The sequence below is a fragment of the Streptomyces cyslabdanicus genome (assembly GCF_052663305.1).
Map to the genome: position 1 here is coordinate 55,398 of NZ_JBQRUW010000007.1, position 113,704 is coordinate 169,101.

The window sequence follows — 113,704 nt, forward strand, 5'->3', positions numbered from 1 at the left end:
CGGGCAGCGGGCGGCGGATGCGCCGCAACGTCGTCGAGCCCCCTCTTCCCCCTGCGGCACACCGGGCGGCGGTACGTCCCCCTGCCGGTTCCGGAACCGGACATCTGCCGGTGCCCGGCACCGGAACCGTCCGCGGTGCTCCCCTGGCGACATGATGCCCGATCAGGTCCGCCGCGCACATTGCCGGTTTCCGGCAGCGTTCGATGGGGCTTCCATGCCGGTGACCTGACAGTGCAGCGTCAAGATCGGGAATCCGGGGCCGGACCGTGCCTCCGCCTTCACGGGCCGTACCGGGTACGGGGCGGCGCGGCCCGTAGCCGTCGGCGCCACGGGACCGCGGAGAGATCACGAGGAGGGCGTCCAACGAGGGGCCGTGCGGGCCCAGGCGCTGTCCCAGGCGGCCAGGTTGCGGCGGCGGAGCAGCAGGCAGGCGGCGCCGTACGCTCCGGCGCCGGCGACCGGGACGGTCAGGGCGGCGAGGGCCGCCCAGCCCGTGCTGTGGCCGCGGACCTGAGCGGCGGTCAGGGGCGGCTCGGTGAGCCGCCCGTCGGTGTCGGCCCATACGTCGACGGAGCTGCCCGCGGGCAGACCGGGCTCGACGTGGGTCCTGGCGGTGCGGGCGAGCCCGCCCGGGTCGGTGAAGCGGACCGGTACCGGGTAGCGGGTGTTCCTCGCCTCCGCGGAGCCCGGTTCGGGATGGCGGGGTGCGTCGTGCAGGAGGACCGCGGTGGTCTGACGCCGCGTCCTGTCCTGGTGCTCGGCCGCCCGCGCGTAGTGGCGCAGGGCGGTGTCGCCGACGAGGAACACCGCCACGGGCGTGCCGGCCAGTACCGCCAGCAGGACGCCGAGGCCGATCCACGCCTGGAGCAGGTCGCTCGGGCGGCGCAGCGGGTTGCGCCGCAGGCGCCAGAGCACGCGGCTGGGAAGTTCGTCGGGGAGCGGTTCGTCGGGGGACAGTCCTTCGGGGGGCGGCTGTGCCCGAGGGATGCCGCCGGCCATGCTGCGGCCCTCCTTCCGTGTCCTCGTGGGCCTCGTAGGCCCGTGGGCCCGTGTCCTCGTGGACCCAATGGGCTCGTGGACCCAATGGGCTCGTGGACCCAGTGGGCTCGTGGACCCAGTGGGCTTCGTGGGATCCGTGGCGCTGGTGCGGTGGGGACGGGGGCTGGTCTAGAAGGCGGGCGGCTCGAAGGACTCGCCCGCCGGGCCGTCGGGGTGGTCGTGCGCGTCGCGCAGCAGGGTGGCGGCACCGCGAACGGCAGCGGTGTGCGGCGCCGCCACGGCCTTGAGGGGCGCGTGCAGCCTGCCCGTGAGGTGGTAGGTGATCTCCGGGCGCAGGGCGCCCCCGCCGGCCAGCAGCGCGCCCCGGCGCAGCGCGTCCACGGTGAGCGACGTACGGTCCTGGCGCAGCATCGCGGTCACCATCGTGGCCACCGCCTCGCAGATCTGCACCGGCGAGGCGGAGTCGAGGTCGCTGGTGCCCAGCGCGGTGCGGCGCGCGTCGACGACGGCGCCCTCCGACAGCAGCACCACCTCGGTCAGATGCGCGCCGATGTCCACCACGAGCAGCGGGCGGGACAGGTCCGCGCCCGCGGCCAGGGCGACGGCCCGCGCGCTGGGAACGGTCAGCACCCCGCGCGGCCGCAGCACCTCCACCGCCGTACGGGCCTCGTTCCGGAAGGCCACCCCGTCCAGTACCGGCGCGGTGAGGACGACCAGGGGGCGGGTGAAGCGGGGCAGGCGGTTACCGAGCAGGCGGTCGAGCATCCGGGCCGTGCCCGCGGTGTCGATGATCGTGCCGCGCTGGATCGGATACACCGCCCCGGAGCCGGGGAACGTCACCGTGGGAACGTCCAGGACGAGACCCCGCCCGGCGACCCAGGCGCGGGTACGGGCGCTGCCCATGTCGAGGGCGACGCCCCAGCCCTGCCGACCCAGCGGCCACGACCGGTGCCGTGCGGCCGCGGCCGCACGCGAACGCTGGGTCACGCTCACCGCCCGGCCTCCCTGACCTGCTGGCAGCGCGCGCAGTAGCGGGCCTGCGGCACGATCTCCAGCCGTTCCCGTGCGATGGGACGCCGGCACAGGTGGCAGACGCCGTAGCTGCCGTCGTCCATACGCTCCAGGGCCGCCTCGACGTCGGCGAGGACCATGCGGGCGGAGGCCGCGAGCTTGACGCGGACCTCCACCTGCGAGGCCTGCCGCTGGAGCAGGGCGTCCGCGCGGGACGTCGCGGCGGCCGAGATCTGCTCCAGCTGCTCCTGACGGAACAGCCGCTGCTCGTCGAGGTTCGCGCGGAGCACGGCGAGGTCCTCGACCGTCAGGGACGTGTCGCGGTCGTCGATGATCTGGTGGTTCACCATTTCACCCCTCGGGCAGGGCGGAAGACGAAGGCAGGGCGGACGGGCGGGCGGCGGTCAGGCGCTGCGGCGCCGGCAGCCGACGCAGTGACCCGTGTACGGCAGGATCTCCAAGCGCTCCGCGGGAACCGGCTTGCCACAGCCCAGGCAGGTCCCGTAGGTGCCGTCCTCGATCCGGGCGAACGCCTCATCGATCTCCTTGAGCACCCCCTGGATGGCCTCACGCTGGGAGGACATCAGGTGGTCGTCCGCCGTCTGCCCGGTCTCGCCGAGGGCTTCCAGCTGGACCATCCGGGTCTCGCGGGCGTGTTCAAGGCGCCGGCGGGCCTCCTGAGCAGACTGGCGCTCACGGGGTTCGGTCCGGGCGGCGTCGAGCGACATTTTCAGTGCCCTTCTTTCTGCAACGGGGGTCGGTCACCGCTCAACCCTGGTCGAACCCGCCGCGGTTTCCCATCGGGTCCAGAGCCCATTTGCGGCCGATCGGGGGATCCACTCGACCGGGGCATGGGTAGGGCGCACCCGGCGAAATGGGGAGCGTGCCCCATCGCTCCCGGCGGCCGGCGAACGGCAGACTGGCGGCAGGCCCGGTCGGGACCAGGGGCCGCGGCTCGTCCAGGATGCGCGATGCCCGACAGTAGAGGCAGACCGCATCACGGAAGGAGGCTTGACCCCGGTGTCCCTGTTCTGGCGGATCTTCGGGCTCAACGCGGTGGTGCTGGGCTCGGCCACCGCCCTGCTGCTGTGGGCCCCGGTGACCGTCTCGGTGCCGGTCGTGCTGACCGAGGCCGTCATCCTGGTGGGCGGCCTGGCCGTCATGCTGGTCGCCAACGCCGCCCTGCTGCGCTTCGGGCTGGCCCCGCTGGGCCGGGTGACGAAGCTGATGACCACCGTCGACCTGCTGCGCCCCGGCCAGCGGCTGCCCGAACAGGGCGGCGGTGAGGTCGCCGAGCTGATCCGCACGTTCAACGCCATGCTCGACCGGCTGGAGAACGAGCGCGCGACGAGCAGTGCCCGGGTCCTGCTCGCCCAGGAGGCCGAGCGGCGCCGTATCGCGCAGGAGCTGCACGACGAGGTGGGCCAGAGCATGACCGCGATCCTGCTCGCGCTCAAGCGGGCCGCGGACGAGGCGGCCCCACCGCTGCGCGACGAACTGCACCAGGCGCAGGAGATCACCCGGTCGAGCCTGGACGAGGTCCGCCGGCTGGTGCGCCGGCTGCGGCCCGGCGTCCTGGACGACCTCGGTCTGGTCGCCGCGCTGACCTCGCTGACCCACGACTTCGCCACCCACACCGGGCTTCAGGTGGTGCGCCGCTTCGACGCCGACCTGCCCGCCCTGGAACCGGAGACCGAGCTGGTCCTCTACCGTGTCGCCCAGGAGAGCCTGACCAACGTGGCCCGGCACGCGGACGCCGAACGGATCGAGGTCAGCCTGCGGCGCACCGACGACGCCGTGGTACTGGCCATCACCGACGACGGCCGCGGCATCAAGGCCGCGTGCGAAGGCGCCGGTATACGCGGCATGCGCGAGCGAGCCCTGCTCATCGGGGCCGGACTCGACATCGCCCCCGCCCCCGCGGCCGGAACCGAGGTCCGGCTGACCGCGCCCGTCGTCCCCAGGAAGCAGACCTGATCATGTCCGACCCGACCACGATCCGCATCCTGCTCGCCGACGACCACGCGCTGGTGCGCCGGGGGGTGCGGCTCATCCTCGACCAGGAACCGGACCTGGAGGTGGTCGCCGAGGCCGGCGACGGCGCGGAGGCCATCGAGATGGCCCGCACGCGCGACATCGACCTCGCTGTGCTGGACATCGCGATGCCCCGGCTGACCGGACTCCAGGCCACCCGCGAGCTGGTCGCGCTCAAGCCGGACCTGCGGATCCTGATGCTCACCATGCACGACAACGAGCAGTACTTCTTCCAGGCGCTCAAGGCCGGTGCCAGCGGGTACGTGCTGAAGTCCGTCGCCGACCAGGACCTGGTCGCCGCGTGCCGGGCGGCGATGCGGGACGAGCCGTTCCTGTACCCGGGCGCGGTGACCGCGCTCATCCGCAACTACCTCGACCGGGTCCGCCACGGCGAGGAGACCCCGGACCAGGTCCTGACGCCCCGCGAGGAGGAGGTCCTGAAGCTGGTGGCGGAGGGGCACTCCTCGAAGGAGATCGGCGAGATCCTCTTCATCAGCATCAAGACCGTCCAGCGGCACCGCGCCAACCTGCTGCAGAAGCTCGGTCTGCGCGACCGCCTGGAGCTCACCCGCTACGCCATCCGGGCGGGCCTGATCGAACCCTGACCGCCCGCCCCACGACCCCCCGGGGTCCCGGCTGCCCACTCCCCGGCCGGGAACCCGGGTACGACAGCGTCCGCCACGAGTGCCACCAGGAAAGGGGACGGTGCATGCACCGAGCGTCGAGCACCGTCTCCGCCTCCCGTGTGCCGGCCTTCGTGACGGCCGTCCTGCTCACCCTCCTGGCGGTCTTCACCACCGGCAGCCCCCCGCCACTGCCCGCACCCATCACGCCCACGCCGGCCTCCGCGGCGGCCCTCGCGCCCGCCGGCACCGGAACGCCCGGAAAGCACGAAGAGCACGGAAAGACCCGGGTGCCCGGCTCCGCTCCCAGTACCGGCGCCCCCGGCGCCGGGGGGCGTCCTGCGGACGCGCCGTATGCCGGGCAGGGGTGCACCGTCGTCTGCTCCGCGCAGGACGGCACCCGGCAGGAGTTCCACGGGGACCGGCCCGTCGCGCACGGGCAGTTCGCCACCACCGGGGATGTCACGGACGTCCCCCTCCCCGCACCCGGGCGGACGCGACCGGTCCCGGTGACCGTGGCCGCCCGCACGGTGCACGTGGTGCAGGACGGCGGCCGGGCGCCGCCGCGGGCCTTCGGCATCTGACGTCCCCGTTCGCCCCTCGACCGCCGTGACCGCGTCGGCCGCAGTCGCGGCGTGCCTGCCGGAGGCCCCGTTGAAACGCACGAAACCCACGAAACGCACGAACCGAACCTCCCGGGTGAGAGCGCTGTTCGCCCTCGCCGTGATCGCCCTGTCCGTCTACATCGCCGCCACCGTTCCGGTCCGCCTCGGACTCGACCTGCGCGGCGGCACCCAGATCGTCCTGGAGACCCGCTCCACCCCGACCGCCAAGGCCGACCGCGAGGCCACCGACCGCGCCGTGGAAGTGCTGCGCGGCCGGGTCGACGGACTCGGCGTCTCCGAACCGTCCCTCGTCCGCTCCGGCAGCAACCGGATCATCGTCGAGCTGCCCGGCGTGCAGGACCCCAAGAAGGCGGCCGACGTGCTCGGCCGTACCGCCCAGCTGACCTTCCACCCGGTGACCGGCGTTGTCGACGCCCCCGACGCCACCGAGGACCCCGCCAAGTCCGAGCCCGACGCCTCGAAGGAACCCGAGAAGTCGACGGAACCCGGGAAGCCGGAATCCGGGAAGACGGAACCCGGGGAGCCGAAGGAGCTCGTCCTGCCCGACGAGTCGGGGCAGCGGCTGCGCCTTCAGGACAGCGCCATGACCGGCAAGGACGTCAAGGGCGCCCAAGCCCTCTTCGACCAGGAGACGGGCGCCGGCTGGACCGTCACCGTCGACTTCGACAAGGCGGGCCGGGCCGCGTGGGCCAAGCTGACCAGTGAGGCCGCGTGCCGCCAGGTCGGCGACCCCGCGCGCCGGGTGGCCATCGTGCTCGACGACCGGATCATCTCCTCGCCGCAGGTCTCCCCGTCCGTCGCCTGCGGCACGGGCATCGCCGACGGCTCCACGCAGATCACCGGCTCCTTCGACGACGCCGAGGCCCGCGATCTGGCGCTGCTCATCAACGGCGGCGCCCTGCCCGTGCCGGTCGAGACGGTCGAACAGCACACCATCGGCCCCACCCTCGGCGCCGGCGCCATCAAGGCGACCGCCTGGGCCGCGGTGATCGGCACCGCCCTGACGATCCTGTTCATCATCACCGTCTACCGCCTCACGGGCTTCCTCGCGGCCCTGGCCCTGCTCTGCTACGGAGTGCTCTCCTACGCCGCCCTGGCCGCCCTCGGCGCGACCCTGACCCTGCCGGGCCTGGCCGGTTTCGTCCTGGCGATCGGCATGGCCGTGGACGCCAACGTGCTCGTCTTCGAACGAGCGCGTGAGGAGTACGCCGGCATGCACCGGCCGAGTCCGCGCTCGGCCCTGACCGCCGGATTCCGCAACGCCTTCAGCGCGATCGCCGACTCCAACATCACCACGCTGATCGCGGCCGGGCTGCTGTTCTTCCTGTCCACCGGGCCGGTGCGCGGCTTCGCCGTCACCCTCGCCCTCGGAGTCCTCGCCTCCATGTTCAGCGCCCTGGTGGTCACCCGGGTGCTCGCCGAGTTCGCGGTGTCCCGCGCGTCGGTGCGCCGCCGTCCCCTGCTGACCGGCCTCGCGAACACCGGCTGGATCCGCAACCTCGTCGTGCGCCGCGACCCGCAGCTGATGCGCCACCCGCGCCGCTGGCTGGCCACCGCCGCGGTCGTGCTCGTGCTCGCCGGGTCGGGCATCGTGGCCCGGGGCCTCAACTTCGGCCTGGAGTTCACCGGCGGCCGGCTGATCGAGTACACCACCGCGACCGCCGTGAACCCCGACCGGGCCCGCAGCGCCCTCGCCGACGCGGGCTTCCCCGGCGCGCTCGTGCAGTCCTCCAACGACAACGGCCTGACCGTGCGCACCGAGGACCTGACCGACGCCGAGGCGGCCAAGGTCACCGACACCGTCAGCTCCCTCGGCGGCGAGACGGAGAAGGTCCGCGACGAGCAGATCGGGCCCAGCCTGGGCGAGGAACTGCGCCGCAACGCGCTCATCGCCCTCGCCGTGGCCCTGGGCGCCCAGCTGCTGTACCTCGCCGCCCGCTTCCGCTGGCTGTGGGGCACCGCCGCGGTGACCGCGCTCGCGCACGACGTCGTCATCCTCGTCGGCGTCTTCGCCTGGCTGGGCAAGCCCATCGACGGCGTGTTCCTGGCATCGCTGCTCACCGTCATCGGCTACTCGGTCAACGACTCGGTCGTCCTGTTCGACCGGATCCGGGAGCTGCTCGGACGCGACCGCAAGATGCCGCTGCCACAACTCGCCAACCTGGGGATCCAGCAGACACTGCCCCGAACGATCAACACCGGCATGGGCGCCCTGCTGATCCTCGCCTCCCTGGCGGTGTTCGGCGGAGACTCGCTGACCGACTTCGCGCTCGCGCTGCTCATCGGTCTCGTGGTCGGCACCTACTCCTCGGTGTTCACCGCCACCCCGTTGGCCATCGAGATGCACCGCCGCCACAGCCGCACCTCGGGTCGCACCCCGGGCGGCACCCGGCGCGGCAGCCCCGCCCGCCGGTCCGCACCGGCCGCCCGGTTTTGGGGTGTCCGTTGCGGTGGGCGGTGGTGCACCCCGCCGCCCACCGGAAATGGGTACTGCGACCGATGGCCGCGGTGCGCTCGCGCGGCCACGCTGGAGGGTCAGGAGGGGGGCCGTACGTCACCGCGGCCCCCCTCGTCACCGGCTCCTTTTGCCAGAAGGGCCAGTTCGAAGGGACCGTATCGCCGATGTCGTGGGAGACCACCAGCAGTGCCTCCGCGGCCGAGCGCCTGAGCGCGCACGATGCCCGGCAGCGCCTCGAACACGAGCGCAACTCCCGCCTCGCCCAGCTGCGGGCCGTCCAGGAGAGCGAGGACGGCGGTCAGGAGGCCGACGACCTCCTGACCGCGCAGGAGACCGCCCTGAAACGGGCGCTGAAGGACATCGAGGCAGCCTTCGCGCGGCTGGACGACGGCTCCTACGGCGACTGCGAGGACTGCGCCAAGCCCATCCCGGTGGAGCGTCTGGAGATCCTGCCGTACGCGCGCTGCTGCGTGCCCTGCCAGCAGCGCGCCGGCTGATCCGGTCCCCGCGCCCGACGGCGCCGCCACGCGAGGCGGTGCGCACGCGCGATTCCTGCCCGGCACGCGCGTTTCCTGCCCGAGGTGAAGGAGGCCGACCGGTGATCCTCGGCGACAGCACGGCGACCGCCGCCCCGGGAGGCCGCGGGCCCACCGGGGCGGTCCACGGGCGCGGTCCGGGCATCGCCCTTGATCTGGGCAGTGCGCGGACCCGGGTCTGGGCTCAGGGCATGGGCGACATCCTCGACGTGCCCACCGTCACCCACCAGGGCTCGGCCGCCGCCCGCCCCGTGCGGCGCGGCACCGTCGTCGACCCGGCCGGCGCGACCCGGCTCGTCTCCCGGCTGCTGGCCGACCGCGTCCCGCACGACGTCCGGCCCGTCGTCGTCGTGACCGCCCCCGTCCTGAGCGGGCCGCGGCTCCACACCGCCGCCGTCGGCGTCCTTCAGGTACTGCGGCCGCAGGCCGTGCTGACCATCGACGGTGTCCGGGCCGCCGCCCTGGGCGCCGGCGCCGACCTGTCCGGCGCGATGCTCGTCATCGACGTCGGCGCGCAGCTCAGCGAGGTGGCCCTGCTCACCGACGGCCGGGTGGCCGCCGCCCGCCGGGCCACCATGGGCACCGACGACGTGCGCGCCGGCGCGCTCGCCGAACTGGTCACCGCCGTCACCACGATGGTCACCGGGCTGCTGCGCGACGACCCCCGGCCCGCATACGCCGACGCCCTCGACCGCGGCCCCCTGCTCGTCGGCGGCGGCGCCCTGCGGCCCGAGGTCGCCTACCGGCTCTCCGCGCGGCTGCGCAGCCACGTCCGGGCGGTGCCGCGGCCGCAGACCGCGGCGGTGCGCGGTGCCGTGGCGGCCCTGCACTCCGTCCTGCGCCATCCCGCCCTGAACCCGACGCGGCCGCTGTCGCCCCTGCCGCCCCTGCCGCCCCCGCCACCGCTGCCCCCGCTGTGAGGCCGTCTGTGGGAACGCGGCGAACTGGATTACGGTCCATACGGTTGTGCGCACGGTGGGGTGGGGGGAACTGCTAAGGAGCCGGACAGCGGTGCAGCAGTACAGCGGTACGAGGGAGCGGCTGGGGCGGCCGGGGGGACCAGGGAGTTCGGCGGGTCCGGGGGGACCTGCGGACGACGAGTGGCGGGGCCGCGGGGAGCGGAACGACCGGCCGCCGGACGGCGGCACGGGGGCGGACGACGCATCGGTGCGGGTGCGTGAGGTGGCCGCGCGATGCGCCCGGTTCGCCGTGCGGACACTGCGCGCCGAGTGGCACGGCATCGTCGTCGACCCGGTACGGCGACTGGCCCGCCGGGGGCTGTCCGGGCTGGTGCTGGCCTTCGTGGCCGCCTTCGGCGTGATCTTCTTCCACGCGGTGGCGCAGCGGCCGGCCGGGGAGGCGGTGGTACGGGTCCTCGGCGGAGTCCAGGCCGATCTGCCGCTGTGGCTGGCCCTGCTGCGCACCCCGGTGTCGCTGTACGTCCCGGCGCTCGACCTGCCGGTGTGGGCCGGCATCACCCAGTTGTTCCTCGCGTTCGCGCTGGCCGAACTCACCCTGGGCAGGGGCCGCACGCTGTTCGTCTCGTACGCGACCACCCTGGCCGGCACCCTCACCGTGCGGGTGATGATCGCGGTCGGGCCCGGCTGGTGGGGGCTGGGGCTGCCGCCCGGGGCCGGCCGGATCCTCGACACCGGGCCGTCCGCCGCCGTGGTGGGCCTGTTCACCTATCTGTCCGTGGTGCGGCGCGCCCCGGTCGTGTTCTTCCTCACCGGCGGCTCGATGGTGCTGGAGTCGGTGGTCAAGCCGAACCTGGCCGGCCGCGAGCACCTGATCGCGGTGGCCACGGCGATCGTCCTCGCGCTCTTCCACGGCCGCGCCCCGAGATGGCTGCCCGGCCCGGCGGCGGTACTGGCCCGGTGGCGGCGGACCCCGGCCCCGGCGGGTGCCCCGACGGGCCCGCACCCGCTCCACCGGCCGCCGCGTCCGCGCCACCGGCCGCCGGTCCGCGAGGCCGCCCGGCCCTGCCCGACGCAAACACCGGGGATACCTCCTAAAATCACAGTGGACTCCGCGGGGGAAGGGTGAGGGCCGATGGGCTGGATCTGGGTTGTACTGATCGTCTTCTGGACGGGCGGTTTCGCCTGGCTCGCGGACAACGTCCGCGGCGCGCTGCGCAACCGGCACGAGCGCAAGCTCGAACTGCTGGAGGCGGCCAAGGCCGAGCGGCTGGCCGTCGAGGCGGCGCACAAGACGCCGGAGCCGATCTGCGGATGCACCCACCATCTGGCCAAGCACGACAAGAACGGCCGGTGCCACGAGCGCGTCGAGGTGCCGACGGCCTGGGACGAGAACAAGAAGCCGCTGCGCTTCGAGCCGGGGCAGTGCAACTGCCAGCAGTACGTGGGTCCTCAGCCGCTGTCGCAGGTGTACGCCGACGAGCTGACCGACCGCGCCTGACCGAGCGTGTCTGACCGGGCGCCCGACGACCGGCCCGGATCCGAGCGGCGGCACGCCCGGACCGGGTGCCGGGAATCCGTGCAGGAGCGTCACACAGGCTGCACACAGTCCCTCGCGCGCCTTGTTAGCGTGACTGGCCGCTCGGCAGGCCTAGTCAGGAAGACCGGATGGACTACTGCTCCACGTGCCGTAGGCACCTCAACGGCGCCCTGGTGTGCCCCGGTTGCGGTGCGTACGCGCCGGACATAGCACCGGACGTCACGGCGCCCTTCACGACCGATACCGCGACCGATTCCGCGACGGCCTTCACGACGGGCCTCGCGGCGGGCGGGGCCGCGGGCCTCGCCCCGGACGTCGCACCCGCCGGGGTCCCCGGCGACAGCACCACCGACCTCCCCGCGGACGCGGCGGACGCACCGCCACCGCGGCAGCGGCCGGGGCGGGCGGCTCGGCGCCGTCAGCTGGCCCGCTGGAAGAAAACCCAGCGCAGGGCGCTGGTGGCGACCGCCGTTGCTCTCGTCGGGGGAGGCCTGACCGTCGCCTCGATGGACCGGCACTCCACCGACCGCACGCAGGCGGCCCCGGCACCGGAGGCACCGCACACGGGCACCGTGGGGGACAGCCGGCCGGCGCAGCACGACGACCCGGCCTCGGCGCCCTCCGACGCCGGACAGTCCCCGTCCACGGGCGGTGCCCGGCACCAGTGGTCGGCGCCGCAGGGCACCACTCCGCAGGACGTACGCCCGGACGCCGCCGCTCCCCGTACGGCGCAGGCCCCGTCGGCGCCCTCCCGCGCACACGTGGCGCCGGCGCGGACGGTGCGGACCGCCCCGCTGCCGGACACCGCGGCACCGGCGGCCGACGGCTCCGCCTCCGCCGCCGCGTCGAGTCAGGCGGCCCAGTCCACCCCGTCGGTTCCGTCGGGCCAGTCGGGCCGCTCGGGTCAGTCGGCCACCTCCCCGTCGTCCCCGGCGGCGCCCCAGGGGTCCGGGTCCACCGCATCCGACGGCACCGCCCAGCAGCCCCCGCAGACGAGCCCCACCGACACGCCCACGTCGCCGTCCCACCTGTGCCTGCTGGTGATCTGCCTCAGCTGACCGGTCCGGCCCGCGCGGACACGGGCGAGCAGAGGCGGCGGAACGGCTAGCTAGGACTTGCCGGGACCGCCGGAGTCGTCGGAGAAGCTGGCGAAGTACGCCGCGGCCATGTCCTCGTCGGCGTGGCCCCGCGCGGCGGCACGGGCGAAGCGTTCGGCGCTCGCGGCGGCCACGTCGAGGCGGACGCCGTGGGCCTCGCCGGCCTGGACGATCAGGCGGGCGTCCTTCTCCGCGGTGGCCACGGCGAAGCTCGGGGGCAGGTACGCGCCGTCGAGGATGACGCCGGCCTTGGCATGCAGGTAGCCCATGTCGAGCGGTCCGTCGGCGATGAGGTCGAAGAAGCCCTGGGGGTCCACGCCGAGCCCCTTGGCCAGGGCCAGGGCCTCCCCGGTCGCCGCGGTGGCCGCGATGACCCAGCTGTTGGCCACCAGCTTCAGCCGCGTGGCGGTGGCCGCCGCGGCGTCCTCACCGGTCCACACCGTGCGGGCGCCGACCGCCTCGAACACCGGCGTCACCGTCTCCCGGCCCTCGGCCGGCCCCGCCGCCAGCACGGTCAGCCGGCCCGCCTCGGCGGGCTGCCGGGTACCGAGCACCGGGGCGTCGTAGAGGACCAGGCCGTGCTCGCGGGCGAGGGCGGCCAGCTCACCGGCCGCCTCCAGGCCGACCGTGGTCGACTGCGCCCAGACCGTGCCCGGGCGGAGCACGGGTGCGGCCTCGCGCATGACCTCCAGCACCGTCCCGCCGTCGTAGAGCATCGTCAGGACCACGTCGGCGTCGCGCACCGCCTCGGCGGGGGTTTCGGCGACCTGCGCGCCATGGGCGGCCAGGGGCTCGGCCTTGGCCCGGGTGCGGTTCCACACCCGGACGGTGTGTCCGGCCTTCGCCAGGTTGCGGGCCATCGCGGCGCCCATGATCCCGGTGCCCAGAACGCCGACGGTACGGGTGTCGGTCATCTCGTCCTCCTCCTGGTCGATGCGGCGAGTATCACCCGACCCCCGGGCCCGACGTCCGCCCAGGCGGCCCGGCCACGGGGCCGTTCGGGTGACACGACCATGCGGCCGGGTCAGGCCATCCAGAAGAAGACCGCGGTCATGCGCTTGTCCTCCAGGCTCTGCCCGCAGTAACCGGTCGCGCTGTGGACGAGGTTGGCGTGGTAGAGGAGGAGCCGGTTGGCCTTGTGCGGCACGCGGACGTCCTCCTCGAAGGCGTCCGGCGCGACGAACCGCGTACCGAGGGCCTCGACGAGGTTGTGGTGCGGGGGCTGCACCACGTTGCCGCCGAGCCGGCCGCCGGGCAGACGCTGGCGGTAGAAGCTGGTCCCGCAGTCCTTGGGCACCGAGGGGTTGAGGTAGAGCACGGCCGCGTACCGGCACAGCGCCCGCGAGTCGGTGTGCGGCCTCGGCTCGCTCTCGCCGGCGCCCACCACCTGGACGCAGTTGTGGTTGAGGGTTCCGCCGTCGGGCGCCTGCTGCACCCACAGTTCCTTCGCCCCGGTCGCCTTCTTCACCAGCCGCTCGACGCGGGCGAGTTCGGACGGCTCCAGGCCCGGCATGGTCCGCAGTCCGGGCCAGGTCTGGGAGGTGTACGGGTAGCCCTTCACCCAGTCGTCCTTGGCCAGGCAGCGCTGCCGTACGGCGTCCGCGTCGGGCAGGACGTCGTCCAGCACCCAGTAGTCACGGCCTTTGGTGGGCTTGCGGTAGGGCAGGACGGGGAGCGCGGTCGGCACACCGCGGGGCTGTGGGGGCATGCGGCCGAATGTAGGGCGGGCCTCCCCCAGGGCTCTCCCCAGAGCTGGTCAACATTGTGTCAACCTTGCTGCGAGCCGGGCGACTTGAGTGCCGCGACCGACGCGGGGACCGAACCAGCCGCGAACGTGACCAGCCTCACCTTCCGTTCGGTGTTCTTTACCGAATCAAAAGGTTCTCGGCGCTTCCCGGCCCGTACATGTGGGTGTCCGAACCGCCGGCGGCGGGACCATGACCGGGCAGGAGGCACGGTGCGCTTTTCGCGGAACGCGACGGGAACTCTCTTCGTGGGCGGTGCCCTCGGCCTGACCCTGGTCGCGCTCGCCTACCCGGGCATGCTCGGCCTCGAGAAGGTCTCCAGCGACGGCTCCCGGATCATCGCGCAGACCCAGTGGGGGCCGCTGACGGAGGACGACCGGGACTTCGTGGTCAAGGTGCGCGCGGCCGGGCTGTGGGAGTACCCGGTCGGCGAGATGGCGGTGAAGAAGGGGACCACCAAGGAGGTCGTCACGGCGGGCGAGCACCTGATCGACGGTCACGCGCAACTGGACGCGAGCTGCCGCAGGATCGCGCCCATGCTCAACATCACGCTGCCGAACGCCGCCAGCCCCCAGCAGCAGGGCTTCGTCACCCAGCTCGCCGGGGACGACGGCAAGCAGTTCGACTCCGACCTGGCCAACATCCTCCGCATGACCCACGGTTCGATCTTCAACACCGTCGCGAAGATCCGCTCCACCACCAAGAACAGCCTGGTCCGCGAGCTCGCCAACCAGGCCAACGCCACCGTCCTGGACCACATCACGGTTCTGGAGGAGACCGGCCTGGTGAACTTCGACCAGGTGCTCTTCATGCAGACGACCCCGCCCAAGCTGCCCCAGTCGGACCTGACCCCGCCGCCCCCCTCCGGCGGACAGCCCGAGGTCGTGCTCACCCCGCCGCCGAGCGCCACGTCGAGCCCCCTGGTCCTGCCCGGCGACCCGAGCCCCGGCCCGGCGGCGGGCTGAGGCGGCACCCACGCTCGACTCAGGACCCGTCCGAGGCGCCCTCGACGGTGTTCAGGTACAGCCGGACGTACCGCTCGGCGTCGATGTCCAACGCCACGTCCACCAGGGCCTGTTCGCGGGCCTCGCCGTGCAGTTCCGCCTCGCCCGGACGCGGGCGGCGGTCGACGACCGTCTGCCCGCGGGCCGGTCCCGGCGCGAGGTTCACCTCCACCGGCAGCCGGTGGGTGGTCAGCCCCTCCGGGTCCGCGACCGAGCACACCGTGCCCGCGTCACCGAGGCCGCCGTGCGGGACGTCGTGGCCGGTGGCCGGGTCGGGGTGGGCCAGCAGCCGTCCGGCCAGCCGGGCACCGGGCTCGTCGGACCGGCACAGCCGCCGTACGTCCGCCTCCGGCACGAGCACCCGCAGGAACACGTCGAGCCCGTACATCGTGATCGGCACCCCCGCGGTGAGCAGGACCGCCGCGGCCTCCGGGTCGTGCCAGACGTTGAACTCGGCGACGGACGTGGCGTTTCCGGTGGCCACCGCGCCGCCCATGAACACGATCCGCTCGATGTCGCGGGTGACCCCGGGGTGGGTGCGCAGCAGCAGGGCGATGTTCGTCAGCGGCGCCGTGGGAATCAGGGTGACCCGGCGGTCGCAGGCCGCGATCTCGTGGTGGAGCAGCGTCACCGCGTCCACGTCGACGGGCCGGCGGGCCGGCGCGGGCAGGCCGAGGTCGCCCATGCCGTCCCCGCCGTGCACGTGATGGGCGGTGCGCAGCGGTTCGAGCAGCGGCCGCTCGGCACCCCGCGCGACCGGGACGGCGGGAGCACGGGCCTGCTCCAGGACGGTCAGCGTGTTCCGTACCACCTGGTCCACGTCCGTGTTCCCGGCCACGCAGGAGACCGCGCGCAGCTCGAGGCCCGGGTGGCGGACGGCGAACAGCAGGGCGAGCGCGTCGTCGACGCCGGTGTCGCAGTCGATGATCACAGGTGTGGGCCGCGAGGTCACAGCGCGCTCCTTCCGTCGTACGGGTCCCGCCGGACAGGTCGGCGTACGGGTCCCGCCGTAGGGGGCCGGTTCCATCGTCACGTGCCCGGTCCGGTACCGCGCGCCCGTCCCCTTCCCGCCCCCCGCTTCCCCGCCCGCAGCTTCGTTCCCACCCCGGCGGTGCTCACCCGGACGGACCGGCGCGCTGGTGGGCGGAGCCGCCCGGTGGTGCCGTGGGAGGAGCGCCGCCGCCCGGACGCCACGTCCGCGGCGTGTGTTCCGTCCGTCTGGAGGCATCCATGTCCCGTACCCCGGCCCGTGTCCTGGCCGCCTTCGCGCTCTGCGCGGCCGCCCTGCTGACCGAGGCCGCCTGCACCGCCGGGCAGTCCGGCCGGGTCGTCCACGTCCCCGCACCGGTGGACACCCGTCCGCACGACCCCGCGGGCACGCTCACGCAGGACCAGGCGCGGGCCGCGTTGCTGACCGAGGCGGACCTCGGAACGGCGTGGGCGCCGACCGGAGGCGCGGCGACCTGGCGGGACAGCATCCTCAAGGCGCAGGCCGACACGTCCGAGTGCGGGCGCCTCCTCGACGCCCTCTACACCGAGGAGCCGTTCGGCGCCCCCTCGGGCGCGCACGCGGTGGCCGCCTACGACGACGGCTACGACGAGGCCCAACTGCGCCACCAGGTGCTCGCGCTGCACGCCGCGGCCGTGGACCGCACCCTCGCCTGGCTCAGGACCATGCCGCGGACCTGTGCGGACTTCACCGCCAGGAGCACGAACTACGACGATCTGTACGTACGGGTCGCCGACCTCGCCCTGCCGGACGTCGGCGACGCCCGCCAGGGCCTGCGCCTCACGCTCACCGCCGAGTCGTACGAGCAGGACACCTACACCACCCTCACCGTGGACCTCGCCACGGTACGCGTCGGCGACGACGCGATCGTCCTCACCACCGGGGCCCTGGGAGGCACCCCGTCGAAGGACAGCACCGCTCTGGCGGTCGAGCGCGGCGTGGACCGCCTGACGGCGGTGCAGCGCGAGGCACGGACCCGGGCCTGACCCCCGGCCGGTCACGGCACCGGCCAGTCACTGCACCGGCCGGTCGGAGCACCAGCCGGTCAGGACACCAGCCGGTCAGGGCACCAGCTAGTCGCGGTCGAGTCTCCTGCCGTGGGTGATCACCTCGTGGGCCATGTCGAGTGCCGTACGGCCGTCGGCGAAGGCGTGGGCGCGCAGCAGGGCCAGCGCTGGGCGTCGCCGTACAGGTCGAGCGTGCCCACGCAGACGGCGTCGTCGCCCAGCGGAACGGAGTACACGGCCCGGACGCCGGCCTCGGCCGCCTGCTGGGCGAACACCGGCCAGCGCCGGGCGGCGCGGTCCGCCGTCAGGTCGGAGGCCAGCACGGGCGCACCGGCCTGCGCCGCGTACAGCGACGGCCCGTCGCCCAGGGTGGCCTGGATCTCGGCCAGGCGGGCGGCCGCCGCGTCGCTGGCGCCCATCCGCACGGGCATGCCGTCGCCGCGCGGCGAGACGCTGGCACCGGTCACCGGAGAGCCGCATGCGGGTCCCCGGCCCGGGCGCGCGGCGGGTACCCCCGGCGCACCCCCGGAAACCGCCCCGGAAACCACCTCGGGAACCACCCACGGAAACCACGGACTACGGCCTCGGGGGCAGCCGCCGACCGCCATCGCGGCGGCGCGCGGCCGTCACAGCGGCGGCTGCGCCGGGGCCGGGCCCAGGGTCGTGGTGCCGGGCGCGGTGCGGTGCCCCAGGCCGGTGCGGTAGGCGTCCAGGGCCGCCTCCACGCGGCCGGTGCGGCGCAGCAGATCCCCGAGGAGGCGGCACAGGTCGGCCAGGTCGCCGGCCGCGCCCGCCCGCTCCAGCAGGCTCAGCGCCCGCACGTAGTGCTCCTCGGCGGCCTCCGTGTCGCGGGCGTCCTCGGCGATGATGCCGAGCAGCCGGTGCGCGGCGGCGGCGTGCACGGCGCCCCGCTCGGGGGAGAGGTCGCCCAGGACGTTCCGCAGCAGGTCGGCCGCCTCCGCCGACTTGCCACGCCGGTGCAGGACGTCGGCCAGCTCGACCACGACCTGGCTGGTGTAGAGCGCGGCCCGCTTGGCGGACAGCATGGCCTGGGCGGCCCGCAACTCCTCCTCGGCACGCTCCAGTTCGCCGTTCTGCGCGCAGACGTAGCCGCGCATCCAGTGGCAGTTGGCGAGTTCGGTGCGCAGCTGGAGGGCGCGGTAGAGCTCCGCGGCCTTGGCGAGCGAGGCGTCGGCCTCGGCGATCCGTCCCTCGGCGAGCAGGGTGCGGGCCACCGACCGGTGCATCCGGGCCACCAGCGCGGGATCGCCCGCCTGCGGGGCCAGCGCGAGCGCGAACTCGGCCGCCTGGGCCGCCCGCGCGTGCGCCCCCATGTCCATGTACGGCCCGATGACGCCGGCGTAGAGCAGCAGCAGAGCGTCCGGGTCGTGCAGTCCGCCCCGGTTGAGCTCGTCGAGGGTGGACTCCAGCAGGTAGACGGCGTAGCGCAGCTCGCCCGCCAGGTAGTGGGAGACGGCGCGGCCGCGCAGCGCGGGGACCCGGGCGGGCAGCGGCGCGTCGGCGAGGGCCTGCTCGGACCGTTCGAAGAACTGCCGGCCGCTCTCCAGTTCGCCGGTCTCCAGGGCGCATTCGCCGAGCCCCAGCAGCGCCTCGGCCTGGACGGCCACGAGTTCGTGCTCCTCGGCCTCCGCCAGCAGCCGGGTGTACTGCTCGGCCGCCTTCACGGCCTCCCCGGTGGCGAGCGTGCGCCGGGCCTCGGTCAGCCTCAGGCGCAGGTCGGTGGCGAGATGGGCGGGACGCCCGGTGGCGAGCTCGTCGAAGGCGATCCCGAGCCGCTCGGCGACGTGCCGGAGCGCCTCGTCGGAGGGCCGGACCCGGCCCGCCTCGAGCGTGGAGATGTACGCGGGGGTGTACGCCGGCTCGGCCAGCTGCCGCTGGGTCAGGCCCCGTTCCCGTCGTAGCCGCTGCACCCTGCGCCCGATGGTCTCCGGGTCGTCCCGCTTCGCCATGCGGTTCATCATGCCAGTAAGTCGACTTGCGCAGGGACTTGTCCGCCTGACCGGATTTCAGTACCGGACCTTCCGCCCACCGAACCCCAACTCGCCCTGGCGCTCTTTTCGTTCGGCCTTCCCACCCCCTACGTTGGAGAGACTGTTAAACCCGCTTAATCCATCACTGTCGTTGCGAGGTCGGTAGCCGTGCTCGGACGCACTGTCGCGCGCCAAGGACACTTCTCCGCACGTTGCGTCAGAGGATTCGGCGCGGCCGTCATCGCCGTGGCCGCCCTGATCGCGGCGGCCAACGCCGGACCGGTGGTCTCGGCCGATCCGGTCCCCGCCCCGCAGGCCGTGCAGAGCCGCTAGCGACCCGCGGCGCCGCCTCTGTCCCGTTCGCGCCTGTCCCGTTCGCTGTCTGTCCCGTTCGCCGTCTGTCCCGTTCGCCGTCTGCCGCGTTCGCGCTCAGCCCGGCAGCGCTCGGCGCAGCGCCTCGTCCAGCCGGCCGGCCAGCACCGCGTCACTGGGCGGGTCGTCGGTGAACAGGGCACCCAGTTGAGCGATGAAGGTCTGGGTGAACGCCCCGTAGAGCGGGGTGCGCGGGCGGGAGACCGCCCGCTGGAGGGCGGGCAGCAGGATGCCGCGGGCGTAGCCGGGCCGGCCGGCCGCGTCGCGGGGCATGTGGTCGGTGCTCTCGCCGGTGGGCGACGCCGACGGCGAGCCGCCGGAGCCGGACGCGGACGCGCAGCGGACGCCGTCGTCGGTGTACGCCGACGTACGGGTCGCGGCGAAGCCGGCGTCCAGCAGGCAGCGTTCGCTCTGGGCGCTGGTGAGGTACGTGATCAGCTCGGCCGCCTTCCCGGCCCGCTGCGAGGACATCGTCACCGCCAGGTTCTGCCCGCCGAGCACCGCCCGGCCGGGCAGCGGGGCCACGCCCAGCTGCTGCTCGGTGAAGCTCTGGTGCAGCGTTCCGTAGGCGTACGGCCACTGCCGCAGGAAGGCGGTGCGGCCGTCCTCGAAGGCGCTGAGCGAGGAGGCCTCGTCGGAACTGACGGCGCTGTCCAGGGTGTACGGCTTGGCGGTGCGCTTACGCAGCTCCGCGATGCCGTCGGTCAGCTCCCGCGGGCTGCCGTCGTAGCGGCCGGAGTCGTCGGTGAGCGCGAAGTCGTCGGTCGCCGAGGCGAACGCCTCCACGGCGTTGACCGTACGGCCCTCGTAGGCGGCCAGCTGCGTGGTCCAGAGCTTCTGGTACCCCTTGGGCGGGTGCGCGTCGAGGGTGTCGCCGAGGCCGAGCAGGTCGCGCCAGGTGCGGACCGCGTCCGGGCCGGTGCGCTGGACGCCCGCCCGGCTCAGATAGTCGCGCCGGTAGTAGAGCAGGCCGACGTCGCTGTTGAACGGCACCGCGTACACCTTGCCCTTCCAGCGGGCGGTGCCGGCCACGGACGGGATGACGTCGTGGTCGACGGCCCCGTCGGACAGCCGCCTGACCAGGCCCGCCTCGGCGAACTCCGGCACCCAGGTGACGTCCAGGTTGACCACGTCGTAGTGGGCGCTGCCGGACTGGAGCGCGCCCAGCAGCTGGCTGCGCTGCTCGTCGGCGGAGCCCGGCAGCTCCACCAGGCGGGCGTGGTAGCCGGAGTTCTGCTGCTCCTGCCGCTGGTTCCAGGCGTCGATGAGCTGCTGGCGGACGCCGTTCTTGCCGGTCACGTCCCGGCCGCTGGCCACCACGATGTCGCCGGGCACGTCGGCGGCGGGCGTCTGCCCGTCCCCGGGTCCGCCCCCGGTGCAGGCGGTGGCCGCGAGCAGCGGCAGCACCAGCAGGCGGGCGAGTGTCGCGGCCGGTCGTCGTGCCAGTCGTGCCATCAGTGGGCCCCCGTTCCCACCCGGGCGACCTCGTCCCGCAGGCCCCTGCCGGGGTCGTCGCCGCCGTCCAGGCAACGGCCGCCGCTCGCCTCGGCGATCCGGGCGTCCGGCCGGTCCGGGGCGCAGGAGCCGCTGATCAGGGACACCATGTCCACCGGCACCTTCGTCTTCCGCGCCCGGGCCAGCACCTCGTCCAGGTTCCTGCCGGTCAGCCGGTTGTTGTCCTCGTCGTCGGTGATGTAGACGATCAGCTGCGGCCGCTGGTCGTCGGTGCCGCGGCCGGCCATGTCGTCCAGCGCGGCGAGCAGCGCCGCGTGCGGGTCGGCCTCGGCGTCGCGCACCTGTGCCTCGGTGTCGATGACGTGCTCGGCGTCGGCGCGGCGGTGGTGCCCGAAGGGGAGCAGCGGCTGGTAGGGCCCGTCGCCGGAGAGGCCGTAGACCGCCCACACCCCGTAGTCGTCCTGGGCGCCGAGCCCGCCCAGGGACTGCTTCAGGATGCCGGGGCCACCGCTCGGCCCGGGCCACCGCGTGTTCATCGAACCGGAGCTGTCGAGGAGGTAGAGGACCCGGCCGGCGCCGTGGGCGCTGCGGTACCGCGTGAGGGCCGATTCCATCGCCGTGCGCCAGGCCGCGCCCGGCAGCGGGCTGGGGGCGCGCAGGACGCCCACGCCGACGTGGTCCGCGTCGAGCAGCCGGTGGCCGGATCCCGTCGCGGACCGGAAGCCGGCGGCCGCGAACGCGGCCAGCCCCTCCTCTCCGGTCAGCCAGGTGCGGAAGCGGTCGACGGCGTCGTCCCGCGCCGCCGCGTCCCGGTCGCCGCCCTCCCAGCGGACCCGCACGAAGGTGGGCGTCAGCGCCGGCACGTCGACGGGGTACTCGGCGATCCGCGGCACCCGTGTCGTCCGCGCGCAGCCCACCCCACTCCTGAGCAGGAACTCCGGGACGAGCGCGGCGGTGCGACCGTCCGCGGCGCGGTCGGCGGGCAGCGCGCACAGCAGCTCGGCGGCGGTCGGGGAGGGCGGTCCCGCGGGCCGTACGCCCTGCTCGGCGGCGCGTGAGTCGGCGGTGCCGGCGTACAGGCCGACGGTCGCCAGCAGGGCGGAGTCGGTGAACTCCGGGTCGGGCCGCAGCACTCCGGCGTTCGCGTCCTGCCGCTTCAGGTGCTCCGTCAGCCGGGACAGCGACAGCCCTACGCGCTCGTCCAGTCCGGCCCCGGCGAGGTTCTGCGGGACGGCCAGCACGACAGGCGAGTACACGAACGGCTCTTCGTCCGGGTGGAGTTCGACGTAACTGCGGGTGGTCCAGTCGGTGGTGACCCGGGCCGCGTCGGTGCCGGAGGCGGGGATCCAGACGTCCGGCTGCGGTCCGACGTCCCGCTGCGGGTTGGTGTCCTCCACACGGGGTTCCTGCCAGGCGTCGTTCTGCCGGCGCAGCGCGGTGACCGCGGCGGTCGCGCCCGCGCTGTAGACGGTGATGCCGCTGCGACGGCAGCCGTGCGCGGTGGTGTTGGCCCGCGAGGTGAGATACGCGTCGGCGGCGTCCCGGACCGTGGGCTCCAGGTCGGGGTCGGTCAGCAGGCGCAGTTCGAGCGGCGGCGCGCAGGAGTGGCCGCCGCCGAGGCCGGCCAGCTCGTAGCCGCCGGCACCGAGTGCGGCGAGCGCGAGCACCAGCAGCGCGCTCACCACGCCCCGGGCCCAGCCGCGCAGCCCGCGGAACCAGCGGATCACGGCGCGCGCCCGGGTAGGCACCACGGCGAACAGGACTGTCAGGAGCCGGACCAGGCCCCCGGTGTCGCCCTGACCACCCGGCGGCTCGACAGGCGGCGGCGCGGGGGGCGGCGGTACAGGGGGCGGGCCCGGTGGGGGCCCACCGTCCCGCGCCGCCAGCAGCACGTCCGTACCCGGCTCACCGGCGAACTGCGGCTCCCACAGATCCCCGAACGGAGTACTGCGGCCCGCCGCGACCATCCGCCCGTGCAGCCCGTCGAAGAGCTCCAGAAAGGACAACTCCCCGCGTGAGTCGAGGAGTTGTACGAGTTCTTCGGTGAACGGAGTGGCTCTCGTGCCGTCGCCGGAGTCGATGAGCCGATTGGCCTGCACGCTCATCAGCAGCAGGACCCGCTGCCGGCGGTCGGCGGAGCCGTTCCACACCTTGGCGGCGTTGCCCGCGTAGCAGCAGTCGAGGATCACCACGATCCGCTCGGCCTGGCTCCCGGCGAGCACGGTGAGCATCCCGGTGAACGCCTCCGCGCCCGGGAAAACGGCCTGGCCGCCGGCCACCACGTGCGCGTTGCGCATCTGGAGGAACAGCTCGTCGCCCGCGCTCGGCACGGCGCCGTGCCCGGCGAAGTAGCACAGCAGCAGCCCCTCGGCCTCATGGGCGGCGGTGCGCAGCGCCTCGCTGAACTCGTCCAGGGACGGCGAGCGCAGGACGGTGATCTCCTCCTGCCCACCGGTGACCTCCTGCCCACCGGTGACCTCCCGTCCGCCGGTGGCCTCCTGCTCTGCGGTCTCCTCGGGCCCGCCGAAGATCCCGCCCCGGCGCAGCACGGCCTCCAGCCGCTCCAGGTTGTGCCGGACGGCGGGCAGGTGGCCGGGCACGCCCTCCGGGTCGTCCGGTTGCGTGTACTCGTACTCCCACACACCGACCAGCAGCGCCCGGTTCACCCGCCCCCGCGGGTCGAAGCGGTCCACGGGGCTACCCCTCGTCGCGGTGCACCGGATCGACGTGGGGCTCGGGTGAGTCGCCGGACTCCACTCGGCGGCGGTTCTCCAGCCAGGCCGCCACCGCCCGCTTGGTCTGCGTCACCAGCTCGTCGAACACGGCTTCGGCACCCGCGCCGAGCAGGAGCAACAGGATCTCCATGCCGGCGCCCATGCGACCGGGCGGCACGTCCGAACGCGGCTGCTCGACAATCCGCAGCTGCCCGTCGCGGACCAGATCATCCAGCGGTTTCTCGCGCTCCAGCCACGCCTTCAGCGCGCCGATGTCCTTGCTGCTCGCACTTCCGTCCAGCCGGACCCGGACACCTCGGCCGGCCACGCCCTCCCCCTCAGCCATGACTCACCATCCTGGCACCAGGACACGACTCCCCGGGAGGGTGCGTTTCAGCCACACCGGGCCCCGTACCTGCCACGGCGAACCGGGAGCGGCCCTGCACCGGACCCGCACCGGGCCTGCACCGGACCCGCCTCAGACCCACACCGGATCCGCCCTGGATCCGCACCAGGTCTGCGCCCGGCCTACCCCGGACCCGCACCGGGCCTGCGCAGGACCTCCCCCGGCCCCGCGTCGGCCCCGTGTCAGCCCTGTGTCTGCAACTGGCTCAACTGGCGGCGCACGTGGTCCAGTGCGCCCTGCCGCCGGCCCGGCACGCGGCCGCGCACCTCCGCGAGCAGCGAACCGAGTTCGCGGGCCCGTTCGGGATCGCGGATGAGCCCCCACTGGTGGTGGGCGCGGTCGACGGCGGTCTCGACCTCCACGGCGTCGGCGGCCTGGCCCATGGCCAGACGGGTGGCGGCCACGGTCAGCCAGGCCCGGCAGCTGCGGGCGGCGTCGCCCGCGAACATCGCCAGGTCGGCACGGACCTCGGCCCAGTGCAGCGCGTCCTCGGAGGCGGCTCCGTGGGCGAGGGCGGCGGCCCGCTCCCAGCGGGCCGCGAGCGCGTCGGCGTCGCCGTGTCGGCCGGCCTGCACGCAGGCGGCGATAGCCGGGTGCGGGTCGGCCGGCGCCGACCCGGGCGCGGTGAGCACGAGACCGGTGCCGCCGTCCTCCTCGGCCAGCCGCGACAGCGCCTGCTCGTGCAGGTCCGCCGGTGCCGGCCGGTGCCCGCTGCGCAGGATCGTCGCCACCGCCCTCATGTACGCCGGTGCCGCCACCGTGCGCCGGGACGGCGGCGGTGCGACCCGGCCGTACAGGGCGATGTTGCGCCCGCAGTCCAAGGGGCGCCCGCGCAGCAGTTCCCAGCTCTCCGCGTCCGCGTGCAGATCGGCCACGACCGTGGTCGTGCCGTCCGGGCGCAGCCGGAGTTCCTCGCGCAGCCAGTGCCAGGGCAGGGCCGTGTAGCGGACGGTCGCCGGTGTGGTGCGGGCGAGCGCCAGGTGGGGCAGGCGCTGGCGGCGGTCCAGCTGGAGCTGGCCGGCGAGGAACACCGTCAGCGGGCCGGACGCCGCCGCGGCCGCGCGCAGCCGGGTGAGCACGGCCTGCGGCTCCAGCGGGTCGGCGAGCTCCACCACGGTCGCGGTGTCCGTGCCGGACAGCACGGAGGGCGCCACGGCGGCCAGCACCGGCAGCACGGACGCGGCGTCCACCAGACGTCCCCTGCCCATGGGCGCGGCCGCGAGCAGCAGCACGGTTCCGGGCATCGTCCCCCCGTGTCGTGATCCAGTCGGTCGCGTACGTCAGCACGTTAACCGGTCCACCGACTTGCCAGGGCCCCTTCCCCGGTGTGCTCTGGTAGGCGGGGGCGAGGAGAGAGAGGAGCGCTCTCATGGCTCACGCGGCACCCGTATCCGGTATCAGCACCCGCACCACTCGCCCACCCAACCTGTTCAGCCGCCGGGCCCATACCATCGGCCGGTGGGCGGGACCGCTCGCGCTGGGGCTCGTGTACGGCTACTGGGCCGCGGCCGACCGGCGCCACGGTGGACCGATCACGGGCTGGAACGTCCTGTTCGGCTTCGTGACCACGATCGTGTTCATGGCGCTCCTGGCCGGCGTCCTCGTCCTGGGCCCCCGGCTGCGGCGAGAGCGGCACGCCTTCCTGTGGTTCGCCTTCATCGGCGCGGCGTTCGGCTTCCTCTACAGCCAGAGCGGCCATGCGATCCTGTCGACGGCCGCCCTGGCCCTGGGGATCGCCATCGTCGCGGGCCTCTTCTGCTTCTACTGGTTCTACACGCACGAGGACGCCGTGGGCCATCGCGTCCGTTGACCCGCGTCGGTCGGCCCACGTCGGTCGACCGAACCGGCCGACCCACCCTCCCGTCACCCGAATGCCGCCTCTCCGCTCGCCAAAGAGCGGGCGACGGCCTTCGCTGAGAACGTGCCCCGACGTATGCGAAGCGGCCTGTCGGCCGCGCTCATCGCACTCTCGTGCCTGCTCGTGCCGCTCGGCGCGCTGTCGGCCTGGGCGGCGTACGGGCTCTCCGACACCGGCCGCTACGTCACCACGATGGCGCCGCTCGCCGACGACCCGGACGTGCGCGACGCGGTCGCGGACACCCTCGGGGACGGGATCGTGCAGGAGATCGGTCCCGCGTTGGACGCCCGGGTGCGACGCGGCACCATCACCCCCTACGTGCACGACGCGGTCCGCTCGTTCACCCGGACCGAGGCGTTCCGCACGGCGTGGAACGAGGGCAACCGGGCCGCCCACGACGCCGTCCTGCGGGCCCTGCGCGACGAGCGCGACCCCCGCGCACGCCCGGTCACCGTCGATCTCGCGCCCGTCACCGCCCAGGTCAAGGCCCAGCTCGCCCAGGACCACGTACCGCTCGCGAACCGCATCCCCGTCCAGCACACCGAGGTCGACCTGCTTCCGGCCCAGCAACTGGGCCGCCTGCGGAAGGGGTTCCACGTGCTCGAAGTCGCCGGTTTCTGGCTGCCGATCACGGCCGTCGCGTTCGCCGTCGCGGGCCTCGCCCTGGCCGTCCGCCGCCGCCGGGCGCTGACCGCCACCGCGCTCGGCACCGCCCTCGGCGGCGCGCTGCTCGCCCTCGCCGTCGCCATCGGCCGCAACCTGACCCTCGCCGACCTGCCCGCCGACGTCTCCCAGCCGGCCGTCGCTGCCGTCTACGACGCCCTCACGGCCACCCTGCGCACCGCCTCGTGGATCCTGGTCGCCCTCGGTCTGACGGTGGCCGCCCTGACCTGGCTCGTCCGCCACCCGCGCCTGCCGTTCCGCCGCCGGGCGTCCGTCGCCCCCACCACCCGGACCCGCCCCGAGCAGCCGCCGCCCCGCGTACGCGTCTGATCCCACGACGCGTCTGATCCCGCGCGAAGGAGGCCCGGGGTCCGTGCAGAACCCGTAGGCTCGTCGTCGTGACCAAGCAGGGGGGACGGTTCACGGTCTGGTGCGCCGGGCTGATGTTCGCCGGGGTGAGCGTCGTCGTCGGGTGCCGGCTGGCCGACAGCGACGGCATCACGCCCGTGCCGCAGTTCCTCGCCTTCCTGCCGTGGCTGCTCGTGCCCACCGGGCTGGGCCTGGCGCTCACGCTGCGCGGACGCTGGTGGGTGGGTGCGGTGTGGGGCGTGGCGCTGCTGGGGCTGCTGGCCTGGTACATCGAGCCGTACGGCAGGGTCTCCGAGCCGGCCGGCCATGCCGTGGCCGGGGTGCGGGTGCTGACCTCGAACGTGCAGTTCGGGCGCGGCGCCCCGGCCCTCGTCCCCGTCATCCGCCGCGAGCGGCCGGACATCGTCTTCGTCGAGGAGTGCGAGTACACCTGCCAGGCGACCCTGGACCGGGAGGTCGGCGGCGACTACCCGTACCGGCGCGCGGTCCGGGCGGGCGGTTCGGAGGGGTCCCTGATCCTCAGCCGCTACCCCCTGCGCGGCACCGCCGGGGTCCGCGGCACGATGGGCATGCCGGGCGCGGTCGCCGACGTGCGCGGGCACGCCGTACGTCTCCAGCTCGCGCACCCCATGCCGCCGCTGCCCGGCCAGGTCGCGCTCTGGCACCGGGAACTCGCCCGGCTGCGTGCCTTCGCCGCGGCGGACCGTACGACCCCGACCGTGCTGGCCGGGGACTTCAACGCCTCCCAGGACCACGCGGCCTTCCGCCGCATCATCGACACCGGCCTGCGCGACGCCGCCCGCCTGGCCGGCGCCGAGCGCTCCCCCAGTTGGCCGGCCCGCACCGCGCCCACGCTCGGCGCGCAGATCGACCACGTGCTCGTCTCGCCGGACTTCTCCGCGACGGGCGCCCGCTTCCTCGCCGTGGCCGACACCGACCACCGCGCGCTGCTCGTCGACGTCACGCTGCACGACGGCCGAGGATCGCATTGACACGGCCCGCTTCTCGGTACTCGCCCCTGCCCAAGATCACCACTCGGGGCCGCTAACCTTACGTGTCCGTCCTGGCCAGGGATTGACGGGCATCAACTCACGAAGGGTTGCGCACATGGGCATTCTCACTCTCCTGCGGAACGCGTTCGGCCGATCGCGCAAGGGGCGTACGGCCGAGGCAGAGGGTGCGGAACAGGCTCCAGCCCAGGAGCCGGCACCCACCGCTGCCCAGCAGCCGGAGCCGAAGGTCCCCGCCCCGGCGACCGAGTCCGCCCCCACCGTCCACGTCCCCGACCCCCGTCCCTCCGACGGCGACGAACACGAACTGGTCTCAGCCGCCTTCGGCAACGTCACGGTCCCCAAGCCGTCCGACCCCGTGGACCCGACCGCCCCGGCAGCCGAGACCCCGACCCCCACGGAACCCGAAACGGCGGCCGCGGAAGAGAAGTCGGAACCTGAGCCGACCCAGGAACCGGCAGCCGAAAACCCGACCCCGACGGCCGAACCGGCAGCCGCAGAACCGAAGTCGGAGCCGACCCCCGAGCCGACGGCCGCGGAGCCGGAGGCCGAGCCCGAGCCGGCGGCCGCGCAGGCGGAGCCGGAGGCCGAGCCCGAGCCGACCCCGGAACCGGTGGCCGAAGCAACTCCGGAGTTCGAGCCGACGCCCGAACCGCAGGCTGAGGCCACGCCGGAGCCAGAGACCGAGGCCACCCCCGAGCCGGCGCCCAAGCCCCAGGCCGAGGCCACGCCGGAGCCGGAGACCGAGGCGGAGCCGCAGACCGAGCCCGAGCCGACGCCCGCACCGCAGGCCGAGGCCAAGCCGGAGGCTGAGGCGGAGCCGCAGGCCGAGCCCGAGCCGAAGTCGGAGTCGGAGCCGCAGGCCGAGGCCGGCGACCCGCAAGCCGCCGACGGCGAGGAAGCCCCACAGGGGCCACCGGCACTCGACGACGAGAGCCGCACGGGTGGTGCGGGTGGGAACGACCTGGCCGAAGGCGAAGCCGAGGCCGAACCGACGACCGATCAGCCGCCCTCGGAGCAGGAACCGGCGGCGACGGAGCCGACCCCCGAGCCCGCGGCGGCCACGCCGCAGACCGAGGCCGGCGACCCGCAGGCCGCCGACGGCGAGGAAGCCCCACAGGGGCCACCGGCACTCGACGACGAGAGCCGCACGGGTGGTGCGGGTGGGAACGACCCGGCCGAAGGCGAAGCCGAGACCGAGACCGAGGCCGAGACCGAACCGGCGGCCGAACAGCCCGCGCCGGACACGGACCCCACCCCCGCCACCCCCCTCACCCACATCGACTCGCACGCCCCCGCCCTCACCACCGCCTACCAATCCGCCGCGTCCGCCCTGGCGAAGTTCGACCTCACCGGCACCCGCGCCAAGGTCTACCTCGTCCTCGACCGCTCCGCCTCCATGCGCCCGTACTACAAGGACGGCTCCGCCCAGGCCCTCGGCGAGCAGACCCTCGCCCTCGCGTCCCACCTCGACCCCGAGGCGACGGTCCAGGTCGTGTTCTTCTCCACGGAGGTGGACGGCACCGGCGAGCTGACCCTCGCCGAGCACGAGAACCGGATCGACGACCTGCACGGCTCCCTCGGCCGCATGGGCCGCACCAGCTACCACGCGGCCGTGGACGCCGTACTGGGCCACCGCGCGGAGTCGGCCGACGACCCGGCGACCCCCACCCTGGTGATCTTCCAGACGGACGGCGCCCCGGACGCCAAGACCCCGGCCACCAAGTCCCTCACCGACGCGTCGAAGAAGCACCCCACCGTCTTCTTCTCCTTCGTCGCCTTCGGCGAGCACGACAACAAGGCCTTCGACTACCTCCGCAAACTGAAGACCGACACCACGTCCTTCTTCCACGCGGGACCGACCCCCCGCGAGCTCACGGACCAGGAGCTCTACGAGGGCGTACTGGCCAACTGGCGCCCGTAACCGACGGGACCCACCACCGCACCAGGGCCGCCCCTTCCCACCCCTCAAAACGGGAAGCGGGCGGCCCAGTCATGTCGGCTACGATTTCAAGGTTCCGCAGACGACCCGCACCTGACGAGATCGTCACCCCACGTAGCGACTTGGGAGCAGCCCGCAATGGCTCGACACCTCATCACCAGCGCCCTTCCGTACATCAACGGGATCAAGCACCTGGGCAACATGGTGGGGTCCATGCTCCCGGCCGACGTGTACTCCCGCTACCTCCGCCAGCGCGGCCACGAGGTCCTGTACATCTGCGCGACCGACGAGCACGGCACCCCCGCCGAACTTGCCGCCAAGGAGCAGGGCATCCCGGTCGACGAGTTCTGCGCGCAGGCGCACGACGCGCAGAAGGCGGTCTACGACGGCTTCTCACTCGCGTTCGACTACTTCGGCCGCAGCTCGTCCCCGCAGAACCACGAGATCACGCAGGAGATCGCCCGCGAGCTGAAGGCGAACGGGTTCATCGAGGAGCGGGCCATCCGCCAGGTGTACTCCAACACCGACGGCCGCTTCCTGCCCGACCGGTACATCATCGGCACCTGCCCGCACTGCGGCTACGACAAGGCCCGCGGCGACCAGTGCGAGAACTGCACGCGAGTCCTGGACCCGACCGACCTGATCGAGCCGCGTTCCGCGATCAGTGGCAGCAGCGACCTGGAGGTCCGCGAGACCAAGCACCTCTTCCTGCTCCAGTCCGTGCTGGCCGGCGAGGTCGAGGCCTGGGTCGACGAGCGCGCCGACAACTGGCCGGTGCTGGCCTCCTCGATCGCCCGCAAGTGGCTCACCGAGGGCCTGCACGACCGTGCGATCACCCGTGACCTGGACTGGGGCGTGCCGGTCCCGGCCGACACCTGGCCGGACCTGGCCGCCGAGGGCAAGGTCTTCTACGTCTGGTTCGACGCCCCGATCGAGTACATCGGCGCCACGAAGGAGTGGGCGGACCAGGACCCGGAGAACCGGGACTGGCGTGCGTGGTGGTGGGAGTCGGACGCGGACGTCCACTACACGCAGTTCATGGGCAAGGACAACGTGCCCTTCCACAGCGTGATGTTCCCGGCGACCCTGCTGGGCACCCGCTCGCCGTGGAAGAAGGTCGACGTCATCAAGGCCTTCAACTGGCTCAACTACTACGGCGGCAAGTTCTCCACCTCGCAGCGGCGCGGCGTCTTCACGCACGACGCGCTGGAGATCCTCCCGGCCGACTACTGGCGCTACTTCATGATGGCGAACGCGCCGGAGTCCGACGACTCGTCCTTCACCTGGGAGCACTTCACGGCCACGGTGAACAAGGACCTGGCGGACACGCTGGGCAACTTCGTCAACCGGGTGCTGTCCTTCTCCCGCAAGCGCTTCGGCGACGCCGTCCCGGAGGGCGGTGAGCCGGGCGAGGCCGAGGCGCGGCTCGGGGAGGAGATCGCCCGCCTCCTCGCCGAGTACGAGGAGCACATGGAGGCCATCCAGTTCCGCAAGGCGGCGGCCTCCCTGCGCGCCCTGTGGTCGGCGGGCAACTCCTACCTGGAGGAGAAGTCCCCCTGGCTGGAGATCAAGACCGACAAGGACGGCGCGGCCCTCACCCTGCGCACCGCGATGAACCTGATCCACCTCTACTCGGTGGTCTCGGAGCCGTTCATCCCCACCTCGTCGGCGGCCATGCGCGCGGCGTTCTCCCTGGACGACGACACGGCGACCTGGGTGACCCCCACCGAGGCGGCCGCCCTGACCACCGTCCCCGCCGGCACCCCGTTCACGGTCCCGCCGGTCCTCTTCGCCAAGCTCACCGACGACGACCTGGAGACCTACAAGAACCGCTTCGGCGGCTCGGACGAATAGGCCTCACCGCGTGCGCACAGGGGCCCGGGAGCGACTTGTTCCCGGGCCCCTTCGCACTCCCTCGCGGGGTCAGCGTTGCGAGGCGTAGCCGACGAAGTCCGCCCAGGCGCCAGGAGCCAGGGCGAGCTGCGGGCCTTCGGTGTTCTTGGAGTCGCGGACATGGATGGTGCGGGGCGCTATCGCGATCTCGACGCAGGAGTTGCCATCGGGGCCATCGCTGTAACTGCTCTTGAACCAGACCAGTTCGGAAGCATCCCCGGCACAGGCCTTGCGGATCATGTTTCTCCCAGCACTCGCTCGATAAAGGCCAGCGACTCCCGCGGCGTGAGAGCCTGCGCACGGATGGTCCCATACCGCAGCTCAAGGATCCGCAGCTGCTTCGGATCCGAAGTCGGTCGGCCATTGAAGGCACCGTCGGAACGACCCGTCGCCGTACCGTCGGCGAACTTCAGCACCTCGATCCTGCCGTCCAGCCCAGGGTGGGCCCCTGCACTCGTCGGCATCACCTGAAGCGTGACGTTGCGCAACCGCCCTGCCTCCAGCATGTGTTCGAGCTGCTGACGCCACACCATTGTGCTCCCAACCCGTCGGCGTAGCGTCGCCTCTTCCAGGACGAAGCTGAGAGCCGGAGCAGGTGACCGCTCGAAGATCGACTTTCGGGCCATCCGGGCCGCGACCAAGCGCTCCACTTCCTCTTCCGCATACGGTGGCTGCCAGGCCTCGAACAAGGCTCGCGCATGACCCGGCGTCTGCAACAGGCCGTGGATGCTGAGCCCGACGTACACCCCGATCTCAACCGCTTTGGCCTCAAGAACCGCCAGCGCCCGCACGCTCTTCGGGTACCGGACCTTCTTCACGTCCTCCCAGGTCGCCGAGATGAGCCCACCCGCGCGCAACACCTCGTCGGCCTTGTCCAGGTACTCCTCCCGCGGGATCCTCTTCCCGCCCTCGATCTTGTAGACCAGGTCCTCCCCGTACCCCATCGCCGCCCCGAACTCGGAAGCCCGCATCCCCACCGCCTCTCGCCGCAGCCTCAACTGCCGCCCCACGGTGGCGATCACCGCGACTCCCCACTCGTCGTCCGGGTCCACCTCCCACCCCGGCTCGTCCGCCTCTGCCCCGAGCCGTACCGCCTCGCCGTCCACCGACATCCCGCACCCCTCCGTAGTCCCGCGCCGTACGGCGACGCCCTACCCCTACGAACGGTGCCGACGGCCCGGACAGCACCGGACAAGCCGCCGACAGTCACCGTACGCAACCCTTCAGTCACTCCTCACGGTAGGCGGGCTCGGCCACGCTGAGTGACGTGAATCAGGAAATCGCCGACCTCACGGCCAAACCCGCCGCCGAGATCCACAACTTCAGCGTGCTGCTGTCGTCCACACGGCGCGGTGCCCGTCTCGCCCGTCTGCTCACCGAGGCGCAGTTGCGCCGCTGGGGGCTGCCCACGGAACCCGCGAACCATCTCGTGGCCGAGCTGGCGGCCAACGCCATCACCCACGGCCGCGTCCCCGGGCGTGACTTCCGGCTGACGCTCTACGCGATCGGCGACACGCTCCGCATCGAGGTCACCGACACGCGCGGCGACCGGCATCCCGCACCTCAACACCCCGCTGGCGACGCCGAGTCGGGGCGAGGCCTGCTCATCGTGGACGCGCTCGCCGACCGCTGGGGTGTGAGCGAGGACCGGTTCCCGCGCAAGCGGGTGTGGGCCGAACTGCGCTGCTCACCACCGGAACCCACCCCCACGGGTTCCGGTGCCACAGGCGGTGTCCCCTCAAAGAACTCGAGGGAGAAAGGACCTCACCAAGCCCCACCCCTCCCGCCCACGGCACACGCTCACTCGGGCGGGTGAACATCACCGGCTCGGCTGGATTTCTGCTCCCCCAACGGCCCTACGCTCAGCGCAAACAACCCCACACATGCATCGGCCCCCGGCCGGGACTAGCGATCCCGATCGAGGGCCTGACCACCGAGGAAGAACGGACCTTCCTGATGGGTACCCACGACCCTAGCGTGCCCCCGCACGCCCAGTCAGCCGTTGCCGCGAACGAAGCGAACGAACCCCACTCCCGGGCGAATCCACGCACCCACGCCCGCCCGCGCGGCTACGGCGTCACCCACGACAACACCCGCCACACCACCCGCTTCACGGTGATCGGCAACCACCTCGCCCAGCACCCCGAGCTGTCGGGGCTCGCCATCGGCCTGGCGGTGCACATCCAGTCCCTCCCCACCGGCGCCCCCGTCGACATCAAGACCCTCGCGGCCCGTTTCCCGGAGGGCCCGACCCGGATCGCCGCCGCCCTGCGCGAGCTGGAGACCCATGGTTACCTGCGCCGCACCCGCGAACGCACCGAGACCGGCCGCATCGTCACCCGCACCGTCTCCTGCAACCAGCCGGGCCGACACCGCGACCGCGACGCGTCCGAAGCGGCACCGCCAAGGCCCCCGGCCCGCCGCGCGGCCACCGCCCCGCAGCAGAACCCTCCGCGCCGCGCAGCCCTCCCCGCCGTACCGAAGCCCGCGTACAGCTCCCCCGCCCTGCTCCAGGCAGCCACTGAGGTCCTCGCCGGCCTGCGCCGCAAGGACCCCCGCCTGCTCCTCTCCGCCACCGACGCCGAGCACCTCGCACCCGGTGTCGCCGCCTGGCTGGAGCGGGACCTCACTCCCACCGCCGTACGCCACGCCCTGACCGCCGACCTGCCACCGGAGCCCCTGCGCCGTCCGGCCGCCCTCCTGGCTCACCGCCTCGCCGCCCAGCTCCCGCCCCTGCCGCCGTTCCACGCCTCCGAGCCACCCCCGCCTGTCGGGCACCCACTCCGCAACTGCGACACCTGCGACCGCGGCTATCGCGGCCCCGACCCGCACAACTGCCGGGGATGCGCGTCAACGAAGCAATTGCCCGAAACCGTCGGCGCCCCCGAAGCCACCCCGGCAGGATGACCCGTACCGCTCCGACCTGACCGCTGTACAACTTTCTCCGACACCGACAGGACCTCACGTGCCGCCCACCTTCGCCGCGAACGGATTCCTCCCCCTGGGCCGGTACTCCGTCTCCCTCGACGAAGCGGAGTCCATGCTGGTCAGCGCCCCGGAATTTCAGGAATCCGCGACGCGCACGGCACTGTGGGACGGCTTACTCGACTATGTCGACCGCTTCCTCGCACTCGAGGACGCGTACGCGGACGTCCTTGCAGGCCTCCGGCTCATTCACCGGGTGTGGCTCGGTGGCAGCTTCGTCAGTACGAAACCCGACCCCAGGAACATCGACGCGACGCTTCTGATCGACACCCGGGCCGAACGTGCGGTGCGCGGCAAACCCGGGTCCAAATGGCTGACCACCGCTTTCCAGAGCCGGGACAGAATGAGGGAGAAGTTCGGCGTCTCCCCCCTCCGCATCGGGTACCAGCCGGTTGCCCATATCTTCGAGCCGGAGCGCTTCACACCTGAAGAGCGGACATACTTCATACAACGGGGTGTGTGGGACGACTGGTGGCAGCGCTGCAGGCTGCCCGGCCAGGTCGACCGCTCACCATCCGAACAGAGTGCCGCCCCGGCGCGCGGATATCTGGAGGTGCGACTGTGAACGGCGACAGCTGGCGCGAGCGCAGGCGCGCGCTCCTGGGCGACGATCCGACCGCGGAGGACAAGGCAGCACGGCTTCTGGACGAAATGGGCGTCGAGGACAGGGACGACGAGGAGATCGAGGCCGAACACCGGGCCAGTCGTCTCGCCGCGGCACGCGAATACGCACCGGAGGCGCGGCTCGACGAGGAGCTTCAGCTGCGCCTGACCGGCCCGGACACCGAAGCAGGTGCCCTCCGCTTCCAATGGGGGGACGCCCTCCTCCACCCGGTGGAGGCAGCGATCTCCGCTGCCGCGGGCACGCCCGTCCTTCTGGAACTCACCGGCGTCTCGGCAGGCAGCACTGTGGTGCACGCCCGGCCCGTGGCCACCTGTGCCTCCCCGGAGCCGTACGCTCTTGACGCCCCCACCACCTCCGCGGCAAGCACAGGCATGCGCACACTCACCGAGTTGCTGACCGCGCTGGAATCGGAGAGTGATGTCCGCGAGTGGGCCCGGCTCTTCGACGCCGTGGACTCGCTGTCCCGCGCCTTGAGCAGGTACAGCCTCGGCCTGGGGATGACCTGGTACGCCGCCGACGGGGGCATGCGCCGCGCGCAGCTGACTGAACGAGGCAGGCGCTATGTGGAACGGTTGCGGGAGACCCGGGACCGCGACCAGGAGATCACGATCTCCGGCCGTATCACCGAACTGCGCGAAAGCGGCTGGGTGAAAGTCAAGACCGGGACCGCCAAGAACGCGTATGCCTACGACGTCCGATTCGAAGAGCCGGAAGAGTTGCTGCGCATGCGCCCGGGTCTCGGGGACAACGTCCATTTCCGCGTCCGCTTCCGCCAGCGGCTGGACTCTGTGGGCATCGCACAGTCGACCGAGTACACCTACCTCGGCCCAGCGGCTGAACAGACATCCCTTCCGCTCGATCCGTAGACGCGCCCCGCCCGCCCCACAGTGTCCACAACCGCTTCCCGGAGGCCACGGCCATGAGCCACACCCGTTGGGACCCAGCTCGCCGGGCGAGCCGACATGCCCCGTGAGCTGATCGTCCGGCCGCAGCAGACCCCGGACGCCCTCCGCGCCGCCCTCGCCGTCGTCGCCCCAGCAGGTGAGCACGACCGGGGCGCCCGGAACTCGATCACCGGTCTCCGGAACCCCCAGTCAAACCGGCTGCAACGTGAACGTTTCTCCGGCCCTCGAAAGAGTGAGCGCACACTGATTCCCCGGCAGATCAGCCTTTGATCCACCTACGTTGCGCACATGGTCACATCGACACACGAGGCCGCACACCGGATCTTCCAGGGGCATCCGGAGGTCCTCGCCCCCGTCTTCGAGGCGGCGGGGCGCATGGGAAAAGGGCTCGAAACCGGTTCGGTTCCGAGCCCTTCGAAGTCCGTGCCCGCCGTGGCGGGCAACAGACCGTGTCCGGGGACTACTTCGGCTGCGGCTTGCGCACCGACAGGTGGAGTTCCCGCAGGCGGGACTCGTCCAGCTCGGTCGGGGCGCCCATCATCAGGTCCTGGGCGTTGCCGTTGAGCGGGAAGGCGATGGTCTCGCGGATGTTGGGCTCGTCCGCGAGGAGCATGACGATGCGGTCGACGCCGGGGGCGATGCCGCCGTGCGGCGGGGCGCCGAAGCGGAACGCGCGGAGCATGCCGGCGAACTTCTCCTCGACGGTCTCACGGTCGTAGCCGGCGATCTCGAAGGCCTTGAGCATGATGTCCGGCTCGTGGTTGCGGATGGCGCCGGAGGACAGCTCGACACCGTTGCAGACGATGTCGTACTGCCAGCCCAGGATGTCCAGCGGGTCCTGGGTCTCCAGGGCCTCCAGGCCGCCCTGCGGCATGGAGAACGGGTTGTGGGAGAAGTCGATCCCGCCGGTCTCCTCGTCCTTCTCGTACATGGGGAAGTCGACGATCCAGCAGAAGCGGAACACGCCGTCCTCGAAGTGACCGGCGCGCTTGGCGGCCTCCACCCGCACCGCGCCCATGATCTTCGAGACCTCGTCGAACTCGCCCGCGCCGAAGAACACCGCGTGGCCGGGGGCCAGCGACAGCCGCTTGGTCAGCTCGGCGACGTTCTCCTCGGTCAGGAACTTCGCGATCGGGCCGGTCAGCCCGCCGTCCTCGCCGACCCGCACCCACGCCAGGCCCTTCGCGCCCTGCTCCACCGCGTAGTCGCCGAGCTGGTCGAAGAACTTGCGGGGCTGGCCCGCGGTGTCCGGCACCGGCAGCGCGCGGACGTGCTTGCCCGCGAACGCCTTGAACTCCGAGCCCGCGAAGACATCGGTGATGTCGACGAGCTCCAGCTTGGCGCGCAGGTCCGGCTTGTCGGAGCCGTACTTCAGCATCGCCTCGCGGAACGGGATCCGCGGGAAGGGGGAGGTGACGTGGCGGCCGCCGCCGAACTCCTCGAAGAGCTCCGTCATGAGCTTCTCGATCGGCTGGAAGACGTCCTCCTGCTCGACGAAGCTCATCTCGACGTCGAGCTGGTAGAACTCGCCCGGCGAGCGGTCCGCGCGGGCGTCCTCGTCGCGGAAGCAGGGCGCGATCTGGAAGTAGCGGTCGAAGCCCGAGATCATCAGCAGCTGCTTGAACTGCTGGGGGGCCTGCGGGAGGGCGTAGAACCGGCCCGGGTGGACCCGGGAGGGGACCACGTAGTCGCGGGCGCCCTCGGGGGAGGTGGCGGACAGGATCGGCGTCGCCATCTCGTTGAAGCCCATCGCGGACATCTTCTGGCGGATGGCGGAGACGACCGCCGTGCGCAGCAGGATGTTGCGGTGCATGCGCTCGCGGCGCAGGTCCAGGAAGCGGTACTCCAGGCGCCGCTCCTCGTTGACCCCGTCCTCGGCGTTGATGGTGAAGGGGAGCGGGGCCGCCGCGCCCAGCACCTCGACCTCGCCGACCTCGATCTCGATCTCGCCGGTGGGCAGCTCGGGGTTGACGTTGTCGGCGCCGCGGGAGACGACCTTGCCGTCGACGCGGACGACGGTCTCCTTCGAGAGCTTGTCGAGGGCCTCGTACGCGGGCGTGCCGGGGCGGGCGACGAGCTGCGTGATGCCGTAGTGGTCGCGCAGATCGATGAAGAGGATGCCGCCCAGGTCGCGCCGATTGTGCAGCCAGCCACTGAGCCGGACGTCGGTGCCGACGTCAGAGGCGCGGAGCTCGCCGCAGGTGTGGGACCTGTACCGATGCATCGTCGTTCATCCAGCCTTCGCGGATTGGGGATCACCGGGCGGGCACGGCCCGGACCTACCAAGCGTACCGGGCAGCTCAAGGTCGGCTCCCCACTTTATGGAGCGGTCCCGGGCGGCTCCGGGACCGGACGGCCGTACGCCATCGGTGGCAGTGTCCGATCGCCTCTTCTTACAGTGGGGCAATGCGTACTGGTGAGCCCCTGCCCGCCGTGGGGGACGTGCTCGCCTCTCTCGCGACCGGGATGTGGCACTGGGACACGGCCACCGGCCTGGTCTCGGTGGACGCCGAGGCGGCCCGGCTGCTAGGGCTGCCTCCCGAGAAGGCCACGCTCAGGGAGGCCCAGGTGCGCGCCCGCCTCCACCCGGTCGACTGGAACGAGATCACCGGCGTCGTGCAGCTTGCCGTCGCCGAGGGCACCCTCGCCGAGGTCCGCATCCGCATCATGGACGAGCGCAACCGGATCGTCCGCGTCGTGCGCAGCCGCTCCAAGCCGACCTTCGACGCCCGCAAGAAGGCGTACCGGCTGATCGGCACCCTCCAGGAGGTCGCCGAGCCGACGCCCGGTTCGCCCGCCGGGCGACGAGCGGTCACCGGTGACTGGCGGCGCTCGCGGGAGGCCTTCCTGCTCGACGCCGGCCGGGCGCTGGCCGAGGCCCGCTCCACGGCGGAGGTGCTGCGGGTCGCCGCCGGCCTGTCGATGCCCGGCTTCTCGCCGGACGGGCTGGCGGTCTTCGGCGTCCAGGGCGACCGGCTGACGATCATCGGCCACCACGGGCAGCGGCCCGGCGACGAGGGCCCCTTCGTGCACATGGGTCTGGAGACGGACTATCCGGCGGCCGAGGTGGTCCGCACCGGGCGGGCCGTCTACCTCTCCTCGCCGGGGCAGTACAAGTCCCGCTATCCGCTCACCTGGCCGCTCGCCGAGCGCTTCCACCGCCACTCCTGGGCGTTCCTGCCGCTGACCGTCGCGGGCCGCACGATGGGCGCCTGGATGGCCGCCTTCACCTACCCGGTGGCCTTCACTCCCGACGAGCGCTCGGTGCTGACCACGGTGGCCCGCATGCTCGCGCAGGCCCTGTCCCGGGCCGGGACCGCCGAGACCGAGCGGGAGCTGAGCGAGGGCCTTCAGCGTTCGATGATGCCCACGCTGGGCCCCGAGGTCCCCGGGATGGACGTGGCCGCCCGCTACGTCCCCACCGGCGGCGGCCTCCAGATCGGCGGCGACTGGTACGACATGATCCCGCTGCCCGGTGCCGCCTCGCGATCCCGCACGTCCTCCGGGTCGGGCCGCTTCGCCCTGGTGATGGGGGACGTCCAGGGCCACGACGTGCGCGCGGCGGGGCTGATGGGCCAGCTGCGCGTCGCCCTGCGCGCCTACGCCTGCGAGGGGCACCGCCCGGACGCGGTGCTCTCCCGCGCCTCCCGCTTCCTGCACGGCATGCTCGCCGCCGGTGCCGAAGGCGAGAACGGCGAGAACGGCGAGGATGCCGACGAGGCCGCCGACCTGCGCTTCGCGACCTGCCTGTACGCCGAGGTCGACCCGCGTACCGGGGTCCTGGAGGTGGCCCGTGCGGGGCATCCGGACCCGGTGATCCGGATGGCGGACGGCACGGTGCTGCAACGGGCGACCGCGGGCGGGCTGCCGCTCGGCGTCGACCCGGACGCCGACTACCCGACCACCCGGTTCATCCTGGAGCCGGGCGAGACGATGATGCTCTGCACGGACGGCCTGATCGAGACCGGCGGCCACGACCTGGAGACCGGCTGGCAGCGGATCCGCACGATCCTGGAGCGGCACGGCGGCGACGCCGAGGAACTCGCCGACGCGCTGGTGCAGGCCGTGCACGGGCCCTCCTCCCACCACACCACCGGGCCCTTGGCCGACCGTCGCGAGGACGACATCGCGGTGCTGCTGCTGAGCCGGCGCCGCGACGGCCGGGCGGCCCGCCCCCGGCTGCGGCACACCCTGATGACGGTCGCCCAGGCCGAGCCCGAGCGGGTCTCCGTGGCCCGCCGGCAGCTGCGGGAGCTGCTGCACGACTGGTCGAACGAGGAGCATGTGGACTCGGCGGTGCTGCTGCTGTCGGAGACCCTCGCCAACGTCCTGCTGCACACCGACGTCGACGCGCTGGTGCTGGCCGAGGTCAGCGGGGAGAAGGGTGAGCGGCGGCTGCGGGTGGAGGTCACCGACGGCGGCGACGACCTGCCGCACAAGCGCCGGCCCGGCGAGCTCGCCTCCTCCGGGCGCGGGCTGATGCTGATCGAACTGCTCGCGGACGCGTGGGGCGTCGTGCCGCGGGGCCAGGGCAAGAGCATCTGGTTCGAGCTGTACGAGTCCTCGGCGGCCAGGTGAGCCGTTCCGGCGGGTGCGTCCTACGGCGAGGCCGCGTAGCGTTCCCGCAGCTCGTGCGCGGTTCCGAAGGCCGCCGCCGTCAGCGGCACCGCCAGCAGCATCCCCACGATGCCGGCGACCGACGCGCCCCCCGTGATCGCCAGCAGCACCACCGCCGGGTGCATCTGCACGGTCCGGCTCTGGATCACCGGCTGGAGCACGTGCCCCTCCAGCACCTGCACCGCCAGCACCACGCCGAGCGCCCACAGTCCGATGACGAATCCGCGGTCGGCGAGCGCGACCAGCACGGACACCGTGCCGGAGAGGAAGGCGCCCAGGTAGGGGAGGTAGCCGCCGATGAAGACCAGCGCGCCGAGGCCGAGCGCACCGGGCACCCTCAGCACCAGCAGGCCGACGGTGATGCAGGCGGCGTCGATCAGCGCGATGAGTGTCGTGCCGCGCATGAAGCCCTCCACGGCCGCGAAGGCCCGCCGGGCCATGGCCTCCGCCGTGTCGCCGGTCCCGCGCGGGGCGAGGGTGCGCAGGACGGCGGCGGCCCGGTGCGCGTCGCGCAGGAAGAAGAACACGAGCAGCAGGGCCAGTACGGCCATGGCGAGCCACTCGCCGACCGCGCTGACCCCGCTGATGACGTTGGAGGCGGCCGTCCCGCCGAACTTCTCCAGCAGCCGCCCGCCGTGGGAGGCGAGGTCGTCCAGCGAGGTGCCGGCCGCCCCGAGGGGCCTGGCGAGCGAGTGCGCGGCCTTCTTGAGCGAGGCGACGATCTGGTCCCCGCTGTCGATCAGCGCGGCCACCACGATGTAGACCACCCCGCCGACGACCACGACGACCGCCACACAGGTGATCCCGGCGGCGAACGACCGGTTCACCCCCACCCCCACCAGCCGCCGGAAGAGCGGCCGCAGCAGGGCCGTGCCCAGCAGCGCCAGCAGCACCGGGATCACCGCGGTCCGGAACACCACGCACAGCTCGATCCCGATCCACACCACCCCGGACACCAGCAGGAGGGCGGCGCACCAGGCGGCGAGACGCCGGACGGGCTCGGGCAGCAGCGGGGCGGGGGCCTGCACACCTCCAGACGATCACACGCCGGACGGGCTGTCCCGCACGGACGCCCCACACGGGTGACACGGCGTCAGCTGCCGGGGCTCCGCCCGCCGGTGACGCGCCCCGCGCCGGGCACCGGGGCCCGGCAGGAACGCGAAAGGCCCCGTCCGTGAAGGACGGGGCCTTTCGCGCCCAACGACCGGGAAGGGTCTACAGCCCGCCCTCACTCATCCCGTGGACCGCCGGGACGGTGCCGAGGCGGCCCTTCTTGAAGTCCTCGAAGGCCTGCACGAGCTCGTCCCGGGTGTTCATGACGAACGGGCCGTAGTGGGCCATCGGCTCGCGGATCGGCTGCCCGCCGAGGAGCACGACCTCCAGGTCGGGCGTGTGCGCGTCCTGCTTCTCGTCCGCGCGGACGGTCAGCGAGGAGCCGGCGCCGAAGACCGCGGTCTGGCCGAGGTGGATCGGCCGGCGCTCGGCACCCACGGAGCCGCGCCCGGCCAGCACGTACGCCAGGCCGTTGAAGTCCTCCCGCCAGGGCAGGGTGACCTCCGCGCCCGGGGCCACCGTCGCGTGGATCATCGTGATCGGCGTGTGCGTGATGCCGGGGCCGGCGTGGCCGTCCAGCTCACCGGCGATGACCCGCAGCAGCGCGCCGCCGTCGGGGGAGGTGAGCAGCTGGACGCTGCCGCCGCGGATGTCCTGGTAGCGCGGCGCCATCATCTTGTCCTTGGCCGGCAGGTTCACCCACAGCTGGAGGCCGTGGAAGAGACCGCCGGACACCACCAGCGACTCCGGCGGGGCCTCGATGTGCAGCAGGCCGCTGCCCGCCGTCATCCACTGGGTGTCGCCGTTGGTGATGGTGCCGCCACCGCCGTTGGAGTCCTGGTGGTCGAAGACGCCGTCGATGACGTACGTGACGGTCTCGAAGCCGCGGTGCGGGTGCCAGGGAGTGCCCTTGGGCTCGCCCGGCGCGTACTCCACCTCACCCATCTGGTCCATCATGATGAACGGGTCGAGGTGGCGGTAGTTGATTCCGGCGAACGCGCGGCGCACCGGGAAGCCCTCGCCCTCGAAGCCGCTCGGGGCGGTCGTGACGGTGAGCACGGGACGTGCCACGGCATCGGCGGGTGCGGCCACACGAGGCAGCGTCAGCGGGTTCTCGACGGTCACTGCAGGCATGTCGGTTCCTCCTTGTGCGACCACTTTAGTTGATTGTTGAACTTTCTGCCAGCCTCAACAGAAGAAGCCCGGAGGGAATTCCCTCCGGGCTCCGTACACACTTCCAGCCGCCTGCTAGCCGTACATCCGGCGCATGGCGAAGTCGACCATCTGCTCGACCGCCTTGGCGTCGAACACCATCCGGTGCTCGCCCTCCATGTCGAGCACGAAGCCGTAGCCGGTCGGCAGCAGGTCGATCACCTCGGCACCGGTGATCACGAAGTACTTGGACTCCTTGCCCGCATACCGGCGCAGCTCCTTCAGCGAGGTGAACATCGGGATCACCGGCTGCTGGGTGTTGTGCAGCGCCAGGAACCCGGGGTTGTCGCCGCGCGGGCAGTACACCTTGGAGGTCGCGAAGACCTGCTGGAAGTCCTCGGCGGCCAACTGCCCCGTGGTGAAGGCGCGCACCGCGTCCGCGAGCGAGGGCGGCGAGGGCTCGGGGTAGGCCGGAGCCTGCTGACCGTACCCGCCGACACCGCCGGGCATCTGCTGCTGCGGAGGGACGTACCCCTGCTGTGCCGCCCCACTGTCCATCGGCTGGCCGTATCCGTACATGAGCCACAGCGTACTGACCCGCACGAGGGCTCGGTCACACATGGCGGGATCGGGGTTGCTTCTTATTACCGACGGGTAGCATCATCGGAGCTACTAGTTGGTACGTGAACCAGATGCGAGGAGTCAGTGCCTCGCCGAGTCCTCGACGGGAGCCGTGGCCATGGGGCACTACAAGTCGAACCTCCGCGACATCGAGTTCAACCTCTTCGAAGTGCTCGGGCGCGACAAGCTGTACGGCACCGGTCCGTTCGAGGAGATGGACGCCGACACCGCCAGGAGCGTCCTGGCGGAGCTGACCCGCCTGGCGGAGAACGAGCTGGCGGAGTCCTTCGTGGACGCCGACCGCAACCCGCCGGTGTTCGACCCCGAGACGAACACCGCGCCGGTGCCGGCGAGCTTCAAGAAGAGCTACCGGGCCTTCATGGACTCCGAGTACTGGCGCCTGGGCCTGCCCGAGCAGATCGGCGGCACCACCGCTCCGCCGTCCCTGATCTGGGCCTACGCGGAGCTGGTCCTCGGCGCCAACCCGGCACTGTGGATGTACTCCTCCGGCCCGGCCTTCGCCCGCATCCTCTTCGAGGAGGGCACCGAGGAGCAGCAGCGGATCGCGAAGATCGCGGTCGAGAAGACCTGGGGCTCCACCATGGTGCTCACCGAGCCCGACGCCGGCTCCGACGTCGGCGCCGGCCGCACCAGGGCGGTCCAGCAGGAGGACGGCTCCTGGCACATCGAGGGCGTGAAGCGCTTCATCACCTCCGGTGAGCACGACATGGAGGAGAACATCCTCCACTACGTCCTCGCCCGCCCCGAGGGCGCGGGCCCCGGCACCAAGGGCCTGTCCCTCTTCCTCGTCCCGAAGTACCTCTTCGACTTCGAGACCGGCGAGCTCGGCGAGCGCAACGGCGTCTACGCCACCAACGTCGAGCACAAGATGGGCCTGAAGGCCTCCAACACCTGCGAGATGACCTTCGGCGACCGCCACCCCGCCAAGGGCTGGCTGATCGGCGACCGGCACGACGGCATCCGCCAGATGTTCCGCATCATCGAGTTCGCCCGCATGATGGTCGGCACGAAGGCGATCTCCACGCTGTCCACCGGCTACCTGAACGCGCTGGAGTACGCCAAGGAGCGCGTCCAGGGCCCCGACCTGGCGAACTTCATGGACAAGTCCGCGCCCAAGGTCACCATCACGCACCACCCCGACGTGCGCCGCTCGCTGATGACGCAGAAGGCGTACGCGGAGGGCATGCGCGCCCTCGTCCTGCACACCGCCGCGGTCCAGGACACGATCGCGGTCAAGGAGGCCGAGGGCGAGGACGCCTCGGCCGAGCACGCGCTCAACGACCTGCTCCTGCCCATCGTCAAGGGCTACGGCTCGGAGAAGGGGTACGAGCAGCTCGCCCAGTCGCTCCAGACCTTCGGCGGCTCCGGCTTCCTCCAGGAGTACCCGATCGAGCAGTACATCCGGGACGCCAAGATCGACACCCTGTACGAGGGCACCACGGCCATCCAGGGCCAGGACTTCTTCTTCCGGAAGATCGTCCGCAACCAGGGCGCCGCGCTGAACTCGATCGCCGAGGACATCAAGGAGTTCCTGGCCCTCGGCACCGGCGGGGAGGAGCTGGCCGGCGCCCGCGAGCACCTCGCCAGGGCCGCCGCCGAGCTGGAGGCCCTCGTCGGCCACATGCTGACCGACCTCGCGGCCACCGAGAAGGACGTCAAGAGCATCTACAAGGTGGGCCTGAACACCACCCGTCTGCTGCTCGCCTCCGGTGACGTGATCGTCGGCCACCTGCTGCTCAAGGGCGCCGCGATCGCCGCCGAGAAGCTGGAGACGGCCTCCGTCAAGGCTGTGTCCTCCAAAGACGTGGCGTTCTACCAGGGCAAGATCGCGGCGGCGAAGTTCTTCGCGGCCAACGTCCTGCCGGGCGTCACCCTGGCCCGCAAGGTCGCCCAGAACGTGGACCTGGACCTGATGGAGCTGGACGAGGCCGCCTTCTAGGACGGGCACCGGCCCTGCCGCCCGTCCTCACCCCCCACACACGAGGGTCCGCTCCCGGCGCCGGGAGCGGACCCTCGTGACGTCGTTAAGGTGAACCCATGAGTACAAGCCAGCGCTTCGACCGCGGCCACACCGACGACCTGATGTCCTTCCTGGCGGCGAGCCCGTCGCCGTACCACGCCGTGGCGAACACGGCCGAGCGGCTGGAGAAGGCCGGCTTCCGCCAGGTCTGCGAGACGGACGCGTGGGACGGCACGACGGGCGGAAAGTACGTGCTGCGCGGCGGGGCGATCGTGGCCTGGTACGTCCCCGAGGGTGCCGCACCGCACACCCCCTTCCGTATCGTCGGCGCGCACACCGACTCCCCCAACCTGCGGGTCAAGCCGCTGCCCGACACCGGGGCGCACGGCTGGCGCCAGGTCGCCGTGGAGATCTACGGCGGCCCGCTGATGAACTCCTGGCTCGACCGCGACCTGGGCCTGGCCGGCCGGCTCACGCTGCGCGACGGCTCCACCCGCCTGGTCAACGTCGACCGCCCGCTGCTGCGCGTCCCCCAGCTGGCGATCCACCTGGACCGCCAGGTCTCGGCGGAGGGACTCAAGCTGGACAAGCAGCGGCACCTGCAACCGGTGTGGGGCCTGGGCGACGACGTCCGCGACGGCGACCTGATCGCCTTCCTCGAGGCGGAGGCGGGGCTCACTGCGGGCGAGGTGACCGGCTGGGACCTGATGACCCACTCCGTGGAGCCCCCCGCCTACCTGGGCCGGGACCGGGAGCTGATGGCCGGCCCCCGCATGGACAACCTGCTGTCGGTGCACGCCGCCGCCGCGGCGCTGACGGCCGTCACGGCGGGGACGCCGGAACTGCCGTACATCCCGGTGCTGGCCGCCTTCGACCACGAGGAGAACGGCTCCCAGTCGGACACCGGCGCGGACGGCCCGCTGCTCGGAGGCGTGCTGGAGCGTTCGGTGTTCGCACGCGGAGGGTCCTACGAGGACCGGGCGCGCGCCTTCGCCGGCACGGTCTGCCTGTCCTCCGACACCGGCCACGCCGTCCACCCCAACTACGCCGAGCGGCACGACCCGACCCACCACCCGCGCGCGGGCGGGGGTCCGATCCTCAAGGTCAACGTCAACAACCGCTACGCGACGGACGGTTCGGGACGCGCGGTGTGGGTGGCGGCCTGCGAGAAGGCCGGTGTCCCCTTCCAGTCCTTCGTCTCCAACAACTCCATGCCGTGCGGCACGACCATCGGCCCGATCACCGCGGCCCGGCACGGCATCCGGACCGTCGACATCGGCGTGGCCATCCTGTCGATGCACAGCGCCCGCGAACTGTGCGCCGCCGACGACCCGTTCCTGCTGGCGAACGCGCTGGTGGCGTTCCTGGAGGGCTGAGCGCCCCCGCCCCCGCGCCGCCGGGGCCTGTCCGGCGAACCGATCCGCCGGACAGGCCCTGGGTCTACTGGCCTACTGGCCCGCCGCGGTCTCGTCCATCCCGGCCAGGACGAGCGGCAGCCGGTCCGTCGCGCCCTCGGTGAGCCGGACCGGAACACCCCAGTCCTGCTGGTGCACATGGCAGGCGGGGTACTCGTTCGCGGGGTCGTCGTCGCACGAGGCCGCCATCGCGGAGACGTGCAGGACACCCTCCGGGACGGCGGGATCCAGCTCCAGTTCGCGGCACAGGTCGGTGTCCGCGCCCTCGCCCTTCAACAGCAGCTCGGGCGGGGTCGAGGACACCAGCAGCCGGGTCGACGGCCCGTAGCGGGTGTCGAGCTTCTGCCCGGCCGGGGCCTGGAAGATCACGTCCAGGCGGAGGCGGCCGGGGGCGACCTCCGTCGCCGCGCGCCGGGTGCGGTGGGCGACCGCCTCCACCCGTACCGCCTCCTCCGGCAGCCGCAGCCGGGTCAGCCGGTGCCGGGCCGACTCCACCACCACGATGTCGTCCCCCACGAGCACCGCGTCGCTGGGCTCGCGCAGGTCGGTGGCGAGCGTGGTGACCTCGCCGGTCGCCGGGTCGTAGCGGCGCAGGGCGTGGTTGTAGGTGTCGCTGACGGCGACCGAGCCGTCCGGCAGGGCGGTCACGCCCAACGGGTGCTGGAGCAGCGCCTGTCCGGCGGCTCCGTCCCGGTGCCCGAAGTCGAACAGCCCGGTGCCGACCGCCGTGTGGACGGCTCCGTCGAGATCCACCCAGCGCAGGGCGGACGTCTCGGAGTCGGCGAGCCACAGCCGGTCGGGCGTGGCCGCGAGCCCGGAGGGCTGCGCGAACCAGGCCTGTGCGCCGGGCCCGTCGACGAGCCCCTCGTTCGTGGTGCCGGCGGTGACGGCGACGGTCCGGTCCTGCGGGTCGTAGACCCACAGCTGGTGCACGCCCGCCATGGCGATCCACACCTTGCCGTTCCACCACGCCACGTCCCAGGGCGAGGACAGGTTCACGTCCCGGGCGGGACCGGACGTGGCCTCGCCCTGCATCCACTGGTGTCCGGTGCCGGCCAGCGTCGTGGTCTCGCCCGTCTCCGGGTCGAAGCGCCGCAGGGCGTGGTTGACCGTGTCGGCGACCACGACGGCGCCGTCCGGCAGGAGGGCGAGTCCCTGCGGCTCCTGGAACCGGGCCAGGTCCGGGTCGCCGTCGGCCATCCCCCGGCCGCCCTGGCCGATCCGCCGCACCACGGTCTCGCCGTCCTCCGCCAGCTCCACCAGCTGGTGCCGGGTGGTGTCGCTGACCAGGAAGTTCCCGGACGGCAGCAGCACCGCCTTGCCCGGGAAGCGCAGCGTGGTCGACTCCGGCTCCGGCGGCACGTACGGCCCGTCCCCGCGCCGCAACGTGCCCTTCGCCTCGTGCTCGGCCTCCAGCTCCTCCACCAGCCGCTCGATGGCGTGCGCGTGTCCCTCGCCGGCGTGCTGCGCGACGACGTAGCCCTCCGGGTCGATGACCACGAGCGTCGGCCAGGCCCGTACCGCGTACTGCTTCCAGGTGGCGAGCTCCGGGTCGTCGAGCACCGGGTGCTCCACCCCGTACCGCTCCACCGCGTCGACCACCGCCTGGTGCTCCGCCTCGTGAACGAACTTCGGCGAGTGCACCCCGACGACCACGACGGTGTCGCGGTGCTTCTCCTCCAGCTCCCTGAGCTCGTCCAGGACGTGCAGGCAGTTCACGCAGCAGAAGGTCCAGAAATCCACCACGACGCATTTGCCGCGCAGGTCGGCGAGGGTGAGGTTCTTCCCGCCCGTGTTGAGCCAGCCGCCCTTGCCGATCAGCTCAGGGGCGCGTACGCGGGCGCGTCGGGGTGCCGTGTCGTTCATGGGACCAAGGGTGCCACCCGTGCGGGGCGGCCCGTCCGGCGCGGTGCCGTACGGGGCCCGTCGGACCACCGGCCGCGTCGCCGGGGCGGAGGCGGGGAAGCGGTGAGGACATGAGATTCCTCGTACGCGACCGGATTTTCGGCATCGGTGACGACTACTGGATCGAGGACGAGCACGGCCGCAAGGCCTTCCTCGTCGACGGCAAGGCGATGCGGCTGCGGGACACCTTCGAGCTGAAGGACGCCCACGGCCGGGTCCTGATCAACATCCACCAGAAGATGTTCGCGCTGCGGGACACGATGGTGATCGAGCGGGACGGGGAGGGGCTGGCGAAGATCAGGCGCAAGCGGCTGTCGCTGCTGCGCCACCACTACCGGGTGTCCCTGGTCGACGGGACCGAGCTCGACGTCAGCGGCAGGATCCTCGACCGGGAGTTCGCCGTCGAGTACGACGGCGAACTGCTCGCGGTGATCTCCCGGCGTTGGCTGAGCGTCGTGGAGACCTACGGCGTCGACGTCGTGCGCGAGGACGCCGACCCCGCGCTGGTGATCGCGGTGGCGGTGTGCGTGATCCACCTGGCGGAGAAGGAACGCGAGGAGCGGTAGGGGGAGAGGAGCCTCAAGACCCTAGGAGACGTCCTGACGGTGCGGCGGCTCCAGGCCGAGGACCCGGTCCTTCAGGGCCGGGAACTGGTCCCGGGTGGCCGGCACCCTCGCCGGGTCGAAGTCGACCGTGAGGACCTCCTCACCGGGGCCGGCCTCGGCCAGCACCTCGCCCCAGGGGTCCACCACGATCGAGTGACCCGCCTGCGGAACTCCGGCGTGCGTCCCGGCCGTTCCACAGGCGAGCACGAACGCCTGGTCCTCCACCGCCCGCGCCCGGGCCAGCAGCGTCCAGTGCGCACGCCGGCGCTCGGGCCAGCCCGCCGGGACCACCAGGGTCTGCGCCCCGGCGTCGACGAGCCCGCGGAAGAGTTCGGGGAAGCGGAGGTCGTAACAGGTCGCGAGGCCGAGGGTGGTGTCCGGCAGAGGGACCGTCACCAGTTCCCGCCCCGCGCTCATCAGCACGGCCTCGCCCTTGTCGAAGCCGAAGCGGTGGATCTTGCGGTAGACGGCGGCCAGATCGCCGGAGGGGGAGAAGACCAGGGAGGTGTTGTACAGGGAGCCCGTACCCGTACTGGTGCCCGGACCCGTGGCCGGGCCGCCGTCGGACGCGGCGCGTTCGGGGATCGAGCCGGCGTGCAGCCACACGCCCGCGTCGCTCGCCGCCTCGGCCATCGCCTCGTAGGTGGGACCCTCCAGCGGTTCGGCCCCGCGTTCGAACTCCGCGAAGGCGAAGGCTCCGGTGGTCCACAGCTCCGGCAGCACCACGAGATCGGCCCCGGCCTGCTCGCGCACCAGCGCGGCCGCTCGCCGACGCCGCGAATCGGCACATTCGCCGTCGTCCACGGCAATCTGGATCAACGAGGCGCGCACACTACCACCGTCCTGGCACTCGAGTCGTCCGGACAGGCCTACGATCGTCACACGAAAGCACTGCCGGGCTGCCGCACAGCAGCGTAACTTGGGGGTACCCCCTGCTCGTAGCGGAGCGAGAAGCCGGGGGAGTTCCAAGACACCCGCCGACCGCAGCCACCTCCCACTGGCAATGCCATCACAACCTGCCCGTGTACCGACCGCCGAGGGGTCCCGTTCCGTGAGTCTGCATCCCACCCTCCAGCCCTACGCCGATGCCTGGACCCACTCCGTCGAGGCGATATCGGAGCTGATGCAGCCCCTGGTGGAGGCCGATTGGAACCGGCGCACCCCGTGCCCGGGCTGGTCGGTCCGCGACGTCGTCTCGCACATCATCGGCATGGACTGCGAGTTGCTGGGAGACCCGCGACCCATCCACGCCCTCCCGCGCGACCTGTTCCACGTCACCAACGAGCACCAGCGCTACATGGAGATGCAGGTCGACGTCCGCCGCCACCACACGTCGCCGGAGATGACCTCCGAGCTGGAGTACACGATCATCCGCCGCAACCGCCAGCTGCGGAACGAGTCCCGCGACCCCGACACCAAGGTGCGCGGCCCGCTCAGCGCGGAGATCACCCTCGAAGAGGCCATGCGCTACCGCGCCTTCGACATCTGGGTGCACGAGCAGGACCTGCGCGCGGCCCTCGGCCGCCCCGGCAACATCGACTCGCCCGGCGCCCACGTCGCCCGGGACTACCTGCTGGCCGCCCTCCCCGACGTGGTCGCGGTCAAGGCGGACGCCCCGCGCAGCTCGGCGGTCGTCTTCGACGTGCACGGCCCGCTGGAGTTCCTGCGGACGATCCGCGTCGACATCCAGGGCCGCGGCACCCTGGAGACGGCCCCGGCCCTCGGCCCGGCGGCGACCCTCGCGCTCGACTGGGAGACCTACGTCCTCCTGGCCTGCGGCCGGGTCACCCCGGAAGCGGTCGCCGACCAGGTGAAGACGGAGGGCGACCTGGACCTGGCGGCGGCGATCCTGCGGAACTTCGTGGTGACGGCCTAGGCCCTGTCGTCAAACTCCCGTCTGCCCCGCGACGCCATGCACGCACTCTCGCCGCACCGGGCCCTGACCCAAGTACATCCAGTACGAGGGCCAGGGCCCGGCACGCCGAGAGCACGCACCTGACGCCGCGAGGCCCGCCCTCCGGGCGGACGACGGGAGTTTGACGACAGGACCTAGCACCGTGGCCGCGGACGGACGCGCCTCCGCAGTCCCAGCCGGATCCCCCCTGCTCCCTGAGAGCCGGGGGGAGGCGCCCCTCGGCCGGGCGAGCGCGCCGGGCCCCGCCGCCACCCCGCCCCGCGGCGGCGGCGCCGAGCACCGTCACGCCGGCACGTGCACCGTCTCCACCCGGCTGGCGACCAGCCGCTCCCGCTCCCGCCGGGCCGCCCGCTTCCGCAGCCGCAGGATCTGGCTCACGCCCAGCGCCTGGAGCACGAACACCGCGGAGAAGGCGATCCGGTAGTCGTCCCCGGTCGCGTCCAGCAGCACCCCGATCGCGAACAACGTCGTCATCGAGGCCACGAAGCCACCCATATTGGTGATGCCCGACGCCGTCCCCTGGCGCTCCGCCGGATTCGCCGGCCGCGCGAAGTCGAACCCGATCATCGAGGCCGGCCCGCACGCGCCGAGCACCAGGCACAGCACGACCAGCAGCCACATCGGCGCCCGCCCGCCCGGATACGCCAGCGTCACCGCCCAGACGCCCGCGGTCGCCGCCACCGTGCCGAGCGCGAGCGGCAGCCGCGCCGCGTGGTGCCGGGCGATGATCTGCCCGTAGACGAGCCCGACGGCCATGTTGGACACCACGACGAGCGTGAGCAGTTCACCCGCGTCCGCCCGTGACAGGCCCTGGGCCTCGACCAGGAACGGCAGCCCCCACAGCAGCAGGAACACCATCGCCGGGAACTGCGTGGTGAAGTGCACCCACAGCCCGAGCCGCGTCCCGGGCTCCCGCCAGGCCGCGGTGATCTGCCGGCGTACGTACGCGGCGCCCCGGTGGGGCAGCGGCTCCGGTTCGTGGCCTTCCGGGTGGTCCTTGAGGAACAGCACCAGCAGCACCAGCACCACCGCTCCGGCCAGCGCGCTGCCCGCGAAGGCCGCCGTCCAGCCCACCCCGTGCAGCAGCCGGGCCAGCACCAGCGTGGACACCAGGTTGCCGGCCATTCCGGCCAGCGCGGCCAGCTGGGCGACCAGCGGCCCGCGCCGGGCGGGGAACCACCGGGTGCCCAGCCGCAGCACGCTGATGAACGTCATGGCGTCCCCGCAGCCGAGCAGCGCGCGCGAGGCGAGCGCGGTGCCGTACGACGGGGAGAACGCGAAGCCGAGCTGGCCGGCCGTGAAGAGCACCGCGCCGATGGCCAGCACCTTCTTGGTGCCGAGCTGGTCGACGAGCAGGCCGACCGGTATCTGCATGCCCGCGTAGACGAGGAGTTGGAGGATCGAGAACGTCGACAGCGCCGAGGCGCCCACGTGGAAGCGGTCGGCGGCGTCGAGGCCGGCGACGCCCAGGGACGTGCGGAAGATGACCGCGACGAAGTAGACGGCGACGCCGATGCCCCAGACGGCGACGGCGCGCCGGCCGCCGGGCGGGTCGCCGGGCAGGGAGACCGGCGACGAGGACGACGAGGACGACGAGCTCACCGGACCTCACCCCGGGCGAGGTGGGAGAACCAGTTGACGTGCCGGTGCACGACGTCGACGGCCGCCTCCGCGTCCCCCGAGCGCAGCGCGTCCAGGATCTGCTCGTGCTCGGCGAGCGTCTTGGCGAGCCGGTCGGGGTGGGAGTGCATGACGGCGACGCCCATGCGCAGCTGCCGGTCGCGCAACTGGTCGTACAGCCGGGACAGGATCTCGTTGCCACCGCTGCGGACGATCTCGGCGTGGAAGCAGCGGTCGGTGACGGCGGCCGCGGCGAAGTCGCCGGCGGCCGCCTGCTTCTTCTGCTTCCGGAGCAGTTCCTCGAGCCGCTCGATGAGCCCTGGCCGGGCGGGTACGGCCTTCCTGGCCGCGTGCACCTCGACCAGTTGCCGGGTCTCGACCACGTCGGCGATCTCCTGCGCGGAGACCGGCAGGACGAGGGCCCCCTTCTTCGGGTAGAGCTTGATGAGCCCCTCGACCTCCAGCCGCAGCAGCGCCTCGCGCACGGGTGTGCGCGAGACCCCGACGGCCTCGGCCAGCTCACCTTCGGTCAGCAGGGTGCCGCCCTCGTAACTGCGGTCCAGGACTGCCTGCTTGACGTGCGCGTACACGCGATCGGCGGCGGGGGGCTGTTTCACGGCCAGGCTCATGTCCACAGCATAGATACAACACGTACGCAAGGCCCGCCCCATCCAGCATGCGGACCATAGGGACGCGACGGGAAATCCACCCCGGAAGCCGCACAACCTTCTGCCCCACCCGTGCGTCAGACAGGCGCGGTCCCACTTTGTGGGCTTTCAACTCCGCCGCACCGCAGAGGAATTCAATACAATCGGGGTACTTCACTTGAAAACCGGCATCCAGGGCATCCGTATCCGCAGAGCCGCCGCAGTCGCCGTGACCGCGAGCGCCGTGCTCGCCACCGGGGCCCTCACCACGGCCCCCGCGCAGGCCGCGACCGCACCGTCGATCGTGGCCAAGGGCGGCTACGTGATGGACAGCGCGACCGGCAAGTCCCTCTACAGCAAGGCCGCGGACACCAGGCGCTCGACGGGCTCCACCACGAAGATCATGACCGCGAGGGTCGTGCTGGCCCAGCCGAAATTGAACCTCGACGCCAAGGTCACCATCCAGAAGGCGTACAGCGACTACGTCGTCAAGAACAACGCCTCCCAGGCGCACCTGATCGTCGGCGACAAGGTGACCGTCCGCCAGCTGCTGTACGGCCTGATGCTGCCCTCGGGCTGCGACGCCGCGTACGCGCTGGCCGACAAGTACGGTTCGGGCTCGACGCGGGACGCGCGGGTGAAGTCGTTCATCGGCAAGATGAACAGCACCGCCAAGAGCCTCGGCATGACGAACACGCACTTCGACTCGTTCGACGGCATCGGCAAGGGCAGCAACTACTCGACGCCGCGCGACCTGACGAAGCTGGCCCGCGACGCGATGAAGAACTCCACGTTCCGCACGGTCGTGAAGACGAAGTCGTACACGGCCAAGACCGTCACCAAGACGGGCAGCACCCGCACGATGGCGAAGTGGACGAACACGAACACGCTGCTCAGCAGCTACAGCGGCACCATCGGCCTGAAGACCGGATCCGGCGCGCAGGCCAAGTACTGCCTGGTCTTCGCCGCCACCCGCAACGGCAGGACGGTCATCGGCACCGTCCTCGCCTCCTCGTCCGCCTCCCAGCGGGCCACGGACGCCACGAAGCTCCTGAACTACGGGTTCTCCAAGAAGGTCTGACACCCGCCCACCGGGCCGGAGGAACCGGCCCGGACGCCGGGGCGGCGCACCCTTGCGAGAGGTGCGCCGCCCCGTTCGCCGTGGGCCACTAGGCCCAGGTGATCAGTCGCTTCGGCTGTTCCAGGATCGCGGCCACGTCGGCCAGGACCTTGGAGCCGAGTTCGCCGTCGACCAGGCGGTGGTCGAAGCTGAGCGCCAGCGTGGTGACCTGGCGGGGCTTGACCTTGCCCTTGTGGACCCACGGCTGGAGCTTGATCGCGCCGACCGCGAGGATCGCGGACTCGCCGGGGTTGAGGATCGGCGTGCCGGTGTCGACGCCGAAGACGCCGACGTTGGTGATCGTCACCGTGCCGCCCTGCATGGCCGCCGGGGACGTCCTGCCCTCGCGGGCCGTGGACACCAGCTCGCCGAGGGCCTCGGCGAGCTGCGGCAGCGTCTTGGCGTGGGCGTCCTTGATGTTCGGGACGATCAGGCCGCGCGGGGTCGCCGCCGCGATGCCCAGGTTGACGTAGTGCTTCCGGACGATCTCCTGAGCGGCCTCGTCCCAGGACGCGTTGACCTCCGGGTTGCGCCGGATGGCGACCAGCAGGGCCTTGGCGATCAGCAGCAGCGGGTTGACCCGCAGGCCCTGCATCTCCTTGTCCTGCTTGAGCTCCTCGACCAGCTTCATCGTGCGCGTCACGTCGACCGTCACGAACTCCGTGACGTGCGGGGCCGTGAACGCCGAGCCGACCATCGCCGCCGCCGTCGCCTTGCGGACGCCCTTGACGGGGACGCGGGTCTCGCGCACCCCGTCATAGCTCACGGCCGGAGCCGGGGCGGCGGCCACCGGAGTCGGCGCCGTCGGCGCTTCGGGGGCCTGGGGTGCGGCCGGTGCCGCCGGCACCGCCGCGTGCACGTCCTCGCGCGTGATGATGCCGTCCGGGCCGGACGGCACGACCGTGGCGAGGTCCACGCCCAGGTCCTTGGCCAGCTTGCGCACCGGGGGCTTGGCCAGCGGGCGGGGCCCGGCGGCAGCCGCGGCGGCCGCGGTGCCGTGGCCGTTCAGCTCCGGCCGGGGTGCCGTCGCCGCCGGGGCGGCCGCGGCCTCCGGGCCCTTGCGCGGGCGGCGCTTGGTGGAGGACACCGAGACGCCGTAGCCCACGAGCACCGGCTGGCGGCCCTGCGGCTTCTCCTCCCCGTCCGCGCCCGGCTCGGCCACCGGAGCGGCCTGCGCCGGGACCTCGGCCGGCGCCGCGCCCGCCACCTCCACCGCGATGATGGACGTGCCCACGTCCACCGTGGTGCCCTCGGCGAAGTGCAGCTCGCGCACCACCCCGTCGTAGGGGATGGGCAGCTCGACGGCCGCCTTGGCGGTCTCGACCTCGCAGACCACCTGGCCGTCGGTGACCGTGTCACCGGGCTGGACGTACCACTTGAGGATCTCCGCCTCGGTCAGACCCTCGCCGACATCCGGCATCTTGAACTCGCGCACGGACGCATCGGTCATCGTCGTCACGAACCTCTCCCTCAGTACGCCAGCGAGCGGTCGACGGCGTCGAGCACGCGGTCCAGGTCCGGCAGGTAGGACTCCTCCAGGCGGGCCGGCGGGTACGGGGCGTGATAGCCGCCGACCCGCAGCACCGGAGCCTCCAGGTGGTAGAAGCACCGCTCGGTGATCCGGGCGGCGATCTCCGCGCCGGAGCCGAAGAACACCGGGGCCTCGTGGACCACGACCAGGCGGCGGGTCTTCTCCACCGAGGTCTGGATGGCGTCGAAGTCGATCGGGGAGACCGAGCGCAGGTCCAGGACCTCCAGGGACCTGCCCTCCTCGGCGGCCGCGGCGGCGACCTCCTGGCAGAGCTTCACCATCGGGCCGTAGGCCGCCAGGGTCAGGTCGGTGCCCTCGCGGACGACCTGCGCCTTGTGCAGCGGGTTCGGGATGGCCTCCGTGTTGACCTCGGACTTGTCCCAGTAGCGCCGCTTGGGCTCGAAGTAGATCACCGGGTCGTCGCTCTGGATGGCCTGCTGCATCATCCAGTACGCGTCCGACGCGTTGGAGGGGCTGACGATCTTCAGGCCCGCCACATGGGCGAACAGCGCCTCGGGGGACTCCGAGTGGTGCTCGACCGCGCCGATGCCGCCGCCGTAGGGGATGCGGACGACGACCGGCAGCTTGACCTTGCCCAGCGAACGGGCGTGCATCTTCGCGAGCTGCGTGACGATCTGGTCGTACGCCGGGAAGACGAAGCCGTCGAACTGGATCTCGACCACCGGGCGGTAGCCGCGCAGGGCGAGGCCGATCGCGGTGCCGACGATGCCGGACTCGGCGAGCGGGGTGTCGATGACGCGGCTCTCGCCGAAGTCCTTCTGGAGGCCGTCCGTCACCCGGAACACGCCGCCGAGCTTGCCGACGTCCTCGCCCATGACGAGGACCTTGGGGTCGGTGTCCAGGGCACGGCGCAGCGACTCGTTGATCGCCTTGGCCAGGGCCATCTTCTCCGCAGCCATGATCAGACCCCCTCTACGTCCGCGAACGACGCCTGGTAGGCGGCGAACTGGGCGCGCTCCTCGTCGACGAGCGCATGCCCGTCCGCGTACACGTTCTCGAAGATGGCGAAGAGGTCCGGGTCGGGCATGGCACGGACCGCTTCGCGCACTCGTCTGCCCAACGCCTCACTCTCGGTCTCGAGTTCCGCGAAGAATCCCTCGTCCGCGTGGTTTGCGGCCTCCAGGTGGCGGCGAAGGCGCAGGATCGGGTCCTTCGCCTCCCAGGCCAGGCGCTCCTCGTCCCCCCGGTACCGGGTGGGGTCGTCGGAGGTGGTGTGGGCGCCCATGCGGTAGGTGAACGCCTCGACCAGGGTGGGGCCCTCGCCGCTGCGGGCGCGCTCCAGCGCCCACTTGGTGACCGCGAGGCAGGCCAGTACGTCGTTGCCGTCGACGCGGACGCCGGGGAAGCCGAAGCCGGCCGCGCGCTGGTAGAGCGGGACCCGCATCTGCTTCTCGGTCGGCTCGGAGATCGCCCACTGGTTGTTCTGGCAGAAGAACACCACGGGGGCGTTGTAGACGGCGGAGAAGGTGAAGGCCTCGGCCACGTCGCCCTGGCTGGAGGCGCCGTCGCCGAAGTAGGCGATGACCGCGGAGTCGGCGCCGTCCTTGGCGACGCCCATCGCGTAGCCGGTGGCGTGCAGCGCCTGGGAGCCGATGACGATCGTGTAGAGGTGGAAGTTGTTGCCGTTGGGGTCCCAGCCGCCGTTGTTCACCCCGCGGAACATGCCGAGCAGGTTGGTCGGGTCCACCCCACGGCACCAGGCGACGCCGTGCTCGCGGTAGGTCGGGAAGACGTAGTCGTCCTCGCGGGTGGCGCGGCCGGAGCCGATCTGGGCGGCCTCCTGGCCGAGCAGGGAGGCCCACAGCCCCAGTTCGCCCTGGCGCTGGAGGGCGGTGGCCTCGGCGTCGAAGCGGCGGGTGAGCACCATGTCGCGGTACAGGCCGCGAAGCTCCTCGGCGGTGATGCCGGCGACGTACTTGTCGTACTCGGCGTTCTTGACGCGCTTGCCCTCGGGCGTCAGCAACTGCACGAGTTCGGGGTCGGCGCTCTTCTTGGCGCCGGTACGCCGCCTGGTGCCGGCGGCTGTCGTGCCGGTCGCGCCGGCCTTGCTTGCGGCGCTGCGTCGCGATGTGCGCGCGGCAGTGCTCTCCACGGTCACGTGTGCTCCTCCGTCGGTCCGGCCCCGGGGTTGCCGGTAGCTGGGGGTCCCCCCTGCTCGTCAGAGCTCGGGGGAGGCTCACCTGTTTCCGAACCACCGGGCACGGGGTGGGTGCCACTCGGCCGGGAACAGGCGTGACAGGTGCCCCGGCGAGCGCCCTGCAACAGTCACGTTACCCAGTGCTCCACATTTCTGGGAAACCCCTCCTGACCTGCGCGTTTCCTTGGATTTCCAAGTATTTCCACTTGGACGTCCAAGTACCTCGCCAGGCAGTCGGAGCAGCCGCTGGTCACAGCCGTGCAGGGGGGCCGGAACACCGGCACGTTATCCCGGCCACCCCCGCGTCGGGAAGAGTCGATGAATGGCCGGAACTGCTCTTGATGGGCGACCCCGCACGGGGCCACGGCTCAACGGGACCCCTGGGGCGGCGGACAGGGACGCGGACCAGGGCGAGGCCGAGGGTGCACCGGCGCGCGGCGGGCGGCAGTGGACGGCACCGCGACCCCATGTGACCGAAAGCGACCATTCATGACTTTCTGCGACAAGCCCCAGCTCACAGCCCTCCGCTGGTGCCCTAGCATCTGGCGCGTGCCGCGCCCATGTGTACCACCCCCTGTGCCTCACGCGCCCCCTCTGAGCGCCTTGCTGCGCCAGTACTCCGCCGGTTCCGCCCTCGCCTGCGAGCCGGTCGACCAGGGCCTGCTCAACCGCGGCTACCGGCTCCGCACGACCCGCGGCCGCTATTTCCTCAAGCACCACTTCGATCCGGACACCGCCGACCCCGCCGCCATCGCGCGCCAGCACCGGGCCACCCAGCGCCTGGCCGACCTCGGCGTCCCGGTGGCCCCGCCGCTCACCGGCCGCGACGGGCGCACGGTCGCCGTCGTCGGCGGCCACGCCTACGCCCTGCACCCCTGGATCGACGGCCGGCACCGGCACGGCGGCCAGCTCACCACCGGGCAGTGCGCCCGCCTGGGGGCGCTGCTGGGAGCCGTGCACGCCTGCCTGGAGCGCGTGATGCCGCCCAAGGGCCGCACCCGCCCCGCCGCGAGTCCCCACCCCGTGGAGAGCGCCGATCCCGCCGACACCTTCGCCCTGATCGACGACCTGCTCGCGCACGTCCGCCGTCACCGGCCCCCGGACGCCTTCGACGAACTGGCCCGGCACCGGCTCCTGGAGCGGCGCGCGCTCCTGGAACGGCACGCGGACCGGCGGCCGCCGCCCGGCGGGCCCGTCGGCTGGGTGCACGGCGACTTCCACCCCTTCAACCTGCTCTACCAGGGGGACGCGCCCGCCGCGATCGTCGACTGGGACCGGCTCGGCGTGCAGCCCCGGGCGGAGGAGGCGGTGCGCGCCGCCGCGATCTTCTTCGTCCGGTCCACCGGCACCCTGGACCTGCCGAAGGTCAGGGCGTACGCACGCGCGTACCGGCTGGCGGCCGACGCCACCCCGGCGGAACTCGCGGCGGCCGTACACCGCGTGTGGTGGGAGCGCCTGAACGACTTCTGGATGTTGCGCTGGCACTACGAGCGCGAGGACACCCGCGCCGACCCCCAGTTCCCGGCCGCCTCGGCGCTCGCGGTGTGGTGGACGCGGGAGTACGGCGCGGTGTGCGGCGCGTTCGCGGAATGACGCGCGGAATGACGCGCGGGGTGACGCGCGGGGTGACGCGGGGGGGCGCCGGGCAAGCCGGAGAAGCACCACGCGCGCGTGAGGCCCGTACGGCCTCACGCGCGCGTGAAGGATGGTCGGTCCGCGGCAGGGCTCAAGGGCCTCCGCCGGGGTTCCCCGCCGCCCCCGCGGCGGTACCGGTGGCGTCGCCGCCACCGCCGCCGTCCCCCGTGCCGTCGCCCGAACCGCCGCTGGTGTCCGGGGGCGGCGACGCGGCCGGGGGATCAGCCTGCTCGCTGGTGGGCTGCGGGTCGGGCTGCTGGTCGGAGGGCTGTTCGTCGGACGGCTCGGACGGGGTCCACGACGGCTGGTACGACGGCGTGTTCCGCCAGCCGCCGCCTCCGCCCGAACTGTAGCCCCGGTCCGTCGACGTGTCCGACGGCTGCTCGTCCGACGGGTCGCTCGGGGTGCTGCTGGGCTGCTCGTCCTTGGTGGACTGCGTGATCGACGGCGATTCGGTGGGGTCGAGGGTGCCGCCCTTGTCGCCGCCGGTGTTCTGCACCGCCAGCGCGACGCCCGCGGCGATGGCGATCACCGCGAGGACGGCCAGGATCCACAGCTTGCCGCGGCCGCTGCCCTTGTTGCCGTGTCCCTCGAAGCCGCCGTCGTCGGGGTTGCCGTACCCGGCGGGCAGGATCGGCTGGGGGATCTGCGTGGTGCCGGAGCCGAGGTCGGCCGGGTGCGGCATCGCGGTCGTGCCCGCGAAGCCCGCCGCCGGGGTGTGCCGGCCGTCGTGCGCGTCGACCGGGCCGGTGTTCCAGGTGCCGGTGTGGCCGCCCTGGTCGTACAGCATCTGCAAGCCGTACTGGACCAGCCCGCGCATCTCCTCGGCCGTCTGGAAACGGTCGTCGGGCTCCTTGGCCAGCGAGCGCATGACCAGGCCGTCGAGCTCCGGCGGGCAGACCCCGTCGGTGACCTGGGACGGCGGCACCGGCATGTCCTGGACGTGCTGGTAGACCACCGACAGCGGGGTCTCGCCGGTGAACGGGGGCCGCAGCGCGAGGAGTTCGTACAGCAGGCAGCCGGTCGCGTACAGGTCGGAGCGGTAGTCGACGGCCTTGCCGAGGGCCTGTTCCGGGGAGAGGTACTGCGGGGTGCCCATGACCATGCCGGTCTGCGTCATCGTCGACTGCGCGCCGTGCAGGGCGCGGGCGATGCCGAAGTCCATCACCTTCACGGCGCCGTTGTCGGTGATGATGACGTTGGCCGGCTTGATGTCGCGGTGCACGATGCCGTGCTGGTGCGAGTAGGCCAGCGCCTCCAGGACACCCGAGACGATGATCAGCGCCTGCTCCGGGCCGGGCGCCTCGGCGTTGAGCAGCAGATCGCGGATGGTGCGGCCCTCGACCAGCTCCATCACGATGTACGGCACGGCCTGGCCGCCCGCCTGGTCCTCGCCGGAGTCGTACACGGCGACGATCGCGTGGTGGTTGAGTCCGGCCACCGACTGGGCCTCACGCGTGAACCGCGCCTTGGACACGGGGTCCTCGGCCAGATCGGCGCGGAGCAGCTTGACGGCCACGGTCCGGCCGAGACGCACGTCCTCGGCCGCGAACACCTCGGCCATACCGCCCCGGCCGAGTCTGTGCGTCAACCGGTACCGGCCGTCACCGACCAGTCCGTTGTTGCCCCACATCTCCGGCGCGTCTGACATACCGCCGCCCGTCGCCTCGGGGTCGGACGGGCCCTGGGCGCGATGCTGCTGTGCCATCAGTCCTCGCCGTCGTTTCTGCCCGCGGTGCGCGCGGTGTTGTCACGGTCTCCGTCGGCCACGCTACAGGCTCCGCGGGGGCCGCCGGTCCAGGATCCTCGCGGCGAGCACCGTCGGGACCGGACCCGAGACGGACCGGCCATGAAACCCCGTGCGGGGGCCGCGGCGCAAATTCCACGCACCGGCCGTGTGCCTGCTGTAACGCTTCCGCGACGCTTCTTTCGCGTACGGTCACGGAACGGGCACCGAGCTTGACGTGTCAGGGCCCTGGGGCAGACTTGGCCGGGAATGACTCATTCGATCAACGAGGGCGCCGGACGGCCTAGTGGGGGACGCGGAGACATGAGCCAGGACGCCGCACACGGCCAGTACGCGGGACGGGCACTGGCCGGCGGCCGGTACCAGCTGCGCGACCTGCTCGGCGAAGGCGGCATGGCCTCGGTACACCTCGCCTACGACTCCGTACTCGACCGCCAGGTCGCGATCAAGACACTCCACACCGAACTCGGCCGTGAACAGGCCTTCCGCGAGCGGTTCCGCCGCGAGGCCCAGGCAGTGGCGAAGCTCACGCACACCAACATCGTCTCGGTCTTCGACACCGGCGAGGACGATGTGGACGGCATGACGACGCCGTACATCGTCATGGAGTACATCGAGGGCCGCCCCCTCGGCTCGGTGCTGGACGAGGACATCCGGCAGTACGGCGCGATGCCCGCCGACAAGGCCCTGAAGATCACCGCGGACGTGCTCGCCGCGCTGGAGATCAGCCACGAGATGGGCCTGGTCCACCGCGACATCAAGCCGGGCAACGTGATGATGACCAAGCGCGGCGTGGTCAAGGTCATGGACTTCGGCATCGCCCGCGCCATGCAGTCCGGCGTGACGTCGATGACGCAGACCGGCATGGTCGTCGGCACCCCGCAGTACCTCTCGCCGGAGCAGGCGCTCGGCCGGGGCGTCGACGCGCGGTCCGACCTGTACTCGGTCGGCATCATGCTGTTCCAACTGGTCACCGGGCGGCTGCCGTTCGAGGCGGACTCGCCCCTGGCCATCGCGTACGCGCATGTGCAGGAGGAGCCGGTGGCGCCCTCCTCGATCAACCGCTCGCTCCCCCCGGCGGTGGACGCGCTGGTCGCCCGCGCGCTGAAGAAGAACCCCAACGAGCGTTTCCCCAGCTCCGAGTCCATGCGCGACGAGTGCCTGCGCGTGGCGGCCTCGTTCCAGGCGGCCGCGCCGAGCATCGTCCCCGGCGCCCAGACCTCGAGCGGCGCGGGCGTCGGCTCGGCCGTCTTCCCGCCCGTCGACCAGGCGTCCCCGATGCCCCAGGGCCATGTGCAGATGCCGTACCAGCCGACTCCGACGCCCAACCCCTACAGCACCGGCGCCCCCACGCCCGCGGGCTACGGCTACCCGCAGCAGCCCGGCTACCAGACGCCCGTCGCGTCGCCCTACGCGCAGCAGCAGGCGCCGACCCCGCCGCCGTACGTCATCCAGCCCCAGCACACGCCCCCGCCGGGCGGCGGCAGGAGCACCAGGCCCGTGGTCATCGGGTCGATCGTCGTCGCCGCGCTCGCGGTGGTCGGCCTGCTCGTCGCGCTGGGCCTGAACAGCGGCGGCGGAGACGAGGCCAAGGGCGGGGACGGCAGCGCGAGCGCGGCCACCTCGGCGGTCGAGGGCCACCGCGGGCCGGACCCCTCGAGGACGATCGACGCCGACGAGTGCAAGGAGCCGCGGGAGTCGTACAACGACGAAAACAAGGTCAGGCTGCCGGACTTCCGGTACAAGAACCTCGGGTCGGTCAAGGCGTGCTTCCAGGCCGCGGGCTGGAAGCTGAAGAAGAACTACGTCGACGAGAACACGTACGGCCAGGACACGGTCCTCAAGCAGTTCCCGGCGGCCGACACGGACGTCGACCCGAACGACATGCCGGTGATCCAGCTCGACGTCTCGACCGGCAACCCCGCGTCCTGACGGAGCCGTCCCGGCCGGAGCCGTCCCGGCCGGAGTCGTCCGGACCGGAGTCGTCGGACCGAAAAATGTCGAGGGCCCCGGCAGTGTGGCTGCCGGGGCCTTGTCATATCCGCCTACAGGTACGGCCACACGTACGGCCTACAGATACGGTCCGCCCGAGCGGCCGCCCGTGTGGGGGTCGTCGCCGCCGTCGTGCCCGATGCCCGGCGGGAGGGCACGGCGCATCTGCTCCAGCTGGGCGCGGGCGGCCATCTGCTGGGCGAACAGGGTCGTCTGGATCCCGTGGAAGAGACCCTCCAGCCAGCCCACCAACTGCGCCTGCGCGATCCGCAGTTCGGCGTCGCTGGGGGTTCCCTCGTCGGTGAACGGCAGGGAGAGCCGCTCCAGCTCCTCGACGAGTTCCGGCGCCAGGCCGTCCTCCAGCTCCTTGACCGAGCTCGCGTGGATCTCCTTCAGCCGGACCCGGCTGGCCTCGTCCAGGGGAGCCGCACGCACCTCTTCGAGAAGCTGCTTGATCATGCTGCCGATCCGCATGACCTTCGCGGGCTGCTCCACCTGCTCCGTCACCGGGGTCTCACGGGAGTCGTCGTCGCCGCCTCCGCCGAGCGCCATACCGTCCTGGCCCACGACCAGGATCTGCGGATTCTCCGGCGACCGTTCGTTCCTCGGCATCTCCATGCCCCCCATTGTCTCGCACCCGTACATGCCACTTCCGTGGCGCCCCCCACACACGAACGGTTCGCCTCGTCATCGGGTCATTCCCCCGCCTCCCCGGCCCGGTGGAGGTCCAGACGGAGCAGCCGGGCCTCGCAGTGGTCCAGCCAGCGGGCCTCCGCCTCGGCACGGCAGATCAGCTGCTCCACGACCAGCAGCCGGGCCACCTCGACCGGCGTCCCGAGCGGGCCGGCCAGCACCTGGGCCCGCCGGCGCACGTGGTCGTGCAGCGCCTCGGACACATGCCGGCGCTGCGTGTCGACGACCTCACGCGCATCGACGCCGGGCGTCCCCACCGCCAGCGCCAGCTTGATCGCCAGCTCGTCGCGCGGCGGCCCCGTCCGCTCCACCGGCCGCGCGTACCAGGCCCGCACCTCGACGCGGCCCGCCTCCGCCAGGGCGTAGACCACCCGGCCGGCCTCGTCCACGCCCTCCCGGGTGACCAGGCCGTCGTGCTCCAGGCGGCCGAGCGCGGCACGGACCTGGCCGAGGTCCAGCGGCCAGGCCGCCCCCGTGCGCGCCTCGAACCCCGCACGCAGCCGGGAGGCGGGGCAGGGGCCGTCCGCCAGGAGCGCCAGCAGTCCGTGACGTATCGACATAACCGGATTGTGCGGCCGGTTCGACCCGGCGGCCGATCCTGGAATGCCGGATTGGTCCAGTGATGTGACTGTTGTTGAAGAAATGATCTGATCCGCTGCCCGGGCACCATGAGGGGACCCCCGACGTGACTCCAAGGCTGCGCGCTCGGCTGCGCGCGACGGGACTGCTGATCGCGCTGGGAACGGCGGTCCCGCTCGGTGGCTCCGCCTCGGCGTACGGCGCTGTGCGGACGCCCTCGGCCTCCGCCACGCCGCACGATCTCGCGTCCGCGGCTGCCCGGGCCGGCGCCTCGGCCGCCGACGCGCCGCGCGACCTCACCTCCGCGGACGCCGCGGACGCCGCGGACGCCGCCGCCGCGGGCATCGCCGCCCCCTGGATGGCCATCGGCTCCCACCCCGCACCGCTCCACGGGCCCTCGCCGTCCTCCGCGCCACCGCCTCCGGCGTCACCCCGGGACTCGACCCTTTCCTCCTCCGCTTCCTCTTCTTCCTCCTCTTCCTCGGTCTCGTCCTCGTCGGCCTCCGGCCCGTCGCGGACCGGGAGCCGCGGTGACAGGAGGTGGCCGCCGTGGCCGCCGCGCCGGTGGGAGAGGTGGCGCGACGACCGCGATGAGGACTTCAGGACCGCGAGCGCGACCCCGGAGGCGACGAGCACCTCACCGTCGGACCAGGAGGCCGCTCCCGTGCCGTCCGGGCCGCCGGACAGCCCCGGCGCCCTGCCCGTCGCGCAGAACGAGACCGGGACCGGGACCGTGCTGCGGTCCATGTCCCTGGGCAGCGGACTCGTCCTGATCGGCCTCGGCCTCGGCCTGGCGTTCATCGCCCTGCGGTTGCGCCGGAGCCACTGACTGCCGGAGCTAGTGCCGCGGCGGGCAACGTTTGCCCGTCAAGGAGCGGCGTCCGGTGCGTGCTCTCGGTGTGCCGGCCGGAAGTCCTCGTACTGGACGTACTCGGGCTTTCGGCCGGTGCGGCGAGAGGGCGTGCCGGGCGTCGCGAGGGAGCAAACGTTGCCTGTCGCGGCACTAGCGCCGCGGCGGGCAGTGGCTCCGGCGCTCCGCGTACGGCGGTGGGGGTCAGGGCGCCACCAGGAGCACCTTGCCGATGTGGCCGCTCTCCTCCACGATCCGGTGGGCGGCCGCGGCGTCGCTCATCGGGAGCTCCTGGTCGACCACCGGCCGGACGTGCCCGTCGGCGAACAGCGGCCAGACGTGTTCGCGGACGGCGGCGACGATGGCCGCCTTCTCGCCGAGCGGGCGGGCCCGCAGCGAGGTCGCGCTGATCGCCGCCCGCTTGCCGAGCAGGGTGCCGATGTTCAGCTCGCCCTTGATCCCGCCCTGCATGCCGATGATCGCGAGCCGGCCGTTGACGGCGAGGGCCTGGACGTTGCGGTCCAGGTACTTGGCCCCCATGTTGTCGAGGATCACGTCGGCGCCGGACCCGTCCGTGGCCCGCCGGATCTCCTCGACGAAGTCCTGCTCCCGGTAGTTGATCAGGATCTCGGCGCCCAGTTCGGCGCAGCGCTCGAGCTTCTCCTTGGTGCCCGCGGTCACGGCGACCTTCGCGCCCACGGCCCGGGCGAGCTGGATCGCCATCGTGCCGATGCCGCTGGAGCCGCCGTGCACGAGCAGCGTCTCGCCGGGACGCAGCTGGGCGACCATGAAGACGTTGGACCAGACGGTGCAGGTCACCTCCGGCAGCGCCGCGGCCTGCCGCAGGTCGACGCCGTCGGGCACGGGCAGCAGCTGACCGGCCGGAACGGCGACCTTCTCGGCGTAACCGCCGCCCGCGAGCAGCGCGCACACCTCGTCGCCGACGGCCCAGCCGGACACCCCGGGGCCGAGCGCCGCGATCCGCCCGGAGCACTCCAGGCCGGGGTACGGGGAGGCGCCGGGCGGCGGGTTGTAGAAGCCCTGCCGTTGCAGGATGTCGGCCCGGTTGACGGCGCTCGCCGCCACCTCGACCAGCACCTCCCCCTCGCCGGGTACGGGATCCGGTACCTCGTCCCACACCAACGCCTCGGGCCCACCGGGTTCGGGAATCGTGATCGCATACATGGGCCCGACGCTACTGCTTCTGCCGCACAGCCCGCCCTCAGTCGTGCGGGAGCGGGCGTATGTCCGGGGTGACCTTCGTGATCGGTGTGGTCCGGACGATGGTGATCAGACGGTCGGTCAACTCCAGTTCCCGTACGGACGGGTCGTCGTAGCCCAGCACCCGGTGTCCGCGCAGGACGCTCACGACCAGCTCGTCGATGTCCCGCGGGTCCCGGCCGACCTCGGCCTTTATGACGGGCCGTTCGACGATGTCCAGGCCGCTGCCCTGGTGGATGAGGTCCTCCAGGATCAAGCTCGCGGCCGGGCTGAGCACGGACAGCCCGAGCAGCCGTCCCGCGGCGCTCGCGCTGGTGATCACAGCGTCGGCCCCGGACTGTTTGAGCAGGGGCGCGTTCTCCACCTCACGCACCGCCGCCACGATCTTCGCCGCCCGGTTGAGCTGCCGGGCCGTCAGCGTCACCAGGACGGCCGTGTCGTCCCGCTGCGTCGCGATGATGATCTGCCGCGCACGCTGCACCTCGGCCCGCTTGAGCACCTCGCTGCGGGTGGCGTCCCCGACCACGCCCGCGTAGCCCTCCGCCGTGGCCGCCTCGATCGCCTTGGCGCTGGGGTCGACCACGACGACCTGCTGCTTCTTCAGCCCTGCCGCGCAGACGGTCTGGAGCGCCGACCTCCCCTTCGTGCCGAATCCGACGACGATGGTGTGATCGCGCAAAGTGGACCTCCAGCGATTCTGACGCCATTCCTCACGGGTGCGTTCGGTGAGGACTTCGAGCGTGGTGCCGACCAGGATGATCAGGAACAGCACACGCAACGGCGTGAAGACGAAAATGTTGGTGAGGCGGGCACTGTCGCTGACGGGCGTGATGTCCCCGTATCCGGTGGTGGAAAGAGTCACCGTCGCGTAGTACGCCGAGGAGATGAGGCCCATGGGGGCCTCTTTCGCGCTGTCCAGGTATCCGTCGCGGTCGACGTAGACGATCACGATGGTCACGAGCAGCACCAGCAGCGCGAGGGACAGTCGTTTGCCGACCTGCCGTATCGGGCGATCCACCACCTTTCGTGGGAGCTTCACCCGATGGGTCACGAGATGTTCGTCCGCCTGACGGGCGATCGCATCATGGCCCGGAAGTTTCACGTGAAACACACCCCGATTCCGGCGGCGGCCCAGGGCAGGTCGAGGAGTTCGGCCTCCTGACCCGGCCGGTTACCACCCGGTGGTACGACAGCGAGGGCATCGGCCGCCGCGACACCGCGCAGCATGGCGGGGCCGTTGTAGTGCAGAGGGACGGCGCGGTCGCCGCGCAGCACCACCGGCACGAGCCGGGTGTCGTCCGGGTGCCCGTGCACCGCGTCCGTCAGCGGCAGCGTGTACGGCTCCGGGGCCGGGCGCGCGGCGAGCGTGCGCAGCAGCGGCTCGGCGAGCGTCAGCAGACCCGAGACGGCCGCGAGCGGATTGCCGGGCAAGCCGACGAGGTGCTGGTTCTCCTTGGTGCGCGCCAGGAGCATGGGGTGGCCGGGGCGTACCCGCACGCCGTCCACCAGCAGTTCGGCGCCGATGCGGCGCAGGGTGGGGTGGACGTGGTCGACCGGTCCGGCGGCGGTTCCCCCGGTGGTGACGATCACGTCGGCCCGCGACCCGGTGACGGCCTTGTGCAGGGCCTTGGCGTCGTCGCCGATCCGGCGCACGCCGGTGACCTCGGCGCCCAGCGCCCGCAGCCAGGGCGGCAGCATCGGGCCGAGCGCGTCCCGGATCCGTCCGTCGCACGGCAGGCCCTCGGTGAGCAGTTCGTCGCCGAGCACGAGGACGTCGACGCGGGGGCGGGGGATCGCGGTGAGGGTGTCGTACCCGGCGGCCGCTGCCAGACCGAGCACCACCGGGGTCACCAGCGTGCCGACGGGCAGCAGTTGGTCCCCGCCGCGGCACTCCTGCCCGCGCGGGCGGATGTCCCTGCCGTGCCCGGACCCCTCGGTGGCGTGCAGCCGGCCCTTGGCGTCGGTGCGGCCGTGTTCGCTGCGCAGCACCGCCGTGGTGTCCTGCGGGACGCGGGCGCCGGTCGCGACGCGTACCGCCTCGCCGTCGGTCAGCGGTTCGGGCTCGTCGTGCCCGGCCAGGACGCTCTCCGCGCGGACGTCCCAGGGGCCGGGGCCGGCGACCGCCCAGCCGTCCATGGCGGAGGTGTCGAACGGGGGCAGGTCGCACAGAGCGGTCAGAGGCGCGGCCAGGACCAGCCCCAGGGCGGCGTCGAGAGGCACGGAGACAGGGGCGCGGCGGCCGCCGGCGCGGGCCGCGCGGGCGGCCGCCTCGCGCGCCTGCGGCCAGGTGATGGCCTGGTGACGGGCCTCCTGGGAGTGCGCGGAGTGCGGGGTGCCGTGACCGGCCGCGGCGTTCCCGTGGTCCGGGAAGGAGCCGGAAGCGGGCACGGGTGTGCCACCGCGTCCCGCCGCACCCCGGCCGGGCTCGTGAGCGCGCCGGCCGCCGCCTTCGTTCACCAGGGCGAGCGCCTCCTCCACGTCGAGATCCTCGGCGTCCTCGCCGACCCGCGCGCCACGGGCGGCCATCAGGCGTCCGGGCGGTTGTCGGGCGTGGCGTCGGACGCCACGTCGGGCCTGCCGGTGTCGTCGGTGGCCTCGTCCGCCCAGCGCTGGGCGAGCGCGACGGCCTTGCGGGCGGCCTCGGCGACGGCTTCGGGGCCGCCCTTGCCCTGCGCGGCCGCGTACCCCACGAGGAAGGTGGTCAGGGGTGCCGCGGGCCGAGCCACGCCGTGGGCGGCGTCGCGGGCGAGGTCGAGCAGGGCGCGGGTGTCGACGTCCAGCTCGATGCCCAACTCGTCCTTGACTGCGGAAATCCATTCATCCAACACGTGCCCATGCTCCCTGATACGTGCTCTGGCGATGGCGATGTCGTCCCAGGTGTCGCAGTCGAAGGACGCGATGTCGTCGGAGACGCGGGTGAGGTCGAGCGCGGCGGTCAGCCGGCGCAGCGGCAGCCCGGTGAGGGCGCCGGCCCGGGGAGAGCCGTCGTCGGCCGCGGTGCGGGCGAGCGCGGCCAGTGCGCGGCGCAGCGCCCGCACGCGGTAGGCGGCCACGAGCGGCTGGTCGCGGCCGTCGGCGTCGGTGAGCAGCACGCCGTCGGCTCGGCCGGCCTCCAGGGCCGTCAGCAGCCGTCGTACTGTGCCCTGTTCGAGGAACGGCAGGTCGGCGGAGAGCACGACGACGTGGTCCGCCGTGGTGTGGCGCAGCCCGGCGTCGAGCGCGGCGACCGGTCCGGCGCCGGCCGGTTCCTCCCGTGCCCAGCGCACGGGCCGCGCGGTGGGGCGGGGGTCGGCGACCACCACCGTGGTGTGCGCGTCGGCGCAGGCGGCGAGCACGCGGTCGAGCAGCGCGCGGCCGCCGACGCGCAGACCGGGCTTGTCCGCGCCGCCGAGCCGCCGGGCGGCTCCTCCGGCGAGCACGACGGCGTCGTGGGTGAGGGGCTCGTAGGAGGTCACCCCCCGAGTATGCGTCCCGCCCGCGATCAAGGGGAACGCGGGCGGGACACTGCCGTCACAGCGTACGCAGCAGCACCGCCGGCTGTTCCACGCAGTCGGCCACATACCGCAGGAAACCGCCCGCCGTGCCGCCGTCGCACACCCGGTGGTCGAAGGTGAGCGAGAGCTGGACGACCTGCCTCACCGCCAGCTCGCCCTCGTGCACCCACGGCTTGGGGACGATGCGGCCGACGCCGAGCATGGCGGCCTCGGGGTGGTTGATGATCGGTGTGGAGCCGTCGACGCCGAACACTCCGTAGTTGTTCAACGTGAAGGTCCCGCCGGTGAGTTCGGCCGGGGTGAGGGTGCCGGCGCGGGCCGCCTCGGTCAGCCGGGCGAACTCGGCGGTCAGCGACTCAGCGTCCCGCGCGTGCGCGTCCCGTACGACCGGGACGACGAGCCCGCGTTCGGTCTGCGCGGCGAAGCCGAGGTGCACGGCGTCCAGCCGGACGATCTCCCTGGCCTCCATGTCGACCCGCGAGTTGAGCTCGGGGTAGCGGGCGAGGGCGGCCGTGCAGATCCGGGCCAGCAGCGCGAGCAGGGAGATCTTCTGACCCCCGGCGCCGTTCATTGCCTTCCGGGCGCGCATCAGCTCCGTGGCGTCGGCGTCCACCCAGCAGGTCGCGTCCGGGATCTCGCGGCGGCTGCGGGACAGCTTGTCGGCCACGGCGCCGCGCACCCCCTTGAGCGGAACGCGGGAGCCGGAGCCCTGCGCCGGCCCGGCCACGGAAGCGGGAGCAACCGGTGCGCCGGCGCTCGGGCCCGCTGCCGCGCCGGCCCTGAGCACGTCCTCGACGTCCGCGCGCAGGATCAGCCCCTCGGGCCCGGAGCCCGACAGCTGCCGCAGGTCCACGCCGTTCTCCCGCGCCAGGCGGCGCACGAGCGGCGAGATCACCGGGACGGGACCGTCGGCGGGCCGCTCGACCACCGCGGCGGCCTGGGCCGCCGGGGTCGCCAGGGCACCCGTCGTACGCGCCGTCCCGTTGGCGGCCGGTGCCGCGGGCACCGAAGACACCTTGGCGGCGTTCGCACCCGGGCGCGAGCCCCGCGTCATCGGTGCCGGGCGCACCCTGCGGCGGCGGGCCGGGGGCGCCCCCGTGCCGTAGCCGACCAGGACGTTGCCGGAGCCCTCGGTGCCGTCACCTGTGCCGTCACCGGCGTCCTGCTCCCCGACCGCCACCGTCAGCAGGGGTGCTCCCACGGGCAGTTCCGCGCCCTCCTCGCCGAAGCGGGCGGTGACCACCCCGGCGTAGGGGCAGGGCACCTCGACCATCGCCTTGGCCGTCTCGACCTCGACGACCGGCTGGTCGACGGCGACCACGTCGCCCACCTCGACCAGCCAGCGGACGACCTCCGCCTCGGTGAGCCCCTCCCCGAGGTCGGGCAGCCTGAACTCCAGCACCTGTGCCATCAGCCCTCCGCCTCCCACTGCAGACGCGCCACGGCGTCCAGGATCCGGTCGACGCCGGGCAGGTGGTGCCGCTCCAGCATCGGCGGCGGGTAGGGGAGGTCGAACCCGGCCACGCGCAGCACCGGCGCCTCCAGGTGGTGGAAGCAGCGCTCGGTGACCCGGGCGGCGATCTCCCCGCCCGGGCCGCCGAACCCGCTCGACTCGTGCACGACGACCGCGCGCCCGGTGCGCCGCACCGACGCGCACACCGTCTCGTCGTCGAACGGCACCAGCGAGCGCAGGTCGACGACCTCCAGCTCCCAGCCCTCGGCCCGCGCCGCCTCGGCGGCTTCGAGGCAGACGGGCACGGACGGGCCGTACGTGATCAGCGTGGCGCTCCTGCCGGTGCGCCGCACCACCGCGCGGCCGATCGGCTCGACGGCCTGCGGCTCGTCCGGGTTCCAGGTGTCCTTCGACCAGTACAGCCGCTTGGGCTCCAGGAAGACGACCGGGTCGTCGGAGGCGATGGCGGCCCGCAGCAGCCCATAGGCGTCGGCGACGGTCGCGGGCGTGACGACATGGAGGCCAGGAGTCGCCATGTAGTACGCCTCGGAGGCGTCGCTGTGGTGCTCCACGCCGCCGATGCCGCCGCCGTAGGGGATGCGGATGGTGATCGGCAGGGGCATCTTGCCGCGGGTGCGGTTGCGCATCTTGGCGACATGGCTGGCCAGCTGCTCGAACGCCGGGTAGGCGAAGGCGTCGAACTGCATCTCGACCACCGGGCGCAGCCCGTACATGGCCATGCCGACGGCGGCGCCGAGGATGCCGGCCTCGGCCAGCGGGGTGTCCGTGCAGCGGTCCTCGCCGAACTCCTTGGCGAGGCCGTCGGTGATGCGGAAGACACCACCGAGGGTGCCGACGTCCTCGCCCATGACGTGCACGGAAGGGTCGGCGGCCATCGCGTCGCGCAGCGCGCGCGTGAGGGCCTGGGCCATGGTGGCCGGCTTGAGCGCGACGGTGGTCATCGGGCCGTACCCTCCTCCGACTCGGCCTGGAGCTCGGCGGCCAGCTGGTCGCGCTGCTCTCGCAGTTGCGGGGTCGGCTCCGCGTACACGTGGGCGAACAGGTCCATGGGGTCGAGCGGCGCGTCCTGGTTCATGCGCTCGCGCAGCCGCGCGGCCATCGCCTCGGCGTCCTCACGGGCGGCGCGGACGCCGTCCTCGTCGAGCAGGCCGAGCCCGGTCAGCTCCCGCTCGAGGAGCTGGATCGGGTCGTGCTCGCGCCAGGCCTCGACCTCGGCGTCGCCGCGGTAGCGGGTGGCGTCGTCGGCGTTGGTGTGGGCGTCGATGCGGTAGGTCACCGCCTCGATCAGGGTGGGCCCGCCGCCCGCGCGCGCGTGCCGCACGGCGTCGGCGAGCACCTCGTGCACGGCGGCGGCGTCGTTGCCGTCGACCAGGCGGCCCGGCATGCCGTACCCGACGGCCTTGTGGGCCAGGGACGGTGCCGCGGTCTGCTTGGCGAGCGGGACGGAGATCGCGAAGCCGTTGTTCTGCACGAGGAAGACGACGGGGGCCTGCCAGACGGCGGCGAAGTTCAGCGCCTCGTGGAAGTCGCCCTCGCTGGTGCCGCCGTCGCCGATCATCGCCAGGGCGACCACGTCGTCGCCCTTGAGGCGGGCGGCGTGGGCGAGTCCGACGGCGTGCGGGAGCTGGGTGGCGAGCGGCGTGGACAGCGGGGCCACACGGCGCTCGTAGGGGTCGTAGCCGGTGTGCCAGTCGCCGCGCAGCAGCGTCAGGGCCTCGACGGGGTCCACGCCGCGGGCCACGACGGCGAGCGTGTCGCGGTAGCTGGGGAAGAGCCAGTCGCGCTCCTGAAGGGCCAGCGCCGCGGCGACCTCGCAGGCCTCCTGACCGGTGCTGGAGGGGTAGACCGCCAGGCGGCCCTGCTTGGTCAGGGCGGTGGCCTGCGTGTTGTACCGGCGGCCGAGGACCAGCTGCGCGTACAGCCGCCGCAGCAGCTCCGGATCGGCCTTCGCGGCCGCCTCCGTCCCCAGGACGCGGTAGGGCTCCGCGTCGGGCAGCAGCGGCGCGGGGTCGGTACGGGGCTGCCAGGCGGGCGGCGGCGATGGCCGGTACGCGCCCCGCTGCTCCATGACCGTCATGACGGCACCTCCTCGTGGGAGTGGCTACAGGGGCGCGTCGGCTGTGACGCGCCCCACCTACCGATTGTTCGGTCGCCGGCACATTTTGGCTACAGGCGGGCCCAGGCTGTGGACAAACGGTTCTCCACAACCTGAGATGTACGCAGTACGTCCACGACGGAAAGGCGGGGGGACATGGCACCTGAACAAATGGCCGAGACCGCTAAGAACGCTGAGAACGCTGAGAACGCCGAGAACCGTGCCGGCGCCGTACCAACGCCGCGCCCGCTGGACGCCGTCGACCAGGACATCCTGCGCATGCTCCAGACGGACGGCCGCGCCTCGATACGGTCGGTCGCCGAACAGGTCCACGTCTCGCGCGCCAACGCCTACGCACGGATCAACCGGCTCATCGAGGACGGTGTCATCCGCGGCTTCGGCGCCCGCGTCGACCACGAACGCGCCGGACACGGCACGTCCGCGTACATCACGCTGAAGATCGTGCAGAACACCTGGCGCACGGTGCGCGAGCACCTCAGGCAGCTGCCCGGCGCCCACCACATCGCGCTGGTCGGCGGCGACTTCGACGTCCTGCTGCTCGTGCACACCCCGGACAACCGGGCGCTGCGGGAGCTGGTCCTCACCCGGCTCCAGGCCATCCCCGAGGTGCTGAGCACGCGCACGCTGCTGGTGTTCGAGGAGGAGGACCTGGAACCGCAGGAATGAGCCCGTGCGGGGTCAGTCCTTGCGCAGCCCCGAGAACACCAGCCGCGTCACCGCGTCGGCCACCTCGCGCTCCCCCATGCCGCGCCCGTCGGGCCGGTACCACTCCACGATCGAGTTGATCATCCCGAAGACGAGCCGGGTCGCCAGCCGCACCTCCACGTCGGAGCGCACGTCCCCCTCCTCCGCCGCCGCCCTCAGCAGCTCGGCCACCCGGTGGTCGAAGTCGCGGCGGCGCTCCAGCGCCCAGCGCTCGGTCTCGGTGTTGCCGCGCACCCGCAGCAGCAGCGTCACATAGGGCAGCTCGGTGATGAGCACCTCGACCATGCGCCGCACCACGTACTCCAGGCGCTCGGCGGCGCTTCCCGTACGCGCGTGCTCCTCGCCGAGGATCCCGAACAGCTCGTCCAGGGCCCGGCTGACCGCCCGGCGCAGCAGCTCCTCCTTGCCGGCGACGTGGTGGTAGATCGACGACTTGGAGATGCCCGCCGCCCTGGACAGGTGCTCCATGGAGGTGCCGTCGTAGCCGCGCTCGTTGAAGACCCGCACGGCCACGGACAGCAGCGTCTCCGGGGTGTACGTGTCGCGCCTGGCGGTGGTCATGAGGTGCCCTCCCACTTGTCGGTGGCGTAGGCGTGGCGGTGGAACGCGGCGGACGCTGTCATGTGCGCGATCCTCCCGCACCGCGCTGTCCTCGGACGCGGCGGACCCCTTGTCCCGACCGATCGTTCGGTTACTCTAACCCTGACCGCCTGTTCCTGCCCATGGCCGTGACCATGGAGATGCCAGATCACGGGCTCGACGAGGAGCTCTTGAGACGAGGAGTTGGTCCCGCATGGCCGCCGAACTGACCGCACACGAGCTGATCGCCAGGCACCGGCCCACCCTGGACCAGGCGCTGGAGGCGATCCGCACCCGCGCGTACTGGTCGCCCCACCCCGAGCACCCCAAGGCCTACGGGAACGACGGCAGCCTCGACGCGGCCGCCGGCCAGGCCGCCTTCGACGCCGTCCTGGGCACCCGCCTCGACCTCGGCCAGCCCGGCACGGACGACTGGGTGGCCGGCGAGACCTCGCCGTACGGCATCGAGCTGGGCGTGAGCTACCCGCACGCGGACGTCGACGTGCTGCTGCCCGCCATGAAGGCCGGCCAGCGGGCGTGGCGGGACGCGGGCGCCGAGGCGCGCGCCATGGTGTGCCTGGAGATCCTCAAGCGGATCAGCGACCGGACGCACGAGTTCGCGCACGCCGTCATGCACACCTCAGGACAGGCGTTCATGATGGCGTTCCAGGCGGGCGGCCCGCACGCCCAGGACCGCGGCATGGAGGCGGTGGCGTACGCGTACGTGGAGCAGGTACGCACCCCCGACACCGCCGAGTGGACCAAGCCGCAGGGCAAGCGCGACCCGCTCGCCCTCACCAAGCGGTTCACCGCCGTCCCGCGCGGGATCGCGCTGGTCATCGGCTGCAACACCTTCCCGACCTGGAACGGCTTCCCGGGCCTGTTCGCCTCCCTCGCCACCGGCAACGCGGTCCTGGTCAAGCCGCACCCGCGCGCCGTACTGCCGCTCGCGCTCACGGTGAAGACCGCCCGCGAGGTGCTCGCCGAGGCCGGCTTCGACCCGAACCTGATCGCCCTGGCCGCCGAGCGGCCCGGCGAGGGCATCGCCAAGACGCTCGCCACCCGCCCCGAGATCAGGATCATCGACTACACCGGCTCCACGTCCTTCGGCGACTGGCTGGAGACCAACGCCCGCCAGGCCCAGGTCTACACCGAGAAGGCCGGCGTCAACACGGTGCTCGTGGAGTCCACCGGGAACTACCAGGGGATGCTCGCCAACCTGGCCTTCTCGCTGTCCCTCTACAGCGGCCAGATGTGCACCACCCCGCAGAACCTGCTGATCCCCCGCGACGGCATCCGCACCGACCAGGGCCCCAAGTCCTTCGACGAGGTGACCGCCGACCTCGCCAAGGCGGTGGACGGCCTCCTCGGCGACGACGCGCGCGCCAACGCGCTGCTCGGCGCGATCGTCAACCCGGACGTCAAGGCCCGCCTGGAGGCCGCCGCGGGCCTCGGCGAGGTCGCCCTCGCCTCCCGCGAGATCACCAACCCGGACTTCCCCGGCGCGGTCGTCCGCTCGCCGGTGATCGTGAAGCTGGACGGCACCAAGCCGGACGCCGAGGCCGCCTACATGAACGAGTGCTTCGGCCCCGTCTCCTTCGCCGTCGCCGTCGACTCGGCCGCCGACGCGGTGGAACTGCTGCGCCGCACCATCCGCGACAAGGGCGCGATGACGGTGGGCGCGTACACGACCGACGAGGACGTCGAGCAGGCGGTGCAGGAGGTGTGCCTGGAGGAGGCGGCCCAGCTGTCGCTGAACCTCACCGGCGGGGTGTACGTCAACCAGACCGCCGCGTTCTCCGACTTCCACGGCTCCGGCGGCAACCCGGCGGCCAACGCGGCCCTCACCGACGGCGCGTTCGTCGCCAACCGCTTCCGGGTGGTGGAGGTCCGCCGGGAGGCGTAGGCCCTCGGGCCCTCGGGCCCTCAGGACGCGGCTGCGCCCCCGGTGGCGCTCCAGTGGTACAGCGTCATCGCCACGCTGGTGGCGAGGTTGTAGCTGGAGACCTGGGGGCGCATCGGCAGCGCCAGCAGGTGGTCGGTGCGTGCGCGCAGTTCGGCGGACAGGCCGCTGCGCTCGGAGCCGAAGGCGAGCACGGCGTCGTCGGGCAGCTTCACCCCGCGGATGTCCTCGCCCTCCGGGTCGAGCGCGAACAGCGGCCCGTGCGGGAGTTCGTCCACGCCCAGCCGCTCCACCGCGGTCGCGAAGTGCAGCCCCGCCCCGCCGCGCACCACCGTCGGGTGCCAGGGGTCCAGGGTGCCCGTGGTGACCACTCCGGTCGCCCCGAAACCGGCGGCCAGGCGGATCACCGCCCCCGCGTTGCCCAGGTTGCGCGGCTGGTCCAGGACGACCACCGGCGCGCTGCGGGGCGAGTGCGCCAGCGCCCGCAGATGGGCCTCGCGGGACGGCCGTACGGCCAGGGCCGCCACGGCGGTGGGATGCGGGCGCGGCACGAGGGAGGCGTACGTCTCCCGCGGCACCTCGCTCAGCAGGGCGTCCAGCGTGTCCCGCAGGTCCGGCGCCAGCTCGTCCGCGAGGGCGAGCGCCGCGCGCCGGTCGGCGGTGACGGCCACCGGCACCTCGGCGCCGAAGCGCAGGGCGTGCTTGAGGGCGTGGAAGCCGTCGAGCAGCACACAGGCGCCGGCCCGCCGGTGCCAGGCGCGTACGGGGTCGTTCATGCCGGGAAGCCTACGCGGGCGGGCCCGGTGTCCTCCGGGGAGCGCGGGTCCCGCGCCGGGGACCGGTCGCCGCCCCGCCGCAGTCGCGCACGCGCGCGTGCCGCGAGGCCGCCCAGACGGCGCAGGAACGACGTCGGCAGGAACACCGCGTCCGCCGCGATCATCGCCAGCGAGAAGAACGGCAGCCCCAGCACGACCGCGATCACGGCGTGCTCGGTCATCATCACCGCCAGCAGGACGTTCTTCACCCGCCGGTTGAACAGCGTGAACGGGAAGGCGACCTGCGCGATCACCGTCCCGTAGGTCACCAGCATCACCAGCGTGCCACTGGCGGACAGCAGACCGGCCAGGCCCGGCCAGGGCGAGAAGTAGTCCAGGTGGAGCGGGTAGTAGACGGCTGTGCCGTCCTGCCAGCGCGAGCCCTGGACCTTGTACCAGCCGGCCGTGGCGTAGATCAGACAGGCCTCGGCCATGATCACGAGCAGGGCGCCGTTGTGGACGACGCGGGCGACGACGTCGAGCAGCATCCGCGGCTGCGCCCAGCGCGCCCGGCGCCCGACCGCCCACCACAGCGCCAGGCCCAGCCAGACCGTCCACAGCAGGACGGGCACGAACGCCTCGCCCCGCACCCGGCCGGCCGCGGTGACCACGGCCAGGAACAGCCCCAGCACGCTCCACAGGACGGGACCGGCCCGGTCGGGCACACCCTCCCCGCGCGCGTGTGCCGCCCGTACCCGTGCGGCCCGGCGCGCGTCGAGCGACCAGACCTGGCCGCAGCGGGTGAACACCAGGTACAGCGACATCAGGTGCAGCACGTTGTCGCCGCCGTCGCCCATGAAGATGCTGCGGTTCTGCAGGGAGAGCACGCCGACCATGAAGAGGACGGACGTCGTGCGGGTGCGCCAGCCCAGCGCGAGCAGCAGGCTCGCCAGCACGGCGAGCGCGTAGCACGTCTCGAACCAGAGGCCGCCGCGGAACCACAGCAGGGCCGTGAAGGCACCGTTGCCCTCGGTCAGCTGCCGGGCGAGGGTCCAGCTCCACGGGCCGTCGGGTCCGTACAGCTCGTGCCGGTGGGGGTACTCGCGCAGCAGGAACAGCAGCCAGGTCAGCGAGAAGCCGATGCGTACGACAGCCGTCTGGTAGGGACCGAGGGCCGCCTCGGTGACCCGGCCGACCCCGCGCGAGACCGCGAGTGCGAGGCGGTTCACCGCACACCTCCCCGGGTCTCGCCGGCCGGCACCGTCCACCAGGGCAGCGAGCGGTAGACCGGCCTGCCCGCCGCCTTCTCCCCGCTCCACGGGGGCGGGGGCACGTCGCTGGTGCGGCTGCGGACCTGGACGCGTTCGAGGACGCCGCCCGCGCCGACAGCGCCGCCCGGGTCGACGCGTTCCAGGCGCAGCACCGCGATGCGGCGCACGTACTGCTCGGCCAGGGCGCCGCGCGGGCCCACCGGCCGGTTGTCGCCGTCGTGGCTGCCCCCGTAGAAGTCCCAGGCGCGGCGCAGCTCGTTCTGCTGGGTGTGGCTGGGCAGCAGGTTGCCGTCGATGGCCCGGCCGTCCTCGGCGGACAGGTCGTACCAGCCGGTGGTGCGGATGCCGCCGTCCGCCCCCCTGACCTCCGCCCGCGCCTGTACGGCGACGTTCTGCTGGAGCAGGTTCGGCGCGAACAGCTTCCAGTTCTGCTCGAACTCCGGGTAGATCCACCCGTCGACGGCCTGGGCGTGCCGCCTGCTCACCGTGTTCGGCGGCGCGACGTGCAGGAACACCATCGCGAGATGCACCAACACCACGACCCCGACCACCACGAGCGCCAGCACCGCACCCACCTGGTACGGCAGGGACAAGGCGGCGACACCACCACCGGGCGCGGGATCGGGGCCGGGGGCTGAGCGGGGAGCCGGAACGGAGGCGGGCGCAAAGGCCAGGGCCTTCCCGTCCGGCCCGCCGGTGGTCCGGGAGTCCTCGTCCGGGCCGACAGCGGCCCCGGCGCTCTCGTCCAGGCCGTCGACGGACGACGGGGTGTCAGTGGGCCCGGGGGTGGTCCGGGGATCCTTGTCCGGCCGGGGGCCCGGGCGCCTGGGGGGCCGGGCGGCGGTCGAGTCGTCGTGCGCGTTCATCCCGCCCCGTTTCCGATCCCGGTCCGCCTTCCGGTCGCCGTCCGGCCGCGGGGCGCCGTACCGCCGCGCGCACCGCTTCCCGGCGCCGTACCGGAACGGTACTCAGGGCCGTCCTCCGGGCACACCCCCGGGGCGTACCGGAAGCCGCCGCACCGGACAGCGGGCGCCTTCCTCACCGACCCGGCCCTGACGCGGGGTCAGGCAGGCACGGGCGTCGGGAAGTACAGAAACCCGGTCCGGTGTCACACCACCTGGCCGGGCCGCCCCTCGTCGGTCACGACGGGTCGGCCGGAGGCCTCCCACACCTGCATGCCACCGTCGACGTTCACCGCGTCGACGCCCTGCTGGACCAGGTACATCGCGACCTGCGCGGACCGCCCGCCGGAGCGGCAGATCACATGGACCCGCCCGTCCTGGGGCGCCGCCTCGGTCAGTTCGCCGTACCGGGCCACGAACTCGCTCAGGGGGATGTGCAGCGCCCCCTCGGCGTGGCCCGCCCGCCACTCGTCGTCCTCGCGGACGTCCAGCAGGAAGTCGCCGTCCTCGAGGTCCTGGACACCGACCGTGGGCACACCAGCTCCGAAATGCATGAGGCGACGCTACCCGAAACGCGCCGAAGGGATCCGGGCGCACCTCACACAGGTCGCACAGGTCACTCCTGGCTCAGCAGCGCGGTCAGTTCGGCCTCCCGCTCCGCGATCTCCTTGTGCAGCTGCTCGGCGATCTCGTCGAGCAGACGGTCGGGGTCGTCCGGGGCCAGCCGGAGCATCCCGGCGATCGCGCCGTCCTCCAGCCCCTTGGCGACCACCGTGAGCAGCTCCTTGCGCCGGGCGAGCCATTCGAGGCGGGCGTACAGCTCCTCACTGCGGCTCGGCAGCTGCTCCTCGGGCTTCGGGCCGGCCGCCCACTCGGCGCCCAGCTCCCGCAGCTCGTCCTCGTCGCCGCGCGCGTAGGCGGCGTTGACCCGGGTGAGGAACGCCTCACGCCGCTTGCGCTCGTTGTCGTCCTGCACCAGGTCGGGGTGGGCCTTGCGGGCCAGCTCGCGGTACAGCCGACGGGCCTCCTCACTGGGGCGCACCCGCTGCGGGGGCCGCACGGGCAGGTCGGTGAGCATCGCGACGGCCTCCGGGTACAGGCCGCTGGAGTCCATCCAGCCGTTCAGCAGCTCGTCGACTCCGGGGATCGGCGTCAGATCGGCCCGCGCCTCCTGCGCCCTGCGCAGGTCCTCGGGGTCACCGGTGCGCGCGGCCGTCGCCTCGGCCGTCAGCACCTTCAGCTCCTCCAGCCGGGCGTAGAGCGGTCCGAGCCGCTGCTCGTGCAGCCGGGCGAAGTTCTCGACCTCCACCCGGAAGGTCTCCACCGCGATCTCGTAGTCGATGAGCGCCTGTTCGGCGGCCCGTACGGCCCGCTCCAAACGCTCCTCGGGCCGCGCCGCAGCGCCCTCGGACGTCGCCCGGTCCGCCCCGGCGACGTCACCCTGTCCAGCTTCCGGGGTCGTCACCCGACCAGACTAGTGCCCAGCCGGGCAACGTTCGCCCCGCCGCGAGGGCCGGCTCCCCCGGCGACAAGGCGGGCCCCGACACGTGAGATACCTCACGCGTCGGGGCCCGCCCCACATTTGTCGGCACAACGAAAAACGGGCCCCACCGTGACTTCCGTCACCGGCGGAGACCCGTTCATCGGTATCTCATGGTGCGCGAGGGGGGAGTTGAACCCCCACGCCCTTGCGGGCACTGGAACCTGAATCCAGCGCGTCTGCCTATTCCGCCACCCGCGCATTGGGTGTGTCCTCCGGCTCCGTTCCCCTGGGGGCTGGCGCCTTCCGACATGCAGAACATTAGCACGCCCCGGACGGCGCATTCACATCGCTTTCCCAGGGCAGACTCCCGGACCGGCCGCACCCGCGCCCACCCGCCGCGGCGACCCGCCGGCCCTGGGCCGCGCCGCCCGGACAGAACCCCGTTCCGTGTCGGAACGCGCCCGTTCACGTATCAACCTCGTACCGGTCGCACCCGTCTGCCCAGGAGCCGGGCAAGGTCCGCGCCCGGGTGCGGGACACTGGTCTGCGACCCCCTTTACGATCCTGGGCAGAAGTACCGAGCAACACCGGGCACGCGACAGGCGTCGACACCCGTCGACAGGGCCGACAGGGGGAACCAGCCGATTCACCGGCGCGTGGATACGATCAGTAAGCAGTACCAGGCAGGCAACACGCAGCACGACGGCAAGACCCACAGCGAAGGCAACGACGGAGGAGGTGCCCCATGGGAGTCCTGAAGAAGTTCGAGCAGCGTCTCGAAGGTCTGGTCAACGGCACCTTCGCCAAGGTCTTCAAGTCCGAGGTCCAGCCCGTGGAGATCGCGGGTGCGCTCCAGCGCGAGTGCGACAACAACGCGACGATCTGGAACCGCGACCGCACCGTCGTACCCAACGACTTCATCGTGGAGCTCAGCGCCCCCGACTACGAGCGTCTGAGCCCCTACTCCGGCCAGCTCGGCGACGAGCTCGCCGGCATGGTGCGCGACTACGCGAAGCAGCAGCGCTACACCTTCATGGGGCCGATCAAGGTCCACCTGGAGAAGGCGGAGGACCTGGACACCGGCCTGTACCGGGTGCGCAGCCGTACGCTCGCCTCCTCCAGCAGCCAGCAGGCGCCCCAGGCCCCCTCGGCCGGTCCGGCCGGCCGTCCCGCCGCCCCGGGCGGATACGGGTACCCGCCCGCCGCCGGCCCCTCCGCTGCGCCCCCCATGCCGGCCGCGCCGCCGCCCGGTGCCCGCCCCGGCGGCTACGGCTACCCGCCGCCCGCCGCCCAGCGGCCCGCGCCCGCCCCGGCGAGCGGCGGCCGCACCCGCTACTGGATCGAGATCAACGGCACCCGCCATCAGATCTCCCGCGCGACACTCGTGCTCGGCCGCAGCACCGAGGCCGACGTGCGGATCGACGACCCCGGCGTCTCCCGCCGGCACTGCGAGATCCGGACCGGAACGCCCTCGACGATCCAGGATCTCGGGTCCACCAACGGCATCGTGGTGGACGGGCAGCACACCACCCGCGCTACGCTCCGCGACGGCTCGCGGATCGTCGTGGGCAGCACCACCATCATTTACCGGCAAGCCGAAGGGTGAAGCGGGGGCAATGTCAGAGCTGACCCTCACGGTCATGCGGCTGGGTTTCCTGGCCGTACTGTGGCTGTTCGTGATCGTGGCCGTGCAGGTCATCCGCAGCGACCTGTTCGGTACGCGCGTCACCCAGCGGGGGGCCCGCAGAGAGACCGCCCGGCCGCAGCAGGCCGCACGCCAGGCGGCGCCGCCGCAGCAGCGCGGTCAGCAGGGCGGTGGCCGCCAGCGCCGCAACGCCCCCACCAAACTCGTGGTGACCGAGGGCATCCTCACCGGCACCACCGTCGCGCTGCAGGGCCAGACCGTCACCCTGGGCCGCGCGCACGACTCCACGATCGTGCTGGACGACGACTACGCCTCCAGCCGCCATGCCAGGATCTACCCGGACCAGGGCGGCCAGTGGATCGTCGAGGACCTCGGATCCACCAACGGCACCTACCTGGACCGGACCCGGCTGACGACCCCCACACCGATCCCGCTGGGCGCGCCGATCCGCATCGGCAAGACCGTCATCGAGCTGCGGAAGTAATACGACTAATGAGCGAGCGGAGCGAGCACGCAGCGGAGGCCGGCACCCCGGGCCCCGGCGCGCTCCCGACCGGAGGGTGGGCACCGTGCGGATGTACCCGGAGCCGACGGGCGAGGTGCGCATGAGTCTGTCACTGCGCTTCGCCGCCGGATCGCACAAAGGCATGATCCGCGAGGGCAACGAGGATTCCGGCTACGCCGGTCCGCGTCTGCTCGCGATCGCCGACGGAATGGGCGGCCAGGCCGCCGGCGAGGTCGCCTCCTCCGAGGTGATCTCCACCATCGTCGCCCTCGACGACGACATCCCCGGCTCCGACATCCTCACCTCCCTCGGCACCGCCGTGCGGCGTGCCAACGACCAGCTGCGCGCCATGGTCGAGGAGGACCCCCAGCTGGAGGGCATGGGCACCACGCTCACCGCCCTGCTGTGGACCGGCCAGCGACTCGGCCTGGTGCACGTCGGCGACTCGCGCGCCTACCTGCTGCGCGACGGCGTGCTGACCCAGATCACCCAGGACCACACCTGGGTGCAGCGCCTCGTCGACGAGGGACGCATCACCGAGGAGGAGGCCAGCACCCACCCGCAGCGCGCCCTCCTCATGCGCGCCCTCGGCAGCGGCGAACACGTCGAACCCGACCTGTCCATCCGCGAGGTGCGCGCCGGCGACCGCTACCTGATCTGCTCCGACGGCCTCAGCGGCGTCGTCTCCCACCAGACGATGGAGGAGACCCTCGCCGGCTACCAGGGCCCGCAGGAGACCGTGCAGGAACTGATCCAGTTCGCGCTGCGCGGCGGCGGCCCCGACAACATCACCGTCATCGTCGCCGACGTCCTCGACCTGGACACCGGCGACACCCTCGCCGGGCAGCTCTCCGACACCCCGGTCGTGGTCGGCGCGGTCGCCGAGAACCAGAACCACCTGCACGACAACGGCATCATGCAGACCCCTGCCGGACGCGCCTCGGGCCTCGGCCGCCAGGTGCCCGGACAGGGCGGCGGTGGCGGCGAGTTCGGCCCGCCCGGCTCCGGCGACACCGCCGGCTACGCCCCCGCGGCCGGCCACGGCGACTACGGCGACGACGACTTCGTCAAACCCCGCAAGAACCGCAGGTGGCTCAAGCGGTCGTTCTACAGCATCCTCACGCTCGCCGTCCTCGGCGGCGGCCTCTACGGCGGCTACCGCTGGACGCAGACGCAGTACTTCGTCGGCACCAACGAGGAGCACGTCGCGCTCTACCGGGGCATCAGCCAGGACCTGGCCTGGCTGAAGCTGTCGAAGATCCACACGGACCACCCCGAGATCGAACTCAAGTACCTGCCGCCCTACCAGCAGAAGCAGGTCAGAGCGACGATCACCGAGGGCGGTCTGGAGAACGCCCGAAAGAAGATCGACGAGCTGTCCGTGCAGGCCTCCGCGTGCAAGAAGGAGGCCCAGCGCCGCACCGTCGCGGACAAGAACGGCGCCACGACGGGCCAGGACCAGGCCGGCGGCACCACGGGAACCACCCGCACCGCCCTCACGTCCAAGGCGACACCGAACCCGTCGACGGCCAAGTCCCCGTCCTCCCCGTCCACGTCCGCCACCGCGTCCACTCCCAGCCCCGGCCCCACTCTCTCGGAGGAAGAGCAGAAGGTCGTCTCGCTGTGCGGTAAGCAGTAGGCAAGCCGTGAGAGGCCCTGTCACACGATGAGCACTACCAACCCGTCGACGCAGCACACGTCCACGATCGGCGCGATCGGCGCGCCCAGCCGACGCAACACCGAGCTGGCGCTGCTGGTCTTCGCCGTCGCCATCCCGGTGTTCGCCTACGCCAACGTGGGCCTGGCCATCAACAGCCAGGTGCCCGCGGGCCTGCTGAGCTACGGCCTGGGCCTCGGTCTGCTGGCCGGCGCCGCGCACCTGGCCGTCCGCAAGTTCGCCCCGTACGCGGACCCGCTGCTGCTGCCGCTGGCCACGCTGCTGAACGGGCTCGGACTGGTCGTCATCTGGCGCCTGGACCAGTCGAAGCTGCTCCAGACCATCGACCAGGCGGGAACGGCCGCACCACGGCAGCTGCTCTACACGGCCCTGGGCATCGCCCTGTTCGTGGTGACCCTGATCTTCCTCAAGGACCACCGCGCCCTCCAGCGCTACACCTACATCTCCATGGTCGGCGCGCTGATCCTGCTGCTGCTGCCGCTCGTACCGGGCCTCGGCGCCAACATCTACGGCGCCAAGATCTGGATCTCGGTCGCCGGATTCTCCATCCAGCCCGGTGAGTTCGCCAAAATCGTGCTCGCCATCTTCTTCGCCGGCTACCTCATGGTGAAGCGGGACGCGCTCGCCCTGGCCAGCCGCCGCTTCATGGGCCTGTACCTGCCCCGCGGCCGCGACCTCGGACCGATCCTGGTCGTCTGGGTGATGTCCATCCTCATCCTGGTCTTCGAGACCGACCTCGGCACCTCGCTGCTGTTCTTCGGCATGTTCGTGATCATGCTGTACGTCGCCACCGAGCGGACCAGCTGGATCGTCTTCGGTCTGCTGATGTCCGCCGTCGGCGCCGTCGGCGTGGCCAGCTTCGAGACGCACGTCCAGCAGCGCGTCCAGGCCTGGCTCGACCCGTTCAAGGAGTACAAGCTCAGTCAGCAGGGCGTCGTCGGCCACTCCGAGCAGTCGATGGAAGCGCTGTGGGCGTTCGGCTCCGGCGGCACCCTCGGCTCCGGCCTCGGCCAGGGCCACTCCGACCTCATCAAGTTCGCCGCCAACTCCGACTTCATCCTCGCCACCTTCGGCGAGGAGCTGGGCCTGGCCGGCATCATGGCGCTCCTGCTGGTCTACGCCCTGATCGTGGAGCGCGGCGCGCGCACCGCGCTGGCCGCCCGCGACCCCTTCGGCAAGCTGCTCGCCATGGGCCTGTCCGGCGCTTTCGCGCTCCAGGTCTTCGTGGTGGCCGGCGGTGTGATGGGCCTCATCCCGCTCACCGGTATGACGATGCCGTTCCTGGCGTACGGCGGCTCCTCCGTCATCGCCAACTGGGTCCTGATCGGCATCCTGATCCGGATCAGCGACACCGCCCGCAGACCCGCTCCCGCGCCCGCCTCCAACCCCGACGCCGAGATGACCCAGGTGGTCCGCCCGTGAACAAGCCCCTGCGCCGAATCGCGATCTTCTGCGGACTCCTCGTCCTCACCCTGCTCATCCGCGACAACTGGATCCAGTACGTAAAGGCCGACACCCTCAAGAACGACAAGCACAACCGCCGCGTCACCATCGCGCGCTACGCCACCCCGCGCGGCGACATCATCGTCGACGGCAACCCGATCACCGGCTCGGTCGAGACCAAGAGCAGCGGACTCAACGACCTCAAGTACAAGCGCACGTACAAGAACGGCCCGATGTGGGCGCCCGTCACCGGCTTCGCCTCGCAGTCCTACGGCGCCGACAAGCTGGAGAGCGTCGAGGACGGCATCCTCACCGGCAACGACGACCGGCTCTTCTTCCGCAACACCCTGGACATGATCACCGGCAAGCCCAAGCAGGGCGGCAACGTGGTCACCACGCTCAACGCGGCCGCGCAGAAGGCGGCCTACAACGGCCTGAAGAACGTCGGCGGCAAGGGCGCGGCGGTCGCCCTGGACCCCTCCACGGGCAAGATCCTCGCCCTGGCGTCCTACCCGTCCTACGACCCGTCGTCGTTCGCCGGCAACTCCAACGCGGACGCCGAGGCCTGGAACAAGCTCCAGAAGAAGTCCGACCCCAACGACCCGATGCTGAACCGGGCACTGCGCGAGACCTACCCGCCGGGCTCCACCTTCAAGGTGGTCACCGCGGCCGCCGCGCTGGAGAACGGGCTGTACAAGTCGGCGGACCAGGCCACCAACTCGCCGCTGCCGTGGATCATGCCCGGCACGACGACGCCGCTTAAGAACGAGGGCAACATCCCCTGCGAGAACGCCACCATGCGCGAGGCGCTGCGGGTGTCCTGCAACAGCGTCTTCGGCAAGATCGGTGCGGACCTCGGCAACGACAAGATGCTCGAGGAGGCGAAGAAGTTCGGCTTCGACAGCGAGCAGTTCACGCCGGTCCGCTCCAACGCCTCGGTGTTCTCCGACGACATGAACAAGTCGCAGACCGCGCTGTCCTCGATCGGCCAGTTCAACACCGCCGCCACCCCGCTCCAGATGGCCATGGTCGCCTCCGCCGTCGCCAACGACGGCAAGCTGATGAAGCCGTACATGGTCGACAAGCTCCAGTCCCCCAGCGTGGACACCCTGGAGCAGACCCAGCCGCAGGAACTGAGCCAGCCGCTCAGCTCGCAGAACGCCCAGATCCTCCAGTCCATGATGGAGACCGTCGTCAAGGACGGCACGGGCAAGAACGCACAGATCAGCGGCGTCACGGTGGGCGGCAAGACCGGTACCGCCCAGCACGGCGTCGACAACAGCGAGAAGCCGTACGCCTGGTTCATCTCCTACGCCAAGCTCCCCGACGGCAGCTCGCCGGTCGCCGTGGCCGTGGTCGTCGAGGACAACAACGCCAACCGCGACGACATCTCCGGTGGCGGCCTCGCGGCGCCCATCGCGAAGAACGTCATGGAGGCGGTCATCAAGTCCAGGCAGTGACCCCCATCACGCCCCCTTCACATCGGTGCACGTTGCGATACCGGTCCTGTATCGGGTGACGGGCTTGGCCAGGTCACACACAGCGAGCCGGGTACGGTAGGCCCGGACAGCAGCCTCCGGCGGCACAAGCAGTGCCGGTCGGGACCGACGGAGAGGGCTGGTAGGTAGCTATGGAAGAGCCGCGTCGCCTCGGCGGCCGGTACGAGCTGGGCCATGTGCTCGGCCGTGGTGGCATGGCGGAGGTGTACCTCGCGCATGACACCCGGCTGGGACGCACCGTGGCAGTGAAGACGCTGCGCGCCGACCTGGCGCGGGACCCTTCCTTCCAGGCCCGGTTCCGCCGGGAGGCCCAGTCGGCCGCCTCGCTCAACCATCCCGCGATCGTCGCGGTCTACGACACGGGCGAGGACTACATCGACGGGGTCTCGATCCCGTACATCGTGATGGAGTACGTCGACGGCTCCACGCTCCGTGAACTGCTGCACAGCGGCCGCAAACTGCTGCCCGAGCGGTCCATGGAAATGACCATCGGCATCCTCCAGGGCCTGGAGTACGCCCACCGCAGCGGCATCGTCCACCGCGACATCAAGCCGGCCAACGTCATGCTGACCCGCAACGGCCAGGTCAAGGTCATGGACTTCGGCATCGCCCGCGCCATGGGCGACTCCGGCATGACCATGACCCAGACCGCGGCCGTCATCGGCACCGCCCAGTACCTGTCTCCCGAACAGGCCAAGGGCGAGCAGGTCGACGCGCGCTCGGACCTGTATTCGACGGGATGCCTGATCTACGAGCTGCTGACGGTCCGCCCGCCCTTCGTGGGCGACTCGCCCGTCGCGGTCGCCTACCAGCACGTCCGCGAGGAGCCGCAGCCCCCGAGCGTCTTCGACCCCGAGATCACGCCCGAGATGGACGCGATCGTGATGCGGGCGCTCGTCAAGGACCCCGACTACCGCTACCAGTCCGCCGACGAGATGCGCGCCGACATCGAGGCCTGCCTCGACGGCCAGCCGGTCGCGGCCACGGCGGCCATGGGCGCGGTCGGCTACGGCGCCTACCCCGACGACCAGCCGACCACCGCGTTGCGCCCCGACGCCGGCCCCGCGGGCGCGACGACGATGCTGCCGCCCATGAACCCGGACGACGGCGGCTACGGCTACGACGACCGCCCCGACCGGCGCCGCCAGAAGAAGTCCAACACCTCGACGATCCTGCTGGCCGTGGCCGGCCTCCTGGTCCTCATCGGCGCGATCTTCATCGGCATGTACGCCTTCGGCGGGAAGGGCGCCAACAACGACATGGTGCCCGCGCCCAACTTCGTCGGCCACACGAAGGGCGACGCCGAGAAGATGGCCACGAACGGCAGCGTCGTGGTGGCCTTCACCCAGGACACCTGCGAGGACCAGCCCAAGGGCAGGGTCTGCTCGCAGGACCCCAAGGGCGGTGAGGACATCAAGAAGGGCGAGACGGTCAACCTGGTGATGTCCACCGGGGCGCCGAAGGTGACGGTTCCCAGCGTCCGCGGCCTGTCCTTCGACAAGGCGCAGTCCCAGTTGGTGGATCTGGGCTTCAAGGTCGAGAAGAAGACCCGGGAGTCCGACCAGGAACCCAACGTGGTCATCGACCAGGACCCCGCGGGCGACACGGAGAAGGAAAAGGGCTCCGTCATCACCCTCACGGTCGCCAAGCCGGTCGAGAAGGCCACCGTGCCGGACGTCACGGGCAGGACCTGCGACGAAGCCGTGGCCCTGATGCAGCAGAACGGCCTCACCGGCGAGTGCAGCGACACCCCCGTGCCCGACCCCAACCAGGACAACAAGGTCGTCTCGACCGTTCCGGGCGCCAACGAGCAGGTCGACAAGAACTCCAAGGTGACCATCAACATCGGCAGGCTTCAGCAGGAGAAGAAGAAGGTGCCCAACGTCCGCAACCGAACGGTGGGGGAAGCCAAGCAGATCCTCGGGGCAGAAGGCTTCACCAACATCCAGTTCGCGGAGGGCAGCAACCCGGACGACAACGCACGGGTCGTGAACCAGGACCCGGGTCCCGGCCAGGAAGTCGATGACCCCAACGCGCCGATCACGCTGACGTCCATCGACATCGGCAACAACGGGAACGGCAACGGCGGCTTCTTCGGCGGCTGACCCCGACCCTGCCGACACTCAGAGCCCCGGTTCCCCCTCGCAGGAGGAAAACCGGGGCTCCGTCGTACCGCCCGCCCGCCTCGTCACCACATACCTGTACGCAACCCGATCGTGTCTTCATATGTCACGACTCGTTGATCGGGTGGGGTGGGGAATCGAAACGCTCTGCCCCGGCCATATGGCCGCACACGAACAGAAGGGCAGGGCGTGATCAACGAGTCGGGGAACTGGATTCGAATGGGTATCGGGTCCTGACCGGTTCAGAACTGAGTGACTTCAAGCAACTCAGTGGCATCCAGTCACGCACCCGGTCTCTTGCGCTCTTCTCCCGCCGAGCCGTCCTCAACGTGGCCATGCTCCTCAGGGACAGCGACATCGCACGTCAGGTACGTGTGTACCTCCTCGACATGGAATACCTGGCCCGCGCACAGCCTGTGGAAAACCCTCCCCAGCCGGACGTCGTCTCCCTCGATGACCGAATCGACCAGCGCATCAGCCACGTCCTCGGCAAGACCGTCGTCCCCATGTTCAACGCCTTGATCGAAACATCGGGCGAGCACCGGCGGGAGCTGATCGCGCTCCGCGCAGGTGTCCAGCACATCGAGCGGCGGCTGCAGCAGCACCACGCACGCCTCCTCAGGCTGGAGAGCCCCCGCCAGGATCGTCCCCTCGCCGGAGTCATGGCCGCCATGGACTCCATGACCGGCCGTGAGTTCGAGAAGCACATCGCCGTGCTTCTGCAACGCGACGGCTGCACCAACGTGGTCGTCCTCGGGCGCCACGGAGACCGAGGCGTCGACATCACCGCGCTGACGGCCGACGGCCGGCGCCTCGTCGTCCAGTGCAAGAGGTTCGCGCCCCACCTGCGGATCACCAGCCCCGAGGTCCAGAAGTTCGTCGGATCCGCAAAGGTCCTGTACGCCTCGGACGTCGCTCTGTACGTGGCGACGTGTCGCTTCACACCCGACGCCCTGAGCATCGCCGAGGAGGCCGGCATCACCGCCGTGCACCGCGGGCTGCTGGAGAAGTGGGGCGCGGGCGACATGCTCACGGTCCTGAAGTAGGACCGCAGCGACAGCAAGAGGCCCGAAGTCGCAAAACCACGTTGCGGCTTCGGGCCTCCGCCGTGTTAGAGGACTGAGCTCCTTCAAGGCGCTCAGTCAGCCTCGCAGTTCCTCCGGCAACGTCCGCTTGCTGTCCACCTTCTCCACCCGGACCAGTTCCCCCCACACCACGTACCGGTACCGCGAGGTATAGACCGGCGTGCACGTCGTCAGGGTGATGTAGTGTCCCGGCTTCTTGACCCCCGACTCCTTGGGGACCGAGGACAGGACCTGGACGTTGTACTTGGAGGTCTCGGGGAGGATGTCGAAGACCTTGTAGACGTACCACGTGTCCTTGGTCTCGAAGACGACCGGATCACCCACGTGCACCTTGTCGATGTTGTGGAACTTCGCGCCGTGACCGTCCCGGTGGGCGGCGAGGGTGAAGTTGCCGGTCTTGCCGGACGTCGGCAGGGTCGCCTTGGCCGGGTCCGTGTAGTAGCCGGCCACCCCGCCGTTCAGCACCTCCGACGACGTGCCCTTCTTGACCAGGACCTCGCCGTTGTGCATGGACGGCACGTGCAGGAAGCCGATGCCGTCCTTGGTGTCCAGCGCTCCGGGACCGCCGGGCGCGGACTGCGCCCAGTCGTCGCGGACGTGGTCGCCCTCCCGGTCGGCCTTGCGGTCCGCCAGGACGTTCGTCCACCACAGGGAGTAGACGACGAACAGGCCCAGGACCAGACCCACCGTGATGAGGAGTTCGCCGAAGACGCTGACGGCGAGGGCCAGCGGGCCCGTACCCCGGCGGCGCCGGGCACGACCGGCACCCGGCCTGTCACCGTGCCCTTCGCGGCCGTCCGTGTGCTCTGCCGTGTCGTCCGTGGTCGCTGCCACTGTTCATCCGCCCTTTAACTGACGAGCGCATCCGGCTTGCCCTTGCTGCGCGGCCGTTCCTCGACCATCTTGCCCCAGACGATCATCCGGTACGTGCTGGTGAACTCCGGGGTGCAGGTGGTCAGCGTGATGTAGCGGCCGGGCCCGGTGAAGCCCGATCCCTTCGGTACGGGATCGAGGACGCTGATGTTGGCCGGTGAGGTCACCGGCAGTATCGACGCCATCTTGTACACGAAGTACGTGTCCTGCGTCTCCACGACGATCGCGTCGCCCGGCGAGAGCTTGTTGATGTACCGGAAGGGCTCACCGTGCGTGTTGCGGTGGCCGGCGAGCCCGAAGTTGCCCGTCTTCGCGTCCGGCATCGCGGTGTTCAGGTCGCCCTGCCCGTAGTGCCCGACCATGCCCTTGTCCAGCACCTTCGCCTTGCTGGTGCCCTCTGCGATGGGGACCACCACGTCCAGCTTCGGGATGTGCAGGAGCGCGAAGCCCTGCCCCGGCTCGAACGTCCCCGGGTTGCGTTTGCCACTCGCCCAGTCGTCCTGCAGCTGGTGCGCCTCACTGCCCGCCTGCGCGTGCGCCCGGACGTTCGTCCACCACAACTGGTAGGTGACGAAGAGCAGCATCACCACACCGGTGGTGATGAACAACTCGCCGACGACCCGGCTGGCGATCACGGCCGGGCTCGCCCTGCGTGCCCGCGCCTGCCGTCGGGCCTCCACGCGGGACAGCGGCGCGGACGGACCGTCTTCCGGGCTGTCCTCCTCCGACAGCGGGGCCGCCGCGGCCCCACGACGGCCGTGACGGCGCCTGGCGGCCTTTCTGCGGGCCGCGCGCCCACCCGGTGGAGGTGCAGGGGCCCGCACGGCGGAAGAGGCGCCAGGCGGCGGATCCGGGATCCGCAGCGCCATGGTCTCGTCGTCGATCCGCAACGCCATGGTCTCGTCGTCGACCGGAGGCAGGTACGCCGTCGCGTCGCCCGAGGGCCCGTACGACACCCCCGCCCCGCTCTGCTGAGGCGCCGCGTACGGGTCCTGGGGCACGTCCCGCGCCCCGGTGACGTACCACTCCTCGAGCGCGTCCGGCCCCTCGTACGACTGCTGCCCGTACGAGGTGTCCGTCTCGCGCTCGGGGCGCAGCGCGGTCACGCCGTGGCCCTGCCCACCACCGGGGCGAGCCCCGCCGACCTCGCCACGGCCTCCTTGTCGCCGCACTCCGCCAGCCAGTTGGCCAGCATCCGGTGCCCGTGCTCGGTCAGCACCGACTCCGGATGGAACTGCACGCCCTCGACGGGAAGTTCACGGTGCCGCAGCCCCATGATGATGCCGTCGCGCGTGCGCGCCGTGACCACCAGCTCGTCCGGCACGGTCGCCGGTTCGGCGGCCAGGGAGTGGTAGCGGGTCGCCGTGAAGGGGGAGGGCAGGCCGGCGAAGACGCCCGTGCCCTCGTGCTCCACCAGCGAGGTCTTGCCGTGCAGCAGCTCGGGCGCGCGGTCCACCACACCGCCGTAGGCCACCTGCATCGACTGCATGCCCAGGCACACGCCGAAGACGGGAACACCGGTCGCGGCGCAGTGCCGGACCATCTCCACGCAGACACCGGCCTGCTCGGGCGTGCCCGGCCCGGGCGACAGCAGCACGCCGTCGAAACCGTCCTGCGCGTGCGCCGTCGACACCTCGTCGTTGCGCAGCACCTCGCACTCGGCCCCCAGCTGGTACAGGTACTGGACCAGGTTGAAGACGAAGCTGTCGTAGTTGTCGACGACGAGAATCCGCGCACTCACTGGTTGTCCACCGTCACATCGTTGAAGGGAAGCAGCGGTTCGGCCCACGGAAAAACGTACTGGAACAGGGCGTAGACCACGGCCAGGACCAACATCAGTGAGATCAGGGCCTTCACCCACGCGTTCCCGGGCAGATGCCGCCAGATCCAGCCGTACATGCCGTCCCTTTCGTCTCCCACGGCACCAGACTCACGCCGTACGCCACCAGACTAACGGCGCGACGCCCGAGGTTTCCCAACCTCCGCGAGCTGTGCGGAAACCGTGTGCGCCCGGACGTACGTGGCACAGCGTCGATCAGCTCAACGACCGCGAAGACGGTTTTGTACTGCCCTTTGTCGATCCGATACGCGAACCAGGTGGTTCCGTTCACCAGTACGACACCGGAGCGCCCTCACCGGAGTGCCGGCCCCCGGCGGCCGCGCCTACCGCACGGGCTTCGCGTAGTGCAGGTCCACGGTGCCGGAGTAGCCGGGCAGGGTCACCGTTCCGTCGTCGGTGACCTTCCAGCCGAGGCCGTAGACGTTGACGTACACCATGTAGTTCTGGATCGCCGGGGAGTCCGCGAGCGCCTTCTGGAGCTTTCCCGGATCGCCGACCGCAGTGATCTTGTAGGGCGGTGAGTAGACGCGGCCCTGGAGGATCAGCGTGTTGCCCACGCAGCGCACGGCGCTGGTGGAGATCAGCCGCTGGTCCATCACCTTGATGCCCTGGGCTCCGCCGTTCCACAGCGCGTTGACCACGGCCTGGAGGTCCTGCTGGTGGATCACCAGGTAGTCGGGCTGCGGCTCGGGGTAGCCGGGGAGCTTCGCGGTGGCGTCGGGCGGGGCGTCGTTGAGCGTGACCGTGATCGCCCGGCCGGTGAGCTTGCGGGTGCCCGCGCTCTTCTCCACGCCGGTCAGCCCGCCGTCCTGGGGCTTGCCGTCGTCGTCGAGCGCGGCGAGGGACTCGATGTTGTCGCGCAGGGCGGCGTTGGACTCGTCGAGTTCCTTGTTCTTCCGGCTGCGCTCCTGGACGAGGTCGGACAGCTTCAGGAGGGACGTGTCCGTGCGGATGTTGGTGCCCTTGGCCGTGTTGAAACTGGTGAAGAAGATCAACCCGGCGAGGGCGAAGACGGCCACGGTCATGATCCGCACGGGCCTCGGGCGGCGCGTGCGGGCCGGGCCGGCACCCGTCCCCGGGAAGTCGGCAGAATTGCTCAACGTACCCTTATCTCCTTCGGCGCCGCGGAAGCACTACGCTAACGGACGTCCGGGGGAGTGCTCAGTGTGCCCTTGTACGCTGCTCCGGAGCCAGCCCAGTTCCCTGCGCGGCCACCAGCGCATCGACAGGAGAGACCCTCGTGCCGAAGTCACGTATCCGCAAGAAGGCCGACTACACGCCGCCGTCCGCCAAGCAGGCCGCGAGCATCAAGCTCGAGGGCCGCGGCTGGGTGGCGCCCGTCATGCTGGCGCTGTTCCTCATCGGCCTGGCCTGGATCGTCGTCTTCTATGTGACCGACGGCTCACTGCCCATCCATGCCATCGGCAACGCGAACATCGTCGTCGGCTTCGGCTTCATCGCCGCCGGATTCGCCGTCTCCACGCAGTGGAAGTGACGTTGTCCTCCCGGTGAACACAGCTCTGCCCACGGCTATCCGCTGAGTTATCCACAGGCCGGAAGAATTTCCACATACAGCCTGGGGAAAACGCTGATGATCTGTGGATAACCCGCCTGTCGTTGACACCGGTACGACTGTCACACCGCTCACTCAGAGTGCGTGTGCCCCCTGCCTGACCTGCAACAACGCAGGTCAGCGGCAGGGGGCACACTTGTTCCCGCACGCTATGCACAAGATCAACGACTGCTGTGGACAACGGGCGCTCTCAGGTGAGCTGAACCGTTCTGATCAGCGTCAACACGATGACGACCACCAGCACCAGCGCACAGGTGCCGTACTGCACCAGGGCCCGCCGCTCGCGCGGGGCGTGCACCATGGCGTACCCCACCACCACGCCGGCGACCAGACCGCCGATGTGCGCCTGCCAGGCGATGTTGCCCCAGCCGAAGGTGATGATCAGGTTGATCACCAGCAGAACGATGATCGGCCGCATGTCGTAGTTGAGCCGGCGCATCAGCACGGCGGTGGCGCCGAACAGGCCGAAGATGGCGCCGGAGGCGCCGAGCGAAGGCTGGTTGGGCGCGGCGATCAGATAGGTGAGCGCGCTGCCGGCGAGCCCGGCCGTGAAGTAGAGCGCGAGATAGCGGGCGCGGCCGAGAGCCGCCTCGAGCGGGCCGCCGACCCACCACAGGCTGAGCATGTTGAACAGGATGTGGACGTAGCTGCCGTGCAGAAACATCGCGGTGAGCATCCGGTACCACTGGCCGTCCGCGACCCCTTCGAAGGAGCCCAGCGAGGGGACGTAGGCCCAGCCGATGAGGTCGAACCGATCGGTGAACCGGTCTCCGACGGAGAGCTGGACCAGGAAAAAGGCGAGGTTGAGGCCGATCAGCACCTTGGTGAGCAGCCGGGGGTCGGCGGTGACCGAACCGCCGGCCAGCGTGCGGGGCCGGTTCGCGGCGGGCGAGTGGCCGGTGCCGGAGCCGCCGCGGACGCAGTCCGGGCACTGGAAGCCGACGGAGGCGTCGACCATGCAATCGGGGCAGATCGCCCGGTCGCAGCGGGCGCAGCGGATGCCGGTCTCGCGGCCCGGATGGCGGTAGCAACTGGGCAGGCGGTGGGCGTCCGGCGGGCCCTGGTCCGCCGGGCCCTGGTCCGCCGGGTCCTGGCCCGTCGGGCTGCCTGGTGCCTGGTCCATGGGGTTCCCCTCGATTCGTCCTGCGCGGAGCACGGCTGCCGTTGCCCGTGGGCAATGCACCGCCCCGCTCATCCTTACGGACAAGCGGGGCGTTTGGTTCCCTCGGGGAGCCGTCGCGACGAGCCCTGCACTCAGCCTTCGCGGGTCTCGACGACGACCGACTCGATGACGACATCCTTGACCGGGCGGTCGGTGCGCGGGTTGGTCTGCGCGGTCGCGATGGAGTCGACGACCTTCTGGCTGGCCGGGTCGGTGACCTCGCCGAAGATGGTGTGCTTGCGGTTCAGCCAGGACGTCGCGCCGACGGTGATGAAGAACTGCGAGCCGTTGGTGCCCGGGCCCGCGTTGGCCATCGCCAGCAGGTAGGGCTTGTCGAAGGCGAGGTCCGGGTGGAACTCGTCCTTGAACTGGTAGCCGGGACCGCCGGTGCCGTTGCCCAGCGGGTCACCGCCCTGGATCATGAAACCACTGATCACCCGGTGGAAGACCGTGCCGTCGTAGAGCTTCGCCGTGGACTTCTCGCCGGTGGCGGGGTGGGTCCACTCACGCTCGCCCTTGGCGAGTTCGACAAAGTTCCGGACCGTCTCGGGGGCGTGGTTCGGCAGGAGCCGGACCTCGATGTCGCCGTGGTTGGTCTTCAGGGTGGCGTAAAGCTGCTCAGCCACGATCTGCCTTCCGTTGTCTTCCTGTGACGCCCCGATCCTCGCACGGCCCGCGCCGTGCGTCGCCCGACGGTCGCCTCCAAGGGGGGATCCGCCGGATTCGGCTGCGGAAAACCGGGCGGGTCCTCCCGGTCGGGAGCGCGACGCGGCGATCCGTGGCATTGTCGACGAAAAGCTCCTGTTGCTCCGTATTCACCCCTATTCATTCCCTGGCGCGCGTGATCGTTCATCCCCTGTCGCACGTGATCGTCCCCCGGCGGTCCCGATGTGCGGGGCCACCGCGGTGACCGTGGTCGTCGCCCGTGACCCGGATGCCCGTTCGCACATGCCGCCGGGCCCGTTGGCAGGCATGATCCGTAAAAGGGTGGAAAGTCGAATTACCGTACGCCACCGAGGAGGAGGAAACCCGTGACCCGCATCAACAGCGTGCGCGCCGCGACCGGCTCGGCGAGGGACAGCGTGCTGCACGCCGCGGAAGTGGTGGCGCCCTACGCCGACACGGCCAGGGAAAGGGCCGCGCACTACGCACAAGAGACACGCGTACGGCTCGCGCCGAAGGTGACGCTGGCCGCCGACCAGGCCCGCGTCCAGTACGGCGCCTATGTCGCCCCCCGGCTGGAGCAGGCCCGTACGCAGGCCAAGGCCCATGTGCCGCCGAAGGTCGACCGGGCCGCCCAGCTGGCCGCCTGCCGGACGCGCAAGGCCGCCCGGCAGGCCGCCGAGTACTCCCGGCCGCGGATCGAGCAGGCGATGGCCGTGGCGGCGCCGGTCGCGGACGAGGCCGCCGCGCGCGGTGCCGCCGCGCTGGTCGCGCTGCGCGGTCAGGTGCCGGCCCGGAAGATCCAGAAGCTGGCGCGCGCCCAGGCGCGGCGGGCCCGGACCGGGCGCGCCATGAAGCTGCTCGCGCTGGGGGGCGCGCTCGCCGGTGGTGTCTTCGCCGCCTGGAAGTGGTGGGACAAGCAGGCCAACCCGGACTGGCTGGTGGAACCGCCGGCCGCGACGGAGGTGCCCGAATCGGGCCGGCTGACGTCCGTGGACGGCACCGGCCAGTCCGTGCTGGACCCCGAGGTCCAGGCGAGGCAGACCGAGGACGAGACGACGGACCGCGACGACCAGGGCTGACCGCCGGCAGCGGAGACGCCGGAAGCGGAAGAGCCAGAACCTGAAAGACCAGAACCTGAAGAACCAGAACCGAAAGAGCCCGCCTGACCGGTGTCCGCACCGGTCGGGCGGGCTCTTTCGGCGTGCGACACGTCGGGCGGCGGCGCACATGCACCCGGAGACGGCTTCTGCCGGGCTCACCGCGGCTACTGGGCCCCTCCGCCGGTTTGGGCCCTGGTATGGGCCTGTGAGCCCTGTCCTTGGGCCCAGGTGTGGTCGTTACGGTTCGGTCCCCGGCGGGTGTACGGCCGGCCCCCGGTGACCCGATCGAGCAAGCCACGACGAGGTGACGCGTGAGACGCAGCGACCGAATACGCCGAGGCGTACGCACGAGCACGGGGCAGACGGCGGTCGAGTACCTGGGAATGCTGGGGCTCGTCACGCTCGTGGTCGGCGCGATCGTCGGCACCGTCATCGGGGGCGACATCTCCAGCTCCGCACACCGGCAGATCTGCCGGGTCGTGGAGGTGGCGGGCGCCGGCGACTGCGGTGACGACAACGATGTCAGCGGTGCCGGGGGGCGGTCCGATCCCGGCGAACCCGGCAAGCCCGCCGCCGCCCCCGGCACCGAGACCGGCGGGCCCGACGGCGCATCCCCTGGCACGCCGGACGACAGCGACACGTCCGACGACGGCAAGGGAAACGCGCTTCCCGATCTGTGCTTCGAGCCGCGGGAACGGGCATCGAAGTCGTCGATCTCCGTTCCGGGCAACGGCCCCGTCAGCACGGCGGCCGCCTGGGGGTACTCCTGGCTGGTCAACTTCGTCATCGACAAGGTCAACAACGAGAAGAACAAGGAGAAGCGGGTCCAGGAGGCGCTTGCCGACCTCGCCTACTGCCTCCCTGACTACAACATCGTCATCGCGCAGCCGCACGAGGGCAATCTGCAGCAGATGGACGGTGCGGCGCTGATCGAGACCGTCAGCATCAGCGGCACGACGTACCGCGTGTACGCGTTCAAGACCGGCAAGTTCACCTGGGCGGACGACGCCGACCTCGGCTGGAAGAACCGCGCGTTCCGCGGCGTGTTCGACGTCAGCGAGGACCGCCGCACCGTCACGTTCGAAGAGCCGCCCCGCCCCAGGCGGAAGGAGGGCTGGAAGCCCGGCGACGAGGGGTGCGAGATCGAGGGGGAGGAACTGCCCGACCGGAGCCGCTACTACAACACGTACTCCCCGCTGGACAACGAGGCGTCGGCCCAGGCGGTCCGGATGCTCGTGAACGACATGCGCCGCTGCTTCCCCGACTACAACGTGGTCGCGATGCATTCGGAGCAGTCGTCGCACTGGGTCGAGCAGCCGGATTCGTTCGTCCATCACGGCAGATACCGGCTGAACTCCAACGAATACCACGATGACGACAACGGGGACGACATCGACTCCGGCCGGGCCGTGTTCGATGTGTACGTCTTCGACAAGGGCACGTTCCGGAACGACGGCGACGGCGGCTACACCAACTGGGCCTTCTACGGCGACTTCACCCGCGACGGGCCGGAGGTGACCTTCGAGCAGCCGGAACCCGCCGACCTGGACGCCGATTCCATCCCCACCAAGGCGGGCACGGTCAACTTCAACGACGGGACGCCGAAGTACACGGACGGCGGGCCGTACCCCGGTACCGACTACTCCGGCGCTGTACCGCGCGACGACGCCGAGCTGATCCATTCGCTGATCGACGAGTACAGCCGCAGCTTCCCCGACACGAACATCATCGCGGTGAAGTCGTTCAACGACCTCTCCTTCTCCGGAGTGTCCGGCCTCGAGCACCTGGCGGTGGTGCACGGCGTCGACGTGTTCTCCATCGACGAGGGAGCCATCACCAACAACGGGGACGGCGGCTGGCAGAACTGGGGCTTCGCCGGCACCTTCGAACGCGCCGACGGCTCGAAGGACGTGGCCTTCAGCCACCCGTGAGGGCGGTGCGAGCAGATCATCGGGGAGTCGGAAACCAAAGACCCCTCCAACCACGTTTCCGCAGGTCAGAGGGGTCTGAAGAAGTGGAGCCTAGGGGAGTCGAACCCCTGACATCTGCCATGCAAAGACAGCGCTCTACCAACTGAGCTAAGGCCCCGGACGGGAGCATCCGCCCGGAAGAACCGTCCACCGGTCGGGTGCCGCAGACCAGAGTACCGGGTCACCCCCCGGATCTCGCAAAAGGATTGGGGCTCCCCGCGACCGACCACTCTCCGTAAGATGCTCCGCGTGGTTCGCTACAGCGAACCACGGTACTTGGGGAAGCGATGGGGAGACGCAATGGACGCCGCACAGCAGGAAGCCACCGCAAGAGCGCGGGAACTGCAGCGGAACTGGTACGGGGAGCCGTTGGGGGCGCTCTTCCGCAAGCTCATAGATGACCTCGGGCTCAACCAGGCCCGGCTGGCGGGCGTGCTGGGACTGTCCGCCCCGATGCTGTCGCAGCTGATGAGCGGCCAGCGCGCGAAGATCGGCAACCCCGCGGTGGTCCAGCGGGTGCAGCTGCTCCAGGAGCTGGCGGCCCAGGTGGCGGACGGCAGCGTCAGCGCGGCCGAGGCGACCGAGCGCATGGACGAGATCAAGCGGTCGCAGGGCGGCTCGGTGCTCAGCAACACCACGCAGACGTCGAGCGCTTCAGGGGCGCCGACGGTCAAGCGGGTGGTCCGCGAGATCCAGTCGCTGCTCCGCTCGGTCGCGGCGGCCGGCGACATCATCGAGGCCGCGAACACCCTCGCCCCGACCCACCCCGAGCTGGCGGAGTTCCTTCGGGTGTACGGCGCGGGCCGCACCTCGGACGCGGTCGCGCACTACCAGTCCCACCAGAACTGACGCCCCGGGGAGTCGTATCGCGCGTCGAGGGGGATACGAGGGGGACAGCCGCAGGGGGAGGAGCGTCGCACAGCCATGGGTGAGGTCTTCGCCGGCCGGTACGAGCTGGCCGACCCGGTCGGGCGTGGGGGAGTCGGCGCGGTCTGGCGGGCCTGGGACCACCGCCGCCGCCGGTACGTGGCCGCCAAGGTCCTTCAGCAGCGCGACGCGCACTCCCTGCTGCGCTTCGTGCGGGAGCAGGCGCTGCGGATCGATCACCCCCATGTGCTCGCACCGGCCAGCTGGGCCGCTGACGACGACAAGGTCCTGTTCACCATGGATCTGGTGGCCGGCGGTTCCCTGGTCCACCTGGTCGGGGACTACGGCCCGCTGCCCCCGGCGTTCGTCTGCACCCTGCTCGACCAGCTGCTGTCGGGGCTCGCCGCGGTGCACGCGGAGGGGGTCGTGCACCGCGACATCAAGCCCGCCAACATCCTGCTGGAGGCCACTGGGACCGGCCGGCCCAGACTGCGGGTGTCGGACTTCGGCATCGCGATGCGGCTGGGCGAACCGCGGCTGACGGAGACCAACCTGGTGGTGGGAACCCCGGGTTACCTCGCTCCCGAGCAGATGATGGGCGCCGAACCCGACTTCCCCGCCGATCTGTTCGCCACCGGCCTGGTCGCCCTCTATCTCCTCCAGGGGGCCAAGCCGGACGCCAGGGCACTCGTGGAGTACTTCGCGGAGCACGGAACGCCCGGTGCGCCCAAGGAGGTCCCCGAGCCGCTGTGGCAGGTCGTGGCCACCCTGCTGCAACCCGATCCGCAGGCCAGGTTCCGTACCGCGACGGGTGTGCGCAAGGCCCTCGCCGCGTGCGCCGAGCTGCTGCCGGAACCGGGCCCCGAGGACGAGCTGGTCGAGATCTTCGACCAACTCGGTCCGCTGCCCCCGGGGTTCGGACCCGAGGGGCCGCTCATCCGGAGCCCTGGGGTGACGGTCGGGCATCCGGGGGCATCCGCCCCCGCCGGTTCGGCCATCGGATCTGTGCTTCCAGACACCGGTGCGGCCGCTTCCGACACCGGCTTCGTGGCTTCCGACACCCACTCCGCGCCTTCCGACACCCACTCCGCGCCTTCCCGTACCGATACCGCCTCCGGCACGGGTACCGGGAGCGTGCCGGATCCTCGTCTCGATCCACGGGAAGGGACCGGGGCTACGCCGGGGACGGACGGCAGCGGCCTGTCGCCCGGACCACCCCAGCCCTCCACCATGTCGGACACAGGCAGCTTCCCCCTGCCGCCGCCCCGGACCGCCGCCCCGCAGCGGGAAGCCCCACCGCACCAGGCCACTCCCCCGCAGGCCGCTCCACCCCCTGCCGTGCCCCCGCGGGCCGTCCCCCCGCCACCTGCCGGCCCGCCCTCCGGCCCCATGCCGTGCGAACCCGCGGTCCACCCCGCGCCTCAACCCCCGGTCCAACCCGTGGCCCAGCCCTCGGTCCAGCCCGCGATCCAGCCCTCGGTCCACGTCTCCCCTCACGACCCCACCCATGTGCTGTCCTCCCCCGTTCCGCGGCAGCGTGCTGATGCCTCTACTGCTTCGTACACCGCCCAGGCCCCGCAGGTTCCCGTTCCGGCGCGGGGAATCTCGCGCCACCGCGCCGGACGTCGTCGCCGCCCCCGCCGCCCCGGCCCGCCCGCGAAGGTGGCGATCCCGCTGCTGCTCCTCGCTCTGGCCTGCTACGCCGTCGGCTTCTGGGCGCTGAGCCGTCTGTGAGTCCCGCCGCCGCGCTACAGGGCTTCCGCCCCGCGCCGGGCGCGCACGGCCCACACCCCGAGAACGGCCAGCAGGACCGTTCCCGTGCCGATCCCGCCGACGGCGAGCGCCCGGAGCGCGACGACCCCGTCCGCCGCCCCGGCCGGGGTCGCCGCGGCCCGGTCGTGGGCGGTGACCTCGAAGATCCGGCCGGGTTCGGACCGGCCCGCGTAGTCCGGCCCCGGCTGTGGCGTGCCGTCCACCCGCACCCGCAGGGTCAGGCCGTAGGGCCCCTCGCCGAAGGAGTCGGCGGTCTGCGAGGCGAGGTGCACGACCAGGTAGTGGAGACCGGCGAACCGCATCCCCTTGACCTGCTCGGCGAAGCCGTGGCGGTTGGCGTGGGCGACGGGCGGCACGGGGCCGAGGGTGGTGGACGTCTGCCGGCCGGTGTAGCCGGCGTACGCCTCCTCGACGTGTCCGCGCACCGGGTTGTAGAGCGACAGGGTCAGCGCGCCACTGACATAGCCGCTGCCGCCGCTGGAACTGCCCAGCTCGACGGTGGCGTTCGGCTGCTGCCCCCAGTCGACCGGGACCTTGTAGAAGAGCGTCTGGCCGGGCCGGATCCGGGTCCGCCACACGCCTTGCCCGACCGTGCTCGCCGTGGCGAACCCGGCGCCGCCGGCCCGTTCGACCGCCTGACCGGTGACCGGCTCGGGTGAGGCGGAGTTCCACGACTCGGGCGCGCTCGTGGCCCCGGTGCCGTTCAGGGGCGGCTCCGAGACGACGGCGAGTTCCAGGGGCCAGGTACCGGACGAGGACGCCCTGGCGCCGACGCGTTCGACGAGCACGTAGTACACCCCGGCGCCCTGGCACAGGGTGCGGCCCGAGGAGACCTCGCGCGTGCCCCACGCGGCGATGGGGTGCGCACTGCGGCTCGGGCCGAAGCGAGCGGCCTGCGAGGAGCAGGGGGTGCCCTGGGCGTCCTGCACCGAGATCCTCAGGCCGTCGGTGGCGGCGACCGCGGTGCCGGCGGCGGGTACGGCCGTGGCGGAGACGTACGTGGTGGAGGTGGCGTCGAGGTCGAGGCGGTAGGAGAACTTTCCGCTGCCCGGCAGGGAACTCCGGTAGGCGTGGCCGGGATCGAGGCGTTCGGCGTCCGTGGTGCTCGTGGCCCCGGCGACGGACCTGGCGCCGTCGGTGAAGGCGTACGGGCCCGGTTCACCGGCCGCGAACGCGCTCGGCCCCGGGACGGCCGCCGCGAGGCACAGCGCCGCCGCTGCCACGACCAGGCGCCCGGCGAGGTGGTACGAGGGGTGCCGGCCGCGGCGGTCACGCCGGGGCCTCCCTGGCCGCTCCTGCCCTCCCGCACCGCGCCGAACCATGCCGCGCCACCCCTCGCGTTCCGTCGCTTCGGACGTCGCCCATCCTGCCCCGCGGGCCGCTACGCCATCCGCCCGTCCCCCGGGCACATGCGAAGCACCGGCCTCAGGAAGCGACCCCTACCCCAGTCCCCACGGGCGCGCAACACAAGAGCCCGGCCCACCCGGCCCAGGGGGACCACAACACAAAACCCCGACCGCTACGGCGGTCGGGGCCTGCTCAGTTCGGGATGTCGGTGCTCACGAACCCGTGGGCACGGAGTCAGTCGCCTCCGTCCACAGATCCTGCTCGGCGCGATCCGCCTGGATCTGGCGGTACACGAGGAGCCCGCCGATGGCGGCCAGTGCGACCAGGAGAAGCTTCTTCACCGCGCGACCTCGTCTTTCCTTGACGTAGGGGACCTCTGGCGCCCGACTATACACACCGGCCGATACCGATCGGTGACCTGCGTCCGGCTGTCAACTGCCGTGCGCGTGAGCGCTTTAGACGCGGACGAAAGCGCTCCGATCGGAGGGTGATCGCGCCCGCACGGACGGTGACTTTGGTCGCCCTCCTCCCAGCTTCGCACCATTTCACCGCTCATGCGCCCATCCGAGTGGTGTTCATCCGAAGATCGCTGTGCCACGGGCGTCGGTCCACCACTTCACGGTCCTCATACACATGATGAGCAAAGTACGCAAATCGCCCAACCCGAAAGTGAGGGGCCATGGACCAGCACAAGCTCATGAAGCTGTGGACCGCCATCGTCACCGCCTTCCTCGCGCTCTGCACGGCGCTCGGACTCATCACCACGACCGCCGCCTCCGCGGCCGCGGCCGCACCGCAGCCCAAGACGGCGCCCAAGACGGCGTCCAAGCGCACCGCACCGGTACCGGCACAGACGACGTCATCCGTGTCCAAGCCCCCTACACGGTCCCTGCCCCCCACGATGAAACAGCGCATCCGCGCCGAGGCCCACGGAAGGACCCCCGGCTGCCGACACCGCCCGCCGACCGACGCCTTCTCCCTCGCCGCCGAACCCCGAGGCATCCCGGTCGAACCGCCGGCCCGCCCGACCATCCCCCTCCAGCGCTGACAGGGCCGCACCGGCCGCGCCGGTGCCACCGGCAGCACTCATGACGTAACGGCGATTCGCGTACAGCACCAGCCGCAGAACGCGAAGCTCCCCGGTCTTCACGGCCGGGGAGCTTCGCCTGCGTCCGCGACACCCTGGGGCTGCTCGACCGGGCACTGCGGCCCCGTCCGAGACGCCCACGCCCTTTCACCGGCGCCGGGAACGGCGCCCCCTCCAGCACGGTGCCGGCTGATCCTCCGCCGGAGGCACCGCCCTTGACCGTGGCGGGTTCCGTCCGGCGCTCGACTCCTGGCCCTGGCCCCGTCCCATCCAGATCCGAGCGACCGCCAGGGCCGGCAGGGTCGCCAGGACCCCCAGGGCCGACAGGCCGCTGCCGGCCATGAACGTCAAAAACCCCCCGGCCCATTCGGAACCGGGGGTCTTCTCGCTGGTGGGGCTAACAGGATTTGAACCTGTGGCCTCATCCTTATCAGGTCGATCATGCCGGGGCTGCGGCGTCGACCAACCGGCTATGTGCTTTGGCCGATCGTTCCCTAAGGTCCGGCGGCGGCCGTCGCTGTGCGCCCTTGTTGGTGTCAGCCGCTGATGTCAGCCGCCCTACCCCGTCTTGACAAGGCGCGCTGGTTGGGCTGGAGCTACCTTGATCGACGCCTCATCCGAGAGGCAGCCATGACGGCCACCAGTCAGGAGCCCCGTTCAGCCCGCACTCAGCACCGGAGGAATCCATCACCACATGCCACACCGCCATCGACGGCCAGGCAAGGAGCACTCCGGCCAAGGCCACGGCCAAGAAGGCCAAAAACACCCGCAGTCCGCCTTCGGCCCGAGCCATGCTGTTCCATGCAACCAATGTGACAGTTGCCGCGATCAGCGACGATGCGCCCGCGTGGGCGAGCACAAGGCCGGGCTCGATGGTCCGGCAACTCCTCCAGGCTCCGCCGAGGAGTCCGGCAGATGTGTAGAAGACGCCGACGAAGACAAGTCCCCCCGTGGCCCGTCGGGTGGTCGCCGCTTCGTCGGCTGCTTCCGATTCGGCGTCCTGGGCAACGGACGAGCTACGGAGCTTCCTTATCTGTTCTGTAGCGCAGTAGTAGAGATACCACCAGGCCAGCACTCCGAGCGTTATCCAGGCGAAGCGCTCGAGCACGCCAGGTCGCGTCCCCATCGTTGCGAGTAGTGAGCCGATGACCGTCCCGGTGGCGATCAGGACCCCCCTGCCACCCGTCAACTGTTCTCCTCTGATGGGGGATGGTTGCCGACCCCGGCTGATCGGGGCTGGCAACCATCCCTCAGGTACCGGTCGGCTAGCGGCACCACCGTGACCATCCGTCGGGCCGTGATCAAGCGCAACCACTTCCACAGCTAGTGCCGCGGCGGGTGACGTTTGCGCGACGGGGCAAACGTTGCCTGTCGCGGCACTAGAGCATGCCGACGCCCTGTCGATCACGCCCCGCGCGCTGGCTGACCGCCATCACGATGAAGCCAACCAGCGAAAGCGCGGTGCCGGACAGTGCCCACCACTGCCGAAAGTCGAGGTTGAGGGTGTCGGGGGCGCTGAGCATCCACCCGAAGAGCAGCTGCCAGCACAGGCCGGAGGCAACCACCAACTGGCCCCAGGCATAGAGGCGCACGCGGCGAACTCGACGCTGGTTCGTGGGGATCACCAAGCCACCCAATTTCATGGGGATCACCCAGCCACGCGTAATCCCCAGTACGCCGGAGACGGCGAAGATCGACGCCCACAGAACAACAGGTATGGCGAAAAAGAGCTTCATGATCCCTCCCTGCACGCCGGGCCCCGCCGACGTCGCCGTGATCATGACACTCATCGCACGCCGCGTCCACGCGCTTCCGTAGCCCACGACGCTCCTGATCGGCTGGACTTCCTAGTCACCCACCCGTCGCTCGCGCTTGCGTGCTTCCCGGCGTTCCCGCGCTCGTCTGTTGTCTTCCTTGATGGCCTGGATCTCTTGCCGGAGACGGAGAGTGAAGTAGCGAGTGGCTATTGTGACGAGTATGGCGAGGCACACGCAGCCGATCACCAACGAAGGTACCGATGCCGTGTCGCGAAAGCCCGCCCACGCCAACCCGCCCAGCAGGCAGGTACCGACCTTAGTAAACTCGCGGCTCACGTCTCCTCCAGGGGCGGTCCGTCTCCTGCCGGAGACCGGAGCCTAATGCCTCCACCCACCAGTCACCCCAGCTCCCATCCCGTCCGCCGTCGACCCACACACCGTGGAGCGGGCGTGGTTCAGGGCGTCAAGGTGGAGCGCGCCACTGTACGAACGACCTTGACGCCCTGGGCCGCGTCTGCTCGGCTCTGCCTGGGTCGATGGCGGACGGGATGGGAGCTCCCCACGCACACCACAACGGACCCGCGGTCGGCAACGGCGCCCCCTCCATCCCGGTGCCGGCCGATCCCCCGCCGGAGGCACTGTTCTGACCTCGGCTGTGCCGTCTCAGTCCAGCCCCGGCCTGGTTTTCGCCCCCTTGTGGGCGCGGGCGGGCGACGGCGCGCGGCCCCGGTGACGAAGGCAAGGAGGGGCGGCGGCGACCGACCGGCGCCGCCGCGCTGTGCGCGGCACCTTCGATCTCGATCGGACTCCTTGCAGTTCAGGAGGCCGGAGCCACGGCGAGCGAAGCGAGCCCTTGATGAAGTAGGGAAACTCTTACCGCGCACTACCTAGCTAGTGCCTGGTCAGGTCCTCGACCTCCGGAGGCAGGCTGCCACCGGCTTGGACGGCCAGCAGCATGACCTCGTCCGGGGTGTACCGCACCGCGATGGCGATACGTGGATCCAAGCCGCCGACGGCATAGGCCGTCGCTTCGAGCCCTGCCGTATCGGCACCGGCGCCCGGTGTGTCATTGCAAGGCGGGAGCTCGGCGGTGCCGAGTGTGTCGCCTACACGGAAGTCGACGTTGGCCACTTCCGTATAGGTACGGCCTTCGTACGTGGCCATGATCGGGCAGTCCCCGCCACCACTACCCTGCACCGAACAGGCGGCCGTCAGCGCGACCACAACCATGACCATCACCGAGGACAACGGCACCAACCGTGACCGCGGCGACCTGTCGGCGTCACGTGGGAGGGAGAGTGTGACTCGCATCGGTGGGGCTCCTTCTGGCGCGTGCGCGCTCCGTCTCACCGGGTACGGCGGAACCATGGGGAGTTTTGACCCCACGCGCGTCTCCCGATCGATTCATGAACATGACGGAGCTCGGAGCGAATGCGTTCCCTCCGCTTTCGGTGACTCGCTTTCCCGCATGATCCAGGCGAAGGCCCTAGGTCGGGCTCACAGGTGCCATGTGCTGAGCTTGCTCAACGCTTCGGCGCGTTCCTCGATGATCTTCATCCGGGCACGTCGCTCGGTTTCATGGTGGTGGGCGTCCTGAGCAGTACTCTGTCCGGGCCACTTGCGGTAGAGCAATCCGCACTCCTCGATGAACCACCCGGTGCTCACGGCGTTCAGCGCCATCAAGAGGCCGGTGTCCTCGGAGGCTGGGAGCGCCATCCATCCGCCCAACGCGGTCACAAGGTCGCGCCGTGCGCACAGCGTCGCCGGATGCACCTGCGCCCTGAAGTCGTGGGTTCGCCATCGTTCCAGGACTGCGCCTTGGGTGATCGGTCCGGCGTCCCGGTGCCCTCGCGGTCATGGACGCTCGGGGAGTGGCTTGCCTACTGGCTGGAGCACATTGTCGAACCGGAGCGCGAGCACAACACGTACGCCAAGTACGAGTCCAAGGTGAGGTTTTACCTGCTACCGCACCTGGCCAAGAAGCCGTTGACGAAGCTCACGCCAGCCCAGGTCCGCGCGTTCATGGCGACGCTGAAGCGGGAAGAGGTCGGCGCGGCTACGCGGTTCGAGGTGCTCCGCGTCCTCCGGAACGCCCTCAACCGGGCCATCCAGGAAGAGTTGTTGACGCGTAACGTTGCGCTCCTTGTCGACATGCCCAAGGTCAACAAGGACAAAGGCAAGGCATGGAGCGCACGTGAGGCGATCACCTTCCTCCGCTCGACCCGTGCTCACCGCCTCTACGCGGCCTGCGTCCTCGTCCTGGTCCTCGGTCTCCGTCGCAGCGAGGTGCTCGGCCTGCGCTGGCAGGACATCGACTTCGAGGCCGGCCACTTCACCCCGGTCAAGCAGGTGCAGCGGGTCAAGGGCGTGGGCCTGGTCCTCAAGGACCTCAAGACGGAGTCCTCACAGGCGGTGCTCCCGCTTCCGAAGTTCTGCGCCCGTGCCCTGGAGGAGCGCCGGGAGCTGCAAGAGCTGGAACGGAAGATCGCCGGTGAGCACTGGTCGCAGAAGCCGGAACATGACCTGATCTTCTCGTCCGAGCACGGCGGCATGATCGACCCGATGGGCTTCTCCCGTACCTTCGATCGGCTGGTCAAGCGGGCCGGTGTCCGCCGCATCACGGTCCGTCTCGCCCGGCACACCTGCGGGACCCTGCTCGCCTTCCTGAAGGTGCACCCCAAGGTCGCCCAGGCGATCCTCCGGCACAGCCAGATCAGCATGACCATGGACGTCTACACGCACGTGGTCGGCGAGAGTGAGCGGGAAGCGGTCGGCATGCTTGCCGAGCTTCTGGAAGATCCACTCATCGGCTGATGTCAGCCGTGGATGTCAAAGACCCCCAGCCGTTGATGACTGGGGGTCTTCTCGCTGGTGGGGCTAACAGGATTTGAACCTGTGGCCTCATCCTTATCAGGATTCAGGCCAAAGATGTGGATCTCCGCAGGTCACCTGACCTGCACCGGAACACAGGATCTACAATCCACACCCCTACGCGGATCTACAGGGCCCCTGTACGCCCTACTCGCGTCCCGGGATAGTTCCGGGGTAGTCCCGGGATGGCTCATGCGGCCTGCACCGCCCGCAGCCGCCGGGCCGGTCGCGCCGCGCCAGGCTTCCGTTCCTCGAGGGCCGCGAGCACCTGGCCCGCGTAGTCGGCGGCCGCGTGCGTGTAGATCCACGTCACCTCTCCCGCCCGCTCGTGTCCGAGGATCTCCTGCGTGATGACCTCCGGCACGCCGCGGTCGTGCAGCCGCGAGGCGAAGGCGTGCCGGCAGTCGTGGAAGTCCGGCCACCAGTCGGCCCTCTTCACCTTCTCCGCGCGGGTACGCCCGGTCGCCTCGTCCGTCTTCTGCACGGTGACGATCCGGACGGTCTTCCGGACGACTCCGGCTTTCGTGATGGCGTCGGTCCACACCCGGCGGAACGCGCTGCGCCGAAGGGGCGCCCGGTACGGCTCCCCCACGGAGCCGTTCACCCGGGTCCCGCGACGGACCTTGTTCCTCCCGTGGAACACGAGCTCGTCCTCGCGCAGTCCGTCCTTCGGCTCGGACACAGCGCGGCTGGGATTGCCTTCTTCACTCTCCTCCGCCCACAGCTCCCTGAGCATCCGGGCCGCGAGCCCGGTGAGCGGCACCGTGCGCAGGCCGGCGTCCGACTTCGGGTACGCCTTCCGCTTGATCTTCCCGCGCGGCTCGACCAGGACCTCGCGGACGTGGATCCGCCGGCCCTCGAAGTCGACCCAGCACCAGCGCAGTCCGGCCAGCTCCTGGAAACGCAGTCCGGTCTCCTGGGCGACGATCAGCAGCGCGTGGAAGTAGTCGGGCAGCTTCTGCCGGATGAGCCAGAGCTGTGCGTAGGTCGGTGGCCTCCGGTCCTCCGGGTGCTTTTTCTTGATCGTCGGCAGTCGCACGCCTTCGGCAGCGTTATAGGGGACACGGCGGTCCCGTTTGGCGGACTCCAGCATCCGGTCGAGGACCTGGAAGCACTTCGTCACCGAGCTGGCGGCGAGCGGCCCGCCGTTCTCGTCGTGCAGCGAGTTGACCCAGGTCTGGATCTCCAGCCAGGCCAGCTCATACAGCCGGTAACTGCCGAGGAAGGGCTCGACGTGGTTGCGCCACATGCCCTCGTCGCGGAGCTGCGACTGGGTCCAGTCCTCGATCCGGGTCCGGCCCTTCGTCTGGGTCGGCCACCACAGCTTCCACCAGGCAGCGAGGGTGATCTCGCCGCGGGCTGGGTCGATCCATGTCCGCTGCCGCATCTCGGTGCGGGCCTGCTCGAGGAACGCGACGGCTTCGTCCCACGTTGGCTTCGTCTTGCTGCGTTCCTTGCCCGTCGGGTCGGTGTACCGGGCCTCCCACGAGCCGGTGTGCTCGTCGGTCGGCGGCCGGTCGCCCGGGTACCGCTTCAGGCAGACCGGGCAGCCGCAGCGCATGGACGGGTTGGGGCGTGGGTTGTTGGTGGCCCTAGCCTGGGCCTTTTTGCGCACCATCGGGTGTGCTCCTGATCAGAGAGGCCGTGCGCCGGCCAGGGTGGGGGCCGAGGTGAACTCGGGCGGGAGCGGGACGCGCTCTCCGCAGAAACACGCGAGGCCGGCGCCGGGGATAGTCGGTGCGCCGAGGTCGATCGTGAGGATCGCGTGGAGCTCTCTGATCAGGTCGTGGGGGTGGGTTCCCCTGGATACGAGGATGGTCACCTCGTCTGGGTCCCAGATGGCGATCGTCGGGAGATCATCGACGACGGCAATGCGGATGCACACAGGTGTCCCCCAGGGTGGTCGATAAGTCACAGATTGGTCCGCTCCGGGAGGACAGCGGGTGACTGATCGTACCTGTGTGTGTAGATGCTTTGTAGGTGATCGTGAGATCCGGTGGAGATTTGTTTCGCGTAGAACTATTCCCGTGAATGCGCCCGCCGTTAGGCAACCCTAAGTTCATTGGCCGCTGACGATCTTGGTCATGATTTCGGCGTCCTCGACGAGCAACCTCTGCTTGTCGGGCGGAAGTTGCCGGTACAGCTTCAGGAGCCTGGACTCGCGCTCCTCGCTCAGCCGGCCGGGAGCTGGACGCCCGACGGCCTCAAAGAATTCACGGACCGAGGTCTCCACGCCCCACTCACGGAAAGCGCCGGCGAGGGCCCGCAGCCTGTCCGGGTCGATACGCGACGTGCCCCTCGTCCTATTCATCCACGCGTTGAGCGTCTGGTAGGTGACGCCGGACTCGTCGGCCAAGTTCTTCTGCGTCTTGCCCTTGGCCTGCGAGAGAAGACGCTCAAGCAGTGCCGCCAGGTCCTCACCGGCAGGGGTGAGGTCCTCGGCGTCGTGCGCGCCGGGGTGGTTCTGGTGGCTGTTCACGCTCAGAGGATCCGGCATCCCATCTACATGCGCAAGTAGATCGCGGATCGATGACCTGTATTTGACCGTGCCCCGGCGCGTCTACGCGGCCCCTGTGCGCCCCTATCCAGCGCACTACGACCCCTGCGCGCCACCCTTGACTCGATCCACATCTACATGCAGACTGTAGATAGTGCAGGTCAGCCCGACCGGCGCACCCCAATTTCGGCCACGGCCGGAGGTTTCACCATGCGACGACTGGACAAGGGAGCCCCGCTCCGGGCCGCCATGGAGGCGGCCGAGCTGGACATCCCGCGCCTCGCCGCCAAGACCAAGGAAGTCGACCCGGACGGCGCCGGCCTCTCGAAAGCACTGGTCGGCTTCATCGTCGGCAAGGGCAAGACGGCCCGCGAAGAGTGCAGCGACCGAGCTGCCGAGCTCATCGCGGCCGCACTCGACCGGGAGGTCGCCGCCCTCTTCGAGACGCCTGTTTTCATGCTCTCGGAATCTACATCTACAGGTGGATCCGAGATGGCGGAGCGGCGAAAGCCGTTGCCGGAGCAGCTCATGGACCAGCGCGAGCTGGCCCGGTTCCTCCGCAAGTCGATGTCGTGGATCGACTCCCAGATCACTGACGCGCGGAAGCACGGCCAGATCTGGCCCGGCCTGATCTACGTCGGCGGCTCCAGGCGGTTCGACCCGCACGCCGTGCTCGACGGCCAGCGGCGGCAGCGCGCCGCATAACCCACGAGGGCCGTCCCGGACGCGACCCGGAACGGCCCTCCACAACCCAAAACCCCTACGTCAAAGGAGAACGGCTGTGTCTGCACAGGCTAACGCCATGATCAA

Annotated in this window: 102 protein-coding genes, 2 tRNA genes and 4 pseudogenes (1 of these 108 running past the window's edge); 48 read left to right on the forward strand and 60 right to left on the reverse strand. The window is 71.6% G+C overall.

All coding sequences use genetic code 11. The features are described 5' to 3' along the window. Positions 1–345 precede the first annotated feature (345 nt). The 4 genes from ACTYVM_RS04580 to ACTYVM_RS04595 form a co-directional block, all read right to left on the reverse strand. Positions 346–999 carry an Rv1733c family protein gene (locus ACTYVM_RS04580; protein ID WP_445524660.1) on the reverse strand — a complete coding sequence of 218 codons (654 nt, stop codon included), beginning with the start codon at positions 997–999 and terminating at the stop codon, positions 346–348. Positions 1,000–1,167: 168 nt separating this feature from the next. After that, positions 1,168–1,992, reverse strand: a complete 825-nt coding sequence (locus tag ACTYVM_RS04585) for a rod shape-determining protein (protein ID WP_400030265.1) — start codon at positions 1,990–1,992, stop codon at positions 1,168–1,170. Next, a complete protein-coding gene (locus ACTYVM_RS04590; RefSeq protein WP_445524661.1) occupies positions 1,989–2,360 on the reverse strand; it encodes a TraR/DksA family transcriptional regulator in 372 nt (123 codons plus the stop codon). Before ACTYVM_RS04590 ends, ACTYVM_RS04585 begins: the two co-directional genes overlap by 4 nt. Before the next feature lie 54 nt (positions 2,361–2,414). After that, entirely contained in the window at positions 2,415–2,738 is a 324-nt protein-coding gene (locus ACTYVM_RS04595; RefSeq protein ID WP_445524662.1) for a TraR/DksA family transcriptional regulator, read from the reverse strand. A gap of 292 nt (positions 2,739–3,030) precedes the next feature. On the opposite strand from ACTYVM_RS04595, the gene ACTYVM_RS04600 reads away from it, so the two are divergent. From ACTYVM_RS04600 to ACTYVM_RS04640, 9 genes are all read left to right on the forward strand, one after another. Next, positions 3,031–3,987 carry a HAMP domain-containing sensor histidine kinase gene (locus tag ACTYVM_RS04600; RefSeq protein ID WP_400030816.1) on the forward strand — a complete coding sequence of 319 codons (957 nt, stop codon included), beginning with the start codon at positions 3,031–3,033 and terminating at the stop codon, positions 3,985–3,987. Between the two features lie 2 nt (positions 3,988–3,989). After that, positions 3,990–4,649 (forward strand): response regulator, encoded by a 660-nt coding sequence (locus tag ACTYVM_RS04605; protein ID WP_445524663.1) that lies wholly within the window; start codon positions 3,990–3,992, stop codon positions 4,647–4,649. A gap of 104 nt (positions 4,650–4,753) precedes the next feature. Beyond that, a complete protein-coding gene (locus ACTYVM_RS04610; RefSeq protein WP_445524664.1) occupies positions 4,754–5,251 on the forward strand; it encodes a hypothetical protein in 498 nt (165 codons plus the stop codon). A 70-nt stretch (positions 5,252–5,321) separates the two neighbouring features. Then, positions 5,322–7,961 (forward strand): protein translocase subunit SecD, encoded by a 2,640-nt coding sequence (secD, locus tag ACTYVM_RS04615; protein WP_445524665.1) that lies wholly within the window; start codon positions 5,322–5,324, stop codon positions 7,959–7,961. Beyond that, on the forward strand, positions 7,916–8,248 hold the full coding sequence (locus ACTYVM_RS04620; RefSeq protein WP_400030276.1) for a TraR/DksA family transcriptional regulator: 333 nt from the start codon (positions 7,916–7,918) through the stop codon (positions 8,246–8,248). The genes secD and ACTYVM_RS04620 overlap by 46 nt, the downstream gene beginning before the upstream one ends. A 101-nt stretch (positions 8,249–8,349) precedes the next feature. Then, positions 8,350–9,207 carry a rod shape-determining protein gene (locus tag ACTYVM_RS04625; RefSeq protein WP_445524666.1) on the forward strand — a complete coding sequence of 286 codons (858 nt, stop codon included), beginning with the start codon at positions 8,350–8,352 and terminating at the stop codon, positions 9,205–9,207. A 91-nt stretch (positions 9,208–9,298) separates the two neighbouring features. Continuing rightward, a complete protein-coding gene (locus ACTYVM_RS04630) occupies positions 9,299–10,333 on the forward strand; it encodes a hypothetical protein (protein ID WP_445524667.1) in 1,035 nt (344 codons plus the stop codon). Between the two features lie 6 nt (positions 10,334–10,339). Then, on the forward strand, positions 10,340–10,705 hold the full coding sequence (locus ACTYVM_RS04635) for a hypothetical protein (RefSeq protein WP_445524668.1): 366 nt from the start codon (positions 10,340–10,342) through the stop codon (positions 10,703–10,705). Positions 10,706–10,872: 167 nt separating this feature from the next. After that, positions 10,873–11,802 (forward strand): SCO2400 family protein, encoded by a 930-nt coding sequence (locus ACTYVM_RS04640; protein ID WP_445524669.1) that lies wholly within the window; start codon positions 10,873–10,875, stop codon positions 11,800–11,802. 50 nt (positions 11,803–11,852) lie between these two features. Here the strand turns inward: ACTYVM_RS04640 and ACTYVM_RS04645 are convergent, their stop codons facing one another. Together ACTYVM_RS04645 and ACTYVM_RS04650 are read right to left on the reverse strand one after the other, a co-directional pair. Then, complete coding sequence (locus ACTYVM_RS04645) at positions 11,853–12,755, reverse strand: NAD(P)-dependent oxidoreductase (RefSeq protein WP_445524670.1); 903 nt, start codon at positions 12,753–12,755, stop codon at positions 11,853–11,855. Between the two features lie 110 nt (positions 12,756–12,865). Then, complete coding sequence (locus ACTYVM_RS04650) at positions 12,866–13,549, reverse strand: DUF6445 family protein (RefSeq protein ID WP_445524671.1); 684 nt, start codon at positions 13,547–13,549, stop codon at positions 12,866–12,868. Between the two features lie 249 nt (positions 13,550–13,798). On the opposite strand from ACTYVM_RS04650, the gene ACTYVM_RS04655 reads away from it, so the two are divergent. Next, positions 13,799–14,551 carry a DUF4142 domain-containing protein gene (locus ACTYVM_RS04655; RefSeq protein WP_445524672.1) on the forward strand — a complete coding sequence of 251 codons (753 nt, stop codon included), beginning with the start codon at positions 13,799–13,801 and terminating at the stop codon, positions 14,549–14,551. Between the two features lie 19 nt (positions 14,552–14,570). Here the strand turns inward: ACTYVM_RS04655 and ACTYVM_RS04660 are convergent, their stop codons facing one another. Continuing rightward, positions 14,571–15,542 (reverse strand): nucleoside hydrolase, encoded by a 972-nt coding sequence (locus ACTYVM_RS04660; protein WP_445524673.1) that lies wholly within the window; start codon positions 15,540–15,542, stop codon positions 14,571–14,573. Between the two features lie 278 nt (positions 15,543–15,820). Between ACTYVM_RS04660 and ACTYVM_RS04665 the strand changes: the two genes are divergently transcribed. Then, positions 15,821–16,585 carry a hypothetical protein gene (locus tag ACTYVM_RS04665; RefSeq protein WP_445524674.1) on the forward strand — a complete coding sequence of 255 codons (765 nt, stop codon included), beginning with the start codon at positions 15,821–15,823 and terminating at the stop codon, positions 16,583–16,585. A gap of 119 nt (positions 16,586–16,704) precedes the next feature. On the opposite strand, the gene ACTYVM_RS04670 is transcribed toward ACTYVM_RS04665, so the two are convergent. Further along, complete coding sequence (locus ACTYVM_RS04670) at positions 16,705–17,073, reverse strand: GAF domain-containing protein (protein ID WP_445524675.1); 369 nt, start codon at positions 17,071–17,073, stop codon at positions 16,705–16,707. 159 nt (positions 17,074–17,232) lie between these two features. Next, a complete protein-coding gene (locus ACTYVM_RS04675; RefSeq protein ID WP_445524676.1) occupies positions 17,233–18,576 on the reverse strand; it encodes a helix-turn-helix domain-containing protein in 1,344 nt (447 codons plus the stop codon). Positions 18,577–18,765: 189 nt separating this feature from the next. On the opposite strand from ACTYVM_RS04675, the gene ACTYVM_RS04680 reads away from it, so the two are divergent. Further along, on the forward strand, positions 18,766–18,930 hold the full coding sequence (locus ACTYVM_RS04680) for a hypothetical protein (protein WP_445524677.1): 165 nt from the start codon (positions 18,766–18,768) through the stop codon (positions 18,928–18,930). Positions 18,931–19,026: 96 nt separating this feature from the next. Here ACTYVM_RS04680 and ACTYVM_RS04685 read toward each other — a convergent pair whose 3' ends face one another. The 4 genes from ACTYVM_RS04685 to ACTYVM_RS04700 form a co-directional block, all read right to left on the reverse strand. Continuing rightward, positions 19,027–20,424, reverse strand: coding sequence for an extracellular solute-binding protein (locus ACTYVM_RS04685; protein WP_445524678.1), 1,398 nt, complete (start codon positions 20,422–20,424; stop codon positions 19,027–19,029). After that, the gene (locus ACTYVM_RS04690; protein WP_445524679.1) at positions 20,424–23,117 is read right to left on the reverse strand and encodes a caspase family protein; all 2,694 of its coding nucleotides are present in this window, start codon (positions 23,115–23,117) and stop codon (positions 20,424–20,426) included. Before ACTYVM_RS04690 ends, ACTYVM_RS04685 begins: the two co-directional genes overlap by 1 nt. A 4-nt stretch (positions 23,118–23,121) precedes the next feature. Next, entirely contained in the window at positions 23,122–23,484 is a 363-nt protein-coding gene (locus ACTYVM_RS04695) for an effector-associated constant component EACC1 (RefSeq protein WP_445524680.1), read from the reverse strand. A gap of 242 nt (positions 23,485–23,726) precedes the next feature. Beyond that, positions 23,727–24,788 carry a hypothetical protein gene (locus ACTYVM_RS04700; RefSeq protein WP_445524681.1) on the reverse strand — a complete coding sequence of 354 codons (1,062 nt, stop codon included), beginning with the start codon at positions 24,786–24,788 and terminating at the stop codon, positions 23,727–23,729. A 125-nt stretch (positions 24,789–24,913) separates the two neighbouring features. Between ACTYVM_RS04700 and ACTYVM_RS04705 the strand changes: the two genes are divergently transcribed. From ACTYVM_RS04705 to metG, 5 genes are all read left to right on the forward strand, one after another. Beyond that, a complete protein-coding gene (locus ACTYVM_RS04705; protein WP_445524682.1) occupies positions 24,914–25,354 on the forward strand; it encodes a hypothetical protein in 441 nt (146 codons plus the stop codon). A gap of 111 nt (positions 25,355–25,465) precedes the next feature. Next, entirely contained in the window at positions 25,466–26,395 is a 930-nt protein-coding gene (locus ACTYVM_RS04710) for a hypothetical protein (RefSeq protein WP_445524683.1), read from the forward strand. A gap of 113 nt (positions 26,396–26,508) precedes the next feature. Then, positions 26,509–27,426 (forward strand): endonuclease/exonuclease/phosphatase family protein, encoded by a 918-nt coding sequence (locus ACTYVM_RS04715; protein ID WP_445524886.1) that lies wholly within the window; start codon positions 26,509–26,511, stop codon positions 27,424–27,426. A gap of 115 nt (positions 27,427–27,541) precedes the next feature. Then, positions 27,542–29,368: a VWA domain-containing protein gene (locus tag ACTYVM_RS04720; protein ID WP_445524684.1), complete on the forward strand. Its 1,827-nt coding sequence runs from the start codon at positions 27,542–27,544 to the stop codon at positions 29,366–29,368. Positions 29,369–29,524: 156 nt separating this feature from the next. After that, positions 29,525–31,240 carry a methionine--tRNA ligase gene (gene metG / locus ACTYVM_RS04725; RefSeq protein ID WP_445524685.1) on the forward strand — a complete coding sequence of 572 codons (1,716 nt, stop codon included), beginning with the start codon at positions 29,525–29,527 and terminating at the stop codon, positions 31,238–31,240. Positions 31,241–31,309: 69 nt separating this feature from the next. On the opposite strand, the gene ACTYVM_RS04730 is transcribed toward metG, so the two are convergent. Further along, positions 31,310–31,519: a DUF397 domain-containing protein gene (locus ACTYVM_RS04730; protein WP_445524686.1), complete on the reverse strand. Its 210-nt coding sequence runs from the start codon at positions 31,517–31,519 to the stop codon at positions 31,310–31,312. Next, a complete protein-coding gene (locus tag ACTYVM_RS04735) occupies positions 31,516–32,391 on the reverse strand; it encodes a helix-turn-helix domain-containing protein (RefSeq protein ID WP_445524687.1) in 876 nt (291 codons plus the stop codon). Before ACTYVM_RS04735 ends, ACTYVM_RS04730 begins: the two co-directional genes overlap by 4 nt. Before the next feature lie 146 nt (positions 32,392–32,537). Between ACTYVM_RS04735 and ACTYVM_RS04740 the strand changes: the two are divergent. From ACTYVM_RS04740 to ACTYVM_RS04755, 4 genes and pseudogenes are all read left to right on the forward strand, one after another. Then, a pseudogene (locus ACTYVM_RS04740) lies at positions 32,538–32,984 on the forward strand (ATP-binding protein); the annotation flags it as partial. Between the two features lie 251 nt (positions 32,985–33,235). Then, positions 33,236–34,186: a helix-turn-helix domain-containing protein gene (locus ACTYVM_RS04745; RefSeq protein ID WP_445524688.1), complete on the forward strand. Its 951-nt coding sequence runs from the start codon at positions 33,236–33,238 to the stop codon at positions 34,184–34,186. Positions 34,187–34,244: 58 nt separating this feature from the next. After that, the gene (locus tag ACTYVM_RS04750; RefSeq protein WP_445524689.1) at positions 34,245–34,829 is read left to right on the forward strand and encodes a DUF6932 family protein; all 585 of its coding nucleotides are present in this window, start codon (positions 34,245–34,247) and stop codon (positions 34,827–34,829) included. Continuing rightward, the gene (locus tag ACTYVM_RS04755; protein WP_445524690.1) at positions 34,826–35,755 is read left to right on the forward strand and encodes a hypothetical protein; all 930 of its coding nucleotides are present in this window, start codon (positions 34,826–34,828) and stop codon (positions 35,753–35,755) included. The genes ACTYVM_RS04750 and ACTYVM_RS04755 overlap by 4 nt, the downstream gene beginning before the upstream one ends. A gap of 499 nt (positions 35,756–36,254) precedes the next feature. On the opposite strand, the gene aspS is transcribed toward ACTYVM_RS04755, so the two are convergent. Further along, positions 36,255–38,018 (reverse strand): aspartate--tRNA ligase, encoded by a 1,764-nt coding sequence (gene aspS, locus ACTYVM_RS04760; protein ID WP_445524691.1) that lies wholly within the window; start codon positions 38,016–38,018, stop codon positions 36,255–36,257. A gap of 182 nt (positions 38,019–38,200) precedes the next feature. Between aspS and ACTYVM_RS04765 the strand changes: the two genes are divergently transcribed. Next, positions 38,201–40,372 carry a SpoIIE family protein phosphatase gene (locus ACTYVM_RS04765; RefSeq protein ID WP_445524692.1) on the forward strand — a complete coding sequence of 724 codons (2,172 nt, stop codon included), beginning with the start codon at positions 38,201–38,203 and terminating at the stop codon, positions 40,370–40,372. A 20-nt stretch (positions 40,373–40,392) separates the two neighbouring features. On the opposite strand, the gene ACTYVM_RS04770 is transcribed toward ACTYVM_RS04765, so the two are convergent. The 3 genes from ACTYVM_RS04770 to ACTYVM_RS04780 form a co-directional block, all read right to left on the reverse strand. Then, positions 40,393–41,439 (reverse strand): AI-2E family transporter, encoded by a 1,047-nt coding sequence (locus tag ACTYVM_RS04770; RefSeq protein WP_445524693.1) that lies wholly within the window; start codon positions 41,437–41,439, stop codon positions 40,393–40,395. 187 nt (positions 41,440–41,626) lie between these two features. After that, positions 41,627–42,598, reverse strand: coding sequence for a pirin family protein (locus ACTYVM_RS04775; protein ID WP_445524694.1), 972 nt, complete (start codon positions 42,596–42,598; stop codon positions 41,627–41,629). A 114-nt stretch (positions 42,599–42,712) separates the two neighbouring features. After that, a complete protein-coding gene (locus ACTYVM_RS04780; protein WP_141366432.1) occupies positions 42,713–43,195 on the reverse strand; it encodes an SseB family protein in 483 nt (160 codons plus the stop codon). A gap of 160 nt (positions 43,196–43,355) precedes the next feature. Here ACTYVM_RS04780 and ACTYVM_RS04785 point away from each other — a divergent pair, with 160 nt between their 5' ends. Then, positions 43,356–45,197, forward strand: a complete 1,842-nt coding sequence (locus tag ACTYVM_RS04785) for an acyl-CoA dehydrogenase (protein WP_445524695.1) — start codon at positions 43,356–43,358, stop codon at positions 45,195–45,197. Positions 45,198–45,295: 98 nt separating this feature from the next. Then, entirely contained in the window at positions 45,296–46,594 is a 1,299-nt protein-coding gene (locus ACTYVM_RS04790) for a M18 family aminopeptidase (protein WP_445524696.1), read from the forward strand. A 72-nt stretch (positions 46,595–46,666) separates the two neighbouring features. Here the strand turns inward: ACTYVM_RS04790 and ACTYVM_RS04795 are convergent, their stop codons facing one another. After that, positions 46,667–48,499, reverse strand: a complete 1,833-nt coding sequence (locus ACTYVM_RS04795; RefSeq protein WP_445524697.1) for an NHL domain-containing thioredoxin family protein — start codon at positions 48,497–48,499, stop codon at positions 46,667–46,669. Positions 48,500–48,609: 110 nt separating this feature from the next. On the opposite strand from ACTYVM_RS04795, the gene ACTYVM_RS04800 reads away from it, so the two are divergent. Then, a complete protein-coding gene (locus tag ACTYVM_RS04800; RefSeq protein ID WP_445524698.1) occupies positions 48,610–49,104 on the forward strand; it encodes an LURP-one-related/scramblase family protein in 495 nt (164 codons plus the stop codon). A 21-nt stretch (positions 49,105–49,125) separates the two neighbouring features. On the opposite strand, the gene ACTYVM_RS04805 is transcribed toward ACTYVM_RS04800, so the two are convergent. Continuing rightward, positions 49,126–49,974 (reverse strand): carbon-nitrogen family hydrolase, encoded by an 849-nt coding sequence (locus ACTYVM_RS04805; protein WP_445524699.1) that lies wholly within the window; start codon positions 49,972–49,974, stop codon positions 49,126–49,128. 220 nt (positions 49,975–50,194) lie between these two features. On the opposite strand from ACTYVM_RS04805, the gene ACTYVM_RS04810 reads away from it, so the two are divergent. After that, positions 50,195–51,019, forward strand: a complete 825-nt coding sequence (locus ACTYVM_RS04810) for a maleylpyruvate isomerase family mycothiol-dependent enzyme (protein WP_445524700.1) — start codon at positions 50,195–50,197, stop codon at positions 51,017–51,019. A gap of 321 nt (positions 51,020–51,340) precedes the next feature. On the opposite strand, the gene ACTYVM_RS04815 is transcribed toward ACTYVM_RS04810, so the two are convergent. Beyond that, positions 51,341–52,660, reverse strand: coding sequence for an MFS transporter (locus tag ACTYVM_RS04815; protein ID WP_445524701.1), 1,320 nt, complete (start codon positions 52,658–52,660; stop codon positions 51,341–51,343). Next, on the reverse strand, positions 52,657–53,307 hold the full coding sequence (locus ACTYVM_RS04820) for a GntR family transcriptional regulator (protein WP_445524702.1): 651 nt from the start codon (positions 53,305–53,307) through the stop codon (positions 52,657–52,659). The genes ACTYVM_RS04815 and ACTYVM_RS04820 overlap by 4 nt, the downstream gene beginning before the upstream one ends. A 196-nt stretch (positions 53,308–53,503) precedes the next feature. On the opposite strand from ACTYVM_RS04820, the gene ACTYVM_RS04825 reads away from it, so the two are divergent. Next, the gene (locus tag ACTYVM_RS04825) at positions 53,504–54,406 is read left to right on the forward strand and encodes a D-alanyl-D-alanine carboxypeptidase family protein (RefSeq protein WP_400030344.1); all 903 of its coding nucleotides are present in this window, start codon (positions 53,504–53,506) and stop codon (positions 54,404–54,406) included. An 88-nt stretch (positions 54,407–54,494) separates the two neighbouring features. On the opposite strand, the gene ACTYVM_RS04830 is transcribed toward ACTYVM_RS04825, so the two are convergent. From ACTYVM_RS04830 to pdhA (ACTYVM_RS04840), 3 genes are read right to left on the reverse strand one after another with little or no spacing between them, the layout of a single operon-like run. Further along, positions 54,495–55,904: a dihydrolipoamide acetyltransferase family protein gene (locus ACTYVM_RS04830; protein ID WP_445524703.1), complete on the reverse strand. Its 1,410-nt coding sequence runs from the start codon at positions 55,902–55,904 to the stop codon at positions 54,495–54,497. 11 nt (positions 55,905–55,915) lie between these two features. Further along, the gene (locus ACTYVM_RS04835) at positions 55,916–56,896 is read right to left on the reverse strand and encodes an alpha-ketoacid dehydrogenase subunit beta (RefSeq protein ID WP_445524704.1); all 981 of its coding nucleotides are present in this window, start codon (positions 56,894–56,896) and stop codon (positions 55,916–55,918) included. Positions 56,897–56,898: 2 nt separating this feature from the next. Next, the gene (gene pdhA / locus ACTYVM_RS04840; protein ID WP_445524705.1) at positions 56,899–58,095 is read right to left on the reverse strand and encodes a pyruvate dehydrogenase (acetyl-transferring) E1 component subunit alpha; all 1,197 of its coding nucleotides are present in this window, start codon (positions 58,093–58,095) and stop codon (positions 56,899–56,901) included. Between the two features lie 615 nt (positions 58,096–58,710). Here pdhA (ACTYVM_RS04840) and ACTYVM_RS04845 point away from each other — a divergent pair. Then, on the forward strand, positions 58,711–59,727 hold the full coding sequence (locus ACTYVM_RS04845; RefSeq protein ID WP_445524706.1) for a phosphotransferase: 1,017 nt from the start codon (positions 58,711–58,713) through the stop codon (positions 59,725–59,727). A gap of 133 nt (positions 59,728–59,860) precedes the next feature. Here ACTYVM_RS04845 and ACTYVM_RS04850 read toward each other — a convergent pair whose 3' ends face one another. Further along, positions 59,861–61,477 carry a protein kinase domain-containing protein gene (locus ACTYVM_RS04850; protein WP_445524707.1) on the reverse strand — a complete coding sequence of 539 codons (1,617 nt, stop codon included), beginning with the start codon at positions 61,475–61,477 and terminating at the stop codon, positions 59,861–59,863. A 342-nt stretch (positions 61,478–61,819) separates the two neighbouring features. Here ACTYVM_RS04850 and ACTYVM_RS04855 point away from each other — a divergent pair, with 342 nt between their 5' ends. Further along, positions 61,820–63,448 carry a protein kinase domain-containing protein gene (locus ACTYVM_RS04855; RefSeq protein WP_445524708.1) on the forward strand — a complete coding sequence of 543 codons (1,629 nt, stop codon included), beginning with the start codon at positions 61,820–61,822 and terminating at the stop codon, positions 63,446–63,448. Positions 63,449–63,586: 138 nt separating this feature from the next. Here the strand turns inward: ACTYVM_RS04855 and ACTYVM_RS04860 are convergent, their stop codons facing one another. Next, the gene (locus ACTYVM_RS04860; RefSeq protein WP_400030359.1) at positions 63,587–64,126 is read right to left on the reverse strand and encodes a bacterial proteasome activator family protein; all 540 of its coding nucleotides are present in this window, start codon (positions 64,124–64,126) and stop codon (positions 63,587–63,589) included. Between the two features lie 77 nt (positions 64,127–64,203). Further along, entirely contained in the window at positions 64,204–64,761 is a 558-nt protein-coding gene (locus ACTYVM_RS04865) for a PadR family transcriptional regulator (RefSeq protein ID WP_445524709.1), read from the reverse strand. Positions 64,762–64,886: 125 nt separating this feature from the next. On the opposite strand from ACTYVM_RS04865, the gene ACTYVM_RS04870 reads away from it, so the two are divergent. Continuing rightward, complete coding sequence (locus ACTYVM_RS04870; protein WP_445524710.1) at positions 64,887–65,609, forward strand: hypothetical protein; 723 nt, start codon at positions 64,887–64,889, stop codon at positions 65,607–65,609. A gap of 225 nt (positions 65,610–65,834) precedes the next feature. On the opposite strand, the gene ACTYVM_RS04875 is transcribed toward ACTYVM_RS04870, so the two are convergent. The 7 genes from ACTYVM_RS04875 to pdhA (ACTYVM_RS04905) are packed head-to-tail and all read right to left on the reverse strand — an operon-like array spanning position 65,835 to position 73,896. Beyond that, a complete protein-coding gene (locus tag ACTYVM_RS04875) occupies positions 65,835–66,815 on the reverse strand; it encodes an NAD(P)H-quinone oxidoreductase (protein WP_445524711.1) in 981 nt (326 codons plus the stop codon). A 37-nt stretch (positions 66,816–66,852) separates the two neighbouring features. Continuing rightward, complete coding sequence (locus ACTYVM_RS04880; protein ID WP_445524712.1) at positions 66,853–67,953, reverse strand: potassium channel family protein; 1,101 nt, start codon at positions 67,951–67,953, stop codon at positions 66,853–66,855. Beyond that, the gene (locus ACTYVM_RS04885) at positions 67,950–69,377 is read right to left on the reverse strand and encodes a molybdopterin molybdotransferase MoeA (RefSeq protein ID WP_445524713.1); all 1,428 of its coding nucleotides are present in this window, start codon (positions 69,375–69,377) and stop codon (positions 67,950–67,952) included. Before ACTYVM_RS04885 ends, ACTYVM_RS04880 begins: the two co-directional genes overlap by 4 nt. Next, a complete protein-coding gene (locus ACTYVM_RS04890; RefSeq protein ID WP_445524714.1) occupies positions 69,377–70,306 on the reverse strand; it encodes an NTP transferase domain-containing protein in 930 nt (309 codons plus the stop codon). Before ACTYVM_RS04890 ends, ACTYVM_RS04885 begins: the two co-directional genes overlap by 1 nt. A gap of 55 nt (positions 70,307–70,361) precedes the next feature. Then, a complete protein-coding gene (locus ACTYVM_RS04895) occupies positions 70,362–71,756 on the reverse strand; it encodes a dihydrolipoamide acetyltransferase family protein (RefSeq protein WP_445524715.1) in 1,395 nt (464 codons plus the stop codon). After that, a complete protein-coding gene (locus ACTYVM_RS04900; RefSeq protein ID WP_445524716.1) occupies positions 71,756–72,760 on the reverse strand; it encodes an alpha-ketoacid dehydrogenase subunit beta in 1,005 nt (334 codons plus the stop codon). Before ACTYVM_RS04900 ends, ACTYVM_RS04895 begins: the two co-directional genes overlap by 1 nt. Next, the gene (pdhA, locus tag ACTYVM_RS04905; RefSeq protein WP_445524717.1) at positions 72,757–73,896 is read right to left on the reverse strand and encodes a pyruvate dehydrogenase (acetyl-transferring) E1 component subunit alpha; all 1,140 of its coding nucleotides are present in this window, start codon (positions 73,894–73,896) and stop codon (positions 72,757–72,759) included. The genes ACTYVM_RS04900 and pdhA (ACTYVM_RS04905) overlap by 4 nt, the downstream gene beginning before the upstream one ends. A 189-nt stretch (positions 73,897–74,085) precedes the next feature. On the opposite strand from pdhA (ACTYVM_RS04905), the gene ACTYVM_RS04910 reads away from it, so the two are divergent. Then, a complete protein-coding gene (locus tag ACTYVM_RS04910) occupies positions 74,086–74,601 on the forward strand; it encodes an Lrp/AsnC family transcriptional regulator (RefSeq protein ID WP_445524887.1) in 516 nt (171 codons plus the stop codon). 12 nt (positions 74,602–74,613) lie between these two features. Here ACTYVM_RS04910 and ACTYVM_RS04915 read toward each other — a convergent pair whose 3' ends face one another. Beyond that, positions 74,614–75,201 (reverse strand): TetR/AcrR family transcriptional regulator, encoded by a 588-nt coding sequence (locus ACTYVM_RS04915; protein ID WP_445524718.1) that lies wholly within the window; start codon positions 75,199–75,201, stop codon positions 74,614–74,616. A 232-nt stretch (positions 75,202–75,433) separates the two neighbouring features. Here ACTYVM_RS04915 and paaN point away from each other — a divergent pair, with 232 nt between their 5' ends. After that, complete coding sequence (gene paaN, locus ACTYVM_RS04920) at positions 75,434–77,125, forward strand: phenylacetic acid degradation protein PaaN (RefSeq protein ID WP_445524719.1); 1,692 nt, start codon at positions 75,434–75,436, stop codon at positions 77,123–77,125. 20 nt (positions 77,126–77,145) lie between these two features. Here paaN and ACTYVM_RS04925 read toward each other — a convergent pair whose 3' ends face one another. The 6 genes from ACTYVM_RS04925 to ACTYVM_RS04950 form a co-directional block, all read right to left on the reverse strand. Continuing rightward, positions 77,146–77,898 carry a TrmH family RNA methyltransferase gene (locus ACTYVM_RS04925; protein WP_400030386.1) on the reverse strand — a complete coding sequence of 251 codons (753 nt, stop codon included), beginning with the start codon at positions 77,896–77,898 and terminating at the stop codon, positions 77,146–77,148. Continuing rightward, positions 77,895–79,106 carry an HTTM domain-containing protein gene (locus ACTYVM_RS04930; protein WP_445524720.1) on the reverse strand — a complete coding sequence of 404 codons (1,212 nt, stop codon included), beginning with the start codon at positions 79,104–79,106 and terminating at the stop codon, positions 77,895–77,897. The genes ACTYVM_RS04925 and ACTYVM_RS04930 overlap by 4 nt, the downstream gene beginning before the upstream one ends. Then, positions 79,103–80,014 (reverse strand): DUF5819 family protein, encoded by a 912-nt coding sequence (locus tag ACTYVM_RS04935; RefSeq protein ID WP_445524721.1) that lies wholly within the window; start codon positions 80,012–80,014, stop codon positions 79,103–79,105. The genes ACTYVM_RS04930 and ACTYVM_RS04935 overlap by 4 nt, the downstream gene beginning before the upstream one ends. A 242-nt stretch (positions 80,015–80,256) precedes the next feature. After that, positions 80,257–80,586 (reverse strand): rhodanese-like domain-containing protein, encoded by a 330-nt coding sequence (locus ACTYVM_RS04940; protein ID WP_400030823.1) that lies wholly within the window; start codon positions 80,584–80,586, stop codon positions 80,257–80,259. A gap of 80 nt (positions 80,587–80,666) precedes the next feature. Continuing rightward, positions 80,667–81,515, reverse strand: coding sequence for a hypothetical protein (locus tag ACTYVM_RS04945; protein ID WP_445524722.1), 849 nt, complete (start codon positions 81,513–81,515; stop codon positions 80,667–80,669). Positions 81,516–81,704: 189 nt separating this feature from the next. Next, a tRNA-Leu gene (locus ACTYVM_RS04950) sits at positions 81,705–81,791 on the reverse strand. Positions 81,792–82,278: 487 nt separating this feature from the next. Here ACTYVM_RS04950 and ACTYVM_RS04955 point away from each other — a divergent pair. The 7 genes from ACTYVM_RS04955 to ACTYVM_RS04985 all read left to right on the forward strand — a co-directional run bounded on the left by ACTYVM_RS04955 (position 82,279) and on the right by ACTYVM_RS04985 (position 91,472). Beyond that, positions 82,279–83,139, forward strand: coding sequence for an FHA domain-containing protein (locus ACTYVM_RS04955; protein ID WP_445524723.1), 861 nt, complete (start codon positions 82,279–82,281; stop codon positions 83,137–83,139). A 10-nt stretch (positions 83,140–83,149) separates the two neighbouring features. Then, positions 83,150–83,662, forward strand: coding sequence for an FHA domain-containing protein FhaB/FipA (locus ACTYVM_RS04960; protein ID WP_445524724.1), 513 nt, complete (start codon positions 83,150–83,152; stop codon positions 83,660–83,662). A 91-nt stretch (positions 83,663–83,753) separates the two neighbouring features. Continuing rightward, positions 83,754–85,322: a Stp1/IreP family PP2C-type Ser/Thr phosphatase gene (locus ACTYVM_RS04965; protein ID WP_445524888.1), complete on the forward strand. Its 1,569-nt coding sequence runs from the start codon at positions 83,754–83,756 to the stop codon at positions 85,320–85,322. A gap of 27 nt (positions 85,323–85,349) precedes the next feature. Beyond that, positions 85,350–86,783, forward strand: coding sequence for an FtsW/RodA/SpoVE family cell cycle protein (locus ACTYVM_RS04970; protein WP_445524725.1), 1,434 nt, complete (start codon positions 85,350–85,352; stop codon positions 86,781–86,783). Then, the gene (locus ACTYVM_RS04975; RefSeq protein WP_445524726.1) at positions 86,780–88,264 is read left to right on the forward strand and encodes a peptidoglycan D,D-transpeptidase FtsI family protein; all 1,485 of its coding nucleotides are present in this window, start codon (positions 86,780–86,782) and stop codon (positions 88,262–88,264) included. Before ACTYVM_RS04970 ends, ACTYVM_RS04975 begins: the two co-directional genes overlap by 4 nt. 170 nt (positions 88,265–88,434) lie before the next feature. Continuing rightward, positions 88,435–90,408 carry a Stk1 family PASTA domain-containing Ser/Thr kinase gene (pknB, locus tag ACTYVM_RS04980; protein WP_445524727.1) on the forward strand — a complete coding sequence of 658 codons (1,974 nt, stop codon included), beginning with the start codon at positions 88,435–88,437 and terminating at the stop codon, positions 90,406–90,408. 353 nt (positions 90,409–90,761) lie between these two features. Continuing rightward, complete coding sequence (locus tag ACTYVM_RS04985) at positions 90,762–91,472, forward strand: restriction endonuclease (protein WP_445524728.1); 711 nt, start codon at positions 90,762–90,764, stop codon at positions 91,470–91,472. A 96-nt stretch (positions 91,473–91,568) separates the two neighbouring features. Here the strand turns inward: ACTYVM_RS04985 and ACTYVM_RS04990 are convergent, their stop codons facing one another. The 6 genes and pseudogenes from ACTYVM_RS04990 to ACTYVM_RS05015 all read right to left on the reverse strand — a co-directional run bounded on the left by ACTYVM_RS04990 (position 91,569) and on the right by ACTYVM_RS05015 (position 95,324). Beyond that, the gene (locus ACTYVM_RS04990; RefSeq protein ID WP_445524729.1) at positions 91,569–92,345 is read right to left on the reverse strand and encodes a class E sortase; all 777 of its coding nucleotides are present in this window, start codon (positions 92,343–92,345) and stop codon (positions 91,569–91,571) included. A 14-nt stretch (positions 92,346–92,359) separates the two neighbouring features. Further along, complete coding sequence (locus ACTYVM_RS04995; protein WP_445524730.1) at positions 92,360–93,490, reverse strand: class E sortase; 1,131 nt, start codon at positions 93,488–93,490, stop codon at positions 92,360–92,362. Further along, a complete protein-coding gene (locus ACTYVM_RS05000) occupies positions 93,487–94,125 on the reverse strand; it encodes an aminodeoxychorismate/anthranilate synthase component II (RefSeq protein ID WP_445524731.1) in 639 nt (212 codons plus the stop codon). The genes ACTYVM_RS04995 and ACTYVM_RS05000 overlap by 4 nt, the downstream gene beginning before the upstream one ends. Next, positions 94,122–94,330, reverse strand: a pseudogene (locus ACTYVM_RS05005) (hypothetical protein). The gene ACTYVM_RS05000 and the pseudogene ACTYVM_RS05005 overlap by 4 nt, the downstream one beginning before the upstream one ends. A 54-nt stretch (positions 94,331–94,384) precedes the next feature. Beyond that, positions 94,385–94,504: pseudogene (locus ACTYVM_RS05010) on the reverse strand (class E sortase); the annotation flags it as partial. Between the two features lie 43 nt (positions 94,505–94,547). Further along, positions 94,548–95,324, reverse strand: coding sequence for a DUF881 domain-containing protein (locus tag ACTYVM_RS05015; RefSeq protein ID WP_445524732.1), 777 nt, complete (start codon positions 95,322–95,324; stop codon positions 94,548–94,550). A 140-nt stretch (positions 95,325–95,464) separates the two neighbouring features. Here ACTYVM_RS05015 and crgA point away from each other — a divergent pair, with 140 nt between their 5' ends. Then, entirely contained in the window at positions 95,465–95,719 is a 255-nt protein-coding gene (gene crgA, locus ACTYVM_RS05020; RefSeq protein ID WP_445524733.1) for a cell division protein CrgA, read from the forward strand. A 268-nt stretch (positions 95,720–95,987) separates the two neighbouring features. Here crgA and ACTYVM_RS05025 read toward each other — a convergent pair whose 3' ends face one another. Together ACTYVM_RS05025 and ACTYVM_RS05030 are read right to left on the reverse strand one after the other, a co-directional pair. After that, positions 95,988–96,920 (reverse strand): rhomboid family intramembrane serine protease, encoded by a 933-nt coding sequence (locus tag ACTYVM_RS05025; RefSeq protein ID WP_445524734.1) that lies wholly within the window; start codon positions 96,918–96,920, stop codon positions 95,988–95,990. Positions 96,921–97,051: 131 nt separating this feature from the next. Further along, complete coding sequence (locus ACTYVM_RS05030; RefSeq protein ID WP_445524735.1) at positions 97,052–97,585, reverse strand: peptidylprolyl isomerase; 534 nt, start codon at positions 97,583–97,585, stop codon at positions 97,052–97,054. A 405-nt stretch (positions 97,586–97,990) separates the two neighbouring features. Here ACTYVM_RS05030 and ACTYVM_RS05035 point away from each other — a divergent pair, with 405 nt between their 5' ends. Beyond that, complete coding sequence (locus tag ACTYVM_RS05035) at positions 97,991–98,704, forward strand: DUF5324 family protein (RefSeq protein WP_445524736.1); 714 nt, start codon at positions 97,991–97,993, stop codon at positions 98,702–98,704. Between the two features lie 332 nt (positions 98,705–99,036). Beyond that, positions 99,037–100,656 (forward strand): hypothetical protein, encoded by a 1,620-nt coding sequence (locus ACTYVM_RS05040; protein WP_445524737.1) that lies wholly within the window; start codon positions 99,037–99,039, stop codon positions 100,654–100,656. Positions 100,657–100,740: 84 nt separating this feature from the next. Here the strand turns inward: ACTYVM_RS05040 and ACTYVM_RS05045 are convergent. Further along, a tRNA-Ala gene (locus ACTYVM_RS05045) sits at positions 100,741–100,813 on the reverse strand. A 182-nt stretch (positions 100,814–100,995) separates the two neighbouring features. Here ACTYVM_RS05045 and ACTYVM_RS05050 point away from each other — a divergent pair. Both ACTYVM_RS05050 and ACTYVM_RS05055 read left to right on the forward strand, forming a co-directional pair. Then, positions 100,996–101,544, forward strand: a complete 549-nt coding sequence (locus ACTYVM_RS05050; RefSeq protein WP_400030425.1) for a helix-turn-helix domain-containing protein — start codon at positions 100,996–100,998, stop codon at positions 101,542–101,544. A gap of 75 nt (positions 101,545–101,619) precedes the next feature. After that, the gene (locus ACTYVM_RS05055; RefSeq protein WP_445524738.1) at positions 101,620–103,296 is read left to right on the forward strand and encodes a serine/threonine protein kinase; all 1,677 of its coding nucleotides are present in this window, start codon (positions 101,620–101,622) and stop codon (positions 103,294–103,296) included. A 14-nt stretch (positions 103,297–103,310) separates the two neighbouring features. On the opposite strand, the gene ACTYVM_RS05060 is transcribed toward ACTYVM_RS05055, so the two are convergent. Next, positions 103,311–104,657 carry a hypothetical protein gene (locus ACTYVM_RS05060; protein WP_445524739.1) on the reverse strand — a complete coding sequence of 449 codons (1,347 nt, stop codon included), beginning with the start codon at positions 104,655–104,657 and terminating at the stop codon, positions 103,311–103,313. 237 nt (positions 104,658–104,894) lie between these two features. Then, positions 104,895–105,023, reverse strand: coding sequence for a DLW-39 family protein (locus tag ACTYVM_RS05065; protein WP_003999697.1), 129 nt, complete (start codon positions 105,021–105,023; stop codon positions 104,895–104,897). 338 nt (positions 105,024–105,361) lie between these two features. Between ACTYVM_RS05065 and ACTYVM_RS05070 the strand changes: the two genes are divergently transcribed. Continuing rightward, positions 105,362–105,730, forward strand: coding sequence for a DUF6344 domain-containing protein (locus ACTYVM_RS05070; RefSeq protein ID WP_445524740.1), 369 nt, complete (start codon positions 105,362–105,364; stop codon positions 105,728–105,730). A gap of 652 nt (positions 105,731–106,382) precedes the next feature. On the opposite strand, the gene ACTYVM_RS05075 is transcribed toward ACTYVM_RS05070, so the two are convergent. The 4 genes and pseudogenes from ACTYVM_RS05075 to ACTYVM_RS05090 all read right to left on the reverse strand — a co-directional run. After that, the gene (locus ACTYVM_RS05075; protein WP_445524741.1) at positions 106,383–106,877 is read right to left on the reverse strand and encodes a hypothetical protein; all 495 of its coding nucleotides are present in this window, start codon (positions 106,875–106,877) and stop codon (positions 106,383–106,385) included. Between the two features lie 271 nt (positions 106,878–107,148). Beyond that, entirely contained in the window at positions 107,149–107,550 is a 402-nt protein-coding gene (locus ACTYVM_RS05080; RefSeq protein WP_445524742.1) for a hypothetical protein, read from the reverse strand. 867 nt (positions 107,551–108,417) lie between these two features. After that, positions 108,418–108,765 carry a DUF6281 family protein gene (locus tag ACTYVM_RS05085; RefSeq protein ID WP_445524889.1) on the reverse strand — a complete coding sequence of 116 codons (348 nt, stop codon included), beginning with the start codon at positions 108,763–108,765 and terminating at the stop codon, positions 108,418–108,420. A 258-nt stretch (positions 108,766–109,023) separates the two neighbouring features. After that, a pseudogene (locus ACTYVM_RS05090) lies at positions 109,024–109,365 on the reverse strand (glycosyltransferase family 2 protein); the annotation flags it as partial. On the opposite strand from ACTYVM_RS05090, the gene ACTYVM_RS05095 reads away from it, so the two are divergent. Next, positions 109,345–110,340, forward strand: a complete 996-nt coding sequence (locus tag ACTYVM_RS05095) for a tyrosine-type recombinase/integrase (protein WP_445524743.1) — start codon at positions 109,345–109,347, stop codon at positions 110,338–110,340. The pseudogene ACTYVM_RS05090 and the gene ACTYVM_RS05095 overlap by 21 nt on opposite strands. Before the next feature lie 247 nt (positions 110,341–110,587). On the opposite strand, the gene ACTYVM_RS05100 is transcribed toward ACTYVM_RS05095, so the two are convergent. Next, positions 110,588–112,015, reverse strand: coding sequence for a tyrosine-type recombinase/integrase (locus ACTYVM_RS05100; protein WP_445524744.1), 1,428 nt, complete (start codon positions 112,013–112,015; stop codon positions 110,588–110,590). A 441-nt stretch (positions 112,016–112,456) separates the two neighbouring features. Then, the gene (locus ACTYVM_RS05105; RefSeq protein WP_445524745.1) at positions 112,457–112,876 is read right to left on the reverse strand and encodes a helix-turn-helix domain-containing protein; all 420 of its coding nucleotides are present in this window, start codon (positions 112,874–112,876) and stop codon (positions 112,457–112,459) included. A 228-nt stretch (positions 112,877–113,104) separates the two neighbouring features. Here ACTYVM_RS05105 and ACTYVM_RS05110 point away from each other — a divergent pair, with 228 nt between their 5' ends. Together ACTYVM_RS05110 and ACTYVM_RS05115 are read left to right on the forward strand one after the other, a co-directional pair. Beyond that, positions 113,105–113,599, forward strand: a complete 495-nt coding sequence (locus tag ACTYVM_RS05110; RefSeq protein WP_445524746.1) for a hypothetical protein — start codon at positions 113,105–113,107, stop codon at positions 113,597–113,599. 76 nt (positions 113,600–113,675) lie between these two features. Beyond that, positions 113,676–113,704, forward strand: the 5' end (the start) of a protein-coding gene (locus tag ACTYVM_RS05115; protein WP_445524747.1) for a sigma-70 family RNA polymerase sigma factor. It continues 604 nt past the right edge of the window; only the first 29 of its 633 coding nucleotides appear in the window; its start codon is at positions 113,676–113,678; its stop codon lies off the right edge, out of view.

Excerpts from the sequence above, each read along its gene's own strand:
- ACTYVM_RS04580 (WP_445524660.1), bottom strand. The coding sequence starts at position 999 with ATGGCCGGCGGCATCCCTCGGGCACAGCCGCCCCCCGAAGGACTGTCC.
- ACTYVM_RS04590 (WP_445524661.1), bottom strand. The coding sequence starts at position 2,360 with ATGGTGAACCACCAGATCATCGACGACCGCGACACGTCCCTGACGGTC.
- ACTYVM_RS04595 (WP_445524662.1), bottom strand. The coding sequence starts at position 2,738 with ATGTCGCTCGACGCCGCCCGGACCGAACCCCGTGAGCGCCAGTCTGCT.
- ACTYVM_RS04605 (WP_445524663.1), top strand. The coding sequence starts at position 3,990 with ATGTCCGACCCGACCACGATCCGCATCCTGCTCGCCGACGACCACGCG.
- ACTYVM_RS04610 (WP_445524664.1), top strand. The coding sequence starts at position 4,754 with ATGCACCGAGCGTCGAGCACCGTCTCCGCCTCCCGTGTGCCGGCCTTC.
- ACTYVM_RS04620 (WP_400030276.1), top strand. The coding sequence starts at position 7,916 with ATGTCGTGGGAGACCACCAGCAGTGCCTCCGCGGCCGAGCGCCTGAGC.
- ACTYVM_RS04635 (WP_445524668.1), top strand. The coding sequence starts at position 10,340 with ATGGGCTGGATCTGGGTTGTACTGATCGTCTTCTGGACGGGCGGTTTC.
- ACTYVM_RS04640 (WP_445524669.1), top strand. The coding sequence starts at position 10,873 with ATGGACTACTGCTCCACGTGCCGTAGGCACCTCAACGGCGCCCTGGTG.
- ACTYVM_RS04645 (WP_445524670.1), bottom strand. The coding sequence starts at position 12,755 with ATGACCGACACCCGTACCGTCGGCGTTCTGGGCACCGGGATCATGGGC.
- ACTYVM_RS04650 (WP_445524671.1), bottom strand. The coding sequence starts at position 13,549 with ATGCCCCCACAGCCCCGCGGTGTGCCGACCGCGCTCCCCGTCCTGCCC.
- ACTYVM_RS04665 (WP_445524674.1), top strand. The coding sequence starts at position 15,821 with ATGTCCCGTACCCCGGCCCGTGTCCTGGCCGCCTTCGCGCTCTGCGCG.
- ACTYVM_RS04675 (WP_445524676.1), bottom strand. The coding sequence starts at position 18,576 with ATGGCGAAGCGGGACGACCCGGAGACCATCGGGCGCAGGGTGCAGCGG.
- ACTYVM_RS04685 (WP_445524678.1), bottom strand. The coding sequence starts at position 20,424 with ATGGCACGACTGGCACGACGACCGGCCGCGACACTCGCCCGCCTGCTG.
- ACTYVM_RS04695 (WP_445524680.1), bottom strand. The coding sequence starts at position 23,484 with ATGGCTGAGGGGGAGGGCGTGGCCGGCCGAGGTGTCCGGGTCCGGCTG.
- ACTYVM_RS04700 (WP_445524681.1), bottom strand. The coding sequence starts at position 24,788 with ATGCCCGGAACCGTGCTGCTGCTCGCGGCCGCGCCCATGGGCAGGGGA.
- ACTYVM_RS04705 (WP_445524682.1), top strand. The coding sequence starts at position 24,914 with ATGGCTCACGCGGCACCCGTATCCGGTATCAGCACCCGCACCACTCGC.
- ACTYVM_RS04715 (WP_445524886.1), top strand. The coding sequence starts at position 26,509 with ATGTTCGCCGGGGTGAGCGTCGTCGTCGGGTGCCGGCTGGCCGACAGC.
- ACTYVM_RS04720 (WP_445524684.1), top strand. The coding sequence starts at position 27,542 with ATGGGCATTCTCACTCTCCTGCGGAACGCGTTCGGCCGATCGCGCAAG.
- metG (WP_445524685.1), top strand. The coding sequence starts at position 29,525 with ATGGCTCGACACCTCATCACCAGCGCCCTTCCGTACATCAACGGGATC.
- ACTYVM_RS04730 (WP_445524686.1), bottom strand. The coding sequence starts at position 31,519 with ATGATCCGCAAGGCCTGTGCCGGGGATGCTTCCGAACTGGTCTGGTTC.
- ACTYVM_RS04735 (WP_445524687.1), bottom strand. The coding sequence starts at position 32,391 with ATGTCGGTGGACGGCGAGGCGGTACGGCTCGGGGCAGAGGCGGACGAG.
- ACTYVM_RS04745 (WP_445524688.1), top strand. The coding sequence starts at position 33,236 with ATGGGTACCCACGACCCTAGCGTGCCCCCGCACGCCCAGTCAGCCGTT.
- aspS (WP_445524691.1), bottom strand. The coding sequence starts at position 38,018 with ATGCATCGGTACAGGTCCCACACCTGCGGCGAGCTCCGCGCCTCTGAC.
- ACTYVM_RS04765 (WP_445524692.1), top strand. The coding sequence starts at position 38,201 with ATGCGTACTGGTGAGCCCCTGCCCGCCGTGGGGGACGTGCTCGCCTCT.
- ACTYVM_RS04775 (WP_445524694.1), bottom strand. The coding sequence starts at position 42,598 with ATGCCTGCAGTGACCGTCGAGAACCCGCTGACGCTGCCTCGTGTGGCC.
- ACTYVM_RS04780 (WP_141366432.1), bottom strand. The coding sequence starts at position 43,195 with ATGTACGGATACGGCCAGCCGATGGACAGTGGGGCGGCACAGCAGGGG.
- ACTYVM_RS04785 (WP_445524695.1), top strand. The coding sequence starts at position 43,356 with ATGGGGCACTACAAGTCGAACCTCCGCGACATCGAGTTCAACCTCTTC.
- ACTYVM_RS04790 (WP_445524696.1), top strand. The coding sequence starts at position 45,296 with ATGAGTACAAGCCAGCGCTTCGACCGCGGCCACACCGACGACCTGATG.
- ACTYVM_RS04795 (WP_445524697.1), bottom strand. The coding sequence starts at position 48,499 with ATGAACGACACGGCACCCCGACGCGCCCGCGTACGCGCCCCTGAGCTG.
- ACTYVM_RS04800 (WP_445524698.1), top strand. The coding sequence starts at position 48,610 with ATGAGATTCCTCGTACGCGACCGGATTTTCGGCATCGGTGACGACTAC.
- ACTYVM_RS04820 (WP_445524702.1), bottom strand. The coding sequence starts at position 53,307 with ATGAGCCTGGCCGTGAAACAGCCCCCCGCCGCCGATCGCGTGTACGCG.
- ACTYVM_RS04835 (WP_445524704.1), bottom strand. The coding sequence starts at position 56,896 with ATGGCTGCGGAGAAGATGGCCCTGGCCAAGGCGATCAACGAGTCGCTG.
- ACTYVM_RS04850 (WP_445524707.1), bottom strand. The coding sequence starts at position 61,477 with ATGGCACAGCAGCATCGCGCCCAGGGCCCGTCCGACCCCGAGGCGACG.
- ACTYVM_RS04855 (WP_445524708.1), top strand. The coding sequence starts at position 61,820 with ATGAGCCAGGACGCCGCACACGGCCAGTACGCGGGACGGGCACTGGCC.
- ACTYVM_RS04860 (WP_400030359.1), bottom strand. The coding sequence starts at position 64,126 with ATGGAGATGCCGAGGAACGAACGGTCGCCGGAGAATCCGCAGATCCTG.
- ACTYVM_RS04865 (WP_445524709.1), bottom strand. The coding sequence starts at position 64,761 with ATGTCGATACGTCACGGACTGCTGGCGCTCCTGGCGGACGGCCCCTGC.
- ACTYVM_RS04875 (WP_445524711.1), bottom strand. The coding sequence starts at position 66,815 with ATGTATGCGATCACGATTCCCGAACCCGGTGGGCCCGAGGCGTTGGTG.
- ACTYVM_RS04885 (WP_445524713.1), bottom strand. The coding sequence starts at position 69,377 with ATGGCCGCCCGTGGCGCGCGGGTCGGCGAGGACGCCGAGGATCTCGAC.
- ACTYVM_RS04895 (WP_445524715.1), bottom strand. The coding sequence starts at position 71,756 with ATGGCACAGGTGCTGGAGTTCAGGCTGCCCGACCTCGGGGAGGGGCTC.
- ACTYVM_RS04900 (WP_445524716.1), bottom strand. The coding sequence starts at position 72,760 with ATGACCACCGTCGCGCTCAAGCCGGCCACCATGGCCCAGGCCCTCACG.
- pdhA (WP_445524717.1), bottom strand. The coding sequence starts at position 73,896 with ATGACGGTCATGGAGCAGCGGGGCGCGTACCGGCCATCGCCGCCGCCC.
- ACTYVM_RS04910 (WP_445524887.1), top strand. The coding sequence starts at position 74,086 with ATGGCCGAGACCGCTAAGAACGCTGAGAACGCTGAGAACGCCGAGAAC.
- ACTYVM_RS04915 (WP_445524718.1), bottom strand. The coding sequence starts at position 75,201 with ATGACCACCGCCAGGCGCGACACGTACACCCCGGAGACGCTGCTGTCC.
- paaN (WP_445524719.1), top strand. The coding sequence starts at position 75,434 with ATGGCCGCCGAACTGACCGCACACGAGCTGATCGCCAGGCACCGGCCC.
- ACTYVM_RS04925 (WP_400030386.1), bottom strand. The coding sequence starts at position 77,898 with ATGAACGACCCCGTACGCGCCTGGCACCGGCGGGCCGGCGCCTGTGTG.
- ACTYVM_RS04935 (WP_445524721.1), bottom strand. The coding sequence starts at position 80,014 with ATGAACGCGCACGACGACTCGACCGCCGCCCGGCCCCCCAGGCGCCCG.
- ACTYVM_RS04955 (WP_445524723.1), top strand. The coding sequence starts at position 82,279 with ATGGGAGTCCTGAAGAAGTTCGAGCAGCGTCTCGAAGGTCTGGTCAAC.
- ACTYVM_RS04960 (WP_445524724.1), top strand. The coding sequence starts at position 83,150 with ATGTCAGAGCTGACCCTCACGGTCATGCGGCTGGGTTTCCTGGCCGTA.
- ACTYVM_RS04965 (WP_445524888.1), top strand. The coding sequence starts at position 83,754 with ATGTACCCGGAGCCGACGGGCGAGGTGCGCATGAGTCTGTCACTGCGC.
- ACTYVM_RS04970 (WP_445524725.1), top strand. The coding sequence starts at position 85,350 with ATGAGCACTACCAACCCGTCGACGCAGCACACGTCCACGATCGGCGCG.
- pknB (WP_445524727.1), top strand. The coding sequence starts at position 88,435 with ATGGAAGAGCCGCGTCGCCTCGGCGGCCGGTACGAGCTGGGCCATGTG.
- ACTYVM_RS04985 (WP_445524728.1), top strand. The coding sequence starts at position 90,762 with ATGCTCCTCAGGGACAGCGACATCGCACGTCAGGTACGTGTGTACCTC.
- ACTYVM_RS05025 (WP_445524734.1), bottom strand. The coding sequence starts at position 96,920 with ATGGACCAGGCACCAGGCAGCCCGACGGGCCAGGACCCGGCGGACCAG.
- ACTYVM_RS05050 (WP_400030425.1), top strand. The coding sequence starts at position 100,996 with ATGGACGCCGCACAGCAGGAAGCCACCGCAAGAGCGCGGGAACTGCAG.
- ACTYVM_RS05055 (WP_445524738.1), top strand. The coding sequence starts at position 101,620 with ATGGGTGAGGTCTTCGCCGGCCGGTACGAGCTGGCCGACCCGGTCGGG.
- ACTYVM_RS05060 (WP_445524739.1), bottom strand. The coding sequence starts at position 104,657 with ATGGTTCGGCGCGGTGCGGGAGGGCAGGAGCGGCCAGGGAGGCCCCGG.
- ACTYVM_RS05070 (WP_445524740.1), top strand. The coding sequence starts at position 105,362 with ATGGACCAGCACAAGCTCATGAAGCTGTGGACCGCCATCGTCACCGCC.
- ACTYVM_RS05080 (WP_445524742.1), bottom strand. The coding sequence starts at position 107,550 with ATGATCACGGCGACGTCGGCGGGGCCCGGCGTGCAGGGAGGGATCATG.
- ACTYVM_RS05100 (WP_445524744.1), bottom strand. The coding sequence starts at position 112,015 with ATGGTGCGCAAAAAGGCCCAGGCTAGGGCCACCAACAACCCACGCCCC.
- ACTYVM_RS05110 (WP_445524746.1), top strand. The coding sequence starts at position 113,105 with ATGCGACGACTGGACAAGGGAGCCCCGCTCCGGGCCGCCATGGAGGCG.